This is a genomic window from Chryseobacterium aquifrigidense (genome assembly GCF_006716485.1).
Lineage (GTDB): Bacteria > Bacteroidota > Bacteroidia > Flavobacteriales > Weeksellaceae > Chryseobacterium > Chryseobacterium vietnamense.
The window spans coordinates 929,504-1,044,846 of sequence record NZ_VFPD01000001.1; the positions used below are offsets into that span (position 1 = coordinate 929,504).

The window sequence follows — 115,343 nt, forward strand, 5'->3', positions numbered from 1 at the left end:
CCGCCAATGGAAGGATTTTGTTATTCCATTTTCCTGAATCAAAGTGATAATACATTCTGAACAAAGCGTTGTCTGTATTTTTTACAGAAAGTACATCTACAGCAGCCAATTTGTTTTTAGCAATATCTTTGTCATAATTCAACCATACCGGAGCGATAGGGTTTTCTGGCATTTCATCAATCTTTTTAAGGAAAGGAGACTGGTCTTCTCTGTTAACGGAAACCGGAGTAATGGTTGGCTTATCAACTTTTACAATGCTCTTATCTTCACCTTTTCTTTTGTAAACTGCAACGTAATTATTATTCTGAAGGTATTTGGATACGAAATCCATGATATCTTTTTTCGTCAGTTTTGAAATCTCATCAACATACTCAAGCGATGCTTTGTGGTCAACCTCCGAAGTGAATTCGTCCATCAGGATGCTTGCTCTTGAAGAATATTTTTCATCTTTCTGAATAATACCTTTCTTCTCATTGTTAACGATAGACTGAATAAGATCATCAGAGAAGTCTCCTTTTCTTAATTTATCAATTTCCTGAAGAAGAAGATTTTTCACTTCATCCAGAGACTGTCCTTCAGTGGGTTTACCCTGTAAAAGCAGAACGGAATAATCCTTCAAGGCATATGCTCCGGCAGTAGCACCCAGCAGCTTCTGTTTTTTTACCAGATCAAGATCAATCAATCCTGCCTGTCCGTTGGTAAGCATATTTCCAACAAGATTCAGCATTCTGGCATCTTTGGTGGAAGCTCCCGGAAATCTGAAACCAAGCATTACGTTTTCAGGATTCGGTCCTACTACTTCTTTTACAACTGGAGCGGTGATAGGTTTTTCCTGCCCGACTTTATATTCGGGAATGGCTTTAGGCTTCATATAAGAGAAAGCCTTATCAATTTTTGCAATCACTTCATCCGGATTAAAATCTCCGGACATGATGATTCCCATGTTATTCGGAACGTAATAATTGTTATAATATTCTCTGATAGCGTGTAGAGAAGGGTTTTTCAGGTGTTCAATGGTTCCGATGGTGGTTTGCTTTCCGTAATTGTTATTAGGGAAAAGATTGGCAAACATGGTGTCGAAAACTTTATCTCCGTCATCATCAAGAGATCTGTTTTTTTCTTCATATACCGCTTCAAGCTCTGTGTGGAAAAGTCTCAGAACCGGTTCTCTGAATCTTTCAGCCTGTACAGCAAGGAATTTGTCAAGAACATTCGCAGGCACATCTTCTGTATATACGGTCTGTTCAAAAGAAGTGAAGGCGTTAGTTCCATCAGCTCCCATACCCGCCATCATTTTATCGTATTCATTTGCGATTGCAAATTTTGCTGCCTCTCCGGAAACCCTGTCGATTTCTTTATAGATTTCTTTTCTTTTGGCCTCATCCTTGGTCTGATTGTACTTTTCGTACAGAGCATCAATCTGATCTAACATAGGTTTTTCTTTTGCCCAGTCTTTAGAACCAAACTGATTCGTCCCTTTGAAAAGCATGTGTTCCAGATAATGAGCAAGACCCGTGTGATCTGCAGGGTCGGTTTTACTTCCTGCTTTTGTTGCGATATACGTTTGTATTCTTGGATCCTTATTCGTAGGACTTAAAATAACCGTTAGTCCGTTTTTTAAAGTGTAATACCTTGCAGAAGTAGGGTCATTGGTTACGTATTTGTACTTGTAGCCATTGGAAGTAGCCTCTTTCCATTGGAAATCCTGGCCAAAAGCATATCCTGCGAAACTTGCAGCAGCAATACTTGTAGCGATGGTTAGTTTTTTTAACAGATTCATTGCTGTTATGTTTTATTTTGGGTTATTAATTTATTAATTGAATTTCTCCAATAAGTCTTTAATTCGTTTCATCGCTTCTCTTAAATCATCCTCAGAAGCAGCATAGGAGAACCTGATGCATTCCGGACTTCCAAAAGAGAATCCACCTACACATCCAACATGAGCATTTTCCAGAAGGAACATGGCAAAGTCGTCAGAGTTTTTAATTTCTGTTCCATCAAGAGTTTTTCCAATGTAGTACGAAATATCCGGGAAGAAATAGAAGGCAGCCTTTGGAAGGACCACTTTGAATCCTGGAATTTCTTTGATCAGTTCATAGACAAGATCTCTTCTTTTTTTGAAAGCATCAATCATGTATCTGTATTCAGAAGGATCTGTTTTCAGGGCAACAATAGAAGCTCTTTGTGCTACCGTATTAGCCCCGCTGGTCATCTGTCCCTGTACTTTTTCACATGCTTTTGCCAGCCAGTCCGGACATGCAGAATACCCGATTCTCCATCCGGTCATAGCAAATGCTTTTGACATTCCGTTGATTACAGCTGTCTGTTCATAAACTTCCGGAAACTGAGCAATCGAAGTGGTATTAGTTTCATAATTGATATACTCATAAATCTCATCAGAAATTATTGTTATCTGTGGATATTTGGCAATTACTCTGGCAATAGATTTTAATTCGTCATAAGTATAATATCCTCCTGACGGATTACACGGTGAGCTGAAAAGGACTGCTTTGGTTTTCTCTGTAATAGCTTCTTCAAGCTGTTCTGCAGTCACTTTGAAATCAGTAACATAAGAGGTAGGAAGCATTACAGATGTTCCGCCCATCATTTTTACCATTTCATCATAGCTTACCCAGTAAGGTGCAGGAAGAAGAACTTCATCACCATCATTGATAATAGCTGCCAAAACATTGATAATAGCCTGCTTAGCTCCATTGGAAACACAGATCTGAGTAGGTTTGTATTCCAGATTATTATCTCTTTTTAATTTATATGCAATAGCCTCACGCAGTTCCAGAAATCCGGGAACAGGAGAGTAGTGGCTGTAGTTTTGATTAATGGCATCGAATGCTGCCTGTTTGATGTTTTCCGGAACATCGAAATCCGGTTCGCCAAGAGTTAAGCTGATCACATCTATTCCGCTGGCTTTCATTTCTCTGGCTTTGTTAGACATTACAAATGTCTGGGAGTATCCTAATCTTTTTACTCTATCTGAAAGTTTATCCATTGTATTTTTTTGAATTTTAACAAATATATAATAAAAACGTCTTTTGGAGGTAATAAAAGTAAGGGTACTTTAAAGATTTTTGTCAGGTTTTGACAAAATTCCGATGTTGGAAACTTATTCAATTTCTTAGTAAATAGGTGTAGTTAAATAAAAGTAATCTGAACAGGAGGTCATAAATAATAAAAAAAGTCCTTCTGAAGCTTAGTGTTTTGTATCTTTAACCATCTAAGATCTGTCCTATGAAATATTCTGTTTTCTTATTGCTGATTTCGTGTTCTCTGTTCTCCCAAAGGCATTCAAAAGATGATGAAGTGAAAAGATATGTCTCACAGGTGAATGAGGATTCATTGAAATCATACATCGGAAAGTTGGTAAGCTTTGAAACCAGACATACCTTAAGTTCGATAGATGATCCAAAGAACGGAATAGGTGCAGCAAGGAACTGGGTGATCAGAAAATTCAGTGATTATGCTAAAAATTCCGGCGGCAGAATGGATGTGTATCTTCAGCAGGAAGATCTTCAGCCGGATGGAAAACGAATTGATAAAGCGGTAAATCTTGGCAATGCTGTTGCTTTTCTGAAAGGAACAGATCCAAACGACAAGAGAGTTTTCCTGATCGGAGGACATCTCGATTCAAGAGTTACTGATGTAATGAACAGAACTTCCAAAGCGCCTGGTGCTAATGATGATGGCAGTGGTGTAAGTGCTGTGATAGAATCGGCCAGAATATTGAGCAAATCTTCATTTTCGGCCTCTGTTATTTTTGTGGCCTTTTCCGGAGAAGAACAATCATTGCTGGGTTCTAAACAATTGGCTGAAAAAGTCAAAAAAGAAAACTGGCAATTGGAAGCGGTTCTGAATAATGACATGATCGGCAATCCCAAGGCAGGAGAAACGGGGGAGGTCAACAACCGTGTACTTCGTGTATTCAGCGAAGGTCTGCCTTACAAAGATCTGGATAAAAAAGCGATGACAATCAGAAATCTTGGTTTTGAAAACGATAGTGAGTCCAGACAGCTGGCCCGTTATATCAAAGAAATTACAGAGCAATATGTAAAAGGATTGGAAATCAAACTGATTTACAGAAATGACAGGTTCTTGCGGGGAGGAGATCATACCAGCTTTGTGAATAACGGATTTCCTTCTGTAAGACTGACTGAATATTATGAAAATTATGATCATCAGCATCAGGACATAAGAATTGAAAACGGTAAGCAGTACGGTGATCTTCCCGAGTTTATCGATTTTAAATATCTGAAAAAAAATGTTGCAGCCAATATTGCCGTATTGGCAAGTCTTGCAAAATCTACTTCAAAACCGGAGAAAGTTGAAATGGATGTGAAAGAGCTGACAAATTCAACAACTTTACATTGGGAAAAACCAAAATCCGGAATACCGGCAGGTTATTATGTGCTGGCAAGGGAAACGGACAGTCCGGTGTGGCAGAAAAAAATGTTTACAACGGAGCTTTCTATGAAGGTTCCGCTTTCGAAAGACAATTATATTTTTGCTGTACAGAGCGTGAATTCATCAGGAAATCTGAGTGTACCTGTTATACCGGGAATTGCAAAATGATGGATTTTGCTGAAAACCAGAACTTACAGCCTGATCAGAAAAAGTAGATTTGAATACAAGAGAAATAAAACTTATTTTTGCGCTTTATAATAATTCACATGTCTGCATCGTTACTATTAAAATATTTCCCGGATCTTACTGAAAAACAGAAAGAACAGTTTTCAAAACTGGAAAATCTGTACAATGAATGGAATGAAAAGATCAATGTAATTTCCAGAAAAGATATGGAATCCCTGTATGAAAAGCACATTCTGCATTCTTTGGGAATTGCAAAAGTGATGGAATTTGCACCGGGAACCAAGGTTTTGGATATCGGAACCGGCGGTGGTTTTCCGGGAATTCCTTTGGCGATCCTGTTTCCTGAAACAGAATTTACCCTGATTGATTCCATCGGTAAGAAAATCAGTGTGGTACAGGCTGTATCAGAAGGAGTAGGATTAACCAATGTGACGGCTATCCATGGAAGAGCAGAAAAGCTGAAAGAAAAATTCCATTTTGTGGTCAGCAGAGCGGTAACCCAAATGCCTGAATTTTTAAGATGGCTGAAAGGGAAGTTTGAAAAAGAACAGTTTAATCCAAAACATAACGGAATTTTATATTTGAAAGGCGGTGATCTTGCTGAAGAGCTTGCCGGACTTAAATGTGAAATTTTTAATCTCAAACACTATTTTGATGAAGAATTTTTTGATACTAAGAAAGTAGTTTATGTATCAAAAGGTAATTTTAATTCCTGATTTTTATGTAAATAAGGAATAATTTTTGCTAATGTTTGTTAATAATCAGAAAAGTAAAGGTTATGAAAAAACTTTTAAATATTGGACTTTCAGTATTCGTATTGGGCGTGCTTCTGGTTTCGTGTAATGATGATGATTATCACACCATTGAATCTATCGGTAAAATCAAAATAGACAGCGTAAAAATTGTCAATGATACCATGGATGTTTTTGCCATGCAGAGCATCAAAACTTATTCCACGTATCCGTCTCATTGTGAGGGTTTTTACGGATATGATTATGTTTATAATACCAATCTCGAAAGAACGGTTACTTCTTATAAATACATCACCAACGGCCCTTGTACACAAGGAAATTACGTAGGAGCCAATCAAATCAACTTCAGTCCTCAAAGAAAAGGTACTTATACTTTTAAATTCTGGAATGGAGGAAATAACTGGATTACCAAAACAATTGTAGTGGAATAATGAGATTGACTTTTGTAGTATGTTTATTGGCAGCACATGCTGTATCCGGACAGAAAATTATCTGGGAAGAAGGCAGAAAATTGACGTGGGAGAACTTTAGAAGCCCGGTTAACAGGAAAAAGAATCCTGACGTGGCAGCATACACCCATTGTGGCTGGGAATTTTATTCTGAAAAATCTTCTGATCCGAAGGCTCCGGTCAAGATTACCATTAAGACTCTGTTTCATGAGGATAAATCGTGGAAAGATGTCAAAAAAATGGATGATTATATTCTCCTTCATGAGCAAAAACATTTCTATATTGCAGAATTATTTGTGAGAAAATTCAGAAAAGCAGTCGCTGAAAAAATCAAAAATTCAGGAGACTACAACAGATATTTCAAAGCAATTTATGATGGGATATCCGCTGATTATAAAAACTTTCAGATGGCCTATGACAGAGAAACCCGTCATGGAATAGATAAAGAAAAGCAAACCGAATATAATCAGTCGATTTCTGAACAACTAGATAACTTAAAAAGCTACCAAACCCTTTGAAATTCCTCAATAAAATCATCCACGAACTGCTGGCACAAAACACTGACCTTTCTGCGTTTAATATTATTCTGCCCGGAAAACGTCCCATTGTTTTTATCAGACAGATCCTGGAAGAAAATAATTATTCAGGGTTTCTTCCCAACTTTTTTACGATAGAGGAACTCATCAATAAAATTGCTGATCAACAGACTATTCAGGGGATTCCGTTGTGGCTTTTCTCTTTTGATGTGTACCGGAGCCTGAACCTTATTCCAAGAGATGATTTTTCAGATTTTCTGAAATGGTTTCCCACCTTACAGAAAGACTGGGATGATATTCTCAAATTCTCAGATAGCGATCAGGCGGTTCTGCAGTATATGTTTGACGAGGAAAGGATCAAAGAATGGGCTCAGGACCTTGGAGAGGACGATGATGTCCCAAGAAAAAAGTTTCTTAATTTCTGGCAGAATATGAACGTTTTTCTCCCTGTACTCAAGGAGAGACTGCAGGAAAGAAACTGGGCAACTTCCGGAATGATTCACGAGGCGGCTAAAGCCAGGATTGCAGACTTCGCTAAAAATACCAGGGAAGAATTTGTTTTTTGTGGTTTCAATGCCTTTACTCCGGTAGAGGAAAAGCTTGTAAGAAGCCTTTTGCAGTGGAATAAAGCGCAGTGCTTCTTTCAGGCAGACCGTTATTATTTTAATGATGAAAGACAGGAAGCCGGAAAGTTTCTCAGAAATCATAAAACCTGGAAAGAATTTGATGATGACAGAGCTTTTCAGTGGATAGAAGACGATTTTAATCAACCTAAAAAAATTAAGGTGTACGAAGTGTCCGGGAATGTAACCCAGACCAAAGTATTACCTGAGATCTTTAAAGAGATCAATAATAAAACCTATTCCAATACAGCAGTGGTACTGCTGGATGAAAATCTTCTTCCTGCCAGTCTTGATGTAATGCATGGGGTTGATAATTTGAATATTACAATGGGATTTCCATTGAAAAATTTATCTTTCTCCAATGCCGTGAAACGTCTTTTCTACCTGCAGAAGCAATTGGAAAAAAATAAAATGTCTTATTATTACAGAGATGTTTTTCCTATTTTGGAAGAACTGCCGAAATCTGTAGAAGACGAACAGATTATTAATGATTTTAAAGCCAAAGTAGAAGAGAGGAATATTGTGTATATTTCCAGGAAACTTTTACATGAACTCCTGAGCGGGCTGTCTTATTATGGTCTTCTTCAAAAAGCAACTGGAACCAACGGTTATCTGGATATGCTTATTGAGTTCTGCCAGCAGGTAAAATGGCTCGAAATAGATGATATTCAGTATGAGAATGTCTCTCACTTTGAAAATGCTTTCAGAATCATTAAAAACCAGCTGACTCCTTACAATATTGAGATCAAAATGGAAACGCTGGAAATCCTAATCAACCAGCATATCAATTCTGAAAGTATCGACTTTCAGGGAGAACCTCTGAGAGGGCTTCAGATTATGGGATTGCTGGAGACGCGTCTCCTGAACTTTGAAAATGTGATTCTGCTTTCTGTGAACGAAGGAAAACTTCCGCTGGGAAACTCACAGAATACCTATATTCCTTTTGATATCCGAAGATTCTTTGATCTCCATACTTTTCTTGAAAATGACAGCATTTATGCCTATCACTTTTACAGGCTGATTCAGGATGCGAAGAACGTACATTTGCTGTACAATGCTTTAAGTTCCGGAGTCAATACCGGAGAAAAGAGCCGTTTCATTACACAGATCGAAATGGAGAGTTCTCATGATATCGAACATCTCATTATTGAAAATTCTTCAGAGCCTATTACCACCAAACCCATAGAAATTGCGAAGACGCAGATCGTACAGGAGCGCCTGCGAAAATGGAAGGAAAAAGTATCCGCTTCCCACCTGACGAGTTACCTTTATAATCCTATTGATTTCTACCTTTCCAAGATTTTAAACACTTCGGAAACAGATGAGATTGAAGAAGAATTATCGATAAAGAATTACGGGAATCTGGTGCATTATTCGCTTCAAGAAGTGTATGAGGTGTTAAAAGGTAAGGTTTTAAAAGAAAGCGATTTAAAGAATTCAGTTGAAGCGATAGATCAATACATAAATATTGCTATTGAGAAGTTGAAACACCAGCCGGAATTCTACGAAAAAGGAATGAATTTTATCCATAAGGCCATTGCTAAAAAGGTCATTGAGAATGTATTGAATCATGATCTTGAACTTATCAGGCAGGGCAATAAACTGGAGATCATTGATATTGAAAGAAGGTTCGAAAATATAGATTTTCCTCTTGAGGGGAATGATAAAATTTCTTTCTTCGGGTTTATTGACCGGATTGATAAACTGAACGGTACTCTAAGGATTATCGATTATAAAACAGCCAAAATTAAAAATCTTACTGTCAAGATTGATCAGGATAATGTAGATGCATATTTTCATAACAGCGACAGAAAGCAGGCCCTTCAGCTTTGTATTTACCATTACGTTGTTCAGCACCTTCCTGAGTTTTGGGGATTCCCCATTGAGACAGGAATATGGAGTTTTGCAGATGCTAAAAAGGGAATGGTTTCATTACAGTTTGATAAAGGAAATATTGATGATGCCATGAAATCTGTAAAAAGCCTTATCCTTGAAATCCTAAATCCGGATATTAATTTCGTGGAAACGATAAAAACGTATTAAAATTTTTTAGGATTACTATGTTTTTTTTCTTTTTTATTCTTAATAAATAAGCTGGATTAGAATTGTTTACTTCACGAAATGCAGTGATAAAGCAGGTAACTTTTTGTGTATCTTTACTACTTATTAAAAACTTATAAAGTTTAAATCAGATACATTAAGCAGCTCCAATGAAAAAGATCCTGATATTTTTAGCTATTGCTTTCTCTCTTATTATCAAATCTCAGCAAAAGAACGATTCCCTGAATATTGCCCTTCAGAATGTGACCAAAGACACAAAGTTTGGTCTTGCTCTCAGTGGTGGTGGTGCAAAAGGGTTCGCACATATCGGGATTTTGAAAATGATTGACTCATTGGGAATCAAAGTTGATTATATTACAGGAACCAGTATGGGAGGAATTCTGGGTGGATTATATGCAATGGGATATAATGCTGACCAGCTGAAGCATACGATCTATAAAATGGACTGGAACAGGATTTTAAGCAATAAAATTCCCTATAATAAAGTCAATATCAGTGAGAAAGACGAATATGATAAATATATCCTCGAATTTCCTGTAGTCAAAGGCTTTCCGACTCTCCCAAGCTCGTATATTGAAGGGCAGTACATGGGAGAAGTGCTTAATACGTTAACGTTCAACGCAAAACACATCAATGATTTCAGTAAACTAAGGATCCCTGTGCAGCTTACTTCTTCCGATATTGAAAACGGAGGGCTTGTGATGCAGAAAGAAGGATCATTACCGTTGGCTATTCGTTCTACATTGGCAATTCCTGCCGCTTTTGCTCCTGTTTATATTGATGGGAAGCTTCTGGTGGATGGAGGTCTGGATCGTAATTATCCCGCTAATGAAGTTCGTGAGATGGGTGCTGATTTTGTGATAGGAGGCTACACTGGTTTCAGGCTTTTTACAAAAAAGGAGATTGAAAATCCGATGAAGATGATTTATCAGACTCATGCCATCCGCTCCGTGGAAGACTTTAAACATCAAAAAGCACTCTCTGATATTCTCGTAGACTTTGTAGATCCATTGGGAGAAATTACCACGAAGGATTTTGCCAGATTCAGAAAGATTATCAAAATAGGAGAGGCTGAAGCGAGAAAACATCTTCCTGAGTTTGTTGCTCTGGCAGAAGCTCAGCGAAAAGCCGGAATCCAATATGAGCATACGATGATTGAAGAGGTGAAGCTGCCTACCACAAAATTTACTTTTAACGAAGAAGACGGAACGCCTATTACTGATGCGGCAGAAATTGAAGTACTGAAAAAGCAAATGGGGCTTACAGAAGGGAAGTATTATGATGCAAAAGCTGTGAATGAAGCCATAGACCGTGTATTTGGAATGCGCCAGTATGTAAAGGTGTATTATACCTACACCAATGTAGATGATGGGCTTGTGATGAATGTATTTGTGAAAAGAGCGAAAAAAGGAGCATTTAAACTGGCACTGCACTATGATACGGAACAGTCTGTGGGGATTATTGTCAATTATACATATAGAAACATTCTCCTGAACAGATCAAGATTCCTTGCTACGGTGGATATTTCCGAACGTTTCAAAGCTAAACTTGCTTATCAGCAGTTTCTGGATAGTGGAGAGCGTCTATGGCTGGATCTGGAAGCTAAGATGATTCATCTTAAAAGTAACGACCTTAATTTCAGGTTGTATGATATAAATGAAGATGGGGGTGACCGTTTTCCTAACCATATGTATCGTAACATAACCGGAAAGATTGCATTGAATTATAATATCAATCCTAATTCTTATCTATCTCTGGGAACAGAATTCAGTACGGAAAGAATGTACAGCTTACTGGATAAGGTAGATCAATCGAAAGTAGATAATTACAGCAAGAAGCTGTATAACCACAGTAATTTCAATACTTTCCTGAAATTTGAACAGAATAATCTTAATAAAAGATATTTTACAACAAAAGGGAATCATCTTCAGGTGAGTACAAGATTTTACTACGGAGATCAGTATGAACTTTATGATCTGAACACCGTGCAGCCTCTCCTGTATCTGATCCTTAATCCGAAAGAATCTTATTATTCCGAACCTAAAAACCTTGTTTCATTTACATTAAATGAGAATTTTTTCTATCCGATCACCAGAAGGCTTACAGTAAAGGCTAATGTATTTCTGGGAGCAAGTTTCGGATCAAAGAAAGATGATCGCGTTCCGTATCTGTTTTTGAATCAAAAGTATAACCTGGGAGGCAGCGAATACAATTATGATCTGTTAAGCCCTGAATTTAATGGTCTTCGTCAGAAAGAGCTTCCGATGACTTCGGTGGCCAAGGCGGCCATTTCATTTCAGTACAGAATTATGAAAAAACTCTATCTTACCCCTTCGTTCAGCTATGGAAAGGTAAGCGAAGAACTTTCTCCTTTTAACGATAGTTTTGATATGTTTGGGTACGGATTGAACCTTGGTTACGAATCTCTTATCGGTCCTATTGGTTTGAATATTTCCAGAAACAGTCAGCTAGATTTTTCAAGGATTTATTTCAGTATAGGATTCAAGTTTTAAAGATCAGTTAAAAAGATAAAAAAATCCTTTTATCTAAATAGGTACTTTAGGTAAAAGGATTTACTGTTTTTAGGATCAGTTATTTATTCTGTTTTAAATCTATTTTCTTGGGATTTCCGGTCTCGGCATTTTATAATAGCTTCCGGACATACTTTTTAAAAATGCAACAATGGCATCCATTTCCTGTTCATTCAGATGTAAAGGCTTTATCAGATGATCAGTGACCGGAAAATTAGGGTCAACTTTCTTTTCTTCCGGAGTGGGATTAATCATCTGCATACCGCTGTTGTATAAACTGACAATGCCATGCATATCATCCATCAATCCGTTATGCATCCATGGAGCAGTATAATCAAGATCTCTCAGCGAGGGAGTTTTAAATTTACCTGTGTCATCTGAGTTTTTGGTGATATGATAAAGTCCCAGATCTTCATACTCCCGTTTGTAATAGGTGAGTCCTATGTTGTGGAAAGATTCATCGGTAAGATTTTTTCCATAGTGGCAGTTCATGCATCTTGCTTTGGTACGGAAGAGATGCATCCCGTAGATTTCCTTATCACTCATGGCTTTATAATCGCCTTTAATGAACTTATCCAGTTTGCTGGGCTGACTTCTGATTGTTCTTTGAAAAGTAGCCAGCGCCTTAGCTATTTTATCAAATGTTATTTTATCAGTGTGATAGACTTCTTTAAAAATCTGTCTGTATTCTTTCACTTTTGATAGTTTTCCGGCCAGTTTTTCAGGTTTCATGTTCATTTCGTTATGAGCGGAAATAGGTCCTACAAGTTGTTCTTCCAATGTTTTGGCTCTTCCGTCCCAGAAATAGGAATGGCGGTCTGCAATATTGAAAAGCGACTGTGTATTCCTTTTTCCCTGCAAATGATCAGTTCCCAGTGCCACTTCCTGGCCGTCTCCCCAGCCCAGTTCAGGGTTGTGACAGCTGCTGCAGGACACCTGGCTGGATGATGATAATTTGGGATCAAAAAAAAGTTTTTTTCCAAGCATAACTTCGGGTAACTCCTGCGTGTCATAATAATTGGAATCCCATTCTATGGCTTCAAATTCTTTCCAGTTGACCCCAGTATCCACTGTAGGTTTTGGCCAGTATTTTACAGGTTTTTTATATTGTTCCACAGCCTCTCCATAATCTACCTGGTACTTTTGCAGGGTGTGCTGCATAAAAAACAGGGAAATTCCTGCCAGAACAACGACTAATTTAATATCTGAAAATTTTATCATCATGTGTTAAAATATACTTCCTATACTCATGGCAAACAAAGTATTGCTGCCATTGTTAAAATTACTATAAATCATCTTACCTCCCACGAAAGCATTTTTCACTACAGGAAAGCTAAAATGAAAATGAATATCAAGTTTTGCCTGCCAGAAATCCGAAGACTGGAAGGCATAATTTTCCTGAAGCATAGCATTGATAGATGGCTTTCCGGAATTGTTGAAAAGAGCATCTTTCTGATAGACATTGGCAGCTGAAAGTCCTGCTGTAACAGATAATGTCTGTAGATTTTCGAAAGTTTTCAGCCACTGATAATCCGCGCCATACGTCAGTTTACTTAATTCTATTCTTGATAATGGACTGCTGTATTTTTCTTTTTCCTGGACCCATCCAAAGAAGGGGAGCAGAGACGATTTTGCCTTTTCATTTCCCACCTGTATAAGCCCTTTGAAAATAATAGTATTGATCTTATGGTTATATTTTTCCACACTTCCGATCTGTATATAATTTCTTGAGTTTTCATTCAGGAAGAGGTTTTCTGTTCCTTTTCTCTCTGTGCTGTTTCCTTCGGCAGAAATTCCCCAGACTGTTTTTCCTGAATCAAAGAATTTTCCGGCTGAAAAGGTAAACTGCTGTTCATTAATTTTTGAGGCATTGAGATCTGTATATTCTGTCAATAGCTTATCAAGATTAAACTTTTTAAGACCTATATTCAGATACCAGTTTCTGTTGTCTGCTTCAAAGATCTGTAAACCTCCGCCGTAAGACCAGCCTTCATAATAGGCCTGACGAAGTTTTCCGGAAAGCAGCTCATTGTAATTTCCCAGTCCGCTCATGTTATAAATCATCGGATATCCTTGATTACTGACGAAGCTCAAATAATGTTTCTGAGTATATTTTTCAGCATTTGCATACACTCCGATTCTGAACTTCTCCAGGATCAGTTTATCGGCTCCCATTGCCAAAGAAAAGTAAGCGGCTGTATTCTTGGGTCGGGGATCTATATCTCTGTAACTCAATGTTGCCTGATAACTTCCTGCTATTCCTAAAGTGTAAGTATTTACCTTCCTGGAATAGCCTCCTGAAAAGCTATAGTTTTCAAACTTCATATCACCACCCACACTGTCGGCGGCCACATAAGGGTAAATGAGGTCATAATCTGAATTTTCGTTCCATACCACCTGCTTATTTTTTCCTTGTGTGTAAGAAGCATTACCCCAGACGGATGTTTTATCATTGAGTTTCTGTAAGCTGTAGACCTCCGCACCCCATAGGTTTTTTCCCCTTCCTTTTTGCTGCAGCTGGTTGGGAGTGTTACTTTTTTCTGTCAATATAGTAAACCTATTAATGCTGTATTTCCTTGCCCCTGAATAGCTGGCCGGGTTAACGGTAATGCTGTTTTTAATAAGTCTTTCAAAGCTGTATTCCTCACGTAATTTTTCTATGATAGTGTCATTAATCTGAGCATGCATTCTTATTCCCGAAAAGGAAGTGAGCAGAATAGATATGGAAAGAAAATACTTCATTTTAATTGAATAAAGATGGCTTTACACCATGTTCAAAGTCTGTTGTGGAGTTATTGGTGTCTTTAAGGATATTTTTACCCTCCATTGTTTTTCCTGTTACTTTTCTGCGGACAGCTTTTCCGAAACGGTTTTTATCTCCGTCAAAAGTAGTTACGGAAGTCCATCCCGTATCCAAAGAAGGTGAGGTTACCAGCCATTGGAATGAATCCTGTACACTTAAATTGACTGCATCTGTGATCCATTCATTCGGAATTTTAACAGCAGTTCCGTCCATTGGATATACATCACCGTTAATGGTAAGGTTATAAGTGTAAGTATAGGAGTTTTGGGCAATCAATGCTTCGGTAGTCATCCCCTGTGGCATCCGTGCCAGGGCATAAGCATAATATCCTTGTGTATGGATCACCATTTTTTCAAAGACATTCACCATTTTCGGAACGGCTGGGTTATCAATATCATCTGAGTCTTCTGTGAAAATCTGGAAGCTGGCGTTAGATAGATTAATGGATGAAGGGTTAAAATCTTTATGATTAATAGCATCTTCGGCAATAATAATAGATTCTCCGGCTTTTACGGGATACATCGTTCCGTTTCCGGGAATTCTGATGATAGCACCTGCAGATAGAACAGTTCCCATGATATTGGGGCTGTAATCCTGTTTTTCATTCGTCATGAAGCTGGATTGTATTAATAGCATACCATCTGCATACAAGGTCTTGTCCGTATTATTGGTAATTTTAAAATACTGATCACCGAAATACATGGCTCCCTCTGGTGTTTTGGTTCCGGTAAAGAAGACTTCTTCTAAGATCAGATCACTACTGTTACCTGATTTCAAAGAGAGATCCAGCGTTTTGCTGGTTTCATTGCCATTGATAACGATTCCGTTTTGTACACCGGCAACTTTAGCTTCTACCGATCCGGAGTTGTCACCGTACATAATGCTTCCTTCTGCAGTGATATTATATGTTCCTGAAGGAAGAACAACCTGCAGAACATTGGTGTTTTTTAGCTCTTGGGTAATGGTAAATCCTGAATTTAACTCTTTGAAAATGATAGAAATATTTTTATATTCTTTAACCTGAATAGGGTCAGAAACTACTTTAAGCTCCAGTTTTAATGAGGTTTTTGCTTCAGGAGCTTCATTGGAATCTGAAGAACAGGCTGTAATGGCAAAAGCTGCCCACAATACGAACAGTGTTCTTAATACATGTTTTAACATAATTTATTGAATTGAAATTGTTTATAAATTGAAATTGATTTCCATTCCGAAGTAAGGATCATAAGCTCCTTTTCTGTTGATGGTAAATCCGTTGATAGTGTAAGGAGTATAATAGCTGAATAGTCTGTTTGCGAACATGGAGACTACAATCGCTTTATTTCTGAAACTTTTGGTTACTTTCAGGTTGAGATTCATTTCCATAGGTCTTCTTGTGGTATTGTATACATCCTCATTCTGAGCGATGATCAGACTTTCCAGAATAGTTCCCTTTACGGAATCCGGATGATAGGGAAATATAGTACCGTTCTGATCCACATAATGGCTTGGAATTCCGCTCATAGGAAGAATTTGCCTCGTAGAATACCAGGAAAACTGAAATGATGAAGAAAAAACAAGATCCAGACGGGGAATATAAGTGTCCAGCATCAGATTGGTATTCAAAACCTCATTCACGGAATTGGGCTCCATTCCTTCATATAATCCAAGATAAGGATAAGGTCTTCCGTTGATCAGTAAATCTCTTCCTCTGTATACGGGCAGACTGTTTCCGTATTTTGTCCGGAACCAGGCTCCGTTTAAGGTAAACCTTGTGTTGATCACCGGGATTCTATTGGAAGAATATTGAAATTCAATCCCTTCTTTGTCTACTTTGCTGCCATTTCGCTGTGTGGTATAGAGAAAGTTTTCATTCACTGTCTGGTAGGGAAGTGTGTTCACATCCGGCGGGGAAGTGATGGCATTAGGATTCAGTCCCGAAGTATCGTATTTTTTGTACTGATACAAGGCGTATTCATTCATAGATCGAAAAGCATTGCGCATATTTTCCTTAAATACAGTGACTGAAAGCTGATGTGCTCCCAGACTGAAATCTATCCTTGCTTCAAATTTCTCATTCACGGCAGGTTCTATATCCGGGTTCTGTGGATTGTAAATCAGTGTTTTATAATTGATTCTTCTGTAGTTTGGATTATTATGAAAGTAATTCAGTTGCTGGATGTCCTTATAAATAAGTTCAGGATACAGAATATTGAGATCGGGGAACAGACTCTGTTTACCATATCCTAAAGTTAAAGCTATCGTTGTTTTTTTATGCATCCAATCAAATGAAGGAAGTTCCCATTGAAAACTGGCTCTTGGATCTGCATACCATTTTCCATTCATTTTGAAAGAAGAAGGTAAATTCATCATGGTGTTTCCTCTCAGTCCTAATGCCAGTGTAAGTTTATGCTTACCTGCATGTAAAGAGTTGATAGACTCCATAAACAACGCAGAAGTCATATAAGAAGGAATATCCCGATAGGCACGAGGTCTGAATGTGGCTTTGGGATCAATAGGTCTGTAAATGTCAAATAATTGTCCTTTCCCCCAGTTTTTACTCATCTGCCAGTCGAATCCGGCATTGAATTCATGCGTTATAGATTGATAGTTAAGCTGGAAATTATTAATCATTTTGACAAATACATCAAGTGGTTTTCCGTCTACCGTATAATTTGAAATGTAGCGTGGTTCAGGGTAGTAGCCATCATATTCACCTTCGGTTCTGGATAGAGGAAAGGCCGTTGCATTCTCAAGCTGGATAAACTTGGTTTGTTTTATTTTGTCAAATCTCTGGTTAACCGTTGCCTGAATTTCAGTGGAGCGGTAGAATGACGGTTTGTTTTTAGTATAATTGAATACATTGGAGAGACTCAGGAAATGAGTATTCACTTCATAAGAATTCAGTTCGGACAAATCGATGTCAGGATCAGATTTTGAACCGTCCAGAGAACCTGTGTAACTAAGATTGCTTTGCCATTTTGCCGTTCCATGATCATATTTTTTTTCTTTCATGATACCAAGGTGGGTGGTAATTCTTTTATAGCTTTCCAGGCGGTCTCTTGGGTCTGTTTTTGCGTTCAGATAATCCAGACCGGCATTGATTTTCAGATCTTTTTCTTTATTTTCAAAACCTTTGCTTACGGCAAAAAGCTTACTGTAACCATCTGCTTTGAATCTGGCTTTCCATTTTGTATATCCGGATTTATTGGTGATTTTTACAATTCCTGACGTAAGATTTCCATAGATTACAGAAGGAATTCCACGAATAACTTCCACGCTTTCAATCTGATCTGTAGAGATCGTTCGCATATCTACACCGCTGGTTATATTAAGCCTTCTTTTAAGTCCGTTATTCGTTTTGTCTAAAAAATCATAAGAATACTGAAGGTTGGCATTAGAGTTGAGCGTAGCACCATCCACCAAAAATGTAGTTCCCATCGAAGAAGTATCGTAATCAGTATTAGGCCTTCCGGTTTCACGGAGACTGATCTTGTTGGTCTGATTAAGAACCGGATCATTGGATCTTCCACCGGGAAGAAGTTCCAGAAGATCGGAAAAACTTGAAGGTTGCAAATGTTGCATAGCCCGCTGATTAATGATAGAGGAAGAGGTAAGCCCTTTTCCTTCTTTCGCCGTAATGACCACTTCTTCAATGGTGTTGAGTTTCTCCTGAAAGTGTAGCGTAAAAACTTCTGTCTTTGTGACAAATATCTTCCCGGTATATACTGAAATCCCGTTTTTCCAGGCTTCTATTTTATATTTTCCAGGCACAAGAGAGAGTTGTGCGGTTCCTTTATCATCGGTAAATACTGAATAGGAAGTTTCTTCACTGGAAATCTTAATTTCAGAACCTTTTACTAAGTCCGGATCTTTGCTTTTTATTTCAAAAGTGATGATGAATTCTAGGTTTTGTGCCTTGACGGCTGTCATCGTAATGATAAAAATAAGAAAACTGAAAAATCGAAGCCTCAAAGGAAAGCGGGAGTCATGATGTACCATCTGGCATTATTCTTTCGGCAAAAGTAGCATGCTCAGTAGAAGTTTACTAATTTTATTTAGAATAATTCAAAATAAATGACAAGAATCATTTTTGCTATTTTAATATAATTTTTGCTAAAAGTTGAAAATGGATATTGTAAAATGATAAATAATAATGGATTATGTAATTTTAAGGTTTTTAAAATAAAATTTATCTCCAATTATTTTTTGTGGAGTTATTCATCGATAAAAAAAGCACTTCATTGCTGAAGTGCCAAAAATTAACTTGAAATGAGATATGAAGAGTGATTGTTTACACTTTTATTTTTTTGCTGATGGTTTTTCCGTTAGAAAATGTGATTTGTATAAGATATACTCCCGCTTCTAAGCTTCTGGATTCAAACACTGGTTTATTAATTTCCTGCTGAATGATCAGAGCTCCGGAAATACTGTAAATGCTAACGTTTTTAATATCCGTGCCGGATTTAGCAATAATTTGTTGTTTTAGAGTATAAATATCAGTACTGTTTTCTGATGACACTGTTCCTCCAACGGCCTTGCGGAACTGAAGATTATAATAAGGCGTAACTACTTCAAATGTGTAGTCTTTATTTTCCAGATCCTGAATGTTGATTCCTCCGGCTTCACGATATTGTTTTTGGGAAATACTTTTGATCAGGGTTTTATTTTCATCAAAAATATGTACAGCAGTAAGTTCCTCCTGATCTACTTTTAATTGCAAAACTGATGAGCTTGCAGATTGTACAATTTCGTTTTCAGCAACTTCTTTTGGTGTGTTTTTGATGTATGGAATTATTTTATTTTCGTTGTTTTCCGATACTTTTAATAGATAGACTCCGTCTTTTAAAGCCGATAAATTTTGGGTGTTGGCTGTTCTGCTCTGTGTTTTTTCTTTATTGAAATCTGTAATTTCAACCAGCTGCATATTGCCCAGATCAGGCTTGATCTGTGAAGACAGAAGGGAAGGCCTTTCAGATGCTTTCTCTGCTGACTGCTTACCGAAAATTGCCCCTGCAATAGCCCATTCATTAAGAAATCCGCCGCTTCTCAGCGTATTGAATTTAGCATTGGAAGCTAATGTAAAAGGAAGAATTCCTCCCACATGTCCTAATGGTCCCCAGTAAAAAGAATCCAGTTTATATTTATTCAGATCCCACCATGGATAGTAGCCACGCTGAACATCAATAGTTTTGGACGTATTTTCTGGCGGGATAGCTAAATCTATGGTAGAATGTCCCAGTGTCATTGGTGTTTTATTATACCAGTCGTAGACATCCTTAGGTTTCATGCATAGCCTGAGCTTATTATTGGGATTATTAGTAACATCATTAACGAAGCTGGTTGTAAAGAGCTTTCTCCATATAACAGGACCCCACAGAAGTCCGCCGTTATCCTGAACAACATGATAATTGTATTTGTCCAGATATTCGGCAGATATAACTTCTGAAATATCATTATTATACGTTTTATATCCTGTATTGTTGCAGGTATGAAGGACATTTGCCAGGAATGAGGTGAAAGGATAAAAATCTTTTTCAAGGACTCCTTTATTTAACGTTACTCCGGAGAAATCGTAAGGTCCGTCTCCCATGTAAGCATACTTAAATTTTATCTGAGTGGGGTTTGAAACGCTTAATCTTTTTAATGTAGACATAGCAGCGTGAGCGCCTTGTGAATAGCCGGCCAGGAAATATTCATCATAACGTTTAATGTTCAGTTGGGCCAATACTTTATTTGCGGCTGTTATAAAATCTATTGTAGCTCCGGCTTCTGTGGCATAATCTACATATGGGTGAGTTCCGTCCCCAGTTCCCATCCCTACGTAGTCGGGTGCCATCAAAATATAACCGTTGAGTACATAGGATAGTTCAACAACAAATCCAGCGGTTAAAGCTCCTTTAAAATTAGACGGAACATTGTGTCTGCTGTCTGTAGTTCCATGATCCGATACTACTGTTGAGAGTTTGAAGGGTACATTAGGATACATCAGTAATCCTGTTGCTTTTACAAGAACATTGTTCTCGTTTTTGGTGTAATAAGTGATTTTGTACCCTTTCAGCCCGAGATTGAAGCTGTTCAGGTAGTTTGCAAATTCCGGAGCATCCTGATCACCAAGATTATTGGCGATAAAATTGATGACTCCCTGAGGTGTTAAATCCAGTTTCTGTTCGGCACTTACAACATCACCAGCCTGCTGGGCAAAGTAAAATGGAGCTGTAAGACTTAGTAAAAAAGTTGTGATTTTTTTCATATTGTTTGTTTTTGTGTGGTATTAAAGTAATAAATTTAATAAAACAACAAAAAATTTAGAAGATCAATAATTATTCATTGAATATAAAATCTCTGCAAAGTGAGTAAAATAAAAGAGTCTGACCATTGGCCAGACTCTCTGCATTTATATTTTTATCTTTTTAGAAAGCGTTGATTCCTGTAATATCCAATCCGGTGATCAGCAAGTGAACATCATGTGTTCCTTCATAAGTAATTACAGATTCCAGGTTTGCGGCATGTCTCATCATAGGGAATTCACCCATGATTCCCATACCACCAAGGATCTGTCTGGATTCTCTGGCTATTTCAATAGCCATATGTACGTTATTACGTTTAGCCATAGAGATCTGAGCAGGCGTTGCTTTGTGTGCATTTTTAAGATTTCCCAGCTGAAGACAAAGTAACTGAGCTTTTGTAATCTCTGTTAAGAATTCAGCTAATTTTTTCTGCTGAAGCTGGTAAGAACCGATTGGCTTTCCAAACTGTTTTCTTTCTTTAGAATATTGAACAGCAGTACAGTGGCAGTCAATAGCAGCACCGATTACTCCCCATGAAATTCCATATCTTGCAGAGTTCAGACAAGATAAAGGTCCTTTTAATCCTGTTACTCCAGGAAGAAGATTCTCTTTCGGAACTTTTACATCATTAAAAACAAGCTCTCCTGTTTTGGAAGCTCTTAAGCTCCATTTATTGTGCGTTTCAGGAGTAGTGAAACCTTCCATTCCTCTTTCAACGATTAATCCCTGTACTTTTCCTTCCTCATTTTTTGCCCATACCACAGCGATATCGCATAAAGGAGAATTGGTGATCCACATTTTCGCTCCATTCAAAAGATAGTGATCTCCCATGTCTTTAAAATAAGTCTCCATAGAACCTGGATCAGAACCATGGTTAGGTTCAGTTAATCCAAAAGACCCGATCATTTCTCCGGCAGCAAGTTTTGGAAGATATTTCTTTTTCTGTTCTTCAGAACCGAATTCGTTGATAGGAAACATCACCAATGAACTTTGTACCGAAGCAGCAGAACGTACTGCAGAATCTCCTCTTTCCAGCTCCTGCATAATCAGACCATAAGAAATCTGGTCTAATCCTAAACCGCCATACTCAACCGGAATATACGGTCCCAGTGCTCCGATTTTCCCCAATTCTCTCATAAGATTAGGAATATCTGTATGATTTTGAGCGGCCTGATCTATCTGCGGCATTACAAAACTTTCAACCCAGTCTCTTACAGATTGGCGGATGAGTTTGTGTTCTTCAGTAAGTAAAGCATCAATTCCATAATAATCAGGGATGCTTGTAAGAGGATAATATGACATGATTTTTTGATTTTGTTAAAAATAGCATTTTTCGTGGTGTCTGAGAAATTTTTTTAAAAACTTGTTTTACTATTGATTTTCAGGGGTGTACTGCTATTTTATTTATGATTTTGGTTAAATTTATATTTTTATGACTCCTCATCATTAGAGATGGGATACTGATTGGTAGAATTATGAACTTCAGTTTTAAATTTATACAGATAGGGTGCTTTATTGGCTGAGCCATCATAGAGTTTTTCCATTCTGTCCAGAATATTTAGGCTTAAAATTTTTCGCTGAAAATTATTTCTTCTGAATTTCTGTCCTAAAATAGTTTCATAAAGGGCCTGAAGATCCTTCATGGTAAACTTTTCAGGAAGCAGGTTACTTGCTGCAACCTCTGTATTGATATTCATTCTCAGATATTCAAGACCTGTCTCTATAATTCTGTCGTGATCGAATGCCATTTTAGGCAGGTTGTTGACTTCAAACCATTCACAGCTTTCATTGAAAGCATCAGGGAAGGTATCAGCCAGCGAAAAATCAATAAGGCTGCAGTATCCTACTGTAACGAACCGCTGGAAAATCCAGTGATCTTCAGGAACGGTTATTCCTTTATTTTTAAGGAGAATCTGATGTACATTATTCTCTGTACGGTCTATTCTTCCAAAGGTGTGAAACTGTTTCAAAAATAACCCTTTAAGATGTGTTCTTTCAAACAAAACCCTTTCAGCAGCTTCTCTCAGGTCTTCATCATTGAAAACAAAACCACCCGGAAGTGACCATAGATCCAGATCATGATATTTTAAAAGCAAAACTTTCAGAATGTTATTATGAAAGCCGAATATGGTGCAGTCAACGGAAATATGCGCTACGAAATCTTTCGTGTCAATGAGTTCCTGTAGCGTTTCTTTACTTTTTGTGTCTTTGATTTTCATGGCAGTAAAAATAAAACTATTTTCTATTTGTGACAGTAAAATATATAAAACTAATCACAAAAAGCAGAATTACAGAAGATAAGATGTATAACGGATAATAATTCAACAGCTGCTTTTCAAACAAAACGGCCATAATAATAGAACTGACAGAGCTGCCCAGGGAGGAAAAAATAACAATAAGCGAGGTGAAAAGATTAATCTTATCTTTATCCACCTGCGCAATCATCCTTGAGTTGATCACGGGGTAGAGGGGTGAAAGAAACAATCCAATAACCGGAAATAAAAAAAGCAAGAATCTGGAATCTTCAGAGTCAAAATACTGTATCCCCAGTATCATGAACAGTAAGGTGATAATAAGTACCATACATGTAATATAATATCTGGGTAATGAAAATTTTTTGATAATATTGGCAGTAACTGTTCGGCCTGCATAAGAAAAAATAGACAAAAAAGAAGTGGCCTGAAGTGCAAAAAAAGAATTGACTTTCAGATGGTTTTTATAAAAAGAAGGAAGCCATGAATTGAATCCCTGTTCCACAAAGACGATAAAAAAGACCACTCCTAAAAACAAAGCAACTGCAGGGGTGGTAAACCCGGATAATTCTGAGAGAATACTTTTACTTTCCATAGGTTTTGACTCTACTATTTCTATTTTCGAAAGCAGAAAAATAGTCAGTACAGATAATAAAGCAATCAACAGGAAACCAGACTTCCAAAATTCCGAGTACTGGCTGGAAATCACCCATCCAAAACCAGTATTCACAACGAAAATCCCGATCATAAAAGAAGCTTCAACATTATTCATGGTCTTTGCCAGGGATTTTTCATCCGAAATATTATTCCTGATAATTCCAAAAACACAGATTTTACCGATAGCAAAACAGGCTCCTATAATTGCAAACCACAATTTATAAAACCAGAAAACTTTTACAAAAGGAAGAAGACAGCAACAGAATCCAACAATAGCCAGGGCCAGAATCAATGCTTTTTTAGGTCCGGTCTTGTTGATAAAGCTCACTGCAAAAAGCGAAATAAAAGCAATAGGTAAATCTTTGAAAGATTCTAAAAGCCCCAGTTCTCCATAGGTGATTTTCTCTTCTGACAACTGCAGAATCACCAGTCCCATACAGTTTAGAACCATTGAAAAAATGAGAAAGGTAAGTTTTAACGGAAGAGAAATTTTTGAAGGCTTGACGATCATTTTGGGAGATAACTTTATTAATTTTTTATGAAATTTTATGAAATATTGATGCTAAGATAGGGCTTCTAACCCTGAAAAATAAAAGAAAAATTAAAATATTTATGAATAGAATGTTAATTAATTAAAAAAAAATATATTTTTATTGTCTCAATTTGAGAATTAAACAATAACTGTATATGAATGTAAGAATATCAAGAAGCGTAGGAGTGGTTGCCGTCCTCTATTTTACGGCCAACTTCAGTGCCCAGACCACCAAGGTGAAGGACACACTTGCGAAAGAAAACAAAATAGACGAAGTGGTAGTCATCGGTTACGGTACTCAGAAAAAGAGTAATGTGACAGGAGCTATTTCCAGTGTAAGGGCGAAGGATATTGAGGATATTCCTTCAGGAAAGCCTGAACAGGTCCTTCAGGGAAGGGCGGCAGGTGTTTCTGTGGTGACCAATTCCGGACAGCCTGGGTCTGCAGCTACAGTAAGGGTTCGTGGTGTAACAAGTTTTGGTGCAGGAAGTAATGATCCTTTGTGGGTTGTAGATGGAATTGTTGTGGATAATATTGCATGGCTCAACCAGTCTGATATAGAAAATATGGAAATTCTGAAAGATGGTGCCTCTGCAGCGATCTATGGGGTTTCTGCAGCCAAAGGTGTTATTCTTGTAACAACCAAGAAAGGGAGAAAGGGAAAGATGAACTTAACCTATAATGGTTTTTACGGGGTGGGATCGGCATCAAAAAAATTGGATCTTTTGAATGCCAGCCAATACGGAACTATTATTAATGAAGCTCTGACTAATGCCGGAAAGGCCCCGCGTTTTACTAATCCTCAATCTTTTGGAGCCGGTACAGACTGGCAGGATGTAGTGTTCAACACTGCTGAAAGAAAGTCTCATGAATTCAGTCTGAGTGGAGGAAATGACAGATCTACTTTTTATTCTTCTTTCGGGTATTATGAACAGGACGGAATTGTCCTGAAAGATATTTCAAATTACAAAAGAATGAATGTAAGGTTGAATTCTACCCATAAAGTTTTTGATTTCCTTACCATTGGACAAACATTCTCCTATACTCACCAAAAGACGAAAGGAGTTAATGCGAATGACGAATTCGGAGGTCCTTTAAGTTCAGCGATCAATTTAGACCCTATAACACAGGTAGTGGTTACAGATCCTGCCTTATTGAATACAAGCCCGTACAATAATGCAGGTATTTCTCCTTATCTGATTAGAGATGCTTTCGGAAATCCGTATGGTGTATCAACTATTGTAGAGAATGAGATGACAAACCCACTGGCATTCAGACAAACTCAGCTTGGAAGATACAACTGGTCGGATGATTTTGTGGCGAATATATTTGCAGAGTTAAAGTTTTTACAACATTTTACTTTCAAAACTACCCTTAACGGAAAACTATCTTATTGGGGAAAAGAACAGTTTACCCCTAAATTTTATCTTAATACCAATTCAAGAAATACAGTATTTAATAGCTTCTTAAGAGAAAGCAACAGAAAGCTGGAATGGAATACGGAAAATACATTGACGTATCAGAATAAATGGGGAAATCATAATTTGAGTGTATTAATCGGACAGGGAGCTTACTTTTATAATATAGGTTCCGGAAATAATACCACCTATATCAACCTGCCGGTTAATAACTGGGAGGACGCGTCCTTTAATTTTGATGTTCCTCAGGAAAACCGTTCAACATCAGCTTATGACGGGGTTGAAACCCACAAGGCCTCTTATTTTGCCAGAGTGATTTACGATTATGAAGATAAATACCTGTTTACCGGTACAATCCGTAGAGATGGTTCTTCTAAATTTGCAAAAAACAGACATTGGGGGAACTTTCCTGCCTTCTCTTTGGGATGGAATGTCTCCAACGAAAATTTCTGGCCGGAGAATAAGATCGTTAACACTTTGAAGTTCAGGGGAGGATATGGTGTTTTAGGTAATGATGCTATTGAAAACTTCAGGTTTGCCAACTTCCTTAAATCAGGAAGCAATTATACTTATGGTGATAATAATATCATTATCGGATATGCTCCAACTACTCTTGAAAACCCGGATCTTCGCTGGGAAGAGACTTCTCAGTTGAATATTGCTGCCGATTTGAAATTCTTAAATGATTTTACTTTGACAGTGGATTGGTTTAAGAAGAAAACAACGGATATTCTTCGCCAGGTAGATATTCCAGGATATGTAGGTGCCCCGGACAGACCTTGGAGGAATGTGGGGGATATGAACAATACTGGTGTTGAAGTTAATCTGGGATATAAAAAGACCTGGTCTGATTTCGGAATTTCAGTAAATGGTAACTTCTCTTATTTAAAGAATGAAGTAACAAGACTTGAAGATGATAAAATCTACGAAAACTTTGCATCTTTCCAGTCTATGGGACCGGTAACAAGATTCCAGGTGGGTTCACCTTACGGAGCTTTTTATGGATATCAGAATCTGGGTATCTTCCAGACACAGGCAGAAATTGATGCCTATAGAAATGCCAGTGGTGGCCTGATACAGCCTAATGCCAAGCCTGGTGATTTCAAAAGACTTGATGTAAATGGCGATGGCAGAATCAATCAGGATGATTATGAATATCTGGGAAGTTCTGTCCCTAAGTTTACCTATGGTTTAACATTAAATCTTAATTATAAGAACATAGATCTGATGGTGTTTTTACAAGGTCAGGGAGGAAATAAGATTTTCCAGGGTCTCAGAAGACTTGATCTGTTCTACAGTAATTACCAAACTACAATTCTTGATCGATGGACAGGACCAGGTACTTCAAATACAGTGGCAAGATTGGATGCCGATGATAAAAATGAAAATTACACCAAAATGTCCGACTATTATCTTCAGAAAGGAGATTTTATGAGAATTAAACTGGTTCAGCTGGGATATACGCTGCCGGTAGAAATTTCCAAACGCTTTGGTGCCAGTAAGGTAAGGTTTTATGTAACAGGAGAAAATCTTTTCACTTTTACAAAATATACAGGATATGATCCTGAAATTGCAGTTAATGATTCCTATGGTATAGATAGGGCATATTATCCACAGGCCAGAACATTCATATTTGGTGCTAACATTCAATTTTAAAAAACAAACATGAAAAATAGATTCTATAAAGCAATAGTACTGATCGCACTTACATCAGGTATTGGATTCAGTTCCGTATCCTGTGGTGATGAGTTCATTGAAGATGTACAGAATAAAGGAGCTTTTGACTCCAATAACTACTTCCAGAATGAAGAGCAGTCTTTTAGTGCGCTGGTATCAGTGTATGACCTGCTAAGAAAATATTCTGGCGGGTTTGAAAATACGGTCACTTTCTTTAACGCAGCTTCCGATGATTTCTATTCCGGCGGCGGAAGTCCTACAGACGGTACCGGAATACAAAGTTTCTCTAACTATTCCATTGATCAGATCACTGTTCCCAAAACCTACTGGAATGATTTCTACCAGGGAATTGCAAGAGCAAATCTCCTTATTCAGAGAATTCCGGGTGCTAAAATGAATGATCAGGTACGCAAGAGATTTATTGCTGAAGCTAAAACGCTGAGAGCACTTTACTATTTTGAGCTGCTGAAAATGTTTGGAAATATTCCTCTCATCTTACAGCCTATTACAGCAACCGATGATTATTATAATATCCCTCAGGCAGAGACTCAGAAAGTGTATGAGCAGATTGAATCAGATATTGTAGCATCCATTAATGATCTTCCGCTATCTATTGCACCTACTAACAAAGCTGAGGTAGGAAGGATAAGCCAGGGGACAGCCAGAGCTATCCTGGGAAAAATTTATCTGTATAACAATAAGAAAGATCTTGCTGCAGCCCAATTTGCAGAAGTGAACGGAACGCCGGGACAAGCCAGTCAGTACGGATATAAATTAATTGCCAATTATAATGACCTGTGGAGACAGGACAACAAGTTCACCACAGAATCTATTCTGGAAGTGATGCATACCAATAAAGGAAATTCAGACTGGGGCTTCTGGGGGCAAGGAAAGGATGAAGGAAACTCTATCTGTATAATGATAGGACCGAGAGGATATGATAGATTAAAGACTACAGCACCTGATATTGTTTCAGGATGGGCATTTAATACTGCAACAGAAGATCTTTATAATTTCCTGAAGGACGATCCGAGAGTGAATGCCACGATCCTGAACGCAAAACAACTGACTGCAAGCGGAGAGATCAAATATTCACCCGCTCATAATGATACCGGTTATTTTTTGAATAAATATCTTCCCAGAAGAGATGAGGTATCCAATCTTCCCGGAGCTCCGGAGCTTAACTACAGCAGGAATTATATCGTAATCAGGCTGGCAGATACTTACTTAATGGAAGCCGAAGCATTAAACGGCTCTGGTGCAAGAGCCCAGGCTCTATTGGATGCAGTAAGAGCCAGAGTTGGGCTGCCTTCAGTACCAGTAACACTGCAAGCTGTTAAAGATGAACGCAGACGTGAACTGGCTGGTGAGGGGCATCGATGGTTTGATCTCGTAAGATGGGAAGAAGCACCTTCCAAATTAGCATCTAGAGGATTTAAACCCAATAAGAATGAGCTTTTACCGATTCCTTATAATGAACTTCTTAATACGAAGATCAAACAAAATCCTGGTTACTAAAATATGAAGTTTCACAACTTATATAGTTTCTTTAGAGGTGCCGCACTACTTAGTGGTGTGGCCCTTTTTCCTTTATCATGTACATCAATGGCTTCCCATAAAGGAAATGAAGTACAGTACTGGCTTACAAAAGGAGATGAAAGTGTAAAATTACAGCAGCAGACCTCTGTTAAATTTTTAAATAACACCAACAGCTTTCAGAATATTGAAATTGATGATGCTCAAAAGTTTCAATATGTTGATGGCTTTGGATATACATTAACAGGAGGAAGTGTTGAGGTAATCAACCGTTTGTCGCCTTCCAAAAGAAAAGCACTGCTTAACGAACTTTTTGGAAATGGTAGAAATTCAATTTCTATCAGCTATTTAAGATTAAGTATTGGTGCTTCCGATCTTGATGGCGAAGTATTTTCATACGATGACCTGCCGGAAGGACAAACAGATATTGCTCTTTCAAAATTCAGCCTTGCAAAGGACAAAAACCTGATTGCAATGCTGAAAGAAATTCTAACGATTAATCCTTCCATTAAAATCATTGCAGCACCTTGGTCTCCTCCTGTTTGGATGAAAGACAACGGAAAATCAAAAGGAGGAAGTCTGAAACCGGAATTTTATAAAACATATGCTGAGTATTTTGTAAAATACATTCAGGGAATGAAAAAAGAAGGGATCACCATTGATGCTATAACTCCTCAGAATGAGCCTTTACATCCTGGTAATAACCCGAGTTTATACATGCCTTCTGAGCAACAGGGAGATTTTATCAAAAATCATTTGGGTCCGGTTTTTAAATCCAATGAAATTACCACCAAAATTGTTGTGTATGATCACAATTGCAACAAACCTGAATATGCTATTGATATTTTAAAGGATTCCGAAGCAAACAAATATATAGACGGATCTGCTTTTCATTTGTACGAAGGAGATATCTCTGCTTTAAGTACGGTACATGATGCTTTCCCGGATAAGAATTTATACTTTACTGAACAATGGACAGGTTCCAAAGGAACTTTTGCCGAAGATCTGAACTGGCATACAAAAAACGTGATCATCGGATCTATGAGAAACTGGAGTAAAATTGCGCTGGAATGGAATCTAGCCAACGATCCGAAGTTTGCCCCTCATACAGATGGCGGATGTACGGAATGTAAAGGAGCAATAACCGTTTCCGATAGCGGGAATTTCACCAGAAACGTTTCCTATTATATTATTGCACATGCTTCAAAATTTATTCCTGCAGGTTCTCAACGTATCGCTTCCACACAGACGGATAAACTTTCCACAGCGGCTTTTAAGACTCAATTTGGGAAAATAGTTTTAATTGTACAGAACGATAATCAGGCAGATGAGAATTTTAATATTAAATTTGCTGGCAAAACCGCTGCAGTAACAATTTCAGGACGTTCTACAGCAACCTATATTTTTTAATTTGATACTATGAAAAGAGTTTATTTCTTACTGGCATTTTCCGCATTTGGACTGAATGCTTACGGACAAAAAACAATTGATCAGAAAGTAACAGAGTTGCTGTCTAAAATGACCCTTGAAGAAAAAGTTGGACAAATGGTACAATATAGTGGTTTTGAATATGCTACAGGACCACAGCAATCCAACTCTGCTGCTGTTTTAGAAGAAATTAAAAAAGGGAAAGTAGGTTCTATGCTGAATGTTGCCGGATCGGAAGAAACAAGAGCCTTTCAGAAACTGGCGATGCAGTCAAGGCTGAAAATTCCTTTGCTGTTCGGGCAGGACGTTATCCATGGATACCGTACCACATTTCCTGTGAATATAGGACAGGCAGCAAGCTGGGATCTTGGAATGATAGAAAAATCAGAGAGAATTGCTGCAACAGAAGCCGCCGCTTATGGTATTCACTGGACATTTGCTCCAATGGTGGATATTGCCAGAGATCCGAGATGGGGAAGAGTGATGGAAGGTTCCGGGGAAGATACTTACCTGGGAACAAAAATAGGGTTGGCAAGGATAAAAGGGTTTCAGGGCAGAGGTTTGGGAAGTCTGGATGCTGTAATGGCCTGTGCAAAACATTTTGCAGCATATGGAGCTGCCGTAGGTGGAAGAGATTATAATTCTGTAGATATGAGTCTCAGACAGCTTAACGAAACATACCTTCCGCCATTCAAAGCTGCGGCAGAAGCAGGAGTAGCTACTTTTATGAACTCTTTCAACGATATTAACGGAATTCCCGCAACAGCCAACCAATATATTCAGAGAAATCTTTTAAAAGGAAAATGGAATTATAAAGGTTTTGTAGTTTCAGACTGGGGAAGCATCGGAGAAATGGTTCCTCACGGTTACGCAAAAAATGGTGCTGAAGCTGCTGAAAAAGCAATACAGGGGGGAAGCGATATGGATATGGAAAGCCGTGTCTATATGGCAGAACTTCCAAAACTGGTTAAAGAAGGGAAAGTAGATCCTAAACTGGTAGATGATGCAGCGGGAAGAATTTTAACCAAGAAATTTGAAATGGGACTTTTCGATGATCCTTACAGGTTCAGTAATGAAAAAAGACAGAAAGAACAGACCGATAATCAGGAAAACAGAAAATTTGGAAGAGAATTCGGATCAAAAAGTATTGTTCTTCTTAAAAATCAGGGAAATATTCTTCCGCTTTCAAAAACTACAAAAACAGTAGCTCTGATTGGTCCTTTCGGTAAAGAAACAGTAGCCAACCATGGTTTCTGGTCTGTTGCATTCAAAGATGACAACCAGAGAATCATTTCACAATTTGACGGAATTAAAAATCAATTGGATAAAAACTCCACTTTACTGTATGCAAAAGGCTGCAATGTGGATGATCAGGATAAAAGCCAGTTTGCAGAAGCTATAGAAACGGCGAAAAAAGCTGATGTTGTCATTATGACACTGGGAGAAGGCCATGCGATGAGTGGAGAAGCAAAAAGCAGAAGTACTATTGGTTTTACTGGCGTTCAGGAAGATTTATTAAAAGAAATTGCCAAAACAGGGAAGCCCATCATTCTGATGATCAATGCAGGACGACCTCTGATTTTCAACTGGGCGGCAGATAATATTCCAACAATTGTTTACACATGGTGGTTGGGAACCGAAGCAGGAAACTCTATTGCAGATGTTCTGTTCGGGACCGTAAACCCCGGAGGGAAACTTCCAATGAGCTTTCCGAGAACAGAAGGTCAGATTCCTGTATACTACAATCATTATAATACAGGAAGACCGGCAAAAAATAATACAGACAGAAACTATGTTTCAGCGTATATAGATCTTGATAATGATCCGAAATATCCGTTTGGATATGGTTTAAGTTATACAGATTTCAAATATTCCGATATGGTATTAAGTTCAACAAGCCTTGCAGGAAATCAGACTCTGAATATCAGTGTTACCATTTCCAATACAGGAAAATATGATGGCGAGGAGGTCGTTCAGCTTTATATCAGGGATCTTTACGGCAAAGTAGTAAGACCTGTTAAAGAGTTGAAAGGTTTCCAGAAAGTATTCATCAAAAAAGGAGAAAGTAAAAAAGTAGATTTTAAACTTACTCCTGAAGACTTGAAATTCTTTGATGATGAGCTGAATTTTGACTGGGAAGGTGGAGAGTTTGATATTATGATCGGAACTGATTCTCAACATGTACAGACCAAAAGAATCAACTGGACAAAATAAATTCAATAGGAGCGGGTTAAACCCGCTCATTAAAAACATCAGAAAAGTTGGCTTTAGCCAAAACTTAAAACTCTAATATATATGAATCTCAAAGCTAAAAATATCATCAAAATATGCGCAGCAGGAACTTTTTTCCTTACTGTTTTGAACTGTGCCTCGCACAAACCTGATGCTCACAGAACACTTGTTTGGAGCGATGAATTTAATGGTAAAGGCCTTCCGGATTCATTAAAATGGAATTATGATGTAGGAGGTGGAGGTTTTGGAAATGAGGAAGCTCAGTTTTATACCAAAAACAGGCTTGAGAATGCCAGAATGGAAAAAGGAAATCTGATTATTGAGGCCAGAAAAGAAAACTGGGAAAACAATAAATATACTTCGGCCAGACTTTTAACCAAAGGAAAATTTGCTTTTCAGTATGGAACTGTAGAAGTAAGAGCAAAACTTCCCAAAGGCCGCGGAACATGGCCTGCTATCTGGATGATGAGTGAAAATATGAAGAAATGGCCGGATGATGGTGAACTGGATATCATGGAGCATGTGGGTTATAATCAGGGATATATTCATGCTTCGGTTCATACTAAAAAGTACAACCATATTCAGGGAACCCAGAAAACCGATACGCTGTTTGTAAAAGATGCAAGCGAAAAGTTTCATGTCTATAAAGCAGACTGGACACCGGAGAAGATAGATGTGTATATCGATGATCAAAAATTTTTCACCTACGAGAATAAAGAGAAAAATAATGAAGCTTGGCCTTTTGACAGACCTTACTTTATTATTTTAAATCTTGCAGTAGGAGGGTTTTGGGGAGGAAAAGAAGGTATTGATGATACGGTTTTTCCACAGAAGTATTATATAGATTACGTAAGAGTCTATCAAAATAAATAATGAAAATGAGGACCACTGGGTCCGGAAACAGAAAAAAATCATGAGAAAACTAATTGTAAGTTGTTTTGTAGTAGTTGTTGCTGTTAATGTCAATGCTCAGAATTATTGGAAAAAAAATGCAGGAAAAACAGCTAAAGTAATTCTTACCAATTCGAAAGTGAATGAGAAGATGGTGGATAAAGGAGCCGTTAAATTTGAACAATTTGGTCAGCCCAAGGAAACGGAAGCCTGTATTTTTGTAGCTCCCAACTTTAAATATCAGAAACTGATAGGAATTGGCGGTGCCATCACAGATGCATCAGCAGAAACTTTTTATAAAATGCCAAAGAACAAGCAGAAGGAAATTCTGGATGCTTATTTTGGAAAAAACGGATTGGGTTACACTGTTGTTCGTACCAATATGAATTCCTGTGACTTTTCCAGTGATTCTTATACCTATGTAGAGGATAACGATACTTCTCTAAAGACGTTTAACGTTGCTCACGATGAGAAGTATAAAATTCCGATGATCAAAGAAGCTCAGAAAGCGATAGGAAATAATTTCACATTTTATTTCTCTCCATGGAGCCCGCCGGCATGGATGAAATCAAACCAAAGCTTATATAAAGGCGGAAGACTGGAAAATCAGTATTACCAGACGTGGGCAGATTATTATATCAAATTCATCAAAGAATACGAAAAAAGAGGTATCAATATCTGGGGATTAACAGTTCAGAATGAGCCAATGGCTACCCAAAGCTGGGAATCATGCATCTACACCGCTGAAGAAGAAGGAGAGTTCCTGAAAAAAAATCTTGGGCCAACGCTTTGGAAAAACGGATATAAAGACAAAAAAGTAATGATCTGGGACCACAACAGAGACCTTATCTATCAAAGAGCCACTACTACATTAAGCGATCCTGAAACTTCAAAATATGCCAGCGGTATCGGATATCACTGGTATGAAACATGGAACAATAAAACCCAGCTTTTTGATAATTTAGCAGAAACGCACAGAGCCTTTCCAGATAAATTTCTTGCCTTTACCGAAGGATGTAAGGAACAGTTCAATATGGATAAAATTTATGATGTAAGTTTGGGAGAGCTGTATAGCAAAAACATGTTGAACGACTTCAATAAAGGAAATGCTTTATGGACGGACTGGAATATTCTACTGGATGAAACCGGAGGACCTAACCACAAAGGAAACTTCTGCTTTGCCCCAATTATTGCTGACACCAAAACAGGAGAGGTATTCTATACTTATGAATACTATTATATAGGCCACGTTTCAAAATATATCAAACCGAATGCTCAAAGAATCGGAAGTTCTTCCAACAGAGCAGCACTGACATCTTCTGCTTTTATGAATGAAAACGGACAGTTGGTAACCGTTATTATGAACGATTCCGATAATGATATTGAAACCAATCTATGGATAGAAGGAAAGGCTGCCAAACTGAATGCTCCTGCACACTCTATACAGACCATAATTATATAGTTTCATATTACATATTAATATTATTTTTGACGGAACCGGCGGCCTCGAAGAGGCCGCCGGTTTTATTGTGAATCATGAAGATCAGAATGATAAAAACAAAAACCCCATGAAATTTTCATGGGGTTTATTTATTCTGAACGAAACTGTGTCAGTTCGTTATTATTCAGCATCGTATTTACTGATTACTTTCTGAGTTACTCCTGAACTGCTGAAACCTCCATCATGGAATAAGTTCTGCATCGTTACTTTTTTAGTAAGATCAGAGAACAAAGTTACACAGTAGTCTGCACATTCAAGAGCGGTAGCATTTCCTAGTGGAGACATATCTTCTGCATATCCAAGGAATCCTCCGAAACCTTTCACACCGCTACCTGCAGTAGTCATTGTTGGAGACTGAGAAACGGTATTTACACGTACTTTTCTTTCTCCCCAGTAGTTTCCAAAAGTTCTTGCAATGCTTTCAAGATAAGCTTTGTTATCAGACATATCATTATAATCCGGGAATGTTCTTTGAGCTGCAATATACGTAAGCGCCAAAATGCTTCCCCATTCGTTCATACAGTCTTTTTCCCAAGCTACACGCATTACTTTATGGAAAGAAACAGCGGAAATATCCCAGCCTTTTTCCAACCAGTCGTAATTCATTTCTGTATAATGTTTTCCTTTTCTTACGTTGATAGACATTCCGATAGAGTGAAGGATAAAGTCGATTTTTCCAAATTTTGCAACAGCGGCATCAAAAAGTTTTTCAAGATCTTCTATAGAAGTAGCATCAGCACCTATTACTTCAGAACCTGTTTTTTCTGCTAAACCATTAAGTTCTCCCATTCTCAAAGCAATAGGAGCATTAGATAAAATGAATTCAGCACCCTCCTCATGGCATCTTTCAGCAACTTTCCATGCGATAGATTGTTCATTAAGGGCTCCAAAAATAATTCCCTTTTTGCCTTTAAGTAAACCGTATGACATAATTTTTTAATGTTTATTATAATACAAATGTAACAATAATTGTGCTTATGGCATAATAAAAAATGGAGCCTTATCAATTTAAGACTCCATTTTATTGAAAATATTTATATGACTGAAATACTAATTGGTTTTCTTATTCCATTCTGCCTTTACATCCTCTGCTGCATCTTTGGTTTTTTCCCATGCTTCATCTGCTTTATCCTTGATATCTTCCCATGCATCGGATACATTAGCTTTTACCCTGTCGAGCCAGTCTTCCTGGCTGGCTTCCTGATCATTATCCCTCTTCTCATTGATATAATCTTTAGCCTTGTCTGCCAATTCATCGATTTTCCATTTGGCTTTGTCCGTTGCATTCTGTAAAGAATTTTCTACATTATTGACTGCATTTTCCGCTTTGTTGTACTCTGAATTGTTCATAATAGTATAAATTTTAATTTGGTAATGGTAATTAAACAATAACCATTCCTAAAACAGGAAGTCTCTGTTAAACTTTTCATAATATTTTGTTATATCTTTCAAAATCAGTAGTAACTTTAACCTGTAAAATATGATAATTATGGAAAAAATTCGCTGTGGCTGGTGTGAAAAAGACGATCTCTACAGGAAGTACCATGATGAAGAGTGGGGAAGACCTGTTTACGATGATGAAACAATATTTGATTTCCTGATTCTGGAAAGCTTTCAGGCCGGCCTGAGCTGGTATACGATTTTGTCTAAAAGAGAAAATTTCAGAAAGGCTTTTGATCATTTTGACTATAAAAAAGTGGCTGCCTATTCTGATAAAAAGATTGAGGAATTAATGAATAATCCTGGTATTATAAGGAACAGGCTCAAAATTCTGTCAGCGGTAACCAATGCACAAAAATTTATAGAAGTTCAAAAGGAGTTTGGAAGCTTTTCCAACTATATCTGGGGTTTTATTGGTGGAAAACCAATGGATAACAATCCTGAAAAACTATCAGATGTCCCTACCACAACAGAGATTTCTGATCTTATTTCCAAAGAACTTAAAAAAAGAGGGTTCAAATTCGTTGGATCTACAGTCATTTATGCCCATATGCAGGCTACAGGAATGGTCAATGACCATATAAAAGAATGCTTTACCAGGAAAAAGTAATTTGTTTTTATTCAAAATTTAGTGAAGTTTATTGTCAATTATATAATTAAAAGATTTAAACGCAAGATAAGCGATACCTGAAAAAGCTTAATGAATGCTTGTTTGGTAAGTATTTGATATTAAACGTTTTTCATTGTTTTGTGATTAAATTTTATTTTAATCACTATATTGTGTTTTTAATTATGATTTTTTTAATAAAACCAGTAATTTGTTAAAAATTCGTATATTTGCACCTCCTAAAAATAGAGGAATGTCAAAAGACTATAAACTACAATACACTTTACTTTTTCTGCTATTTACTTGTTGTATGTATGCTCAGGTTGGGATAGGAATATCCAATCCTGCACCTTCAGCAATGCTTCATGTAAATGCAAATAATAAAGGAGTGCTTCTCCCAAGTGTTGCTTTGACTGCGACAACGGATAATATTACGGTACCTTCACCGGCAGACGGACTAATTGTATGGAATAATGGAAGTTCCACCCTTACAGATATTGGATTTTATTACTGGTTTGAATCTAAATGGAACAAAATTTCAGCAAACGGCGGAAATACCACTAAAACAGAAGATGGAGCCAACTGGAATCTTACAGGAACGAATGTAGGGAATTATGGAGCCGCCAATACAACTCTGGCTTTAGGAACAAAAACATATGATGATCTGATCTTTAAAGTAAACGCTTTAACAGCCGGGAGACTGGGGGTTGATAATTCAGTAAGCCTTGGAATAGGATCGGCCGCCGGGCAGAATAGTATTGCTTTGGGAAGTGCAAGCTCAGCATTTATGGGAATTTCTATTGGAAGTGCAGCAGTAGTTTCCGGAAATGAAGCTTTAGCAGTAGGAAATAAAACTACAGCAGCAGGATTCAGATCTACAGCAATAGGATTTCATGCACAGACCGGCAGTAATGAATCTGTAGCTGTAGGAAATAACTCTTCCGCAGATGGATTTCAGTCTATTGCGTTAGGATATAATGCAAAAACGAATACAAATAGTGAAACGGCTTTGGGATATAATGCTGTAACCAATAGTCAGAACTCAACTGCTTTAGGCTCAGAAGCTAATGCATTGGGACAATACTCAACAGCAGTGGGATACGGAGCTTCTACTTCACAAGCCAATGCGATCATTCTGGGAAACAGCAATGCTAATGTAGGCATTGGAACAAGTGCTCCAAATGTCTCCGCGAAACTGGATGTAAGTGGACAATTTAAATTGGGAGAAAAGGGCAGTGTACAGAAAAATCAGATGAGTTTTGAAGCTTGGCCTGGAATATCTATCAACAATATACAACCAGGAAAATCTACAACCATTGATATTCCGGTTCCGGCAGAATACCAGCCTGGCTCTACAAGAGCTGTAGTTGTGGTTTCTCCGGCGGGTGACTTTCAGGGGAATGCCTCTTTTTCCATCTCAAATCCAAGGTTGACTTCCACTTCCAGTATTACAATTAATCTCACTAATATTTCAGGAAGTGCCAACAGCTTGTATTCCGGACATTTTTATGTGATGATCAATGAATTTTAAATAATATTTTTTATTATAGTTGATATGGTGTGAAGGACTTCCGGATTGGGAGTCCTTTTTTATTATTATGCATATATACAGGCTTAAATTGAAATTTCTTTTCATATTAAAATATCATACATCTGCAAATAAGTTACTTTTGTATCATTAAAAAATGAAAATTTCTATCGAGATATGAAAAATATAGGAATCATAGGCTATGGCTGGCTGGGAGAAAGAATAGCGTCCTCCTTGTCCGGAAAGTATAGTATATCCGCAACCACGACAACAGATAAGAAAATAGATGATATTAACAGCAAAGGAATTCATGCAGTACTAGCTTCTTTTCCGGATTATCAGCTTACAGAACCTTATTCCCGATGGTCTGAGATTAAAGATATGGATGTTTTGATTATTACCATTCCCGTTTCTGAAAAAAGCTGCTGTGTGAGTTCATTGTATAACAGGATTCAGAATTTGTCAGCCTTTATCGGGGATTTTAAAGGGCAAATGTTTCTGATGAGTTCAACAGGGGTTTATCCTGATCTACCCAAAGAATTTACAGAAGAAGATATGCCTTTGGAAAAAGTATCTGGTGAAAGAATGCTTAGAAATAAATATCCCCAACTTAATATTCTAAGGCTTGGTGGCCTCATGGGAGACAACAGGCTTCTGAAAAATTACAATGTGAGTAATCCGGATCACGCGGTAAATCACATTCATTATATTGATATCAGCGGGATTATCTCCGAAATGATTGAACAGAATACTGAGTCAAAACTATACAATGTAACGGCACCCATTCATCCGCCAAAAAGCCAGGTAATCAATGCTCAGAAAAATATTCCTGATGATGAAGAATTTGAGGTGAAAGGAAAGAAGGTTATGTCTTCAAAGTTGGTTTCAGAACTGGATTATACATTTCAATATCCGGATCCTAGAACTTTTCATTTGTAATCATGGCATTTGTATCATTGATTATTGGCCTTTAAAAACTCAACAATAAAAATTCAATTAGGAACGGGCTTTAGCCCGTTTTCAAAATAGATCAGTTTCATTGGCTTTAGCCAAAACCTATAAAAAAACCTCTGGAAGTTGTTTCCGGAGGTTTTTTATTATATCAATAAATAATTATTTAATAATTCTTTCCAATACCCATTCAATAAGGTTTTTCTCAGAAGCATGGTGATCTGCAGAGAATTCTCCACGTCTTCTGTTGGCAATAACGTTATTTACAGTAATAGCTTTGTGTCCTAATAATTTTGAAAGGGCATAGATTGCAGAAGTTTCCATCTCGAAATTGGTGATTCCAAGGTCGTTCAATGTTTCTAAGAACTGATCATCTACGGCCTTTAAACGAAGCTGTCTTCCTTGCGGAGCATAGAATCCCGGGAATGTTGCTGTGTTTCCATGGTATTTGGCATCTTTGTAATATTCTCCCATTTCTTCCGCCCAGTCTGAGAAATAAAGCATCGGCTTAATTTTTTCGTATGGGAATTTTTCTAAGAAACTTTTCGAAAACTCATTTTCGAAGTTGTAATCCTGATAAAAGTGCATTAATCCGTCCAAACCAACAACATTCTGAGTAACCAGCATATTGTCTACCTGTACATCAGGGTTTACACTTCCGCAGGTTCCCATACGGAAAAGTTCAAGAGCTTTGTGCTCGGTTTTAAATTCTTTATTCTGAAGATCGATATTCACCAAAGCATCCAGCTCGTTCATCACGATATCAATGTTTTCGGTACCAATACCTGTCGACATTACGGTAATTTTTTCCCCGCGAAGCGTTCCTGTATGGGTATAGAATTCTCTTTTATTTTTTTTGATTTCTACGGTATCAAAGTATTTTGAAACTTTTGCCACTCTGTCCGGATCGCCCACAAGGATAATTTTGTCAGCAATATCTTCAGGTAAAAGATTCAGGTGGTATACACTTCCGTCTTCATTCAGAACAAGTTCTGAGGCAGCGAGTTTGTTTAGCATAATATGTATATTTTTTTGATTTTTTTTTAGTTAATCATAATGGCTTCTTTATAAGGAGAGGCCATTACCTCGTAGATGTCATTGTATTCTTCTACAATCCTTTTCTGACCATTCATTACCTCATATACAGTAATGACGGTCTTTTCTATGTTTTTAGGATCTTTCCTCTGTGAAGTGATTTCGTAGAAGTGATCATCTTTTTTAAGAATAGAAATCAGTTCTTCCTTTGTTGAATTGTTGGAAGTCATCATTCCGGGGAATTCTGTAACAATATCTTTCAGGTCAGAATAGTTTTTATAAGGTTTGGTTACCCCATTGGAATGTACATAGACATTGGGAATGTTTTTATCTTTTTCCAGGCGGACCAAATAATAATCAGATCCTCTTTTCTCGGCATATACAGCCATTTCCTGTGGCTTTGTTTCCTGTTTTTCCGGTTGCTTCTTCTTTTGGGAAAATGCAGTCACAGAAAGGAAACTTGCCGCAACAGCAAACCATAGTTTTGTTTTCATACTCCTATTTAGTTTTTTTGATGTGTTGAATTTAATTTAAAAAAATCCTCTCCCAATAATCTCCCGCCATTATTTTACCGGTATTTCGAAAAACCGTTTCTTTAGAATAATGAATTTGATTTCGGGGTTTAAAATTAGTGAAAAATATTGTATCAGAAATATAAACATTATTTAATCTGTTATTAAAACTGAGATAACATCAGATCGATACTTTTGCCACTAAAAATTCATGAGATCTTATCCACTGCTTGTAATTGTCCTTCTGATAGGATTTGCAGTAATGTCTTTTAATCCTGTTTATAAAGGAAGAGAAAGCGAAAATACATTTGTCAATAAAGGGTTGTCCGACTTTAAAACCAAGCTTGAGCAGCTGAAATCAGATGTTGAAAAGTTCTCAGAAGATCGTATCTCACTCCAGGAATTACAGAAATCACTCAGCAGCACAAGAAATTCATTCAAAGAAATTGAATTCTACATTGCTTACCATTATCCGGAATTTACCAAAACACACCTTAACGCAGCGCCTTTGTTTCACATTGAAGCTGCGGGAACATCAGCCTATACACTTCCTCCTGAAGGATTGCAGGTGCTGGATGAACTGATATTTTCAGATGAAGCAGGAAATGAAAAAGAAAAGATCAAAACCATTACTACCTTTTTATACAACAGCTATTCCGGATTTTATCTGAGTGCTTTAAAAAATGGATTGAGCAAAGGAAACAACAAAACATTGCCTTTACGCATAGAGCTGATCAGGATTTATTCCCTTGGCGTTTCTGGCTTTGATACCCCAGGTTCTCTTAATATTTCTGAGGAGACACGCCATGCTCTTTCCGGAATGCAGAAGTATATTAATGATGATCCTTATTTTAAAAATTATAACAGTCAGAAAGCCAATCAAATTTTAACCGAAGCAATTAATTATCTTTCAAAAAACACCGATTTCGAAACCTTTGACAGGATTGAGTTTTATAAAAAATACGTGCAGCCTTTGTATGAAGAATTGGGAAAATGGGACGGAAGACCTGATGATCTTAAAGAATTTTCCGGCTGGAATGTTGGAAATAAGAATTTTTTCAGCAGTGATTTTTTAGATCCGTATTTTTATACCTTATTGAAGTCCTCGGAAGATAATCCGGAACTTCGCAGCCTTGGAAAATCCATTTTCTATGACCAAAACTTAAGTGGCAATGGTAAAATGAGCTGTGCAACCTGCCACCTTCAGGAAAATGCTTTTACAGACCTTAAAACAAAATCGCAAAGCAATGTAGAAGGGAAAACTGTATTGAGAAACTCTCCATCTTTATATAATGCGGTTTTTGCCAAGAGGTTTTTCTATGATCTTCGGGCTTTTTATCTGGAACAGCAGGCAGAGCACGTTATTTATAATGAACAGGAATTCAATACAAGCTATGAAAGTATTATTCAGAAACTAAAAACAAAACCAGAATATAAGAAAGCGTTCCGAAATGCATTTAAAGATGGGAAGATCAGCAAAGAAAATTTTTCAAAAGCACTAAGCTCTTATGTTGCTTCATTGTATTCATTTGACAGCGATTTTGATCGTTTTATGAGGAACGAAAAGAACATTTCTGATGATGTGAAAAAAGGATTCAACCTGTTTATGGGGAAAGCCAATTGTGCAACCTGTCATTTTGCGCCCACCTTTTCTGGATTAGTCCCACCATTTTTTAATGAAAATGAATCTGAAGTGCTGGGAATACCCACCAGACCGATCAAACAGCTTCCTGTAGAGCTTGATCAGGATCTGGGAAGAGGAAACAGCCCGGTGAAAAAGGAAAAATCATGGATTTATGATTATTCATTCAAAACGGTAACGGTAAGAAATAGTGCACTTACCAAGCCATACTTCCATAACGGAGCTTTCAATACCTTGGAAGAAGTACTGGATTTTTATAATGAAGGCGGAGGAGAAGGATTAGGATTGAAAATGAAAAACCAAACCCTCGCCCCAGATAAATTAAACCTCACCGAAACAGAAATAAAACAGATCATTGCCTTTCTGAATGCTCTTACGGATGTGAGTAAAGCGAAATAGGCGGGTTACGGGGTTCGGGATTACGGGTTTGTGAGGACCGAGATTCGGCAGGAATGATATGGTTTTAATAAAAATAGGCTAAATTTTGAAACTTGTGTAATGTGACCTACGCTTGTTTTAGAATTTAGCCTAAAGTTTTACAGATCGGATCAACCTGTCTGTTTATTTATTTTGGATCAGCTTTTCCAGCTTATCAATCATTTCCTGCTGTTGTTTTAGCATACGTTCATAAAGTTCAATCATCTTGTCAAGGGGATTGAAAGTGGGTTGGTTATTAAAAAAGGCTGGTTGTTGACAATTATCAAAAGTGGCTGTATTAGAAATAATGTTTATCGCTTGTTCTTCATCAAAATTCTCAATTGCTTCTGCCGGAACCTTCAGAATCTGAGCTACCCGTGCCAAAACATCAGACTCTACAATTTCTTTTTGTTCCAAAAGAGAGACTTTCTTCTGATTCCAGTCGTCACCTAATTCAAAAGCTAAAGCTTCCTGCTTGATACCCAGTATTTCACGGAAACGTTTGATATTTCTGCCCTGATGTATTTTTTTATTTTGCATAGCTGTGTCAATCATAATAACAAATATAAAGTTTTAAGAGATAAGAATAAAGCTCGTTTTGAAAATAAATTATCTTCTAAAATACTCAGGTTTTCGAATAAAAATTTCTCTTTTATCTTATTGATCAAAGTATTTTTAGAATTAATCAACCAATACGATAAACATCAATACATCAAAAAACAAATCCCACAACTATCAATTATCGACTTGAACCCCACACCCCACACCCCGAAATCCCGAAATCCCGAAATCCCGAGTCTCGCCCCTCGCCACTTGTACCCCGAAACTTCAACCCTAAAACTCTCCCATACTCAAACCCTACATTCCCTGCGTCATTTAACACAAAATTAATCCCCTTAACATTAGGTTTTTGATAAGTTAATATTCAGTGATTTAGATTTAAAATCCTATTAACAGAGAGAAAGCGCTAAAAAAATAATTTTGCAAGGTCTAATAAATCAAATATAAAATGAAGAAAAAACTACTTACAGTGGGAGCCTTGGCTATACTGGCCAGTTCTGGTCTTCAGGCGCAGACCTTGATATTCAATAAGAACGCGTCGTGGAGCTACAAAGATAACAACCAGGCACAACCGGCCGGTTGGAATACCCAAACCTATGATATTTCAACATGGGCGGTAGGAAACGGTCCTTTAGGATACGGAGATCCGGTAACGACTACCATCAACTCAGGGCTTACTACAGCTTATTTTGCTAAAGATTTTACAGTAGATCTTTCTACGCTTTCCGATACTATGGAGCTGGGAATAATGAGAGATGACGGTATTATCGTATACCTAAACGGAGAGGAAGTCGTAAGAGACAATATGCCTGCAGGTGCTGTTACATTCAATACCTTTTCATCTACAACTATTGATGGAGCGGCAGAAAGTGTTTACAACCTGTTCACTATTCCGAAATCAAAATTTGTAAACGGTGTTAACAGACTTTCAATAGAATTGCACAACAGAAGCGCAACCAGTTCAGATTTAAGAATTGATGCTTACCTGAAAACTACATCTAATACAACCATTCCTGTTGCTTGTAACGGGACGCATATCAGCTGCTTCACTTCAATTGTTCCTACAGCACAGACTGATAAGTTAATTATTCCCGCAGAACACAAATACCAGCTTATTTTAAAAGAAGGAGACAGCTATACTGAAGGCGGAGGATTAGTGGGAGGTCAGAATGACTTTACCGCTTATGTTCCAAAAACAGGAAGCAGTACCAACGGATATCTTTCTGTAAACCATGAAACGAATCCCGGAGGAGTTACCATGGCAGAAATCAATTATAACGCGACTTCCAAGCTTTGGCAGCTGACAAAATCAAGAGCGGTAAGTTTCTCAGATCCAAGTTTGGTACAAACCATCAGAAACTGTTCCGGAGGAATTACACCATGGGGAACCGTGGTAACAGCAGAAGAGTCTGTGACTTCCAATGACGTTAACAATGATGGATACAAAGATTACGGTTGGTTAGTAGAAATTGATCCTGCAACAGCACAGGTTATTTCTAAAAATACTGACGGTTCCAAAGGAAAACTTTGGCAGATGGGAATCATGAACCATGAAAACGTAGTGATCAATAATGCAGGAACTATAGCGTATTATGGAGAAGATGGTGGAACTCACATGGTATACAAATACGTAATGGATACTCCAAATGATCTTTCGTCAGGAAATCTTTATGTGTTGAAACTCGATCAGGGACTAACGGCAGCAGGAGATCCGGCAGGAACTACAGGAACATGGATTCAGGTTCCTAACAAAACTAAAGTTGACCAGAATAATACCAACACCAACGCCCTGTCATTAGGCGGAACAAAATTCAATGGAGTAGAAGATGTTGATATCAGTCCGCTGGATGGAAAAATCTATTTTACAGCAAAAGGATTAGATAGAGTATACCGTTTACAGGATAACGGAACTACAACTTCTCAGGTAGAAACATTTGTAGGTGGAGGTTCTTCTGTATATTCTTTCAATACGGCTCAGGGAATGAAGTCTGAAGCCTGGGGAGATGGAAACGACAACCTTACTTTCGATGAACTTGGAAACCTTTGGGTACTTCAGGATGGAGGTAAAAACTATATCTGGGTCATTGCTCCGGATCACACACAGGCCAACCCGAAAGTAAGATTATTTGCTTCTATGCCGGCTGGTTCAGAGCCTACAGGTCTTACGTTCACGCCAGATCATAAATTCGGTTTCTTCTCTATTCAGCACCCGGATTCAACAATCTCTACAGACGTAGATGCAACAGGAAATACGATTGATTATAAAGGAAAATCAGCAACGATCGTTATTGCCCTTAAAAATAACCTTGGAACTGAAGGAACTTTAGGAACTATTGATACCAAAACTGCAGAAAATACAATAACGGTAGCACCAAATCCAACTTCAGGAATCGTTAAAATCAATTCTGCAAAAGGATTGAAAGATATTTCTGTAACAGCTTACAGCATGGACGGGAAAATCGTTTACACGAAGAAGTTCAATGGAACCAATAAAGTATTGGATCTTGATTTCACACAACAGTTGGAAGGATCACGGGTTTTAGTTTTAAATATTGAAGCTGAAGGAGGATTCCAGAAAACAGTTAAACTTATAAAGAAATAAATTATTTATAATTCTTGTCTGTCAGTGACTTCTGTTGCTGGCAGACCTTTTTATGTATATGAAAAAGCTTTTCTTACTTATTTCCATACTATCGCTTTCACAAATCAAAGCACAGATTGATCCGGTGAAGTATCCGACGTTTACCAATATTGAAGAGGCACTAAGCAGTAAAAAAGCAGTGTACAGTATGAGCTTCAGGCAAAAGGGACTGTTTAATCTTCCTCCTCAGATCGTGAAACTGGATTCATTATTCTTTCTGAATATCATGGCGAATAAGCTTGAGAAAATGGATCATGAACTCTTTGTCTTAAAAGAACTGGAAATATTAAATGTGAATGAAAATAGTATTAAATATATTCCCGATGAAGTAAGCAATCTGAAGAAACTGACCACTTTTTCAATGAATCTGAATAGCCTGACAAGCATTAATCCTAATCTTGCAAAGCTTCAGAACCTCAAAGTTGTCCATTTTGATGCCAACAATCTGAATACTTTTCCCGAGGCCCTTATGGAAATTCCGGCTCTGGAAGAAATAAATCTTCAGGGAAACCAGATCAGCTTTATAGCAGACAGGTTGCACCGCATCAAAAACCTCAAATTTCTCAATCTTTCAGACAACCAGATCAATGACCTTGGAAATTTGTCTTTTCCAGAAAATTTAAAATACCTTGAACTGCAGCAGAATGCCATCATCAGGCTTCCTGAAAATCTTTTTAAAGCAAGAAATCTTGAATTTCTGAATGTAAGCGGAAATAATATTACAGAACTGTCACCCAAAGTAAAAGGGCTGAAAAATATCGTCAGCATGAATCTGGCCAATAATAATCTGAAAGATATCCCTGTAGAAATCAAGCAGCTTAAAAATCTGAAAACATTGATTCTTACAGGAAATCCTATAGAAAAATCTACCATTGAAAACTTAAAAACCTTACTGCCGGAAACTCAGATCTATTTCTAGAACTATCCGCCTACACGTTTGGTTTTATATCCCATTTCTTTAAGGATATTCATTATTTTATCACGGTTGTCCCCCTGGATGATAATTGTTCCATCCTTCTCAGAGCCGCCTATACCTAAGGTGGTTTTTATTTTCTTTGAGATTTTTTTCAGGTCTTCCTCACTGCCTTCCCAGCCTTCAACAATCGTTACAGGCTTGCCGTTTCTTCCTTTTTTCTCAAATTTGCACACCAAAGGCTCTTTCTGCTTGAATTGTTCTTCAGGCATCTCGAAATCCTGCTCTTCATGATCAGGAAAAAGATTCTTCAATTGATCTCGTAAATCCATAACGCAAAATTAAAAAGATTTACGGATTAATGAACGGAAATAATCAACGAAATTTCAATTTTTCTAACCTTGTCAAGGTTTAAAACTTTAACAGTGTTTATTTCGATTCTGTATAAGTTTTTATATTTTTAACCGTTTGATAAGATATCTTAAAAAACTAATATGAAAACCAGATACATTTTTACATGTCTTCTTTTAGCTTCCGGAATTGCAAAAGCACAGACAAATTTCTCCACCGATCCACTGAGTGCAGTTTTTGAAACTAAAGATACAGACCGGTTCTGGAAAGCATTTGATAAAATGGGTGCCTCAAAAGAAAACCCTTTTACAGATTATATCAACAACGGATCTCAAGGCGTAAAAGGTTTTATGGAATACAGGATCATTAATGCTGATTCATTGTATACCATGGTCAAAAAGAGAAAAGAGGACTATCTGAAAAGCCGTCATGTTCTGGCAGGGATCAATCAAAAAGGAAGAAGGATCAGAGCTGTTTACAGTGCATTAAAATACTGGTATCCGCAAGCAAAATTTCCACCTATATATTTTGTATATGGAAGATTTAATACTGGAGGAACATTTTCTAAAGACGGAATTATGATCGGCACTGAAACTCTTCAGAATCTGGATGGCATTGCAGGACTTGTTTCACATGAGACGATTCACTTTCAACAGGATATCAAAGGAACTGATAACCTTTTAAAATACACATTAAGTGAAGGGAGTGCTGATTTTCTCAGTGAGCTGGTATCAGGAGAAACCAATAACAGTCCGTTTTATAAATATGGAGAAGCCAATGCTGATAAATTGTACAAAGAATTTGTAACTGTCCTTAAGAAGAATGATCCTACAGATTGGCTTTATGGAACCAGTAAAAAAGATGATCGTCCTAATGATCTTGGGTATTGGATGGGATATAAAATTTCTGAGGCTTATTTCTTGAAACAATCAGACAAGCATAAGGCTATCCATAATATTTTAAATATCCAGAATCCTCTTCTGTTTCTGAAAGACAGTGGTTTTCTGGATCGGTATATCAGAGAATATGTGAAGCAAAATAATAGCAGTTTTGAAGATTTTTTTAAAGAATAATACTGGCAATTTAATAGATCATCATTACCCGAACCGTGTCAAGGTTTTAAACCTTGACACGGTTAAAATTTCAAAAGTAATTGACTAATCATCAGCAGTTCATAAAATTCAAGACCTCAAATTCTTCTATTCATAGGAAATTAGGTAAATTTGTCTAACAAAAGTTTTACAAAATGTCGAAAAAAGCAATACTGGCCATTCTTGACGGATGGGGATTGGGAACAAACCCTAACGTTTCTGCTATAGATAAAGCAAATACACCATTCATAGACAGCTGTTACCAAAAATTTCCCCATACTACGCTTGAAGCAAGTGGGTTGGCTGTAGGTTTACCAGCAGGCCAGATGGGAAATTCTGAAGTAGGACACATGAACCTGGGAGCCGGGAGAGTAGTATACCAAAACCTGGTAAAGCTGAACATGGCTGTTGAAAATGGAACATTGGGTCAGGAGAAAGTGATTCAGGATGCCTTTGAATACGCAAAAAAAGAAAATAAAAAAGTACACTTTATCGGACTGGTTTCCAATGGAGGGGTGCATTCACATATCAATCACCTGAAAGGATTATTAACTGCCGCAAAACAATTCGGATTGAATGAGAATGTATTTGTGCACGCATTTACTGATGGTAGAGATTGTGATCCGCACTCAGGATTAGGCTTTATCGATGAACTTCAGAAGCATATGGAAGCAACTACCGGAAAGCTGGCAACAGTGGTAGGAAGATATTATGCCATGGACAGAGATAAAAGATGGGAACGTGTAAAATTAGCGTACGGTGCCCTTGTAGAAGGAATAGGAGAACAGACAACGGATGCTCTGGCAACCATTAAGATGTATTATGATAATAATGTTACCGATGAATTCCTGAAACCAATCATTTTGATGAATACAACCGCTACAGGAAATGTAGTGCCGGTAGCAAGAATCATTGAAGATGATGTGGTAATCTGTTTTAATTTCCGTACAGACAGAGGAAGAGAAATCACCGAAGTTCTTTCCCAAAAGGATTTCCCGGAATTTGGAATGAAAAAACTGAACCTGTATTATATTACATTAACGAATTATGATAAAACATTCCAGAATGTACAGGTAGTTTTTGATGAAAATGTTCTGACAGAAACTATGGGTGAAATTCTTGAAAAAAACGGAAAATCCCAGATAAGAATTGCAGAAACAGAGAAATATCCACACGTTACTTTCTTCTTTTCAGGAGGAAGAGAAGAAGAGTTTAAAGGAGAAAGAAGACTGCTTTGTCCAAGCCCGAAAGATGTTCCTACTTACGATCTGAAGCCGGAAATGTCAGCATATGATATCACCAATGCAATCGTACCGGAGCTGGAGCAGGGAACGGCTGACTTTGTTTGTCTGAATTTCGCCAATACAGATATGGTGGGCCACACAGGCGTTTTTGAAGCTGCTGTAAAAGCCGCTGAGGTTGTGGACCATTGTATTGAAAAAGTAGCAACAGCTGCTTATGAAAACGGATATGCTGTTTTCATCCTTGCCGATCACGGAAACTCAGATGTAATGATCAATCCGGACGGAACTCCCAATACTCAGCACTCTACAAACCTGGTTCCTTTTATCGTAATGGATAAAGACCGTATATGGAATCTGAAGCCAGGAAAACTGGGTGATGTAGCGCCTACTATCCTTGATGTAATGGGCGTTGAAATACCAGAAGCAATGACCGGAGAAGTTTTAGTTAGTTAAAATTCAACAATATTGTTAAAAAAATGCCGTTATGCTTTAGCAGCGGCATTTTTTTTATGATTTATGTCAGATAAAGTATGACTTGCATACTTTATTATGCGCTAAATAATAAATAAATTATATCTTTGTAAATTAAAACTGAATAGTAAAATGTATCAAAAGCTTGTTAGGAAAGAAGTAATGGGATTATTGGAAAAGGAAGTAGGTTCTTTTCTTGATAAATTTTTAACGCCAATTGAAAAAATATGGCAGCCTTCCGATTATTTACCAGATCCTTCAAGCGAAGAATTTAAACACGACCTGGAAGAAATCCAAACTTTTGCCCGTGAAATGCCTTACGATCTTTTTGTAACATTGATTGGGGACTGTATTACAGAAGAAGCTCTTCCTTCCTATGAGTCTTGGTTAATGGGAGTTGATGGCATCAATCAGGAAGAAAAATTAGGCTGGGCCAATTGGGTAAGAGCTTGGACTGCTGAAGAAAACAGACACGGAGATTTGTTAAACAAATATCTTTATCTGTGCGGAAGAGTAAACATGAGAGAAGTGGAAATTACCACTCAATACCTGATTAATGATGGCTTCGATTTAGGAACCAGCATGGATCCATACAGAAACTTTATTTACACAAGCTTCCAGGAAACCGCTACCAATATCTCTCACAGAAGAGTTGGTACATTGGCTAAACAATCAGGAAACGGAAAACTGGCAAAAATGTGTGGTGTAATTGCTGCAGATGAAGCAAGACACGCTAAAGCATACAAACATTTCGTAGCAAAAATCCTTGAGGTAGATCCTTCAGAAATGATTCTTGCATTCGAAGATATGATGCGTAAGAAAATTGTAATGCCTGCTCACTTAATGAGACAGTCCGGACAGAAAGCCGGTGAACTTTGGGGACATTTCTCAGATGCTGCGCAAAGATGTATGGTCTACACAGGTCAGGATTATATCAATATCATGAAAGACCTTTTAGATGAATGGAAAATTGAGCACGTAAAAGGACTTACAGAGAAAGCAGAAAAAGCTCAGGAATACCTGATGAAGCTTCCTGCAAGACTACAGAAGATTACAGACAGAGTGTCTACTCCTGATCTTCAGTTCCAGTTTAGCTGGGTAAAAAGCTAATAAGATCTTAAAATATAAAAGTATTGAGTGCCTTTCTTTTGGGCACTCTTTTTATTTCTTATCTTTGCAAAGCTAAAAAAAAACAAAATGTTAAATAATAAAAAGATTGCTGTTGACTTTGACGGGACTATTGTTGATGATGCTTACCCGGCCATTGGAAAACCGAAAACTTTTGCATTCGAAACTTTAAAAAGACTTCAATCTGAAGGTTTCAGATTGATACTTTGGACGTACAGACACGGAAAAACATTAGATGAAGCTGTAGAATTCTGTAAAAAAAACGGAATAGAATTTTATTCCGTGAACTCAAGCTTTGAAGGAGAAGTTTTTGACCCCGAAAATCAGTCCAGAAAATTAGATGCAGACTGGTTTATTGACGACAGGAATTTAGGAGGATTTCCAGGATGGGGTGAGATCTACAATATTATTCAGGAAAGAATAGAATTCCGTGTAGAAGGAAAAGAAGTTCTTGCCTATTCAAAACTTAAAAAAGAAAAGAAAAAAGGACTTTTCTGGTAGGATAGAACGGGAAGCCGGATATTAGAAATTAGTTTTTAATGTCAAATCAAAGCTTCTGTTTTTTGATCAGAGAAAGTTTATAGATTGTTATAATATAGAAATACACATCACGCTGTAATCTAGCTTCTAACATCTGATATCTAATATCTATACAACAATGATTCAATTAAAAACGATAGACGAATTACGTCTGATGAAGGAGAGCGCCCGACTGGTTTCTAAAACATTGGGAATGTTGGCAAAAGAAATTAAACCGGGAATTACTACCTTATATTTAGATAAACTGGCTCATGATTTTATTAAAGATCATGGTGCCGAACCCGCATTCTTAGGATACGGAGGATTTCCAAATTCCCTTTGTATCTCTCCGAATGAGCAGGTAGTTCATGGTTTCCCAAACAATGATATAGTGAAAGAAGGAGATGTTCTTTCTGTAGACTGTGGAGTTATTCTGAACGGTTTTGTAGGAGATCATGCCTATACTTTTGAAATCGGGGAAGTGAAGCCTGAGGTTAAAAAATTATTGCAGGTTACCAAAGAATCTTTATACAAAGGAATTGAGCAGGTTGTCAGAGGAAAAAGGATAGGAGATATCTCCCATGCTATCCAGGCACATTGTGAAAAAGAAGGGTATGGAGTGGTAAGAGAACTTGTAGGCCATGGATTAGGTAGAAAAATGCACGAAGATCCACAGGTTCCGAACTATGGAAGACAGGGGAGCGGAAAAGTTATTAAAGACGGTTTGGCAATTGCTATCGAGCCGATGGTTAATATGGGAACTGAAAAAGTGAAGTTTCATAACGATGGCTGGACAGTAACTACTTTAGACAATATGCCTTCTGCTCACTTCGAACATGACGTAGCAGTAATCAATGGTAAGCCGGTATTGCTTTCAACATTTGATTATGTATACGAAGCTTTAGGGATTGTAAGTGATGAAGAAAAGCAGTTCCAACTGGATTTTTAATGAAAAAGGTAACCAAGCTTTTACTGAATAAAATTCCACGCCCTATGCTTATTAAAATGAGCATCTGGGCAAGACCGCTTATTTATCAGTTTTTCAAAGGAGATCAGTTCTTTGACCCTATTGATGGAAGATCTTACAGAAAATTTCTTCCGTACGGATACGGAAAACAAAGGGAAAATGCACTTTCTCCGGGAACGTTAAGTTTGGAAAGACACCGTCAGATGTGGCTGTATCTTCAGAACGAAACTGATTTTTTCATTAAGAATTATAAAGTTCTGCATATTGCTCCCGAACAGGAATTTTTAAGGAAATTCAAGAGAATGAGCAACCTGAACTATATCTCGGCAGACCTGTATTCTCCTATTGTAGACGTAAAGGCTGATATTCTGGATTTACCGTTCGAAAATGACAGTTTTGATATCATTTTCTGTAACCACGTTCTGGAACATATTGAAGATGATGCAAAAGCTATGAGCGAGCTGTACAGAGTAATGAAGCCCGGCGGATGGGGAATTCTTCAGGTTCCGATGAAAAATTCATTGGAGAAAACCTACGAAGATTTCACGATTAAAGATCCCAAAGAACGTCAGAAACATTTCGGACAATATGATCACGTTCGTTGGTATGGAATGGATTATTTCGACCGTCTAAAAAAAGCAGGTTTCGAAGTAGAGTCCAATTTCTATTCACAGACATTCTCTGAAGAAGAAATAAAAAAATTCGGGTTAAGACACAATGAAATCTTGCCTGTAGTTTATAAAAAATAAAATAAAAAACCGTTTTCAGTTATTGAAGACGGTTTTTTTATTTCTCTATTACTCTTTTGTAAAAGGATATGCTTTATAATTTTCCAAAACTAAAATATATTGCCCTTTTTGCAAACGACTTGTATCAATTGATATTTTAGTGTCATTTGTTGTGGTTTCAAATACCAGTTTCCCTGATAGATCATAGATCTTAAGCGGAAGTTTTCTCTCAATATTTTCAAGATGCAAAACCTCTTTTACAGGATTTGGATACGCTTTAAAAGTTTTTGTCGCTGTTTCAGTTTCTTTAGTACTTAGCTGTGCACTGTTGTTATAATATATCTTATTTCCTGAAGGATCAGTGATCATAAGCGTTTTAACATTACCGTTGGTTGTGATCTGATAACTGTATATAGATCCGTAAGCACCTAAAACATACGCATCACAGTTTTTCTGATCGTAGGCACGAACAGGTCCTGCATTTCCTCCATTATAAAATAAAAGAGTACAAGAGCTTGCTGTTTTGATGAGATTATTACCTCCCGATACAACCCCGAAACTCATCATAGAGGTGTTATAATATCTGGAGTTAATGACATAGCTTGTTCCTCCCGCAGAATTAAAGGTCGTAGCAGGAACTCCATTATCTATTAAAGGCGTGTTGGTTGTCTGGCCGCTGTTGGTCACCATCTTGGAAATATACCAATTATTGGAAAGCAGTTCAGAAGTTTGCTGGGCAGTCAGTAAACTACCTGCTAAAAGGAATAGTAATTTCTTCATAAGTTAAAAGTTTCCGGTAAAGATATAAAAAGAATTCATTCCTACCGGTCAGTTGATCAGGATAATAAAGATCAAAATTCAGAACAAAAAACCGCCTTCATTACGAAGACGGTTTCATTTTTAAATATAGATAGAAGTTTATGTCTCTTAGTGTGATGAAGACACGGCTTTCAGGCCTACTACAGAACCAATAAGTGTTACAATAAAGAAAACTCTCCAAAAGCTTACAGGATCTTTAAAGAAGATAATTCCCATTAAAGCAGTTCCTACCGCTCCAATTCCTGTCCATACGGCATAAGCAGTACCAATAGGTAAGGTTTGGGTCGCTTTAATTAATAAAACCATACTGATGGTCATGGTTATCAGGAAACCGGCATACCACAGGTACATCTCAGTCCCTGACGTTTCTTTTGCCTTTCCCAGACATGATGCGAAGGCAACTTCAAATAATCCCGCAATAACTAATAGTAACCAATTCATTTTTTTAAATTTTTCTACTGCAAAGTTCAGAATTTGACAGGAGAAAAAATTTTACAATTGTTAAAAAATGAAATTGAGAATAGTTTTAAAGGAAGGAAGCTGGGAGCTGGAAGATGGAGGATTTGAATAGAAGGCTGCCTTCATATCAATAGGAGTGGACTTTAGTCCGCTTTCAATATAAACAATCATTCCTTTGGCTTTAGCCAAAACATAAGATTTTTTAATCTTTCAATTCCTCAATTTTTAAACTGAAAATTTACTTTATCTCAGCTCTTATTCTACTTAAACTTACCTGCGTAATCCCAAGATACGACGCAATATACCCCAGCTGAACCCTTTTTAGCAGCTCAGGTTGATAAGCCATAATATCTTTATAACGTTCAAGAGAAGTTTTGAACTGTCTGGAAATAATCAGTTCTTCAGATTTTATCATTTCTGCTTCTGCCAGCTTTCGTCCCCAGTTGGCAATATGGATATCTTCATTAAACAGTTTTCTTAGATTTTCTGTTTCCATTCTGTACAGATCACAGTCTTCCAGTAATTCAATGCTTTCATAGCCGGGTTTGTCTTCCACATAACTTTTCATCGAGAGAATACATTGTCCCTCACTTCCGAACCAGAAAGTAATATCATTATCAGCCGTTGAAGAATAGGCTCTTGCAATTCCTTTACGGATAAAATACAGATAAGGAATCACTTTGTCGGCTTCCATCAGACAGAAGCCTTTAGGATAGGAAATCTCCGTAATATGTTCTTTTAAACTGTTTTTTGATGCCTCAGGAAGAAGGTAAACCTTATCAAGAATCTGGTCTATATTCATAAAGATGAATTCTAATATTCAAAAATATTAGTTTTAAGTAATGCAATACAAAATTATCCTGTAATTTTTATCAGAAATCTTGGGATAAATCGGATCAAATTATTCCGAATCCAATTTTTTTAGTATCAATATTACAAAGGAAAGATTAAAATTCCCCTTCACAGGAGGGTAGCGAAAATTCAAAGAATTTTTGATGGAGGTAGTTTAGCTTTTACAATCCTATATTTCACAATATAACTCTCTTTTTTCTTTAAAAATTAAGATTAACTGTAAAGACCAGTTTTGTTTTACTAACTTTGCAGTTCGTAATATTATTTTTATGCACAAAGCTGGATTTGTAAATATAGTTGGAAAGCCCAATGCGGGAAAATCGACCTTACTCAACCGATTGATGGGAGAGAAGTTGGCGATTGTAACGCAGAAAGCTCAGACAACCCGCCACAGAATTTTTGGTATTTATAATGAAGATGATCTTCAGATTGTATTTTCTGATACTCCGGGAGTATTGGATCCAAAATACGGACTACAGGAAAAAATGATGGATTTTGTAAAGGATTCTTTACAGGATGCTGACGTCTTCCTGTTTATTGTAGATGTTACCGATAAAGCAGAACCATCAGAATTTTTAATAGATAAACTGAATAAAATCCCTGTACCCGTACTTCTTCTTCTCAATAAAGTAGATCAGACGGATCAGGCAGGCCTTGAAAAATTGGTGGAAGATTGGCACAACAGAATTCCAAAGGCGGAAATTTTGCCTATTTCTGCATTGAACGCCTTTAATACAGAGGTTATTTTACCTAAAATAAAATCTTTACTGCCTGAGAATCCGCCGTACTATGATAAAGACCAGTACACGGATAAACCTGAAAGATTCTTTGTTAATGAGGCAATTCGTGAGAAAATTCTTTTGAACTATGATAAAGAAATTCCATATTCTGTAGAAGTTGTGACAGAACAGTTCAAAGAGAAAGAAGGAATTATCTTTATAGACTCTATTATTTATGTAGAAAGAGATACTCAGAAAGGAATTATTATCGGGCATAAAGGAGAAGCGATTAAAAAAGTTGGAACTGAAGCCAGATTAGACCTTGAGAAGTTCTTCACCAAAAAAATTCACTTAAACCTTTTTGTAAAAGTGAAAAAAGACTGGAGAAAGAACGACAGAGATCTTAAGAATTTCGGTTACAGATAGACTAAAATAGCCTGTAATCCCGTTGTATTAACAGATTTTTTATTACCTTAGTATAAATTTATTAGTACATGAACTATAATAATTCAAATTTCGGCTCCATACTTAAAGATATTATTTTACTGGCCGTAAGAGTGTTTGTTGGTTTTGCTATGCTTTCTCATGGTTTTCCAAAGCTTCAGATGCTATTGGCAGGTGGTAAAATCGAGTTTTTTGATTTTATGGGATTGGGTCCGCAAGTATCATTGATTCTTACGGTTTTTGCTGAATTTGTATGTTCAATACTTCTTATATTAGGGCTTTTTACAAGAGTTGCTCTTGGATTTTTAATCTTTACCATGATTATTGCAGGTTTTGTAGTGCATGGAGCAGATCCGTTCGAAAAAAGAGAAATGGCACTTGTCTATCTTTCCGTTTATCTTTTACTTATGGTGATAGGCGCAGGAAAAGTGTCAGTAGATCATATGATTGAAAGAAGAAAAAGAGCTTCAGACTGGTAATCTTATAAGAATATAAAATAGAAAAGGCACTTCAGGAAATGAAGTGCCTTTTTCGTTGTTAATAATTGCAGTTAGGCAAGCATTCCCAGATCAGGGCTCCGTTTTCGTCCCTTACTCTGCAAGCCATAAAGCCTGAATCACATAATGGAGCGCTTCCTCCGTTAATCATTTTTAAATGTCCTTTTGATAATTTTTTTAAATTTTTCATATTATTTTAATTTGTAAGACTAATGTAATAAAAAAACAAATATGACACTAAAAGGAGTCTTATTTTAAGTGTTAAAATTCTTTTAAAATTCACTACATTCGTAGAAAATGAATTTATAATGAAGATAAAACTGACTATTTGCCTATTGGCATTTCTCAATTTTTATGATGCACAGGAAAATATTAACTATCAGAAACCTTCTGCGGAGATTTTAAAACTTGCAGATTATGAAAGACCTCCAAGTGTTCTGATGAACAGCAAAAAAGACTGGGTAGTGTTTACGTATCGGCCTACATATAAAACATTGGAAGACCTCAGTCAGAATGAAATGAAGCTTGGTGGACTTAGAATCAATCCGGTTACTAATATTTCAAGCAGCATGATCTACTCCAACAATCTGAAGATCAGAAAGCTCCATGATAAAAATGAGATTCAGGTAAAAAATTTACCTTCCCATTCAAAAATTGCCTACATTTCGTTTTCACCGGATGAAAAGAAACTGGCCTTTACCAATACAACCGCTAAAGGGGTAGAACTCTGGGTAGTGGATATGGAAACAGCTTCAGCCCAAAAAATTACAGCTGATAATCTCAATGCCAATTTAGGAATGCCGTATCTATGGAATAACGATTCTCAAAGCTTCCTGATCAGAACTCTTCCACAAAACAGAGCAGCTCTTATAAATGCAGACGAAGACCTTCCGACAGGCCCGATTGTTTCAACAGCAGATGGTAAGGTTTCCCAGAACAGAACTTATCAGGACCTTTTGAAGAATCCTCAGGATGAAAAAAACTTTGAGACCCTTACTGCTTCTGAAATTTATAATGTAAATCTTACAGGAAATCTTAAGAAACTGAAAGACCAGGATATGTATGCCGGCTTAAGTTTATCTCCGGACGGAAAGTACCTGTTGGCCACAATTATTAAAAAGCCATTCTCCTATATTGTACCACTCAGCAGATTTCCATCTACAACGATGGTGTATGATATGAATGGAAATACTGTGAAAACGGTAAATGATGTTCCTTTGAATGAAATCATGCCAAAAGGTTTCTCCTCTGTAAGAACCGGAAAAAGAGAAATGACATGGAGAAGCGATGCTCCGGCTACCCTTACTTATGCGGAAGCTTTGGATGGAGGAGATCAGTCTAAAACAGCAGAGTACAGAGACGAGGTATTTACCTGGGAAGCTCCGTTTACAGCGGCTCCGAAATCTTTCTTCAAAACAAAGCAGAGATATAAGGACGTGGTGTGGACTAATGATCACTATGCTATTGTTTCTGAAGGCTGGTATGATACAAGAAATACAAAATCTTACCTGTTGGATCTTAACAACGGAGAATCTAAAGTTTTCGATGACAGAAATTACCAGGATGTTTACAGTGATCCCGGACATTTTAATACAACGAAAAACCAATACGGAAAATCTGTAGTCGATATGAAGGGTGGAAAAGCCTACCTTATTGGTGATGGATTTACCAAAGATGGACAGCATCCATTTATCGACGAAATGGATATTAAATCTTTGAAAAAGAAAAGACTTTATACCTCTGATCTGAAAAATGCTAAAGAAGGGATTGTAGATATTTTAAACCCTTCAAGAGGAGAAATCCTGACAACGCAGCAGTCGCCAAGCCAGTATCCGAATTATTTTAAAAAGAATATTAAATCCAATAAAGCAGAAGCAGTAACCAACTTTGCAAACCCTTTTGAAAGTATCAAAGACGTTTATAAAGAAGTGATTACTTATAAGAGAAATGATGGTGTTACCCTAACGGGAACCCTTTATTTACCTGCAAATTATGATAGAAAGGCAAAGAAAGAAAAATTACCTTTATTAATCTGGGCTTATCCAAGAGAGTATAAAGATAAGGATACTGCAGGACAGAGTACTCAAAATGATAATGATTTTACGTTCCCTACGTATGGATCTTTTGTGTACTGGACGGCAAAAGGATATGCTGTTTTAGATAATGCAGCTTTCCCAATTGTCGGGGAAGGAAAAACAGAACCTAATGATACCTTTATCCCTCAGTTGGTAGCCAATGCAGCTGCTGCCATTGATGCGGTAGATCATTTAGGATATATTGACAGGAAGAAAGTGGCTGTAGGAGGGCATTCTTACGGTGCATTTATGACGGCAAACCTTCTGACGCATTCTAACCTTTTTGCCTGTGGAATTGCAAGAAGTGGAGCTTATAACAGAACATTGACACCATTCGGATTCCAGAGTGAGCAGAGAAACTATTGGGATGTTCCGGAAATCTACAATACAATGTCTCCGTTCATGCATGCAGACAAAATGAAAACACCACTTCTTCTGATTCATGGGGATGCAGATAACAACCCGGGAACATTTACATTGCAGACTGAAAGATACTTCCAGGCACTGAAAAACCTGGGTGCTCCGGTGAAGATGGTTCTTCTTCCAAAAGAAGCCCACAGTTACCAGGCCAAAGAAAATATCTTACACGTTTTATGGGAACAGGATCAGTTCCTTGAAAAGTGCCTGAAGAAATAAATAAAGAAAGAGACTGTTTATAGGAAACAGTCTCTTTTTTTGATTTAAAAATATAATAAGGAAGTAAAGATGTTTATTAAAAGCTTTAAGATACAAATACTTAAAGCGAAGCTCTTCTTCATAATCTTATCAGCTTAATAAACCTTTGGTTTACATTATTAAAGATGTTTTAAGATTTCATCAACACTTTTAAGTTCCATAAAATTCGGATGCTCCAGGTTTACATCATGCTGCTCATGACTCCAGGTTACGTGATAAGGAATATGAGCTGCAAATCCCCCAATTTCTAATACAGGTAATACATCAGATTTGATAGAATTTCCAAGCATCAGAAAATTTTCAGGTTGGCAGTCCAGATGTTTTAAAAGCTTTTTGTAATCATGTTCTTTTTTATCACTCATAATCTCAATGTGATGAAAATAATCCTGTAATCCCGAATTTTTCAGTTTACGTTCCTGATCGAGAAGATCCCCTTTTGTTGCAACAACCAGCCTGTATTTTCCCTTTAAACTCTCAAGAGTTTCCATGACTCCAGCCAGCAGTTCAATAGGTTTCTGAAGAAGCTCCTGACCCAGTTGAATGGTTTTGTTTACTAATTCCAATGAAGCGGTATTATTAGATACTCTACTGATGGTCTCAATCATACACAGCATAAATCCTTTTACTCCATAGCCGTACAGATGGAGATTCTGCATTTCTGTTGTAAACAATTCCTGTGACACCGAATGCTGGGGAAGATAATCTTCAAGAAGCATACAGAATTCTTTCTCTGCCTCTTGGAAATAGGGTTCATTGATCCAAAGTGTGTCATCTGCATCAAAAGCAATGGTAGTAATATGATTATTCATTTTTGTTTTGTAATTTTCTTTCCGCAAAATTCAATATAAAAACTCAATAACAAAAGGACATTTGTCCCGGGTGAAATATGTTAAGAACAAATCATACATTTTTAAACTATCTCGATGAGCTGTATGAAAAGCAGAATGATAGTGATGATATCACACTAAAAGCTTTTTCTGCAGGAGATAAAGTATTAATACAGGATCATCAGCTTTCTCATGTTATGCTGATTAAAGAAGGTATTGTCAAATGTTATTTTGTTGAAGAGAACGGAAAAGAATACATTGTAGAATTTCTTGGAAGTGGTGAAGTAATAGGAGAGGTAGAACTTATTAAGAATATAAATTGTTTATGCAGTATTGAAGCGCTCACGGAAGTTATAGTATACGCCGTAAAGATTTCTTCTTTTAAATCTTTGATTAAAAATGATCTTGTACTGAACAATCTTCTTTTAGAATCTTTTGCAGAACGGATTATTAATACATCCAGCAGGGCATCCTATCAACAACTCTATACAGTAGAACATACTTTAAAACAATTGCTGCAAATGCAGTCTAAACAGAATATTCAGATTTCCAAAGATGATATGGCAGCGTATCTAGGAATTGCGGTGAGAAGTCTAAATAGAATTTTAAAAGATTTGAAATAATTTTGTTAAATATGCCAATGAAATCACGGGTAGTTTTCTCGCAGATTGAGGAGATTGCGCAGATTTTTCCATAACAATCTGTAAAGTTTGTATAATCTGCGAGCAAGAAAATCATTAGAATTCAATTTTATCGGAGATAAAATCCTTGCGTCTTAAAAATATTCCAGATTTCAATTTTATTCCGTCTTTGCGTGTTGTAAAAAAAATAATAGTGTTTTTAGGGGTGTGTTGCTTTAAATATAAAAATATAATAAATTATACATGTTTTTACGGGGGTATTTTTTAAAATTTAGTATTTTTGCGTGAGAATAAGTTGAATCCAATATTCATGGAAAAATTAAAGTTCAGAAATGCTGAGTTGGCTGATTTAAATAAAATCGTAGCCATATATAACTCAACCATTGCTTCAAGAATGGTCACTGCAGATATGGAAGAAGTTTCTGTAGAAAGCAAACTGACGTGGTTTGAAGAACACAATCCTCAGACAAGACCTCTTTGGATAGTTGAAGATGACAAGGAGCAAACCGTTGGCTGGGTAAGTTTCAGTTCATTCCATGAAAGAGCAGCCTATAATGGTACGGTAGAAGTGAGCATTTATCTGGACGAAACCTCCAGAGGAAAAGGGTATGGAAAAACTATTCTTCAGTATTGCATTGATAACGCTGGAAAGTTTGGAGTAAAAAACCTTGTAGCACTTATTTTCCTTCATAATGAACCAAGTTTAAAACTGTTCAGACACTTTGGATTTGAAGATTGGGGAAGTCTTCCTAATGTAGCGATTCTGGATGGTGTTGAAAGAAGTTTGAAGATCTTAGGGAAGAGGATAGATTAAATTGAACAGAAATCATCTTGTGTCTTTTTGTGAATTTAATTTGTGTTTAGAAAATATGAATAGTTCTGTTGTAAATTAATGAATATAAAAAAGGCTGTCTCAAATATTGAAACAGCTTTTTTTATTCCTCATAATACATAGTAATAATTTTATTTCTCCATTTTTTTATTTGATTTAAAATTTCATCTAAGTCTTTTTTAGGGTCTAGGGCAATAATACCATTGTACACGGGGTAATCATGAATATTTAAATTATAATAACTTAAAGCTTTTTGGGGTGATTCCAGATCATTTTTTATGTATTTTGCCAGAACAAAAATTAAGGAAATATCTGGATCGGAATAGTAAAGTTGTGTGCTATCTTCTTCATTAACTAGTTTATAGTCTGTTATTACTGCTTTTAAATAATGTTCAAAAGAAAGAATTGCAAGATTATATATGGATTCATGTTCATATTTTTCATCCATAGTTCCCCACCAGTCGATACTAAGTTCACTACCCCTTAAATAGTGTATAGCTTCCTTGAGCCCCTTAATAATAGTTTCTAATCTTCCGAAGCTAAAATCATAATTCAGAGCATCGTTTCGAAGGTATTCTTTAGTTAAATCCATAGTTGACTTATATTTTCATAATTACTAAACTAGAATAATAAAGTTAAATAAAAAACGCAGAGTTGTTGAGCTCTGCGTTAATATTTTTGATTTTTATTTTTTATGAATTCTGCTTAATTCTTTTCGCAGACATATTCAGGAATCGTTTCACCAGGAAAACAGCGGAGACCGTTAATCCCAGTCCAAGTGCGATCCACATTCCGAATGCACCCATCTCCAAAGTAACACAGAAGAAATATCCTAAAGGAATCGTAATGACCCAATAGGCAATGAAGGTGTAAATAGATGGAATTTTCACATCCTGTAATCCTCTAAGCATTCCTAATGCGGTTACTTGAATTCCGTCAGAAAGCTGGAAGAGTGCTGCAATAATCATGAGTTTTGAAGCCAGCATAATCACTTCCACTTCTTCTTTTTTCGTGAAGAAAGTAGGGAGTATATTTCTTCCTAAAATAAATACCAATCCACAGATGCACATGAAAATAAAGGCTATCTTCAGATTGTTGATTCCTACCTTTCTAAGTTCCACAAAATTCTGTTCACCCACTTTTCTACCGATCATTACCGTAGAAGCAACACTAAACCCAACACATAAGTTAAAGGTGAAAGAAGCCATACTTAAGGCGATCTGGTGGGATGCAATATCATGTGCAGAAATCAATCCGCAGATAAATGCAGCTCCTGCAAAAGCGGTTACTTCAAAGAACATCTGTAAAGCTGTAGGCAATCCCAGTTTCACCATTTTATCAAACATTTGTTTGGAGAAATCCTTGATTTTTAAAGAGAAATCTTTGATATAACGTCTTGTTTTTTCTTCTTTCACCAAGACAAAATAAAGGAAAACCACCATGAAAATTCTGGAAATCAACGTTGCCAAAGCAGAGCCCTGTACTCCCATCGCGGGAATTCCCCAAAGTCCTTTGATAAAGACATAGTTTAAGGCAATATTGATGATATTGGCAATAATAGTTGCTTTGGTAACTCCAATGGTATAGGACAAACCTTCAGAAACTTCACGAAGGGTCTGAAATGCCATAAATGGGATCATGCTGACTACCATGATACTTAAGAAACCTACCGTATCAGGAATAATCTTGGCCGGCTGCCCGGAGTGATAGAGTAGCGGCATCCCCAAAAGGAGAATGACCATCAGAATTACCCCAACAGACATGTTGATGATAAACCCATGGCTGAAAACAGAGTTAATTGTCGCATGATCCTCTCTTGAATGTGCTTCCGAAACCAATGGCGGGATGGCAAATGAAAAGCCCAGTGCTAATACAAATATGGAGAAAAACACCGCATTCCCTAATGAAACGGATGCCAACGCATCAGCACCCAATAGTTTTCCGACAATAATATTATCGAATAAGTTTACCGAAACCTGCCCCACCTGGGTAAGCATCACAGGCAGAGCCAAAGTCAGGCATTCTTTTGTATAGTTTTTGTTTAAAAAGTTCATAATATTTTAAGATTCATATAGTTTATAATTCAAATTGGGTCAAAAAAAAATTTGCAGTGGTAACACTGCAAATTTTTATAATATAGTAAATAATAGGCTATTATTTCCTTACAAAACTTGCAACGTCACCTTCAGAAACTGTGTTTCCACCAAGAATAATCAACCTCTCGACAACATTCCTTAATTCTCTGATATTTCCAGTCCATGAAAGTGCTTTTAAAGCATCAATAGCTTTATCATCAAACTTTTTCGTAGAAGTACCATGCTCATCAGCAATCATTCCTGAAAAGTGCTCAACCAATAATTTGATATCTTCTTTTCTTTCATCCAACGGCGGAACATAGATTTCAATAACAGAAAGTCTGTGATAAAGGTCTTCTCTGAATTTTCCTTCCTCAATTTCTTTCTGCATGTTTTTATTGGTTGCTGCAATTACTCTCACATCAACTTTAATTTCTTTATCACTTCCCACAGGAGAAACCTTACTTTCCTGTAGTGCCCTCAATACTTTAGCCTGAGCAATAAGGCTCATATCTCCAATCTCATCAAGGAAGATAGTACCACCATTGGCCTGCTCAAATTTTCCCTGCTTATCTTTAATAGCACCTGTAAAAGATCCTTTTACGTGTCCGAAAAGTTCAGACTCAATAAGTTCAGACGGAATAGCAGCACAGTTTACCTCTATCATAGGACCTCTTGCACGGTCACTCTGATTATGGATAGCATGAGCTACCAGCTCTTTTCCTGCACCGTTCGGCCCTGTAATCAGAACTCTGGCGTCGGAAGCAGCTACCTTTTCAATCATATCCTGAATCTTTTGAAGAGCAGGAGAGGTACCAATCATCTGGTATTTTTTACTTACTTTTCTCTTTAAGGTTTTATTTTCAGTCTGGAGATTTTTGTTTTCTTTCTTCAGGGTCTCTTTCACCAATGCATTTTTCACACTTGTAATCAATCTGTTGATATCAATTGGCTTGGAGATAAAATCATATGCGCCCTCTTTCAAACAGGAAACAGCGGAATCAATATCTGCGTGTCCTGAGATCATGATAAAAGTAGTTTCTGGTTTTAATGCAAGACTTTGTTTCAAAAGCTCTGTTCCTGAAAGCTTAGGCATTTTGATATCAGAAATCACCAATGCGAAATCTTCTTTTTCTACCTGTTTGTAACCTTCAAGGCCGTCTTCGGCAATAACAAATTCATAATCGGTTAGTTCATCCGAAAGAATACTGTGAAGTACCCCCGAGATTGCTTTTTCGTCTTCTACTATAAGGATTTTTTGCATAGTTGCAAATTTAAATTTTTTGTTTCAATTATTAGCAAAAACTGTACCTAAATATTCTATTTTGAGTAGTCTCTTCTTCCAAAAATGGCAGATCCAACCCTCACAGAGTTAGCCCCACACTCGATTGCTATCGGGAAATCATCACTCATTCCCATTGATAAAGTATTTAATGTTTTTGATTGATTTAATTCATCAAAAAGCTTCTTCAGTGTTAAAAATTCATTTCTAACCTGCTGCTCATCATCGGTGAATGTTGCCATTCCCATCAGGCCGGTAATTTCAACATGCGGAAACTTACCTTCAATAGATTGTTGGAAAAGATCTTTTGCTTCGGAAATTTCAAGCCCGAACTTGCTTTCTTCAGCTGCAATTTTTACCTGCAGAAGAACTTTAATGATTCTGTTATTCTTTCCTGCTTCTTTATTGATCTCTGTTAATAATTTTTCTGAATCCACACTTTGTATGGTATCTATAAAAGAAGCAATGTACTTCACTTTGTTGGTCTGTAAGTGACCAATCAGATGCCATTGGATATCCTGAGGAAGAAGAGGGGCTTTTTCCATCAGTTCCTGTACTTTATTTTCTCCAAAAACCTTTTGCCCGAGATCATATACTTCCTCTATTGCAGAAGCCGGATGTGTTTTTGAAACAGCAACCAGCTGAACATTGGATGGCAGCTGGTCTTTTATAGTTTTATAATTTTCTTTAATACTCATAGATGCAAATTTCCGAAAATTCCCCGACAGTTGCCAGTTATGAATACATTTTACATGACACTTTTATGGTAAAATTAATTCAGAACCTCATTGATCTTTGGATACTGAGAGATTTTTCTGAACACAAATTTGTTGCTCTTCTGCAGTTTTTCAATAAACATATCCAGTTCATTGATAGAGTCTGCATCTCTCAGATACTGGTCGTGGGTAAGGAATACCAGGTGTCTCGAAGTTTTTTCAAGATCGTTTAAGAAAATACTGTCTACTTTCTTGATCATGGCTTCATGACTTCCTTTTAGAGTCATTTTCTGAGAAGGTCTCCATTCAAGATCCCAGCCAATTACTTTGTAGCCGGCTTTTTTAAGGCCATCTGCTGCTACAGTGGAACTTTTGATATCTGTTACATTAATATTGTTGAGTCTCCAGATATTTCTTCCGGGAGTTCTTGCTATTTTATCGGTAAGCTTCAGGCTGTCTTTGGCGATATCAAAATCATGAACTACAGCTTGTGCATTCTTATAAAAATCTGTGTATTTATTGTGAGCATGAGAAAAACTGTGATTGGCCAGTTCTACAAGAGGATTTTGCTTAAGCAGGAGCAGGTCATCTTTTTGTTTTTTACTTCCATAAGCATGTTTACCCACCAGAAAGGCAGTTGCACAAACATTTCTTTTGTCCAGGATTTTTAAAAGGTTTTCTGTTCCCTGATTAGGGCCGTCATCAAAAGTAAGGTAGATCACTCTTTTATCCGGGTCTACGTTTTCATCATCCATATGATTGGGGATTATTTCTGCGGAAGGATGTTCCTGTGAACTGACGACGGGGTCATTATTCACTTCATTTTTGAAATTGCAGCTGTTCAATAAAGCCGAAGTTGCACTCATCAATGCAACCATCCCAAGAAAAGTCATATTTTTTGACTTTCCCGCAAAAATTTTTTTCATAAAGATAATGGAATTTAAATTGTTAAAAATCGTTAAAAATAACAAGTGAAAATTAACAAATTATATGCCAAGCTGTGCAGTGTTTTTTCTTTTTAAGTTTATTTTAAGAACTTTATTATAAGACAGATTTTCATTGATTGATGGATAGTAAATTTATGATTTGTTTTTCTTTATTATTTAACATTTATAAATGCGAAACTAATAGTTTTCTTCTATATATATTGGTGTTTTGATATTCCTCATGGAATGGGGAATTATTTTATTTTAACAAAAAGTATGAAACTTTTATAAAATCGTTATTTTAAAATGCTTTTTAAATACAGAGAATTTTTAATAGCTGCAGTTCCCCAGGTATTATTGAAGAAGATAAATGAGGTTTGCTTACTATCTTTAATCTTTTCAGCCAGTGACTCCATAAAATCTTTGCTATACTCTGATTTATAAAGAACGGGCTTCCCATGAAGTCTGTAATAGAGTATTTCCGCATGGTTAATAATAAGGTCTTCGGGAAGATTGCCGGGAAAACTTACACCTGAGAAAACAATATTGTGCTTTTTTAAAAACTCAAATATTTCTTTTTGCCACCATGAACTGTGACGGAATTCAATGACGTTCAGAAATCCATGATCAATATTGTTGATGATCCGTTCTATATTCTCTGTTGTATTGGTAAAGGAAGGAGGAAGCTGATATAGAAATCCGGAAAGTTTATCCTTCAGGCCGTTTTGAATATGATTGCAGAATAGAGCAATCTCGTCTCTGGAATTTTCAAGCCTGTTTTGATGCGTGATGGATTTTGGAATTTTAATGAAGAATCTGAAATCATCAGGTGTTTCATCATGCCACTTCAATAATGTTTTTGAGGTCGGTTTTCTATAAAAAGTAGAATTGATTTCTACCGCATTGAATGTTTTTGAGTATAAAGAAAGAAAATCTTTACTTTGGGCATTTTCAGGATATAAAGACCCTTTCCAGTCGTTATTGTAAAATCCCGAGCACCCTATGTAAAGATTTTCTTTTGTCATGTTGTTATTTTATATCCAGATCTACAGAGTTTAATCTTAGTGAATTCAGTATCACAGACAGGGAACTGAAGCTCATTGCTGCAGCCGCAATCATTGGTGATAACAGAACTCCGAAAAATGGATACAATAATCCTGCCGCAACCGGAACTCCCAGAACATTATAGATGAATGCGAAGAACAAATTCTCTTTAATGTTTTTGAGAAGCTTTTCACTAAGTAATTTAGCTTTGGCTACCCCTAAGATATCTCCTTTTAATAAGGTGATCTCAGCACTTTCAATGGCAACATCCGTTCCTGTTCCCATGGCAATTCCAACATCAGATTGTGCAAGGGCAGGAGAGTCATTGATTCCGTCTCCAGTCATAGCAACGATCTTGCCTTGCTGCTGTAGTTTTTTTACTTCGTTCAGTTTATCTTCAGGAAGACAATTGGCTTTGAAATGTTTGATTCCTAACTCATCAGCTACGGCTTTGGCTGTATGCTCGTTATCCCCGGTCATCATGATGACATCTATCCCTTCGCTCATCAGTTGTTTTACCGCTTTTTTAGAGCTTTCTTTGATTTTATCTGTAAAGCTTACGAATCCCAGCACCTGCTGATCCTGTGCGATATACGAAATCGTATGGGCTTTCGACTGAACTTCTACTGCTTTCTGTTTTAAGTTCTCAGGAATCACAATCTGATGTGAGGTCAATAGACTTTCATTTCCCAGATAAGCTGTCTTGCCATTGATATTTCCTTTCACTCCTTTTCCGGATATATTTTCAAACTGATCTACTTTTTCCGCCGTCAGATTTTCTTCTTTTGCTCTTTTTATGACAGCATTGGAAAGCGGATGTTCAGAATTTTGATTCAGAGAAAAAGCCAGTTTTAAAATCTGATGCTGATCTCCGTTTATTGTTTCAATATGCTCTACTGAAGGTTTCCCTTCTGTTAAAGTTCCTGTTTTATCTGTAATCAGAACATTTACTTTATTCATCTGTTCAAGAGCTTCGGCATTTTTGATAAGGATTCCGTTTTTGGCACCTTTCCCTATTCCTACCATTAAAGACATTGGAGTTGCCAGCCCAAGAGCACAAGGACAAGCTACAATTAAAACTGCTACAGCATTTACAAATGCAAATAAGGTTCTTTTTCCTTCCGGACCGAAAAACTGCCACAGGATGAAAGTAAGGACTGCAATAAGAATGACTACAGGAACAAATACTTTTGAAACCTTATCTGTAAGTTTCTGGATGGGAGCTTTGCTTCGGCTGGCTTCATTAACCATTTTAATGATTTGGGAAAGAAGGGTTTCGTCACCTACTTTTTCCGCTTTCATAATGAATACCTGATTACCGTTGATGGTTCCGGAAGATACTTTATCATCTACATTTTTTTCAACAGGAACAGGTTCTCCGGTAATCATACTTTCATCTACGATAGAATTTCCCTCGGTAATTTTTCCGTCCACAGGAATTTTTTCGCCTGGTTTTACTTTTAATAAGTCGCCTATTTTCACCTGAGAAAGCAGGACTTTCTTTTCTTCGCCATTTATCATAAGATTGGCTTCATCCGGTGAAAGGTTCATTAATTCTTTAATGGCATTTCCTGTTTTTTTATGAGCCGCAGCTTCCATCAGCTGACCTAAAATGACAAGAGTTAAAATCACACAGACCGCCTCAAAATACAATGGGATTTCATGGTTGTGACCACGAATTTCATGCGGAATAATGTCCGGGAAAATTAATGCTACAATACTGAAAATAAAGGCCGCAGCCACTCCCAGTGCAATAAGGCTGAACATATTGAGATTCCATGTTTTGAAGGAAACCCATCCTCTTTTCAACAGAAACCAGCCTGAATAAAACATCACCGGAAGTGTTAAAGCAAGTTCAATAAATCCCTGAATCTGATGAGAGAAAGGGAAGTTGATCAACATTCCTCCCATTGAAAGGATGAAAACCGGAATAGTAAACACCAGTGAAGTAATGAATTTTCTTTTTAATATAGTATAGGTTTCATCTTCATCATCATCAGCGCTGTCGGGCATTCTTACGAGATCCATTCCGCAGATCGGACAGTCTCCCGGTTCATCACGAATGATTTCCGGGTGCATAGGGCAGGTATATTTTGCGGTTTTCTTTTCAGGGTATTTTACAAGATCCATTCCGCAAACCGGACATCCCACATTGGAATCGTAGGTTTTATCGCCTTCACAATACATCGGGCAATAATATCTGCCTGCCATTTCATCAGTTACTTTAGGCGTTTCATGACTATGGCTGTGATGGTGATCATGATGGCTGTGAGAATGAGAGTGATGCTGGTGTAAATTTGCTTTTTGGGCAAGTTCTTCCGTGATTGGTTCTAAATCCATATGACAGACAGGGCAACTGCCTTTCTCATCATATACTTTGTCGCCTTCACAAAACATCGGACAATAATGCTTCCCGATACTATTTTTAAAGCTTTCAGGAAGGTTGGATGATGAGTAGGTTGGTTTGTGATTAGGATCTTTAGCCAGCTTTTCTTCAATAGGAACCAGATACATTTTGCAGACAGGACATCTTTCACCTTGTTTGAAATATACTTTATCTCCTTCACATTCCATTGGACAATAGTATACTGAAGACGGAGATACGCGGTCCTGAGGTTTTACAAAGGCTGTTTCAGGATGATTTGGATCTTCAAGTCTGTATTTTCCTATTTCTGCCAGTGCGTCATTTAATATTGAAAGTTTCACTTCATGATCCGAAGTGATGGTTGCGGTATGGGTTTCCAGATTGACATCGGCTTTAACACCGTCAACACTGTTCAGTTGATTTGAAATTTTTTTCTGGCAGCCGGAACAGGTCATTCCGAGTATTTTATACTGTTGTTCCATGATTCTTAAATTTATAGTACAAATTTCCAAAATGGAAAACTAAGGTTGTTATAAATTTAAGGATAATAGTTATAAAATTAAGTTGGAGGGTGAAGGTGTTAGTGAGTGGGAGAGTATAAGAGTAAGAGGGTTTGAGAGTTGTAGGGTGTGAGCGTTTGAGAGTTTGTAATTGAAATAGGAATATTTAACTCCTTTACCTCTAAACGCTCAAATACTCAAATTTATAGATTGTCAAGCGCTTTGCGATGGTGTTCTTTGAGTTTTTTGAATTCAGTAGGCGTGAATCCTGTTATATTCCGGAACTGGGAAGAAAGGTGTTGTACACTTTTATAACCTAGTTTTCCTGCAATTTCAGTAAGATTGAATTCATTATATAAAAGGAGCTCTTTGACTTTTTCAATTTTCTGAAGAATGAAGAATTGCTCCAATGTAATATTTTCGTTTTGAGAAAATGTCTTGGAAAGAGCGCTGTAATCTTTGTGAAGTTTCGAACTTAAAAATTCGGAAAGCAGGAAGTCTTCCGGGATATCAAGATCGCTTATTTTGATAATGATCAGGTTTTTAATTTTTTCTACTGTCTGATGAGCTGAATCCATAATCCTTTCAAAGCCTGTATCAAGCAGCTCTTTTTCTATAATCTGCATTTTTTCAGAAGATACTTCAGCTTCTGTTTCCACTTCCCCCAATAAGACATTCGTTGTCTCTACCTCTGCATTGCGGAAAATATTTTCTACTGCCGCAATACATCTGTTGCAGACCATATTTTTTATAAAGATCTTCATAGGCTGTTATTTAACCTGTCTTTTACGAATTCTATCTGGGTTTTGCCGTGAGGAGCAGGATTGCCTTCTTCGTTAAGATTTACCATTACAATTCTTTCTACCGTAATAATGGTTTGATGGGTCATTTTGTTTCTTACATCACATCTTAAAGTAATAGAAGAAGATCCGAAATGAGTAGCTTCAATTCCTATTTCTATAATATCTCCTTGCTTGGCTGAGCTGACAAAGTTGATTTCAGAAATAAATTTTGTTACTACTTTGGTATTTTCCAACTGAATGATAGCATAAAGAGCCGCTTCTTCATCTATCCATTGAAGGAGTCTTCCTCCGAAAAGTGAATGATTGGGGTTTAAGTCTTCGGGTTTTACCCATTTTCTGGTATGGTAGTTCATCTTTTAATAATTTGCAGTACAAATTTAGTGTTAAAAGCTGATCTTTTCAAAAGAATAGTATTTATTGATCTGAAAAGAATCATTCATTTTCTCAATCATTTTCTTTTGGAACGCATGGCTTTGGTTTTTGCGATTGAAGAATCATTCAGCAATGTCTGATATTGTTCACTTTCTATGGCAACCAGAGCAACTTTTCCTTCCTTGTTATGATGGAATCCAAATCCATATTTCTTTGCTAGAGGAGAACATCGGAGGCAGGGTTGACCCTTCGAAAAGAATTTTTGCCTTTCATTCTCTTTTTCGTTTTCTGAAATATCATTTTTAATAGCATAGCATTCAAAAATAATGTCATCGGATGAATATTGATAAGGACTTTTTATAAGTTTCTCATATTGGAGATTGGCAAGTGTTTTTTCTTTCTTTTCAGGAGGAATCTGTGCCTGGAAAGCCGGACAGTCTTCAGCAATTTCAATGAATGTATTGGTATAATTTGTGGTGTATGTTTTCATATTTTGTTTCAGGATTTAAAATTTTATGAAAAATAAGTTGGTAATGAAGTTGATAAACAGAATGTCGTGTGCCATATTAACTTGATTTTGAGGAATAAGCGTTGGCATTTGTTTTCAATCTTTAACTAATTTTATAATAAAATATGATTTTGTTTAATTGATTGGTATTCATTCTGTTACAGTTGTTTTGCGTGCTTTTTTTATATTGAGATTCAACATAATGTGAGAAATATTTAAAAAAAGCTTTGATTTGAAATTTTTAATTGTATCTTGCATACGTTTATATTTGGAATCAATATTTGTTCATTAATTTATGTTGTTTTTCTTTTATATACCAAATTTTTATTAATTTTTTAATTTATTTAAAATGAACATTTTTGTTTCAAACATCAATTACGCAACTAAAGAGTATGAGTTGCACGATCTATTCGCAGAATTTGGGGATGTATCATCAGCTAAAATCGTTACAGACAGAGAAACTGGTCGTTCCAGAGGTTTCGGTTTTGTAGAAATGGGTGATGAAGAAGGAAAGCAAGCTATTGAAGCTCTTAACCAAAAAGAATTCAACGGAAAAACTCTAAACGTATCTGAAGCTAAGCCAAGAGAAGAGAAGCCAAGAAGAAGCTTCGATAACAACAGAGGTGGAGGTTATGGTAACAACAACAATAGAGGCGGAGGCTATGGTAACAACCGTGGCGGAGGCGGAAATCGTTGGTAAAAAATATGAAGCGGCTTTTAAGCCGCTTTTTTTATGGAATTTAATTTCCAGTAAATCATTTAATTATAAACTGGGTTGGAATAGGATGATGTTTTGGCATAATTTTAGAAATTATCAATCAATCAAAAATAATTATAATGAAAAAACATTTATTAGCACTAATGATGGTGTTTGGTGGATTATTAATCAATGCACAAAACATTTATACCGGTCAGAACATTGAGCAAAACAGAAAATACTGGGCAAGTAACAACCGATACTATTTAACTTTTCAAAATGATGGTAATCTGGTTTTATATAACAGAGCCGGAGTTGCCATGTGGGATACAGGAACAAATAACAAAGGAGTAAGAGCTGTTTTTCAGGATGACGGGAACTTAGTAGTGTATACTCCCGGAAATGGAGTAGCTTTTAGTTCTAACACTAATGGTAGAAGAGCTGAAAGATTAACCATTCAGGATGATGGGAATCTTGTTATTTATAACGGTAACAATCCGCTATGGGCTTCAAAAAGCGATTTGAAAAATAGTGGAAGAGACAATGGTTTTGGCCGTGGGAATGGAAATATAAGTACAGGGTACAAATTCCGTAAAGGAACAAAAGTGTTCTCTCCTAATGGCAGCTATTATCTGACATTCCAAAATGACGGAAATCTTGTTTTATCCTACGATAACGGAGATTCTATCTGGGCATCCGGAACAGATAATAAAGGAAGCAGAGCTGAATTCCAGTCAGATGGAAATCTGGTTGTTTATGATTCTTATAATAAAGCAGTTTGGAGCTCAAATACTTCCCGCAGAGGAGCCAACAAACTTTCTGTACAAAATGACGGAAACTTAGTTGTCTATAGCGATTATACTCCATTATGGAGTTCAGGAACTAATAGATAACAACCTATTTAGATAAAACTAAAAGAGACTATCCACAAGGTAGTCTCTTTTTATTTAAATGCTTATTTTAATCTGATAAGGATGTAAACATTTTCGTAATAAATACTCGGCGTGTCATTTTCTGAGTATTTCTCCCTTGTGATTTCACTGAAAATAAGCTTAACATGGTATTTGCCCAAATCTGATTCCATAGCAATTTCAGGAACTTTTACGTTTCCGGTTTTGTTTTTATTTTCCTCAAATAATTTAATAATCTGTGGCCCGAAATCTATTTTTTCCTGAGAATTTAAACTTAGTTTTAATGAGGATTTTTCTGTCAGATCGTCTGTCAGTTCAAACTGGTCATTATTCACTTTTTGAGACTCTCTGCTATACCGATGGAAAGAAATTAAATACTGATAATTCCCCAGTTCTACCGCCTGTTCTTCACGAACAAGAGCGAGTCTGTTCATTTCATATGCTCTGTTTTTTACCGTCACATCCACGTTTGCAAACTTATTCTGAATGCTATAATTGATACTGTAAAAGGTGCCTTTTTCAATATTATCAGCTAATTCAGTCTGATCTTTTTCGTTCAGCAGAGCTGATAGAAATTCACCTTGCTTTCTTTCAGCCAGAAATTCAAATTTATCAGCAATTTCATTACGGACAGTATCAGTAACTTTTTTCTGAAAATTAATCTTGCCTGCACTCATTAGCTGATGCTGGTTTAAAATATTCATCAATTCTGTTTTCTGACTTCTCTTAGCCACACTGAATGCATTAAGGTAAGGGAAAATTAAGGCAAAAGCTCCAAATAAAAATAAGCTGACCGGAATGAACTTTATCGTAGCTTTTTTGCTGAAAATAAAATATACAACAATGCTTAACAGCCATAGAGCGAGCAGGAGAACGAAATACCTTGGTTCTGTATAGCCATACGCTAAAATTCTGGTAAAAATAGCGGTGAAAAGCAAAATAATCAAAGGAGCAATTGTATAATAGAATGCTTTTGAAAATATCCTGACCCAGGATTTTGCGTTTTCTTCTTTCAGCGGATGAACCAGAAGCAGTGCAAGAATACCCACAATGCTATAAGCTAAAACAAGGTAAGAGACCCAGCCTCTTGGAAGCTGCCAATTGATTAATATTTTAACAGAATAGAAATAAAGAATCGTTACATAGATAAGGAGTAACGGAATTAATATAAACTGAGTAAAAAACTTCAGAACAACGGGATAAGTTCCATCTTTTTCAAGGTTATTTAAGCCTTTATCATTAAATAAAAGGAAAATAAAACTGCTCCCCAAAATAGCAAGGACAAAGAATGTATCTCTGTAAATCCTGTCATGGAAGTTAAAGTCAAAAAGTTTATCAACCGCTAAGATGGCTAATTCCACACCACCTGTCAAAACTCCTGTAAATACGGCAGTGAGAAAAATATTGATAAAAAGATTTTTGTTGTACTGCCAGAATCTGAGCTCCCTGTCTTTCTCCAGGAAAGGAACAAATGATACCAGTAAGTGAGAGAGTAGAGCAGTAACAGCAATGATATAAGCATACACTTCCGTAAAGCTGTTTTTTTTATCAGGCAGGACACAATAAAAACCTATAAGGAAAATTATACCGGATACGTGTAGGAGTAATTCTTTCCCGATTCTCTGTGACAGCATTTTTAATGCAAACATCAGAGAAATTCCGAGACATGAACAAATAGTGAATTTAATATAAGAAGTAATTTCACTGCGCTCTGTTTCCACAATACATATGGCACCAATAGCAGCTAATAAAGCCATTGCCAAAACCATAGGATATCGGAAAATGACTTCATTGGCCCGGCTTAGAGTTTCCTGGAATTTTGTTTTCATGATTTGGTGTTTTTGGGATTTAGATTAATCTTTTTTCTTTTTTTTCTTTTTGTCCTTGTCTTTTTCTTTCTCCTTATCCTTTCCCTTTGTTTTTTTCTCTTTTTTCGGACTTAAAATTTCTTCAGCAAATTCAAACTTAGGTTCTTCGATTTTGGCTGGCTTTATTTCGATTTTAAGATCAAAATAACCTTTCATATCTTCCTGGGAGATTAATTTTTCACTTAACAGGAGCTCCAGGATTTCCTTCCCTGAATTATTAAAAAAGTTGTGCGAAAGCTCTTTTAACAGGAATTTTTTATACCCATCTAAAGGAACAAGCACGCTGTATTTGAAGATTCTTCCTTCTTTTACAGTAGATAGATAGCCCTTTTCAACTAATATTTTCAAATAAGTAGAAACCGTGTTCTGGTGTGGTTTCGGTTCCGGATGCTGCTCCATAACGTCCTTCAGATAGAAAGATTCCATTTTCCAAAACAGCTTCATAAAGTTTTCTTCTGCGGCAGTAAGATGATTTATTTTCATAGAGTATTCTAATGTTGAAATTGAATATTGCAATAAAGATAGATAAAAGATACCAGAAATGCTATTCCAGCCCCCATAAATACTTCTTTTATGGTGTGCCTTTTTAAAATAATACGGGTGATTCCAACCAAAATAGCGATGCCCAGCCACCCAAGACCCATTTTCCAGTCAAACGAGAAAAAAAGTGCTGCCACAAATACATTGAACGCCGTATGCATCGAGCTTTTGATAAAAAGATTGCTGATCTGAAGAGCGAAAAGAAGTACCAGAATAAACAGCATGACAAGATCAATATATCCGTTTCTGATGTAATTAAAAAGAAGATACGCGATCACACAGACTGCAATAAATATGTATAAGGTTTTCCTTTGAACACGGTTGGAAACATCCATATTGGTATATCTTCCCGTCTTTACATTCCATACCAGCCATATCACAACCGGAATGATGATCATTAATAATACAGGAAGAAAATATAAGATAGAATCTTTAAGAGAATATTCCCTGATACTCATATAGACAAAAAATAGGATCAGAGAGACCAATGGATTAAAAAAATCAGAAATGACTTTTGAAATTTTGTGCAGTAATGAAGATTGTTTTTCTTCCATAATCAAATTTAAAAATCAAATATACTATTATAACCTCAAACATCAAATGAAAACCACGAGAAGGAATCGTTGATTCAATGGGTAAGCGGGTGGGTTGTCAGGTGTTTTTTTGAGGGGATTAAATATTTTTTCTTATACACATGCATATTAAATTTTGCGGGAAATGCTTAGTTTTAATTGATCAGTTTTAATCATCATTATAATGAAGCATCTATTCACATTCTTATTGATATTATCAGGCTCTTTGGCTTTTGGTCAAAAGGTTTCCACTGAAAATATTTCTATGCTACCACCTATCCATCAATTAAGAATCTATGAAATTCCCAAAGAGAATAAGCTGGTTTTTCTGGATCGTTTCCGGGATCATGCGCTCAGAATAATGAAGAAATATGGATTTACCATTGTGGCGATCTGGGAATCGGAATCTAAAGATAAAACAGAATTTGTTTATCTGCTTGAGTGGAAAGATGAAGCTACTATGAAAAAATCCTGGGAAAGATTTATGGCCGATAAGGAATGGAAGGAAATTAAAGCCAAAACCGCAAAGCAATATGGGAATTTCGTTAATGAAATTGAAGACAGAACCCTCAAACTTACAGATTTTTCCCCGGAAAAGAAGCTGTTGAAATAACCAAAAGGTATATTAACAATAATTAAAGAGGAATGAAATAGAAGAACAAAATGTAATGAATTTCAATATCTCAGAATCATATATTTTTTCAGAAAAGCATTATGGGTAGGGTGATTTCATGGATTTGACAGGAAGAATATAAAGGATAAAACGCAGCTTTGTCATTCTTCCAAGGGGTCGGAAATTAAGAATAATCCATACAGCCCGCAAATAGATTTTGCAGAAAAATCGAAAAGTTATGTATGTATAGAATAAAAACAAAGTTTTTTTCATAATTTTGCTCAACTATTTCATCATAAAAAAGCAAGAGCTAACACATGAAAGAATTTTCTAAAGAGGTATACCTGAAGTGGTATGAAGATATGACAATGTGGAGAAGGTTTGAAGACAAATGCCGTTCTCTTTACCTAAAACAAAAGATCAGAGGATTTTTACATTTGTATAACGGTCAGGAAGCTATCCCTGCCGGTTTTACACATGCAATGGATCTTACAAAGGATAGTATGATTACTGCTTACAGATGTCACATCCATCCAATGGCGATGGGAGTAGATCCTAAAAGAATCATGGCAGAACTTTGTGGTAAAGCTACAGGAACATCCGGAGGTATGGGTGGATCTATGCACATTTTCAGTAAAGAACACCGTTTTTACGGAGGACATGGTATCGTTGGAGGACAAATTCCATTAGGTGCAGGTATTGCTTTTGCAGATAAATATTTCGACAGAAAAGCAGTAAACATCTGTTTCTTTGGTGATGGTGCTGCAAGACAAGGTTCTTTACATGAAACCTTCAACATGGCAATGAACTGGAAACTTCCTGTAGTATTTGTTGTAGAAAACAACCAATATGCAATGGGAACTTCTGTAAAAAGAACGGCCAACCACGAAGATATCTATAAATTAGGATTAGGATACGAAATGCCTTGCCTTGCTGTTGATGCAATGGATCCTGAAAAAGTGGCAGAAGCTGCTTACGAAGCTATTGAAAGAGCAAGAAGAGGAGACGGACCTACTTTCATTGAAGCAAGAACTTACCGTTACAGAGGACACTCTATGTCTGATGCTGAGCCATACAGATCTAAAGAAGAAGTTGCTCTTCATAAAAATGACGACCCAATCGAATTGATAAAACATAGAATTTTAGAAAACGGATGGGCTACAGAAGCAGAATTGGAAGTGATGGATAACAAGTCCAGAGACTTTGTTGAAGAGTGTATCGAATTTATGGAAAACTCTCCGTACCCGGATACAGAAAAAATCTATGAGTATGTATATGCTCAGGAAGATTATCCATTCCTAGACAAATTAGAAAACTAAAAGATAATGAGTTAATTTGACAATTTGAGAATTTGAAAATGTGATAGATGATGTCCTTTTTTAATTTTCAAATTTTCAGATTGCTAAATTTTCAAATTAAAATAAATTATGGCAGAAGTAATTACGATGCCCCGCCTGTCCGACACGATGACGGAAGGTAAGGTGGCAAAATGGCATAAAAAAGTAGGAGATAAAGTAAAAGAAGGAGATATTTTAGCTGAAATTGAAACTGATAAAGCAGTTCAGGATTTCGAATCTGAAATAGAAGGGACCCTTTTATACGTAGGTGTAGAAGAAGGTGCTGCTGCTGCTGTAGACTCTGTTTTAGCTATCATCGGGAATGAAGGAGAAGATATTTCAGGATTGACAGGCGGAGCTGCCGCTCCCAATGCAGGTTCTGAAGAGAAAAAGTCAGAAGAACAGCCTAAAGCAGAAACTGCTGAACCTGCTGCTGCAGAAGTTCCCGCAGGAGTAGAAATTATTACAATGCCAAGACTTTCTGATACAATGACAGAAGGTAAGGTCGCTAAATGGCACAAAAATGTAGGTGATACAGTAAAAGAAGGAGATCTTCTTGCTGAGATCGAAACAGATAAAGCAGTACAGGATTTCGAATCTGAATTCAATGGAGTATTATTGAAGCAGGGTGTAGAAGAAGGAGGTGCTGCTCCGGTTGATTCCGTATTGGCAATCATTGGCCCTGCAGGAACAGATGTTTCTGCTGTAGGTGCTCCAAAAGCAGCGGGTCAGTCCACTGAAAAACCAGCTGAACCAAAAGCAGAGGCCAAAACAGAAGAAAAAGCTGCTCCGGCTGCTCAGACTTCATCTTCTGACAGAGTTGCAATCTCTCCACTGGCTAAGAAAATGGCTCAGGATAAAGGAGTTGATATCAACAGTGTTCAGGGATCTGGTGAAAACGGAAGAATCGTTAAAAAAGATATTGAAAATTATCAGCCAGCTGCAAAACCGGCTGCTTCAGCTCCTGCGGCAAGTGCTGCTCCTGTTGCAGTAAGCTTTGTACAAGGTGAAGATACAGAAACTCCAAATTCACAGGTAAGAAATATCATTGCAAAACGTCTTTCTGAAAGTAAATTCTCCGCACCTCATTACTATCTGATGGTTGAGATTAATATGGATAAGGCAATTGAAGCAAGAAAAGAAATCAATTCTTTACCTGATACTAAAATCTCTTTCAATGATATGATTATTAAGGCGACTGCAATTGCTTTAAGAAAACACCCTCAGGTAAATTCGAGCTGGGCAGGGGATAAGATCATTCACAGAGGAAATATCAACATTGGTGTAGCAGTAGCTATCCCAGACGGATTGGTAGTTCCTGTATTGAAAAATACAGATCAGATGACGTATACTCAGATTTCTGCATCCGTAAAAGATATGGCTTCAAGAGCTAAGAGCAAAGGTCTTAAGGCTAACGAAATGGAAGGATCTACATTCTCTATTTCAAACTTAGGAATGTTCGGAATCGAAACGTTTACAAGTATCATTAATCAACCAAACTCTGCTATCCTTTCAGTAGGAGCAATTATCGAGAAACCAATCGTTAAAGATGGTCAGATTGTAGTTGGAAACACCATGAAGCTTTCATTGGCATGTGACCACAGAGTAGTAGACGGTGCTACTGGTGCTCAGTTCCTGCAGACATTAAGAACATATTTAGAAAGTCCATTAACATTGTTACTGTAATTTTCTGAATTGAAAATAGTGAAACCTCCCAAATTGGGAGGTTTTTTGTTTTTAATATTTGAAAAATTACTTTTTCAGGATCTTTATTTCTCCATTAAGTTCCTTTACTTGTGATTTTAATTCCGCTATTCTTTCTTCATACTGGGGTAGAATTATGCAAAAGAAGATTTTGAATAATAATTTATTTCTCTCATGTTTGAAAAATAATTATATTTAACACAATAAAAACCAAATGTCTATGAAAAAAACTATTTTTCGATTATTCTTTCTATTTACTATTCTGTCCACCTTATGGTGTTGCCGGAACGAAGAATTCTCAGCAGGAGACCCTGCTCAAGAAAGCTTTTATCGTTCTTCTACCAGATTTGCTTCAAAAAGCTTCTGGAAGGAAGACGAAGTATACATCCATAAAGTACAGCAGGTATTTATGAAAGTAGCCAATGCTGAACATGTAAAAAGCAGATATGGTGAACTGTACTGGGATTATGCTATGACCTTCGGCCAGTTCGGAGAAAAATATCTGCTTGTTCCTGTAGTAAAAAATAACAGAGTAGTTCTCCTTATGGAAGCCGTAAGGGAAGGAAATAAAGTCTATTTCTTTGAAAAAGATGACAAAAGAATGGCCGATTTTTTCCATGCTGTCATCTTTTCCAATATCACCGATTCTGGAGAGAAAACAGAACCTCAAACCGGAGTCTCATCAAGAAATACATCAACTTTTGTGTGTAGTACAAGATGGATTACCATTGGATGTACCAACAATGAACCTAATTGTACTCCATATACAACTTCAGAAACAGTTTGTAAATGGACTCCCGGCACAACCCCCAAGACATTTGATCCTATAGGAATGGATGACGGAGGTGGAGGTGTTGGCTATGAGTATCCGGATCCGCCGGAAACAGAAGATCCTTGTTCAAAATTGAAAACACAAACCTCTAATCTTATATTTAAAAATAACATAACTTCTCTGGAAGGAAAAACAAGTGATAACTATGAAAGTGGTTATAGAATAGGAACTAATTCTAATGGCACTTTACAAAACCAAATACTACAAAATAAACCTGGAACACAACAAGTGGATCTTAAGGCGTTTTCAAATACAATAACACTAATGCATTCACATTATGACGGATTGTATCCAATGTTTTCACCAGGTGATATCATCTTCTTTAACCAATGGATTGTTTGGGCACAGAACTGGAACGCAATACCTACGAATACACCTAAGATACCATTAAATAATCTTACATTTACTCTGGTAACAAGTAATGGAAATTATTCTTTTAATTTTGATGGAACATCTACAACCCCTTTACCTAATTATACAATTCAAGAATTAGATAAATTGAATAAGGATTACATAGAAAATCTAAATAAAGCAGTTACTATAGGAAATGTAAGTGGAGATGCAACTTATAATATGGAAAAGTTAGAAACAGAGTTCCTTAAATTTATGAGTGATAAAATGAATATGGATGGATTAAAACTTTATAAAACCACAACTAGTGGAAATTCATCATTAACTTTAGTAAATGGAACACGTCAGGAAGCTGATTGTCCGAATTAAAAAATTATAATTATGAAACAAGTATTATTAATATTACTGATATTTATTACAATCTCATGTAATGCACAAATTTATCCTTTAAACTATAAAGAAGATGTCCCAAATGGAGCTTACTACAAAGACTTAGATGGTGAACTTGATAAATATGTTGGTTTATGGAAAGGAACATGGAATGGAAAGACAGTGTACTTAGAGTTAAAAAAAATTAAGGATTACAGTGATGGAACTCATCCATATTACAAGGATAGGATATTGGGAGAACGAAAAATTATAGCTTCAAACGGAACTGTAGAAATTGATAGAATTTCTAATTTCGGAAGTGAGGGAACAGAGTTTTGGGGAATTGGGTTTAATTTAAAAAACGGAAATATAAAACGATTATATTTCTCTCCTAGAAACATGTGTAGAAAAACTGCAACTTTGGATATCACAAATTTTACAGGAAATCAAATGACATTACATTTCGAATATCTTCCAAGTATTATAGATCCTAACTGTCAGCATAACGCCTATGTAGATCAGTATGGAGATTTCCCTATTAATTTTCCGAAGGATATTGTATTAACAAAGCAATGATATAAAGCCTCCAATTCCAGAGGTTTTCTTTCCAAACACAGATTATGAAACACAGATTATCAATATTACTGGTATTTATTACAATCTCATGTAATGCACAAATTTATCCTTTAAACTATAAAGAAGATGTCCCAAATGGAGCTTACTACAAAGACCTAGATGGTGAACTGGATAAATATGTTGGTATGTGGAAAGGGATATGGAATGGGAAAACCTTGTATTTAGATTTAAGAAAAAATAAATATAAATTAGGAGATAATTCGAATTATATATAAAGATATGATTTTGGGAGAAAGAAAGGTAATTAATTCTAGTGGAAATATTGAAATAGATCGAATTTTGAACTTTGATTATGCACATCCTGAATTTGATGGAATTGGATTTAATTTAAAAAATGGAAATATAAAACGACTATATTTCTATCCTAAAAATATGTGTAGAAAAACTGCAACTTTGGATATTACAAATTTTACTGGAAATCAAATGACATTACATTTCGAATATCTTCCAAGTATAATAGATCCTAACTGTCAGCATAATGCTTATGTAGATCAGTATGGAGATTTCCCTATTAATTTTCCGAAGGATATTGTATTAACAAAGCAATAATATAAACCTCCCAAACCGGGAGACTTTTTTGTTTTTGTGGGTAAATGAAAATGATGATAAATGCCAAACCTATAAGGTTTCAAAAACCTTATAGGTTTAGAATGGTTTAGAAAAAAACTCTATTAAAAAATGTTTTTATAAAAAATAAGACTGTAGTAATTAAAAAAATAATAGAAAAGAACTGTATAAATGAATCAGAGAAATCTAATTCTAATAAATCTAAAATAAAATATAAACCGCTTCAAAAAGCGGTTTTTTATTTGCAGGCAATTCACTATTTTTGAATCATGATTAAAGCAAGAAATATCCATAAGTCTTATGGGAATTTAGAAGTACTGAAAGGAGTTGATATTCATATCAAAACAGGAGAGGTGGTTTCTATTGTGGGAGAATCAGGGGCAGGTAAATCTACACTGTTGCAGATTTTAGGAACACTGGATCATCCTACCCAATCCGGTAAGTATGATACGGAGATTGAAATAGCAGGAGAGTCATTTATTAATATGAATGATAAGCAGCTGTCGAAGTTCAGAAATCAGAATATCGGTTTCGTATTTCAGTTTCATCAGCTTCTTCCAGAGTTTACAGCGCTGGAAAATGTCTTGCTTCCTACAAAAATAGCAGGAGCCAACGAAAGAGAAGCTCTTGAAAAAGCTTATGCTTTATTTGAAGACCTGAAGATAGAACAGAGACTGAATCATAAACCCAACCAGCTTTCAGGTGGAGAGGCACAGAGGGTAGCGGTGGCAAGGGCTTTAATTAATTCTCCGAAAATCATTTTTGCGGATGAACCTACCGGTAACCTTGATTCCAAGAATGCGGATGATCTTCACCGACTGTTCTTTGATCTTAGAGATAAATACAATCAAACTTTTGTCATTGTAACCCATAACCCGAATCTTGCAGAAATTACAGACCGCAAGCTTGTTATGAAAGACGGAATGATCATAGAGTAGCACTATACAACGCCAGATGATGAAACACTTTATTTTTCTTTTTTTAATTTTAATTTCCTGTTCAAAAGCTGAATCCCAGCAGTTGAATCCGTTGGGTATTCCTCAGACAAGAATTTCGGAAATTAAAAATTTTATTAAAGGAAAAGAGTACAATCAGGAACTGGCTGTTTTTATCAACTTTAAAATCCCCTCGGGGAAGTATCGTTATTTTGTTTATAACCTGAAAAACAATACAATTCTGCAGCAGGCTGTAGTTTCTCATGGTTCAGGTTCTGTCATTCCAAAATCGGATGCTTTAAAATTCAGTAATGTTGAAGGCTCTTATCAGTCATCCCTTGGAAAATATGCTATCGGAGAAAGCTATGTGGGGAAATTTGGGAAAGCTTACCGCCTGGCAGGACTGGATGTTACCAACAGCAATGCCATGCAGAGAGCAATCGTTCTTCATTCTTACGGATGCATTCCTGACGCAGAATCGCAGGCTCCTGCATGTCTGAGTTTAGGATGCCCTATGCTTTCTGTAAATGCCCTCAAAGAAACGGCAAAATATATTGATAGTTCTACAAAACCTGTCATTTTATATGCTTTCTATTAATTGATAATATTCGTAATATTTTTCCATGGCCATAAAACTCCTAGCTGAAGATGACAGACCCAGAGAAAAGTTTTTGCAGAAAGGCAAAAGCTCACTTTCTGATTCTGAACTTCTGGCAATTATTATGGGAAGCGGAAATAGAGAGGAAGACGCTTTGGAATTAGCAAGGAAAATTTTAATTTCCGTCAATAATAGCTGGCATGAATTAAGCTTACTTTCTGCCAAGGATCTGATGAAATTCAAAGGTATTGGAGAATCAAAAGCCATCTCAATTATTTCAGCTTTAGAAATCGGAAGAAGAAGAGCTGTACAGGAAATTCCTGAAAAAACAATTATCGGAAACAGCCATGATGCTTATGCAATTCTGAGAAATCAGCTTTCCGATCTGAGAACAGAAGAGTTTTGGGCGATTTTCCTAAATAATAGTAATAAAGTAATTCATGTATCTCAACTCACGCAGGGAGGAATCAGCCAGTCTATTGTAGATGTAAGAACCCTTTACAAAGGCGCATTGGATCATTTTTCAACCGGTATTATCATTGCCCACAACCATCCTTCCGGAAGCTTAAAACCAAGCCGGGAAGATATCAATATCACACAGAAAATAAAAGAAGCGGGAAATACATTAAGTATTCAGCTTTTAGACCATATTATTGTCACGCAGGATTCTTATTTTAGTTTCTCAGACGCAGGATTATTATGATTAGAAGATTGAAATACCATGAAATTGATTTTGCAAAATATGCTCAATGTTTAGAAAATTCCGAACAAAGAAAATATTCTGCAGCAAAAGATTTTCTGGACACTACTTCTACAATGCCATGGGATATTCTGGTTTATAAAGATTATGAAGCGGTGATGCCCGTCCCTTTTGTGAGAAAATATGGGATGAAAATTGTCCATAACCCTAAACTTTGCCAGCAGCTTGGTGTTTTTTCTGAGAAAGACAACCTTGAACTTAATGAAGCTTTTTTAGAATATCTGGAAAAAAATTATATGATAAGGGCATATCCTTTCAATGATGTCAATCAGCTTCGTACAAAGATCAGAATCAAGAAAAACTTTTTACTATATCCTGACGCTTATGAGAAAGTATATTCGAGATATTCACCCAAAAGAAAAAGAAAACTTCGGTTAGATGAAGCTGTTTTAAAAGAATCAGAAATTAAAACAATCCCTTATGAGAAAGCAAAAGCTTTTATTGAATCCAATACGATAGGGCTGAACAAAGACCATGATCTTTCTGAATTCATGAGAATTTTCGAGAGCTTTTATAAGTCCGGATATCTGAAATTCACAGCTTTTTACTATCAGAAAAAGATTGCTAATGTGATTGCTACGTATTCGGATAGTAATATGGTAGCACTTTTAGGGAATTTTAATGATAAAGATTATGTCAGATTATCAGGAGCATCTGTATTGATTGATCATGTTATTAAAGAAAATATAGAAACTCATATCTTTGATTTCGAAGGAGGTGAGCTTCCCAATATTGAAGAGTTTTTCAGGGGATTTCGCCCCGAATTAAGACCTTACGGAATTATTGAAAATTCAAAAATGAACCTTTTCAAAAAGTTAGCATATCTTGTAGTAAGAGGAAGGTCTTTTTTATGATGAAAAGCATTGTTTAGATTGGTTCTAATTAAGTAATATTCCGTAACTTTATAAAATCCTTAGTAAAACAGTTATGTTACAACAGATTCGTCAGTACAAATTGTCATACATGCTTTATAACTTATTTAAAAAAAATAAATTAAAGCATAATATTCCCTTATATAAAAAATACGGAATCAATAAGAGCTATTTTTCAAGTATTTCAAGCAAAGATTTTGCCCACCTTCCCGCCAGCGAAAGAACTCTGGATGATACAAAACTGAAGGAAACTCCTTTTTTTAAGAAACTTTCTGAAGAAAATAAAGAAAGTGCTCTTCAGTATGATGAGAATGGCTATATGATTCTGAGGAATTACCTCACTCCGGAAACAGCAGATCAGATCAATACTGAAATTGATAAATTGATGGAGGATGGAACTTTGAAATTTATCTATGGAGGAAAACTGATGTTTGCAATCCATCATTCTGAAATCATTAAAAATATAGGAAGTGATAAAGAACTTTTAGACTTTTTATCTGTTTTGCTGGATGGAAAATCGAAGCTTTTCCAAAGTATCAACTTCATCAACGGAAGCCAGCAGAAAACCCATTCTGACAGTATTCACATGACCACATATCCATTGGGAGGATTACTTGGAGTATGGATTGCGCTGGAAGATGTAGATGAAAGTAACGGTGCTCTTCACTATATTCCTAAAAGCCATAAACTCCCTTATTTTTTGAATTCAGATTACGATAATGAAGGGACATCCCTGAAAATAGGAAAGAAAAGCTACAGAGCTTATGAAACTTTCCTTGAGGATAAAGTAAAAGAATTAGGTTTAAAAAAAGAAATTTTTAAAGCAAAAAAAGGGGATTTACTAATCTGGCATGCCAATATTCTTCACGGAGGAGAGCCTCACACAGATAAAAACAGAACGAGAAAAAGTCTTGTATATCATTTCTTTGACGAAAATAGTGTGTGCTATCACGAAGTAACTCAAAGGCCGGCGCTCTTTGAACTTTAACTAAGGCTTATCCTTTATTATAAAAGCTTTTATAAGAATATAAGTTTAAAAGATAGTTTTTTTACATTTGTATTCATAATATCAGTGTATGGAAAAAAAGAAGAATATTCTTGTTTTAATATTTTCAATGTATGTATGCTTTATGTCATACTACCTGTATAACAACCATTATTACAACACTGATATGGAAGCCTATATGGGGCTGATTTATAAAACGGAATATCCTGAAATGAAAATTGAAGAAATTCATCAGAAGGTATATGACGAGCTGAGGGAAAAGAATCCTGATTTTGCCGGACTTGGCCCTGTTGATCCAATGGTTGAAGAAATAGCAAAAGGGGAGAGCACATACTATAAAATCATTTCGCAAAATCCCAAAGCCTACGAAGAAGAGCTGCAGCTTTTTGTGGTAAAACCTTTTTATAATTTTATCGGCTGGTCATTATTTAAGCTTGGTTTCAGTGCTTCTGCCTCCATCTCTTTAATTTCAGTTATTTCGTATGCTTTGATACTTATTCTGATTTTTATCTTTTTGATAAAAATTCTGAAAAATTATCCTCTGGCCTTTATCCTTACTATTTTAATTTCACTATTCAAACCTTTGCCGGAGTCGGCCCGCCATGTTTCAGCAGATTCCTTATCATGTCTGTTGCTTCTTTTGAGCTTTTATGTGTTTTTAGTGAGGAAAAATTTCTTTTTTGCAGGCATATTAGCTATGCTGTGTGTCCTCACAAGACCGGAATATTTTATATTGTATTCATTCTTATATGCCTTTATTTATTTTTACAGGAATAATCTCTGGATTAAAACAGGTACCTTATTGATATCTTACGGATATGTATTTCTTTCCTTCTTTTTAATACAGGCTTTTAATCAGGTTTCGTGGTCTACACTTTTTATGAATCAGTTTACAAAAGTGCAGATTTATCCTCTGTCACAGCCCGATCCGTTTTCCTTTTCAGATTATATTCACTTTATTAAAAGGAATATAATGTTGGAATTCAACTCTTCCTATTTTCCAATCTTGTTGATTTTCATGGTAATCATTTTGGCGAATCGTTTTTCATTTTATAATAAAAAAAATCAGGCTCAGCTCTTGTTTTTTGCTATTATTTATGGAGCCGTTATGTTGAGATTTTTGGTTTTTCCGTCTCTGGTAAACAGGATGATGCTTGGCTTTTATCTTATAATTATGCTTGCATTAGTCTATATACAAATTTCTAAAGTGGATATCTTTAAAAACTCTTTAGAAGACGGAAAATAATTAGTAATTTTGCAGTCTAAAATTATGACGAGTCTCTCAGGATATCTACCCTATGCATTTGCATTGATTATTGCAATTCCTTTTCTGGTTTTGCTCAGACAATTTGTACACTCATACATTACGCTTAAAAACCAGGAAATCAAATTACTCACTGTGAAGTCAAATTCAGAGAACAAAGCACATTCCTATGAAAGAATGACCTTGTTTCTGGACAGAATGAAACCTTCAAACCTTATACAGAGGTTTGACAGGGGATTAGCTGTTCATGAGTTTATTTACCTGACTGAAAAGGCAATCAATGAAGAATTTGAGTATAACTCTTCACAGCAGTTATACATTACAAAAAATTCATGGAAGAATATCGTAGACTCAAAAAATGCGATTATAGAACTGCTTCACAAAACGTATGACGGGTTGAAAGGAGAAGTTCAGCTGGATGAATTCAAAACGATTTTCATCATGAACTATATGGAAAGCAATGATTATATTGCTGAAACCATAGAAGATTTAAGAAAAGAAATTTTAATAATAACTTAAAAAAATAACAGATAAATAATGATTCCAAATTTTAAAGCACATCCATGGCACGGAATTTCTGCAGGAGAAGATGCGCCAAATGTTGTAAATGTATTTGTGGAAATTGTTCCTTCAGATACTATTAAATATGAAGTAGATAAAGAAACAGGATACTTAAAGGTAGACAGACCGCAGAAATTTTCTAACATCATCCCTGCTTTATATGGTTTTGTTCCAAGAACATACTGTGATAAGGAAGTGATGAAACTTGCTGTAGAAGCAGGAGCTACGGATGTTACAATGGGAGATCATGACCCTCTTGATATTTGTGTTTTAAGTTCTCACAATATTCATGCTGGAGGTTTATTGATGGAAGCTATTCCAATCGGAGGTTTTAAAATGATCGATGGTGGAGAAGCTGATGATAAAATTGTAGCCGTAATGATCAACGACCATGCTTTCGGACATTTCAGAGATATCGCTGAATTACCTGAAGCAGAAGTTAGAAGATTAATGCACTACTTTCTAACGTACAAGAATTTACCAGATGAGCCTGCAAAATGCAGAATTCAGGAAGTTTACGGAGCTGAACATGCAAGAAAAGTGATTAAAGCTTCTCAGACAGACTACGCAGATAAATTCGGAGGATAATATTTCCTTTACAGACATACTAAAAAGGCAGATGAAAAATTCATCTGCCTTTTTGATTGATATCATTAAAATAATCTTCGATTTTTTTTGAAATACTAATGAGCGGTGCTTGGGAGTAAGAAATTAAGACCCACCTGAACAGCCGTTCCGCCAAACCTGTTTTCCACAGCGAAGTTTTGAGTGATTCTTCCCATCAATCCAATTTTCATAGGAACAATCCAGTAAGAAGCAAAGGCACCAATTCCAGCGATCTGATCAGAGACAAAGCCGCCATTCGTTCCTTTATCATTTCCAACCTGAGTTGTATAATGACCAAAAATACCCACTTCATCACCCCTTGAATCTAAAACAAATGACCCGCCGGCATCTACTGTAAAATGACTTCCTTCTTTAAAATCGGTATCTTTCTGCCACTGATTGACCTCCAGAGTCGTGGCAATACTGATATTGGTCTTAGAGGTCGGCTTCATTTTTCCGGCTACACGGATATTATGAGACCAATACCCATGCCCTCCATTATCCAGATCATGAGGTTTATATTTTCCTGTAGGAGCCCAAACTCCATAATTAAAAGCATAGCTAAACTTTCCTTTGGTCCAGGATAGCCATATCGGCTGAATATACATATCTCCAAACCCAATACTTTTATTGGTGAAAACATAATTCCCTGATCCGGTTTGGCTGGAGTAATAATCCAGTGCAATATTGGCGGTAGGACTATTCAGGGTAGGGATGATCATCATTCCCCAGTTGGCTCCTAGAATTTTTCCTTTTCCGCCATAAATGGCCATCAGAATAAAAGAATGAGTCTTTACATTCTGCTTGATATGCAATTCTGTAGGATTTCCCGGAGCAGGATTAATAAGCTGGTCAGACTTTTGGCCGGAAGCATTATGATAGTCCATGTTGGCATAGCCGTACCATACGGGAATAATCCATCCGGGATGTGGTGCAAAATAATCATTGGGGTTGAATGAAGAACCTGTGTAGTGACCTTGTCCAAAAGCGGATATTCCCCATAAAAGGCCCAAAATAAGTATAATAATTTTTTTCATAGTCAATGATCAGTTAGTCATCATCTTAATCTCTTTTATATAAAGTTTTACCTTCTTTGATGGTTTCTAAAACTTTGAGGTTTCTAAGATTTTCAGGACTTATCGTTAAAGGATTCTGATCCAGAATAACAAAGTCTGCCAGTTTACCCGCTTTAATAGACCCTTTTCTGTTTTCTTCCTGCAGTTGATAAGCTCCGTTGATGGTAATCGCTTTCAAGGCTTCAAGAGGAGTGATTCTTTCATTGGGTCCTAAAATCATCCCTGAACGTGTTTTTCTATTCACTGCGGCATATACTCCAGTGATCAGATCTGGTGGTGTAACCGGGGCGTCATGATGAATGGTAAACGTAATTCCTGCTTTTAATGCTGAGTGAGCAGGACTTATAAAAGCAGCTCTTTCAGGACCAAAAACACTTGAGTAATGCCAATCTCCCCATAAATAAGCATGAGTAGAAAAATAAGAAGGAATTACCCCTAATTCTTTTATCTTTTGAATATGATCAGGGCGGCTGTTTTGTACATGAATCAATGTGGCACGTAATTCCGGTTTGTATATATTTTCATCTTTTAACCTTTTAATAACACGTATAGCCTGATCTATTGCGGCATCTCCATTCACATGAAGCTGTGCGGTTATCTGATTTTGGAATAGTGTTTTCAGATCATTATACAATATTTCATCCGTAAATATGGGAAATCCTTTGTAGTCTTTAGACTGGCCTTCAGGTGGAACTAAATAAGGTTGAGTCAGCCAGGCTGTTTTTCCTTGTGGAGAACCATCATCAGAAAATTTGAACCCAGCCAGTTTCAGGCGGTTTTCATACTTCATATACTTTGGTTTGAAACGGCTGAAATCCTTTTTGAAATACTCATAATCAGGAAAGTAAACGATATCGGCTTTAAAAAGATTCTGGGACGCTGCTTTTTCTAACAGAGCAACACTTTCTCCCATAGTTCTTCCATCACAAATAGTAGTCTGTCCATAGCTGAGCCATTCATCCTGGGCTTTCATCAGATTTTTTATGGAGTGAGCCTGGGTATCTTTGCCCTTATTCATTTTTTCCGTTAAGGTCAATAAAGCAGTGAAACTTGCGTTCTCTTCTAATTTACCATTCAGTTTTCCTGTTTTTTTATCCCTGCCGATATGTCCTCCCTCAGGATCTTTTGAGGCTTCTGTGATTCCCAGAAGTTGCAGCATCGCACTGTTTGCTACGCTGGCATGACCAGAAGCATGAATAACAATAATAGGATTGGTTTTACTGATGACATCTAGCTCTGTTTTTGTAGGATGACGATGTTCTGTCATAATGGCATCATCATAACCATTTCCGATAATCGGCTGCTTACCTGTGATTTTATTGTCCTTGATGTAGTTCTTAACCGTAATCTGTAAATCTTTAATTGAATTCACCGTTCCATAAGGTTCAGGCGATAAGTCTACAGCGTCCATCATCCCGGCTCTTGAAGTAAGATGCCCATGGACATCTATAAAGCCGGGAAGAAGAGTTTTTCCATTGAGGTTAATCAATTTTGTGGCTGGCTCTGAAAAGCGCTCTGCATCCGATTTTGTTCCGGCAAAAAGTATTTTACCATCTTTTACTGCTACAGCTTCAACCTGGGGAGAAGAATCCTCCATTGTTATAACAGGACCTCCAAAATAGAGGATCTCAGCTTTTTCTTGTGGAATCTTATGGTGACAGCTGCTTATGCCTGCAGATAATAAAAGAGTATATAGTATCCTTTTCATAAATAATTAATTCAAATCATGGTGAGAAACAAATTTACAAAATAATAGATTATTATTAGTGAATTTTATTATGTGTTTATAATTTCATTATATTTATAAGACTAATCTCAATTTTTAATATAAAATAATAAACTATGGATCTATTTATGTTAGTGCCAATTTTTGGTGTCATAGCTTTGCTTTATACATTTCTTCAGAGCAACTGGGTCAACAAGCAGAATGCTGGAAATGAAAAAATGAAAACAATCAGCGGCCATATTGCAGATGGTGCAATGGCTTTTCTAAAGGCTGAATACAAAATCTTAACTTACTTTGTTGTAGTTGTCGCCATTCTGTTAGCAGTGATGGGATCAACGAATGCCAATTCCCACTGGAGTATCGGTATCGCCTTTGCAGTAGGTGCCATATTTTCAGCATGTGCTGGCTTTATCGGGATGAAAATAGCTACCAAAGCTAATGTCCGAACGGCAGAAGCAGCAAGAACTTCATTATCAAAGGCACTTAAAGTATCTTTTACAGGAGGTTCTGTAATGGGAATGGGCGTTGCCGGACTTGCTGTTTTAGGTTTGGGAGCGTTATTTCTGATTATTAAACAGATTTTTGCCCCTGAAGCCACAGTGGATTCCCATGAAATGGAAAGAACAATTGAAATTCTTACAGGATTTTCTCTGGGAGCTGAATCCATAGCGCTTTTTGCAAGAGTAGGAGGTGGTATTTATACAAAAGCGGCAGATGTAGGTGCTGACCTTGTAGGAAAAGTAGAAGCCGGAATTCCTGAAGATGACCCCCGAAATCCCGCTACCATTGCAGATAATGTAGGAGATAACGTAGGAGATGTTGCGGGAATGGGAGCCGACCTTTTTGGTTCTTATGTAGCGACAGTTCTGGCTACCATGGTATTAGGCAGGGAAACTGTTTCCGATGATGCTTTCGGAGGTTTTGCTCCAATCCTTTTACCCATGCTGATTGCAGGAACAGGAATTATATTTTCAATGATCGGAACTTTATTTGTGAAAATTAATGATAATGAAGGATCATCCACTTCCAGCGTACAAAACGCATTAAATCTTGGAAACTGGGGAAGTATTGTAATTACTGCCATTGCGTCCTATTTCCTGGTAACCTATATCCTTCCCGAAAAAATGGTTCTGAGAGGACATGAGTTTACGAAAATGGGAGTATTCGGAGCGATAATGGTTGGATTGGTTGTAGGAACCTTAATGAGTATTATTACAGAATATTACACTGCTATGGGGAAAAGACCGGTTTCCAGTATTGTGAGACAATCTTCTACAGGGCATGCAACCAATATTATCGGCGGACTTTCTGTGGGGATGGAATCTACTTTACTTCCTATTATTGTACTTGCAGGAGGAATCTATGGCTCTTATTTGTGTGCAGGACTTTACGGTGTAGCTATTGCAGCTGCCGGAATGATGGCGACTACAGCAATGCAGCTTGCTATCGATGCTTTCGGACCCATTGCAGATAATGCCGGAGGTATCGCTGAAATGAGTGAACTTCCCAAAGAAGTACGTGAAAAAACAGATATTCTGGATGCTGTAGGAAATACTACGGCAGCTACCGGAAAAGGATTTGCCATTGCTTCAGCTGCTTTAACAGCTTTGGCTTTATTTGCAGCTTTTGTAGGAATTGCAGGAATTGATGGTATTGATATTTACAGAGCAGATGTTCTTGCCGGACTTTTTGTCGGAGGAATGATTCCGTTTATCTTTTCATCACTTGCCATTACAGCGGTGGGACAGGCGGCCATGGCGATGGTAGAGGAAGTAAGAAGACAGTTCCGCGAAATTCCGGGAATTCTGGAAGGGAAAGCACAGCCTGAATATGAGAAATGTGTTGCCATTTCTACCGATGCATCCATCAGAAAAATGATGCTTCCTGGTGCTATTGCCATTGTTTCCCCTTTATTAATCGGATTTATTTTCGGTCCTGAAGTATTGGGAGGATTTCTTGCCGGTGCTACCGTATGTGGTGTTTTAATGGGAATGTTCCAGAACAACGCAGGAGGTGCCTGGGACAATGCTAAAAAATCCTTTGAAAAAGGAGTTGATATCAATGGACAGACGTATTACAAAGGTTCGGAACCTCATAAAGCATCCGTAACAGGAGATACCGTGGGAGATCCGTTTAAAGATACATCAGGGCCATCTATGAACATTCTGATCAAATTAATGTCAATTGTTTCTCTGGTGATTGCACCTACTTTGGCGGTTTTACATAAAGATAAAATTGAGGCCAACAGAAAAGCAAAAATTGAAAGTCTTACAGGAATTTCAAGCAGTGCACCCACTGTAAATGGAGATTCTAAAATAATTACGGTCATTCCGGGAGAAGTTAAAGGACATCTTAATGAAAACGGAGACTTTGTATATGAAACAGGAAATATTCAGAAAATAAAACTGGATGGAGGAAAAACAATTGCTATTGGTGATGGAAGCCAGCTTTACCAGCTTTATAATGTGGTGAAACAAAAAGATAAATCGGCTTTAGATCCTAATAAATGGTACACCATTGAAAACCTTTATTTTGAAACAGGTTCCAGTGATCTGAAAGCAGAATCCGCACTTCAGCTTAATACGTTGGCAGAAATTTTAAATGCTTATCCCGATCTGAAAATAAAATTGGGTGGATACACAGATAATAGCGGTAATGAGGATAGCAATATCAAATTATCTAATCTGAGAGCACAGACAGCAAAACTGAAACTTCTTGAGTTAGGTATTTCAGCAGATAGAATAGAAGCAGAAGGATATGGGTCACTACATCCTGTATGTGAAGCTAATGACACTGATGAATGTAAAGCAAAAAACAGAAGAATTGATGTAAGAGTACTCGCTCTTTAAAATCAAAAAAATATAATAAAAGCATCGCCCGGGCGGTGCTTTTTCGTATCTATTCAGGTCCTAAAAAATCAATGCAGCCAAAAATATCCATCACCATCTGTGAAATCCGTGCAATCTGCGGGAAAAAATATGTGACAAGATTAAAGATTCTTTCTCAAATGTTCCAAGGCCTGAATAATGAGCTCATCTTTTTTAGCAAAACTAAACCTGATATAATCTGAATTATCTCTGGAATTATAAAAAGCAGAAAGCGGGAGACAGGAAACTTTTTTCTCAATCGTCAGCCATTTTGAAAACTCTACATCCGTCATGCTTTTAGAAATAGTCCTGAAATTAACCACCTGAAAAACACTTCCTTCGGATTGCTGTTCGATCAGAAATGGTGTTTCTTTAATCATTTCACTAAAAGTATCTCTTTTCTTCTGCATGAATTTTTTATTGATATCCGGATCAAATACATCGAGATATTTTGCGATAGCATATTGTGCCGGAGCATTCGCGCTGTATGAAATATACTGCTGATGACATTGAAATCTTGAGGTTAAACATTCAGAAGCGAGCATATAACTCACTTTCCAGCCAGAAGTATGAAACATTTTACCAAAAGAAAAAATGCAGAAAGTCCTTTCCCTAAGTCCCGGATGAATAAAAGAACTGTAATGTTCTTCTTCTTCATAACAGTAAGTATCATATATTTCTTCAGAAATTAAATAAATATCGTGATCCTTAATCAGTTCATAAAGCTGGTTCCAGTCTTCTTTCTTCCATACTTTTCCGGTTGGATTCTGGGGAGAATTGACAATGACGGCTTTTGTTTTTTGAGTGATACATTTTTTGAAAAGATCGCATTGGATTGTAAAGTCGCCATCAAGATCATAGTAAACTGGAATACCTCCATTCATCACAACAGCCGGCCCATAAGTATAATAAGAAGGCTGAATAATGATGACTTCATCGCCTTGATTCAGAATTGATTTCAGGGAAGTATATAAAGCAAAGGTTGCACAGGGAACAATAGTAATTTCCCTATTGGTGACTGATATACTGTGAGCCCGTTTTGTGTTGAAACGAATGATACTTTCTATCAGCAGAGGGCTGCCGGCAAGAGGTTCATAATGGTAAGTGCTTTTTTCAGCAGCTTCTTTTAAAAATTCGGTGAGGCGTTCATCAATATCAAAATCCGGGAGTCCCAAAGAAAGATCAAAGCTTCCGTGCCTGGTTGCCAGTTCCGACATCTCCGTAAAAAAGGAGTAATGAGTAAATCCGTAAATTTTATCCACCTATTTTGTATTTTAATCAAATATAATAAAATTTTAATATCAAAATTATACTTAAAATCTATGTATTGTTAGAATTATAATGAAATGCACATTATTTTGTCCTCGTGATTATTGATGCGGGGATTCAATAAAAATTGTTATTTTTAAGAAATTTATTCTTTATGAAAAAAATACTTATTCCGTTATTCGCAATGGCTGTAGTGAACAGTTGTGGAACGGCAAAAATAGCTGACGGAAATGCTTCGCATCCTGTTTCAACAAAACATAATAAAGCATTTAATAATGCCTATAAAGAGATTAATGCAGAGGATTTAAAGAAAAACCTGTATGTCATTGCAGCAGACGATATGGAAGGTCGTGACACCGGAAGCAAAGGACAGAAAAAAGCAGGCGAATATATGATTAATTACTATAAAAATCTGGGTATTGCAGCCCCTAAAGCATTAGGCTCTTACTATCAGAAAGTACCGTCTGAATTCATGAAGAAAAGAGGAGGAGGGAACCTGCCGGATTCTGAAAATATTTTAGCTTTTATTGAAGGAAGTGAAAAACCGGACGAGATTGTAGTAGTTTCTGCACATTATGATCACGTAGGAACAAAAAATGGAGTAGTATACAACGGGGCAGACGATGACGGAAGCGGAACTGTAGCCGTAATGGAAATTGCTAAAGCATTTCAGCAGGCTAAAAAAGCAGGTAAGGGACCTAAAAGATCAATTCTGTTTCTGCATGTTACAGGGGAAGAGCACGGACTGTTTGGTTCGGAATATTATTCAGAGAACCCTGTTTTCCCATTAGCCAATACCGTTGTTGATCTTAATATTGATATGATCGGACGTGATGATCCTGCCAACAGAGGAAAGCAATATGTTTATGTAATTGGTTCTGAAATGTTAAGTTCTCAGCTTAAAGTAATCAATGAAGCAGCGAATAAGAGAACCAATAATCTTGAACTAAATTACAAATACGATGATTTAAATGATCCTGAACAATTATATTACCGTTCAGATCACTATAATTTTGCCAAACATAATATTCCTGTAGCATTTTTCTTTGACGGTATTCATGAAGATTACCACAAACCGGGAGATGATCCTGAAAAGATTGATTACCAGTTGTTGGAGAAAAGAACTCAGCTTATTTTTACAACGGCATGGGACATCGCCAACAGAGAAGAAAGAATTGTAGTGGATAGGAAATAAACAGATATCATCCTTGTCAAGGTTTTGAACCTTGACAAGGATTAAGAATTTAAAGACGCTTTCAACAGGATCAGATTTTATCGGAGATAAAATCCTTGCACAATAAAACCATTACCATGAAAATCATCATACGAGAAGCAAAACCGGAAGACATTCCACAAATACAGGTTGTAAGAAATTCGGTGAAAGAAAATACATTGTCAGATCCGGGATTGGTTACAGATAGAGACTGTGAGGAATTTCTTTTTCAAAGAGGAAAAGGATGGGTAGTTGAGGTTGAAGATCGGATTGTTGGTTTTTCCATTGCAGATCTGAAAGAAAATAATATCTGGGCACTCTTTGTACATCCAGAATTTGAAAATCACGGAATTGGCAGAAAACTCCATGATATTATGCTCGACTGGTATTTTGAACAAAATAAAGATTTCGTATGGCTGGGTACTTCACCTGAAACAAGGGCTGAAATCTTTTACAGAAAATCCGGCTGGAAAGAAACAGGAATCCATGGAAAAGGAGAAATCAAATTTGAAATGACCTTTGAAAACTGGAAAAGTAAAAAATTATGATACCGAAATTAAAATCTATCAGACCTTTTATTGGAGCACAGAATTTTGATGTCAGCAGAAATTTTTATAGAGATCTGGGATTTGAAGAAGTTGTTCTGGAAGCTAAATTATCATTGTTTATCCGTGAAGAAATTGGATTTTATCTTCAGGATTATTATACAAAAGACTGGATTGACAATACCATGATCTTTATGGAAGTGGACAATACCGATGAATTCTGGAAAGAGCTTCTGTCTCTGGGGCTTACGGATAAATATGAAAATGTAAAACTCACTCCTGTCAGAACGATGGACTGGGGAAAAGAGTGTTTTGTGCATGATCCTTCAGGGATTTTGTGGCATTTCGGTGAGTTTTTTTAAAAAAGAAATATGATTTACGCATTTGATACCTACTATTATGAGGATTATGCCAATACCGTGTGTATTGCATTTGAAGACTGGACCTCTGAAAAGGAAGTGGAAACTTTTATAGAACAGACTCCTGTGAGTTCAGAATATGAAAGCGGAGCCTTTTACAAAAGAGAATTGCCCTGCATTGTAAGCCTGTTGAAGAAAATAACATTAAAACCAGAAGATATCATCATTGTTGACGGATATGTTACCTTGGATAATGATGGGAAAATTGGACTGGGTGGACACCTTTATGAAGAATTGGAAGAAAAGTATCCTGTAGTGGGGATTGCAAAAAATGAATTTACAACACCGGATTCCCAGCGAAGAAGTGTCGTGCGTGGAGAAAGCAAAACGCCACTTTTTGTAACTGCCAGAGGAATGAATGTAGATGAAGTTCAATCGAAAGTAGAACAGATGCATGGTGCTTACAGAATTCCTGCATTATTAAAAAAACTTGATCAGCTAAGCAGAGCATAAATAATAAATTCTTACCAAAAAGTAAGATTTTTTCTTATCTATAAATATACCGATTGGTATATTTTAGTTATCTTTGTTGTAATTCCCTGATCAAATAAAAGGGATTTTTTTAAATCAAAAATGTACCGATCGGTATATTATAAAAATAAAATCTATGAAAGAAGTATTTATCGTAGCAGCAAAACGAACCCCGGTTGGTGGTTTTATGGGAAGCCTGTCCGGATTTACAGCGCCTCAGCTGGGAGCTTTGGCCATTCAGAATGCTTATGAAAGTATTGGACTTTCTCCTGAGCACATTGATAGTGTGTATATGGGAAATGTATTGAGTGCCGGACTTGGCCAGTCACCAGCCAGGCAGGCTGCTATTTTTGCTGAAATTCCTGTTGATAAAGATGCGACGACAATTAACAAAGTCTGTGCTTCCGGAATGAAATCAGCGATGATTGGAGCACAGCAGATCCAGCTTGGACTGGATCATATCGTTATGACTGGTGGCATGGAAAGTATGAGCAATGTTCCGCATTATGTCAAAATCCGCCAGGGAACAAAGCTGGGAGATACCAACCTTACTGACGGATTGATCAAAGATGGATTATGGGATGTCTACAATGATTTCCACATGGGAAGTGCAGCAGAATTAGGTGTAAAAAAATATGGACTTACCAGACAGGAACTTGATGAATATACCTTATTATCCTATCATAGAGCTCAGAAAGCAGCAAAAAACGGCAAGTTTGATAGCGAACTGATCCGGATATCGGTAGAAAATAAAAAAGGAACTACGATTGTTGGTAAGGACGAAGATATTGACAAGCTGATCCCAGAGAAAATCTCTCTGCTGAAACCTGCATTTGAGGCAGACGGAATGCTTACAGCTGCCAATTCAAGCAATCTCAATGATGGTGCAGCGGTTCTCTTATTAGCTTCATCTGAAGCTATAGAACAATATAATTTAAAACCACTGGCAAAAATAGTGGCCTATGCAGATGCGGCACAATCTCCGGAATGGTTTACCACTTCACCTTCCATAGCCATTGAAAAACTGTTGAAGCAAACTGGTCTTAGCCTTTCTGATATCGATTTTTTCGAAATTAATGAAGCCTATTCCTCAGTAATTCTATCCAATCAGCAAATTCTCGGCTATGATCTGAATAAGGTTAATGTGTATGGAGGCGCGGTTGCTCTGGGACATCCGATTGGCGCTTCAGGTGCCAGAATTATGACCACTTTGGTGAATGTTTTGCACCAGGAAAAAGGAAAGTATGGTATTGCTGCCATATGCAATGGAGGAGGAGGAGCATCCGCAGTTCTTATTGAAAACAGTATTTGAAAGGCATAAAATACCTTAGATTTTAATTATAATCAAAAAAAGCTCCTTCTTAAAGTCAAATCTGAGAAAGAGCTTTTTTTTGGTAATATATTGGTTATCTGATAATAAATAAAATTATTTAATATAGCTAAACACGCTTTAAATATTCTATTTTTATTAAACTGACAAATATCATTGCATTGTTATTTTTATTCATTCTAAATAAATATAAATTTGTCACAAGAAATTGAACAAAGAAAATGAAAAAAATAACTACTCTTTCTGGTATTGTACTTGCATCGGTAATGAATGCGCAGTTACAATACTGTATGCCCACCTTTCAGTATGGTGCTGACAGTAATATGATCAGTAATGTTACTTTCGGAACGATTAATAATTCATCACCTGTTCAGTCTTCGAATGTACAGATTTATGAGAACTTTACCGCAATATCCACAGATCTGCAGTCAGGAAGTTCCTATTCTATATCTGTGCAAGGCCCATCCAGTACCTTTCCAAGTGATGTAGTAGTTTTTATAGACTTTAATCAGAATGGTAATTTCGACGACGCAGGAGAAAGCTTTTATATTGGAAGACTTGAAGCGGCCAATCCGGCCAATGCTTTTACAATCAATAGTACGATAATAGTCCCTGCGAATGCTGCCAGTGGGAGTACCAGAATGAGAGTTCTTAAGAATACCAATGTTCAGGCTTATTCAAATCCGTCAGCTGCTAATTCTATCAGTTCAGCTTGTGATGCCAGCTTGAGAGCAGGACAGACAGAAGATTATACAGTCAATATCATAGGGAATACCCCAAATTTCCCGGCTCCTTACTGTGGTACAGAAAATATTACAAGTTTGACCGTGAGTGAGATCAGTACGGTAGAATTTGCTGGAGTTGTTAGAAACAGTGCGCTTGACGGGAATTCTGATGTACTTGAAAACTTCACAGCAACAGTTTTCAATGTTAACCGTGGAAATAGTTATCCGATAACCGTAACAGGAGGTACGCATGGTCAGAATACGGTATCAGCCTATGCTTATATTGATTTTAACCATAATAATCAGTTTGATGCTGATGAGCAATTTAATCTGGGCTATCTGGATAACTCCAATCCTGTTCCTAGCCAGCAGTCCGGGATTACAACAGGCAATATCACCATTCCGGCAGGAGCACAGTTGGGAGAAACCCGTTTCAGACTGGTAAAAGCCTATGAATCCAATTCATGGATGGGAGCTTTGAAGAATCTTCCGTGCCCTTCAGATTGGTTTATCGGTCAGGCAGAGGATTATACCTTAAATATTCAGCCTGAAAGTCTTTCAACCCTTGAAGTTTCTAAAGAGGCATCAAGCCTTGTTACCCTATATCCAAATCCTACAGCAAATTCTGTAACAATTAAGATGAAAGAAGGACTGGAGAAATATGAAATTTACAATATGTCCGGGCAAAAGATGCAGGAAGGAAACTCTAAGACGGTTTCTATGGACAGTTTTGTTCCGGGAACTTATCTGATTAAAATTCAGACGAAGAATCAAAAAACCGTTACAGAAAAGATTATTAAAAAATAGACACATCATATCTAAATCATATCCATATCAATTTTTGTTTTTTTATCGACAGGTTTTTTACCTGTCGGTTTTTTTATGATTTAATTGACTGATTGATAGTTTTATATATTGTGCTATGAGCCGGACTTCAGCAAATCCATAAGATCCTGTTTAGACAATCCCTGAAGTTTTTTTCCGTCAGCGGCAAGCAGATTCTGAGCCAGCTGTTTTTTCTTTTTCTGCAGCGTAAGAATTTTTTCCTCCACGGTATTGGAGCAGATCATCCTTACCGCAATTACATTTTTAGTCTGGCCTATACGGTAACTTCGGTCAATAGCCTGGTTTTCAGCTGCAGGATTCCACCATGGATCAACGAGATAAATATAATCTGCCTGAGTAAGATTGAGGCCGACACCTCCGGCCTTTAAGCTGATCAGAAATACCCGGATATCTTTATTTTTCTGGAAATTCGATACTTTATCCCCTCTGTCTTTCGTTTGGCCCGTTAAATATTCAAACCGGATGTTATGGCGCTCCAGTTCTGTCTTTATGAGATCCAGCATGCCCACAAACTGTGAGAAAACAAGAATTTTATGATCTTTGGACTTTCCAAGGATCTGTTCCATCAGAATTTCGATTTTAACGGCATTTTCACCGGAATATCCCTCTTTCATCAGAACAGGGGAATTACAGATCTGTCTGAGTCTTGTAAGCCCCGTAAGAACGTGCATACTGTTCTTGTTCAGATCATCGTCATCATTGGCGGCAATAAACTCGCGAAGCTCTTTTTCATAAGCAGCATAAATCTTGCGCTGTTCCGTATTCATTTCACAGTAGATGACCGTTTCTGTTTTTTCCGGGAGCTCTTTGGCAACCTGCTTTTTCGTTCTTCTGAGGATAAACGGCTTTATCTTTTGCTGAAGTTCCACAGCACGTTTGCTATATTCAAATTTATCAATGGGAATTGCATAGATATCTTTAAAATATTGTTTGCTTCCCAATAATCCCGGACAGGCAAATGAAAGCTGGCTGTAAAGGTCAAAAGTGCTGTTTTCGACAGGTGTTCCGGTCAGCACAATCCTGTTTCTCGATTGAAGAAGTCTTGCTGCTTTATATCTTTCAGAATTTGGATTTTTTATCACTTGTGATTCATCCAGAAACACATAATTAAAATTAAAATTTTTCAAAAACTGAATGTCCGAAAGAAGCATTCCGTAAGTGGTAAGGATTACTTCATAATCAGACATATGAGCCGTTGTTTTCGGCCGGTCTGAACCATAATGAAGCAATACTTTTATGGAAGGTGCAAACCTGCTGAGCTCTTCCTGCCAGTTGAAAAGCAGGGAAGTAGGAACTACAATCAGGTTGGTGGTATGACCCCGTTTTTCCCTTTGAGAAAGGATGAAAGCAATGATCTGAATGGTTTTTCCCAATCCCATATCATCTGCAAGGCAGCCTCCGAAGTTGAAATTGTCAAGAAAATTAAGCCAGTTCAGGCCGTCATGCTGATAATCCCTCAGTTCAGCATTCAGTTCAGCGGGAACAGCCGTTTCCGGAATGTTTTTTACTTTTGAAAACTTTGTGGAATAGGAGGCAAGTTCTTCCTGAATCTCCCGGCTCAGCACTTCTTTTTCAAACAGTGAGGTTACCTCCGAAAAGTTGATTTTCGGAATCTTTAAAAGCTCTTCATCAATTTCTCCTGCCTGGAAGTAAGCGGATATTTTTTCCATCCATTCCTCAGGGAGAATTCCCATGCTGCCATCGTCTAACTGGACGAATTTACTCTTGTTCCGGATCGCTCTATGAAGTTGCTTCAATGAAGCTTCTTTGGGGCCAAAACCCACTTTTAATTTAGCATTAAACCAATCCAGTCCGCTAGTGATCTGAATATTGATTTTTGCCTTGTGAGGATTTAATTTATTGTTTTTTAATTCATTAAAGCCAAGTATGATGATTCCCTCATTTCTCCAGGTTTCAAATGCATCAAGAAACCAGTTTTTATCAAGGAATTTATCCCTGTGGAGATAAAAATACTGATAGCCGTCCATCTGTTCCTCAAAATCAGGATGCTGCTGCATCACTAAAGAAGTAAAGCGGGCTTCTGCCGGTTCGTTTCTTTCTATTTTAAACGGATTTCCATTCTGATCTGTATCGAAGAGCTGCTTCCTGGAATAGACAGGAACTTCTACATCACCGTATTTCATGACGGGTGTAATTCCTATATAGTTTTTCTGCTGACGGAGATAAATGACTTTTTCAATCTGATAGTTTTTATCTTCAAGCTGTACTTTGGTTGCGGGTTGTATATAGCTGTAATTAATGTGAATACGTTCCTCTAAATTAGAGAGGATATCCTTCATAAAAGCATCATATTTTGAAGAATGAACCAGTAAAATTTCATTATTAGCCTTAAAGAACCGGATGATTCTGAGCATATCCGGATCGTCTACAAAGCTGAAAATGTTTCGGTTATAGACGAAATACTCATTTCTGAGAACAATATTTTTAAAAGGAATGGAAATGTCATTAAACAGTAATTCTCCGGTGATTTCAAAAAACGGATCTTTCTTAAATACAGATAATTGAACCTCTGCATCTAAAGTGTTTATTTCAACCTGGAAAAGTGATTTTGCTGACACCGTTTCTGCAATTTCCCGGTCATGATAGTAGACTTCCAGTTCCAGAGGATTCTGTACAATGAGCTTTAAAGCTTCCAGTTCCGACGGATTATAATCTTCATTGTAATTATTCTGGAAAGAGGTAATGGCAGTATAAAATTTAATGTCTGCAGGCTTTTCCGCTTTCCATATCAGCTGCATGGCATCTACAGGATGCACAGGGTTTTTTATTTTTCCTGATTGCGTTATTTCTGCCTCCATCAGCGAAAACGTCATATGGTTGTAATAACGGTGCTTCCCGATAACCAATATCTGTTTTTTGCCTGTTTCCAGTATGGCCAGTTCATCCAGTTTAGAAGGAAGTTGAGGAAGAAGATTGCTTGTCAGCATTATATTGTCTACAGGAAGCATTTCCTTGATTCTGGGATGGATTTCAATTTTACCATCATTGTATTCCAGTTCAAAATACTGATCCAGATCCGGCTCATTTTCCAGGCCATATCCTTTTGCTATAGGAAGAAAAGTTTTTTTGCGGAGTACTTCATCAAAAAACAGCCGATAATTTTTATTCTCAATAATGCAGTGGATTATTTCTGTCTGATGAGAACAAAGCATATTCTTTTCATTGCCGCAGGTGCAGGAACAGAGCAGCGAGCTGTTTATTTTACTGATGGTAACTACCGGGAAATCCTGTAATGAGGATTGCTTAGTAAATATTCCTGTATTGTTTTCAATAGCAACGGGATAGATTTCACGGAAATCCCTGATTCCGATAAATGCACTGTCTGAAGTATGTTTCAGCAGGTCATACACGGAAAGTGTACTGATATTGATGTTGTCAAGAATATATTCTGCCATAAAAATAGATGGGGACAAACTTACAAAAAACAAATCTATTGAAGAATCCGTTTTGGCTACAGCTTACCCCATTTTGGCAACTCTGCGGTTTGTTTTAATGCAGAACTTTGTCCTGTAATTTTAAACCAAGAAAAATGAAAACAATTTTTATAACAGGTGCTTCTACAGGATTAGGAAAAGCAACTGCCCAATTATTTCAAAACAAAGGATGGAAAGTAATCGCTACGATGAGAAATCCTGAAGCAGCAGCTGATCTTGCGGCTTTGGAGAATGTAACCGTCCTTCCGCTGGATGTTACCAACCCGGAACAGATTAAGTCTGCTGTAAAGAAGGCACTGGAACTTGGAGACGTTGATGTGGTGTACAATAATGCAGGATATGGCTTAATAGGACCTTTGGAAGCGCTTTCTGATGATCAGATCGTAAAACAGCTGAACACGAATTTATTAGGGGTTATACGCGTTACACAGGCATTTATTCCTTATTTCAGAGAACAGAAAAAAGGGATGTTCATTTCTACAACGTCTATAGGAGGACTGGTAGCATTTCCATTGAGTTCTACTTATCACGCAACGAAGTGGGCGCTTGAAGGATGGAGTGAAAGCTTAGCTTTTGAGCTTAATACGTTGGGAATTGAGATTAAAACTGTGTCTCCTGGAGGAATCAAAACGGATTTTGTAAGCCGTTCTCTGGACTCAGCATCCAGCCCGGCGTATGAAGATATGACGAATTCTCTGTTTTCTAAAATGGAAGGGATGATGGAAGCTGCTTCTGCACCGGAACAGATTGCGGAGGTAGTGTACGAGGCTGCTACAGACGGCAAAAAACAGCTGAGATATGTGGCAGGTGAGGATGCTAAAGCCATCTACGCACAGCGTCTTGAATTAGGCGATGAAGCATTCAGAGAGCAGTTTGGAAAACAGTTTATATAATCAGGCTTTGAAAGACAGTATAAAGTAAATCGCATTTGTACTGTCTTTTCCACCAAATAATTTATAATTTTATATCATGGAAAAGAAAGATAATATTCCTTTGAAAATTTCATCCATATCAGAACTGCACGACATGTTACAGCTGCCCAAGCCGCTTCATCCTCTGGTAAGTCTTGTGGATAATACGAAAATGAGCATCAAAAAAGATATGCTGAAGAGAAGCTTTATCCTGAATTTTTATAAGATCTCGTATAAATATTCCACGGTCGGGAAAATGGGCTATGGGCAGGGATATTATGATTTCAATGAAGGAGGAATGATGTTTACGGCACCCGGACAGGTTCTTTCCACCGATGAAAATGCAGAATACTGCGGGTATACTTTGCTGGTGCATCCGGATTTTATCAGAAGTTATCCTTTAGCCAGGAATATCAAAAACTTCGGCTTCTTTTCTTATGATACGAATGAAGCGCTGCACTTGTCTGATCAGGAAAAAACAACGATAACCGGACTGCTTGATAACATTGGAAATGAGCTGAATACAGCCATTGATGAAGTGAGCCAGGACGTTATTGTTTCTTATATTGATGTTCTTCTCAATTACAGCAACCGTTTTTATAAAAGACAGTTTATCACAAGAAAGGCGGTTAATAATGATGTACTGGCTAAAATGGAGGTGGTGCTGGAAAAGTATTTCAATGAGCAGGAAACACTGAATAAAGGACTTCCAACGGTAGAATTTCTGGCTTCCACACTCAATCTGTCTCCCCATTATCTTAGCGATATGCTTCGTAACCTTACGGGATTGAATGCTCAACAGCATATTCACGAAAAACTGATTGAAAAAGCAAAAGAATATCTTACTACCACAGGTTTTTCAGTATCAGAAGTAGCGTATGCCCTGGGATTTGAACATCCACAGTCTTTCAATAAACTTTTTAAAAAGAAAACAGATAAGACGCCGCTGAGCTACAGGCAGTCTTTCAATTAATACAAGCACCCGGCATTTTAAGCCGGGTATTTTTTTGCTATTGGTCAAAATGTAGCATAAAAATGACAAAAATGAACTACATTTTAATAGCACAGCGTGTCTAAATTTGCAAAAAGAATTTTTATTCCCCTTTAATGATGAACGAGACCCAATCTTTTAATGCAAAAATGCCGACCGCCTGTTTTTTACTTTTCTTTGCCCATGGGCTTGTTTTTTCCTCCTGGGCGAGCCGGATTCCCATCATTAAAACGGCTCTTTCCATTAATGAAGCACAATTAGGAACACTCTTGCTTTTGATGCCGATAGGGCAGCTTTCAACAATGGTTCTGGCTGGAAAACTGATCAGTATCTACGGAAGCAGCGGGATCATTAAAAGATGTTTTTTACTCTATCCTTTTTTTCTTCTCTTGATTGGTTTATCACCTTCTTACTGGACCTTAGGTGCTGTTCTGTTCTTTTTCGGCGTGTCCGGGAACCTGTGCAATATTGCCATTAATACGCAGGCGATAGAAATAGAATCTATAACGAAAAGAACGCTTTTGTCTTCCTATCACGGAGCGTGGTGTTTTGCAGGACTTACAGGAGCGGTAATCGGATTGCTGATGATTAATCTTCATGTAGGAACTTTTTATCATTTTGTTTTTATTTTCATTCTTGTAGGAATACTTTGGTTCTACAGTAAAAGAAATCTTACCAATATCATCCATAAAGCAGAGCCTCAGACCCGTTCCATATTCAAAGCGGTGAATCCTACTTTAATTGGATTGGGGATTATAGGCTTCCTGAGTATGGCCATTGAAGGAGCGATGTTCGACTGGAGCGGGGTTTATTTTCAAACTATAGTTAAAGCGCCTGAAAACCTTGTGATACTGGGATATACAAGTTTTATCTTAATGATGACTTTAGGTCGTTTTATCGGGAATAAAATCATTGAGAAATATGGGAAAAAGATTGTTTTGCAATGTTGTGGACTATTGATGAGCAGCGGACTTTTTCTAAGCGTTTTCTTCCCGGAACTGTGGATCTGCATTATTGCCTTTATGATTATCGGCCTTGGAAGTTCCCTGAGTGTTCCGTCCGTGTACAGTACGGTAGGAAAGGTGAGTACGGTAGCGCCGAGTATTGCTTTGTCATTTGTTTCCAGTATTTCATTTTTGGGATTTCTAATGGGACCGCCACTTATCGGATATATTGCAGAAAGCTTTGATCTCAGATATTCCTATGGTCTTTTTGCCTGTTTTGGAATTTTACTGGCGATTATGGCAGGTCAGATGAAGGTTTTCAGAAAATAATACTACACTTTTTCAGAATATTTTGACATGTGTCTGGCAAATTTTGACATTTTCCGGTTCATTATTCCTTGTTAATCTTGCATTTTAAAATCTTTCTATCTTTATTAAAAAATTTCCTTTATGAAGCCAGTCTCAGGAATTGTAACCGAAGATGCCATTCATCATTCTTTTTCCATAAAAAGGCTGGAGGATGATATTCCTTATTCAGGAGACTTTGTAAGGCTTAATTATCATCATATTATAGTTATTGAAAATGGTAAGGGAGTCCTGAAGATAGACGAATTTTCTTTTGATATAAAGGATCAGGAAATTTTCTTATTGGCTAAAGGTCAGATCTGCAGGTTTGAGAACGATGCTTCTGTCTGTGGCTATCATATCTCTTTCGGCGACTGTTTCTGGGAAAGAGTGCCTTCCAGCGCCAGCAATTGCAAGGCTGTTCTGTTTAATAACGCTGCTGCAAACCAAAAGTTATTACCAGATGGGGATGAAACAGAAGAATTTTTAAGGTTGTTTACAAACTTACTGACGGAATACAATGCCGATTCTTATACCAACCAGATGGACGTTCTGGCTGCCTATTTAAAAATCATAATGATCAAGCTGGCTAATATAAAAATGGTAAAAGAAGAAACCTTTGATACTCAGGATTATATTATTTACCGTAAATTTTTGGAGCTTTTGAGCAGTCAGTACCGCAGTCTTCATGCCGTGAATGACTATTCTGAGAGGTTGAATATAACACCCAGAAGGTTAAGTGAATTGTGTAAACGCTGTGCTGATAAAAGTGCCAAAGAAATCATCAACGGACAAATCATTGCAGAAGCCAAAAGACTTCTTCAGTTCAGTTCTTATTCTGTAAAAGACATTGCCTGTCAGCTTAATTTTGCTACATCGGAACAGTTCAGTCATTTCTTTAAAAAAAATACGGAAATATCTCCGGTACACTACCGCAGCAAATTCATTCATATCGGAATATAATCCTCTCTGAAATTTTGACATCTCATCGGTATTTATTGATATTCCGGGGCTTCAATAATCAGGATATCTTTGGATAAAATTATAAGATATGTCAGTAAAACGTATGAAAGAAGTGGCTGGAATCACCATTCCGGACAGTAAAATTGCAACTGAAGCCACAGAACTTCTGCTGGAACACGGAACAGAATTTATTTACAATCACTCCCTGCGTGTTTTCCTCTTTTCATCATTAAATGCCAAGCGCGGAAATAAAACTCATGATTCGGAATTATTGTATGTGGCATCTGTATTTCATGATCTGGGACTTGTCTCTCATTACAGCAGCCCTGATCTAAGGTTTGAGGTAGATGGAGCCAATGCAGCCAGAGACTTTCTGAAAGGTCATGGTATTGCTCAGGATAAACTTCAGCTCGTTTGGGATACTATTGCGCTTCACACCACTATTGGAATTGCAGAACACAAAGAAAATGAAGTCGCTTTAATGTATTCCGGTGTAGGATTGGACGTAATGGGAGAAGGATATGAAAACCTGAGTACGGAACATCGTGAAGAAATTATTAAAGCTTTCCCGAGAAATGACTTTAAAAAGAAGATTATTCCGGCTTTTTTCAGTGGTTTTGAACATAAAACAGAAACTACTTTTGGGAATATAAAAGCAGATGTCTGTGCCTTCATGATTCCTAATTTTAAAAGGAAAAATTTCTGCGACTGTATTTTACATTCTCCGTGGTCTGAATAGGAAAAAGAATGGTATTGTTAAAACAACAGCCCTGATCATCAGCAAAATGATCAGGGCTTTTACAGACTGTTTACATCCAGTTTTCAATAAGATGAAGCCACAGCGCTTTTTCTTCATTTAATAGAAAAACAGCTGAAGACTGTCTCTTATTTGCAGTTTCTCCGGTCACCTGAGTCTCAGTATAAGTGGCAAGACCATGATGATCAGAATACTGTACTTCTATATTTTCAACTTCAATATTGCGTTCCGGAAATTTTCCAAATACGGAAGGAAGCCAGTGTTCAAGCATAGATAATGTAACCGTATCTCCGTTTCCGTTAATCATCTTGAAATCCGTTGAAAATCCCGATAATAATTCTTTATAAAGACTTTCCTGATCTTCTGTTTTCCCCTGAAACCATTTTTCAATATTCCTGTGAAATCCTTCAATTTCACCAATGATCTTTTCTGTATTGTTCATATTTTAAATGTATATATTTTTAAAATTAAATTGATTTTTCATCAATACTCTTTCTTAATCTGCTTCCTGCCCATAATCCGGCCACCTGAAAAGCACCAATCATTCCAACAGCTGCGGCAAATGCCTCTGTGAATCCCAGAATGGATATCAGATTAAAAAATAACGTACCAATAATAGCGCCTCCGGTGACGCTTCCTATCTGAATTCCTATGCTTACCAGCCCTGAAGCCTGTCCTGCTTTGTCCTTGGAAACCAAAGAAATAGCGGTTCGCATCATAACCGGCATAATAGTACCATGCCCAAATCCGGCTATAAACAGGGTAACATGAGTGATAAAAGAAGGTTTTTGCTGAAAATAAAAAGTTACTGCACCCGTTAAAAAACCCGTTATCAATAACCCCAATCCGCCGTAGATTATTTTTGAAGATTTCAAACGGATCCGTGAGGTAATCAACGGTGCCATGAAGAAAGCCAGTCCGTAAGGAACAATAGCTAATCCTGTCTGCATAGAGTCTTGATGAAGAAACTGCTGAAGATAATAAGGATAGCAAATGAATAATCCTGCAGTGAAATTGTAGAAGAAGATAATCATAAGGCTTAATGCAAATGGTTTTTGCTTCAGCAATGCCGGATCTATAAGGATCGGACGATTATTTTGAAGTTGTTTCGTCTCATATTGTAAAAATGAAATTAATAATAAAATTCCGGCAAAAAGAATTCCGAAAATCCACCGCGCCCAGCGGAACTTCTGCCCGAAAATAAGTGGGCAGATGAGTAGGAGTAATGCCATGATTAATAACAATGCTCCTATAAAATCTATTGCTGTTTGCTCTTTCTTATTACTGTTATCCATCGTAAAATGAATCCCCAGAATGCAGATAATTGTAATCGGTACATTCACAAGAAATACCATTTCCCAGGAAAAACGCCCCCAATGCATGCTTAATAGAATTCCACCAAACAACTGCCCGATCACTGAAGCAAGACCAAATACTGAACTGAAAAGACTTACAGCTTTTGGCTGTTCCTGACTGCTGAAAAGATCTTTTATGGACGCTAATACCTGAGGAGAGAGCAATGAAGCACCAATCCCCTGAAACATTCTGAAAACAATCAGCCATGTAACATCAGGAGAAAAAGCACAGGCAAGTGATGAAAACAGGAACGTATATAACCCCGAAATAAAAACTTTTTTACGCCCATAAATATCTCCCAGACGTCCACCACAAACCACGAGCGCCGCATAAGTAAGTCCGTAGATGGCGATAACCATCTGAAGTTGATGATCACTGGCGCTGAATGCATTTTTAATTGATGGCAGCGCCATGTTGACAATAAAATAATCCAGGGGAGAAAGAAAAGCTCCGGCAATCAGAAAATTAAGTGCCTGCCAGCGTTTCGGATGTGCATTCATATTTTTTTATGCAAAATTACCCGCTTTGTGTTCTGTTAAAATTGTACTTTTGGAGGAAAATATGGTTTATTATGAAAGGATTGCCTCTTGAAGAGCTTGATGTAAGAGAATTGGACTTGAAAGGAGAGATTGTATTTAAAACAAAAAACTCCCTCTCATTCGTTTATATTGCTAAAGGGAATGGTACACTTGTGTATGATGGCCGCAGTATTAATTTTTCTGAGGGTAAGCTTTTCATTATTCCTCAACAGGAAGAGTACCGTTTTGAGAGTGAAACTGCTCAGCTTATCAGTATTCAGTGTCCGGTGGAGTTTATTGATAAAATCCGTTTGGAAGCAGACCGTATTGAGAGCTGTGAGAATTTATATAAGCTGCAATACATCAGCCATAATTATCATGCAAGGGCAGGCTGTGTCTTCAGAAATACAAATGATGAACAATTTGCCAAAACCCTGATTCAGCAGATAGCGAATGAGTTTAAAAATAAAGCGGAAGATTATCTTATTATCCGCAATTGTATGTCGATCCTTCTCAACCTGATTGCCAGAAATATCATTCAAAGTGAAACTTCAGACCTGCAGGAAAACCGAAAGGCTTTCTCCATCATGAAAATTATTGCTTATATCCAACAGCATATCAAAGATCGCGAGAAAACAGGAATTCAGGTTATTGCTGATCATTTTGGGATTTCCGGGAATTATTTCGGGGAATATTTTAAACAGCAGACGGGAATTTCCTATCAGGATTATCTGCTGGATTACAGACTGAAACTGGTTGAAACCTATTTGAAATACAGCAGTGTACGTTTAAGTGAAATTGCTTATGAACTTCAGTTCAGTGATGAAAGCCATCTTTCCAAACTTTTTAAGAAATATAGGGGAATAACACCTGGTGAATACAGAAAGAATTTCAAATAATTCTGGCATTCAGAAAACGAATTATAAAACCTGAAGCTCTTTAAATACCTCAATAATAGCTTCTATAAGCCCTTTATCTATATTTTTCTCCGAAGCAGCATCCGGCAGAAGAGCTCTTAAGTCTCCGTGATCATCACGCTCAATAACAACCTCAGTTCCATTTACATCCACGTACAGTTTATATCCATAAGAGAATGTGGCAAGCTTTCCGTTGAAAAGCAGTTCTTTACCCTTATAGGTTACCGGTACTTCAAATTCTTCCATGCTTTAAATTTCAATTATAACTCGGCAAATGTCGGAAAATTTTAATTGATATCATCATGGAAACTGTAATGATAACGCCGGATAATGCAAATTATTAAAAATATTTATGGGCTAAAATCTGTATATTTATCCTTAGTTATGAAGTCATTCCAAAGCAGGAATGATCAATGAATTTGAATTAAGCTACTATGAAAAATACAATCACCATTTTCTGGTTCAGACGTGACCTGAGATTGGAAGACAATATCGGGCTTTACCATGCTCTTCAGTCTGACGCTGCGGTAATGCCTATTTTTATATTTGATACCGATATTCTTGGAAAACTCGAGGATAAAGAGGACCGCAGGGTAGATTATATCCACCAGGCTTTGACGGATATTAATATTTCACTGAAGAAATACCATTCAAAACTTAATACCTATTTGGGTAAACCTATGGAAATATTCAGAAAATTGTCCGAAGAGTATACTATTAAAGGTGTTTTCTGCAACAGAGATTATGAACCACAGGCGATTGAGAGAGATAAGGAAATCTATTATTTTTTTAAAGAAAAGAATATCCCTTTTAAAGCCAGTAAAGATCAGGTGATTTTTGATAAAGATCAGATTGTTAAAAAGGACGGTTCGCCATATACGGTGTATACTCCATTTGCAAAGAAGTGGCGGGAAGCCTTAACTCCTGAACATTATAAAACCATTGAATCAGACTTTAAAAATCTCTTTCCTCAGGAATATTCTGAGATTGTGACTCTAAAGCAAATAGGTTTCAAAAAAACAGATTTTGATTTTAAAAAGCCGGTTTTGGTTGCTTCCATTATAGACGATTACGATAAATACCGTGATTTTCCTGCATTACAGCATACCACACAGCTCGGAATTGCGTTACGCTTTGGAACCATCAGCATCAGGAAATGTGTGGATTTTGCACTGA

Annotated in this window: 102 protein-coding genes (2 of these 102 running past the window's edge); 60 read left to right on the top strand and 42 right to left on the bottom strand. The window is 36.9% G+C overall.

The window, feature by feature from the left end:
• Together FB551_RS04135 and FB551_RS04140 are read right to left on the bottom strand one after the other, a co-directional pair.
• Nucleotides 1-1,780, bottom strand: partial view of a M16 family metallopeptidase gene (locus FB551_RS04135; protein ID WP_142015336.1) — the 5' portion only. Its footprint begins 1,160 nt before the window's first position; the window shows 1,780 of its 2,940 coding nt (coding positions 1-1,780); its start codon is at nt 1,778-1,780; the stop codon falls past the left edge of the window.
• Between the two features lie 33 nt (nt 1,781-1,813).
• Nucleotides 1,814-3,007, bottom strand: coding sequence for a pyridoxal phosphate-dependent aminotransferase (locus FB551_RS04140; protein ID WP_142015339.1), 1,194 nt, complete (start codon nt 3,005-3,007; stop codon nt 1,814-1,816).
• 239 nt (nt 3,008-3,246) lie between these two features.
• On the opposite strand from FB551_RS04140, the gene FB551_RS04145 reads away from it, so the two are divergent.
• The 6 genes from FB551_RS04145 (at nt 3,247) to FB551_RS04170 (ending at nt 11,536) form a co-directional block, all read left to right on the top strand.
• Nucleotides 3,247-4,584 (top strand): M20/M25/M40 family metallo-hydrolase, encoded by a 1,338-nt coding sequence (locus tag FB551_RS04145; protein WP_142015342.1) that lies wholly within the window; start codon nt 3,247-3,249, stop codon nt 4,582-4,584.
• 98 nt (nt 4,585-4,682) lie between these two features.
• Nucleotides 4,683-5,318, top strand: a complete 636-nt coding sequence (rsmG, locus tag FB551_RS04150; protein ID WP_047431370.1) for a 16S rRNA (guanine(527)-N(7))-methyltransferase RsmG — start codon at nt 4,683-4,685, stop codon at nt 5,316-5,318.
• A gap of 62 nt (nt 5,319-5,380) precedes the next feature.
• Complete coding sequence (locus tag FB551_RS04155) at nt 5,381-5,785, top strand: hypothetical protein (RefSeq protein ID WP_142015345.1); 405 nt, start codon at nt 5,381-5,383, stop codon at nt 5,783-5,785.
• Entirely contained in the window at nt 5,785-6,321 is a 537-nt protein-coding gene (locus FB551_RS04160) for a DUF922 domain-containing protein (RefSeq protein ID WP_142015348.1), read from the top strand. The genes FB551_RS04155 and FB551_RS04160 overlap by 1 nt, the downstream gene beginning before the upstream one ends.
• Nucleotides 6,318-9,005, top strand: a complete 2,688-nt coding sequence (locus FB551_RS04165; RefSeq protein ID WP_142015350.1) for a PD-(D/E)XK nuclease family protein — start codon at nt 6,318-6,320, stop codon at nt 9,003-9,005. Before FB551_RS04160 ends, FB551_RS04165 begins: the two co-directional genes overlap by 4 nt.
• A gap of 167 nt (nt 9,006-9,172) precedes the next feature.
• Nucleotides 9,173-11,536, top strand: a complete 2,364-nt coding sequence (locus FB551_RS04170) for a patatin-like phospholipase family protein (RefSeq protein WP_142015353.1) — start codon at nt 9,173-9,175, stop codon at nt 11,534-11,536.
• A gap of 99 nt (nt 11,537-11,635) precedes the next feature.
• On the opposite strand, the gene FB551_RS04175 is transcribed toward FB551_RS04170, so the two are convergent.
• The 8 genes from FB551_RS04175 to FB551_RS04210 form a co-directional block, all read right to left on the bottom strand.
• Nucleotides 11,636-12,775: a cytochrome-c peroxidase gene (locus FB551_RS04175; RefSeq protein ID WP_142018064.1), complete on the bottom strand. Its 1,140-nt coding sequence runs from the start codon at nt 12,773-12,775 to the stop codon at nt 11,636-11,638.
• 6 nt (nt 12,776-12,781) lie between these two features.
• Nucleotides 12,782-14,296 carry a DUF6850 family outer membrane beta-barrel protein gene (locus FB551_RS04180; RefSeq protein ID WP_142015356.1) on the bottom strand — a complete coding sequence of 505 codons (1,515 nt, stop codon included), beginning with the start codon at nt 14,294-14,296 and terminating at the stop codon, nt 12,782-12,784.
• Between the two features lies 1 nt (nt 14,297).
• A complete protein-coding gene (locus FB551_RS04185; protein WP_142015359.1) occupies nt 14,298-15,518 on the bottom strand; it encodes a DUF4876 domain-containing protein in 1,221 nt (406 codons plus the stop codon).
• A 21-nt stretch (nt 15,519-15,539) separates the two neighbouring features.
• A complete protein-coding gene (locus FB551_RS04190; RefSeq protein ID WP_142015362.1) occupies nt 15,540-18,335 on the bottom strand; it encodes a TonB-dependent receptor plug domain-containing protein in 2,796 nt (931 codons plus the stop codon).
• 292 nt (nt 18,336-18,627) lie between these two features.
• Complete coding sequence (locus FB551_RS04195) at nt 18,628-20,586, bottom strand: T9SS type A sorting domain-containing protein (protein WP_142015365.1); 1,959 nt, start codon at nt 20,584-20,586, stop codon at nt 18,628-18,630.
• A gap of 160 nt (nt 20,587-20,746) precedes the next feature.
• Nucleotides 20,747-21,925, bottom strand: coding sequence for an acyl-CoA dehydrogenase family protein (locus tag FB551_RS04200; protein WP_142015368.1), 1,179 nt, complete (start codon nt 21,923-21,925; stop codon nt 20,747-20,749).
• A gap of 128 nt (nt 21,926-22,053) precedes the next feature.
• The gene (locus FB551_RS04205; RefSeq protein ID WP_052186977.1) at nt 22,054-22,842 is read right to left on the bottom strand and encodes an NUDIX hydrolase; all 789 of its coding nucleotides are present in this window, start codon (nt 22,840-22,842) and stop codon (nt 22,054-22,056) included.
• A 16-nt stretch (nt 22,843-22,858) separates the two neighbouring features.
• On the bottom strand, nt 22,859-24,043 hold the full coding sequence (locus tag FB551_RS04210) for an MFS transporter (RefSeq protein ID WP_142015371.1): 1,185 nt from the start codon (nt 24,041-24,043) through the stop codon (nt 22,859-22,861).
• Between the two features lie 176 nt (nt 24,044-24,219).
• On the opposite strand from FB551_RS04210, the gene FB551_RS04215 reads away from it, so the two are divergent.
• The 6 genes from FB551_RS04215 to FB551_RS04240 all read left to right on the top strand — a co-directional run bounded on the left by FB551_RS04215 (nt 24,220) and on the right by FB551_RS04240 (nt 34,708).
• A complete protein-coding gene (locus FB551_RS04215) occupies nt 24,220-27,138 on the top strand; it encodes a SusC/RagA family TonB-linked outer membrane protein (protein WP_142015373.1) in 2,919 nt (972 codons plus the stop codon).
• Between the two features lie 9 nt (nt 27,139-27,147).
• Nucleotides 27,148-28,677 (top strand): RagB/SusD family nutrient uptake outer membrane protein, encoded by a 1,530-nt coding sequence (locus FB551_RS04220; protein WP_047431337.1) that lies wholly within the window; start codon nt 27,148-27,150, stop codon nt 28,675-28,677.
• Nucleotides 28,678-28,680: 3 nt separating this feature from the next.
• On the top strand, nt 28,681-30,105 hold the full coding sequence (locus FB551_RS04225; protein ID WP_142015376.1) for a glycoside hydrolase family 30 protein: 1,425 nt from the start codon (nt 28,681-28,683) through the stop codon (nt 30,103-30,105).
• Nucleotides 30,106-30,114: 9 nt separating this feature from the next.
• Nucleotides 30,115-32,337, top strand: a complete 2,223-nt coding sequence (gene bglX / locus FB551_RS04230; protein ID WP_142015379.1) for a beta-glucosidase BglX — start codon at nt 30,115-30,117, stop codon at nt 32,335-32,337.
• Between the two features lie 81 nt (nt 32,338-32,418).
• On the top strand, nt 32,419-33,228 hold the full coding sequence (locus FB551_RS04235; RefSeq protein ID WP_142015382.1) for a glycoside hydrolase family 16 protein: 810 nt from the start codon (nt 32,419-32,421) through the stop codon (nt 33,226-33,228).
• A 40-nt stretch (nt 33,229-33,268) separates the two neighbouring features.
• Nucleotides 33,269-34,708, top strand: coding sequence for a glycoside hydrolase family 30 protein (locus FB551_RS04240; RefSeq protein ID WP_142015384.1), 1,440 nt, complete (start codon nt 33,269-33,271; stop codon nt 34,706-34,708).
• A 159-nt stretch (nt 34,709-34,867) separates the two neighbouring features.
• On the opposite strand, the gene FB551_RS04245 is transcribed toward FB551_RS04240, so the two are convergent.
• Both FB551_RS04245 and FB551_RS04250 read right to left on the bottom strand, forming a co-directional pair.
• Nucleotides 34,868-35,677, bottom strand: a complete 810-nt coding sequence (locus tag FB551_RS04245) for an enoyl-ACP reductase FabI (RefSeq protein ID WP_034697597.1) — start codon at nt 35,675-35,677, stop codon at nt 34,868-34,870.
• A gap of 120 nt (nt 35,678-35,797) precedes the next feature.
• Nucleotides 35,798-36,097, bottom strand: coding sequence for a hypothetical protein (locus tag FB551_RS04250; RefSeq protein ID WP_047431323.1), 300 nt, complete (start codon nt 36,095-36,097; stop codon nt 35,798-35,800).
• Nucleotides 36,098-36,236: 139 nt separating this feature from the next.
• On the opposite strand from FB551_RS04250, the gene FB551_RS04255 reads away from it, so the two are divergent.
• From FB551_RS04255 to FB551_RS04265, 3 genes are all read left to right on the top strand, one after another.
• Entirely contained in the window at nt 36,237-36,797 is a 561-nt protein-coding gene (locus FB551_RS04255) for a DNA-3-methyladenine glycosylase I (protein ID WP_142015387.1), read from the top strand.
• Nucleotides 36,798-37,047: 250 nt separating this feature from the next.
• Nucleotides 37,048-38,325: a hypothetical protein gene (locus FB551_RS04260; RefSeq protein ID WP_142015391.1), complete on the top strand. Its 1,278-nt coding sequence runs from the start codon at nt 37,048-37,050 to the stop codon at nt 38,323-38,325.
• A 174-nt stretch (nt 38,326-38,499) separates the two neighbouring features.
• Nucleotides 38,500-39,261, top strand: a complete 762-nt coding sequence (locus FB551_RS04265; protein WP_142015393.1) for a Rossmann-fold NAD(P)-binding domain-containing protein — start codon at nt 38,500-38,502, stop codon at nt 39,259-39,261.
• Between the two features lie 174 nt (nt 39,262-39,435).
• Here the strand turns inward: FB551_RS04265 and FB551_RS04270 are convergent, their stop codons facing one another.
• Nucleotides 39,436-40,290, bottom strand: a complete 855-nt coding sequence (locus FB551_RS04270) for a nucleoside phosphorylase (RefSeq protein ID WP_142015395.1) — start codon at nt 40,288-40,290, stop codon at nt 39,436-39,438.
• Nucleotides 40,291-40,316: 26 nt separating this feature from the next.
• Nucleotides 40,317-40,802 carry a hypothetical protein gene (locus FB551_RS04275; RefSeq protein WP_047431309.1) on the bottom strand — a complete coding sequence of 162 codons (486 nt, stop codon included), beginning with the start codon at nt 40,800-40,802 and terminating at the stop codon, nt 40,317-40,319.
• A 229-nt stretch (nt 40,803-41,031) separates the two neighbouring features.
• Here FB551_RS04275 and FB551_RS04280 point away from each other — a divergent pair, with 229 nt between their 5' ends.
• The gene (locus FB551_RS04280; RefSeq protein WP_142015398.1) at nt 41,032-42,861 is read left to right on the top strand and encodes a cytochrome-c peroxidase; all 1,830 of its coding nucleotides are present in this window, start codon (nt 41,032-41,034) and stop codon (nt 42,859-42,861) included.
• Nucleotides 42,862-43,023: 162 nt separating this feature from the next.
• Here the strand turns inward: FB551_RS04280 and FB551_RS04285 are convergent, their stop codons facing one another.
• A complete protein-coding gene (locus FB551_RS04285) occupies nt 43,024-43,419 on the bottom strand; it encodes a helix-turn-helix domain-containing protein (protein ID WP_226798616.1) in 396 nt (131 codons plus the stop codon).
• 469 nt (nt 43,420-43,888) lie between these two features.
• On the opposite strand from FB551_RS04285, the gene FB551_RS04290 reads away from it, so the two are divergent.
• Nucleotides 43,889-46,042 carry an alkaline phosphatase PhoX gene (locus FB551_RS04290; RefSeq protein ID WP_142015400.1) on the top strand — a complete coding sequence of 718 codons (2,154 nt, stop codon included), beginning with the start codon at nt 43,889-43,891 and terminating at the stop codon, nt 46,040-46,042.
• 58 nt (nt 46,043-46,100) lie between these two features.
• Entirely contained in the window at nt 46,101-47,000 is a 900-nt protein-coding gene (locus FB551_RS04295) for a leucine-rich repeat domain-containing protein (RefSeq protein WP_142015403.1), read from the top strand.
• A gap of 2 nt (nt 47,001-47,002) precedes the next feature.
• Here the strand turns inward: FB551_RS04295 and FB551_RS04300 are convergent, their stop codons facing one another.
• On the bottom strand, nt 47,003-47,326 hold the full coding sequence (locus FB551_RS04300) for a translation initiation factor (protein ID WP_034696743.1): 324 nt from the start codon (nt 47,324-47,326) through the stop codon (nt 47,003-47,005).
• Nucleotides 47,327-47,488: 162 nt separating this feature from the next.
• Between FB551_RS04300 and FB551_RS04305 the strand changes: the two genes are divergently transcribed.
• The 6 genes from FB551_RS04305 (at nt 47,489) to FB551_RS04330 (ending at nt 53,514) form a co-directional block, all read left to right on the top strand.
• Complete coding sequence (locus FB551_RS04305) at nt 47,489-48,418, top strand: DUF2268 domain-containing putative Zn-dependent protease (RefSeq protein WP_142015405.1); 930 nt, start codon at nt 47,489-47,491, stop codon at nt 48,416-48,418.
• A gap of 173 nt (nt 48,419-48,591) precedes the next feature.
• Nucleotides 48,592-50,133: a 2,3-bisphosphoglycerate-independent phosphoglycerate mutase gene (gene gpmI / locus FB551_RS04310; RefSeq protein ID WP_142015408.1), complete on the top strand. Its 1,542-nt coding sequence runs from the start codon at nt 48,592-48,594 to the stop codon at nt 50,131-50,133.
• 150 nt (nt 50,134-50,283) lie between these two features.
• Nucleotides 50,284-51,261 carry an acyl-ACP desaturase gene (locus FB551_RS04315; RefSeq protein WP_047431293.1) on the top strand — a complete coding sequence of 326 codons (978 nt, stop codon included), beginning with the start codon at nt 50,284-50,286 and terminating at the stop codon, nt 51,259-51,261.
• Between the two features lie 87 nt (nt 51,262-51,348).
• Nucleotides 51,349-51,780, top strand: a complete 432-nt coding sequence (locus FB551_RS04320; protein WP_034696738.1) for a BT0820 family HAD-type phosphatase — start codon at nt 51,349-51,351, stop codon at nt 51,778-51,780.
• Nucleotides 51,781-51,937: 157 nt separating this feature from the next.
• Nucleotides 51,938-52,747 carry a type I methionyl aminopeptidase gene (gene map / locus FB551_RS04325; RefSeq protein WP_047431289.1) on the top strand — a complete coding sequence of 270 codons (810 nt, stop codon included), beginning with the start codon at nt 51,938-51,940 and terminating at the stop codon, nt 52,745-52,747.
• Nucleotides 52,747-53,514, top strand: a complete 768-nt coding sequence (locus FB551_RS04330; protein ID WP_047431287.1) for a class I SAM-dependent methyltransferase — start codon at nt 52,747-52,749, stop codon at nt 53,512-53,514. Before map ends, FB551_RS04330 begins: the two co-directional genes overlap by 1 nt.
• Before the next feature lie 48 nt (nt 53,515-53,562).
• Here the strand turns inward: FB551_RS04330 and FB551_RS04335 are convergent, their stop codons facing one another.
• From FB551_RS04335 to FB551_RS04345, 4 genes are all read right to left on the bottom strand, one after another.
• A complete protein-coding gene (locus FB551_RS04335; protein WP_142015411.1) occupies nt 53,563-54,273 on the bottom strand; it encodes a T9SS type A sorting domain-containing protein in 711 nt (236 codons plus the stop codon).
• A gap of 147 nt (nt 54,274-54,420) precedes the next feature.
• On the bottom strand, nt 54,421-54,753 hold the full coding sequence (locus tag FB551_RS04340; RefSeq protein WP_047431281.1) for a DMT family transporter: 333 nt from the start codon (nt 54,751-54,753) through the stop codon (nt 54,421-54,423).
• A gap of 60 nt (nt 54,754-54,813) precedes the next feature.
• Complete coding sequence (locus FB551_RS23185; protein ID WP_156121428.1) at nt 54,814-54,960, bottom strand: hypothetical protein; 147 nt, start codon at nt 54,958-54,960, stop codon at nt 54,814-54,816.
• A 49-nt stretch (nt 54,961-55,009) separates the two neighbouring features.
• Nucleotides 55,010-55,573 (bottom strand): Crp/Fnr family transcriptional regulator, encoded by a 564-nt coding sequence (locus tag FB551_RS04345; RefSeq protein WP_142015415.1) that lies wholly within the window; start codon nt 55,571-55,573, stop codon nt 55,010-55,012.
• Between the two features lie 319 nt (nt 55,574-55,892).
• Between FB551_RS04345 and era the strand changes: the two genes are divergently transcribed.
• The gene (gene era / locus FB551_RS04350; protein WP_142015417.1) at nt 55,893-56,768 is read left to right on the top strand and encodes a GTPase Era; all 876 of its coding nucleotides are present in this window, start codon (nt 55,893-55,895) and stop codon (nt 56,766-56,768) included.
• 68 nt (nt 56,769-56,836) lie between these two features.
• Nucleotides 56,837-57,265 (top strand): DoxX family protein, encoded by a 429-nt coding sequence (locus FB551_RS04355; RefSeq protein WP_047431274.1) that lies wholly within the window; start codon nt 56,837-56,839, stop codon nt 57,263-57,265.
• Between the two features lie 58 nt (nt 57,266-57,323).
• Here the strand turns inward: FB551_RS04355 and FB551_RS23690 are convergent, their stop codons facing one another.
• Nucleotides 57,324-57,473 (bottom strand): bacteriocin-like protein, encoded by a 150-nt coding sequence (locus FB551_RS23690; protein ID WP_310019254.1) that lies wholly within the window; start codon nt 57,471-57,473, stop codon nt 57,324-57,326.
• A 118-nt stretch (nt 57,474-57,591) separates the two neighbouring features.
• Here FB551_RS23690 and FB551_RS04360 point away from each other — a divergent pair, with 118 nt between their 5' ends.
• A complete protein-coding gene (locus tag FB551_RS04360; protein ID WP_142015420.1) occupies nt 57,592-59,994 on the top strand; it encodes an alpha/beta hydrolase family protein in 2,403 nt (800 codons plus the stop codon).
• Nucleotides 59,995-60,152: 158 nt separating this feature from the next.
• On the opposite strand, the gene FB551_RS04365 is transcribed toward FB551_RS04360, so the two are convergent.
• Complete coding sequence (locus tag FB551_RS04365) at nt 60,153-60,842, bottom strand: HAD family hydrolase (RefSeq protein WP_142015423.1); 690 nt, start codon at nt 60,840-60,842, stop codon at nt 60,153-60,155.
• 77 nt (nt 60,843-60,919) lie between these two features.
• Between FB551_RS04365 and FB551_RS04370 the strand changes: the two genes are divergently transcribed.
• A complete protein-coding gene (locus tag FB551_RS04370; protein ID WP_142015424.1) occupies nt 60,920-61,483 on the top strand; it encodes a Crp/Fnr family transcriptional regulator in 564 nt (187 codons plus the stop codon).
• A gap of 328 nt (nt 61,484-61,811) precedes the next feature.
• Entirely contained in the window at nt 61,812-62,315 is a 504-nt protein-coding gene (locus FB551_RS04375) for a GNAT family N-acetyltransferase (RefSeq protein WP_142015428.1), read from the top strand.
• Between the two features lie 121 nt (nt 62,316-62,436).
• Here FB551_RS04375 and FB551_RS04380 read toward each other — a convergent pair whose 3' ends face one another.
• From FB551_RS04380 to FB551_RS04425, 10 genes are all read right to left on the bottom strand, one after another.
• Nucleotides 62,437-62,925, bottom strand: coding sequence for a hypothetical protein (locus FB551_RS04380; RefSeq protein ID WP_142015431.1), 489 nt, complete (start codon nt 62,923-62,925; stop codon nt 62,437-62,439).
• Between the two features lie 100 nt (nt 62,926-63,025).
• On the bottom strand, nt 63,026-64,387 hold the full coding sequence (locus FB551_RS04385) for an MATE family efflux transporter (protein WP_047431260.1): 1,362 nt from the start codon (nt 64,385-64,387) through the stop codon (nt 63,026-63,028).
• A gap of 100 nt (nt 64,388-64,487) precedes the next feature.
• Nucleotides 64,488-65,672 (bottom strand): sigma-54-dependent transcriptional regulator, encoded by a 1,185-nt coding sequence (locus FB551_RS04390; RefSeq protein WP_047431258.1) that lies wholly within the window; start codon nt 65,670-65,672, stop codon nt 64,488-64,490.
• Between the two features lie 56 nt (nt 65,673-65,728).
• Entirely contained in the window at nt 65,729-66,388 is a 660-nt protein-coding gene (locus tag FB551_RS04395) for a YggS family pyridoxal phosphate-dependent enzyme (protein ID WP_142015433.1), read from the bottom strand.
• A gap of 74 nt (nt 66,389-66,462) precedes the next feature.
• Nucleotides 66,463-67,332: a polysaccharide deacetylase family protein gene (locus FB551_RS04400; RefSeq protein WP_047431256.1), complete on the bottom strand. Its 870-nt coding sequence runs from the start codon at nt 67,330-67,332 to the stop codon at nt 66,463-66,465.
• A gap of 296 nt (nt 67,333-67,628) precedes the next feature.
• A complete protein-coding gene (locus FB551_RS04405; RefSeq protein ID WP_142015436.1) occupies nt 67,629-68,357 on the bottom strand; it encodes a DUF72 domain-containing protein in 729 nt (242 codons plus the stop codon).
• A gap of 4 nt (nt 68,358-68,361) precedes the next feature.
• A complete protein-coding gene (locus FB551_RS04410) occupies nt 68,362-71,223 on the bottom strand; it encodes a heavy metal translocating P-type ATPase (RefSeq protein WP_142015438.1) in 2,862 nt (953 codons plus the stop codon).
• 221 nt (nt 71,224-71,444) lie between these two features.
• A complete protein-coding gene (locus FB551_RS04415; RefSeq protein ID WP_142015441.1) occupies nt 71,445-72,005 on the bottom strand; it encodes a helix-turn-helix domain-containing protein in 561 nt (186 codons plus the stop codon).
• Nucleotides 72,002-72,397 (bottom strand): acyl-CoA thioesterase, encoded by a 396-nt coding sequence (locus FB551_RS04420; protein WP_034696721.1) that lies wholly within the window; start codon nt 72,395-72,397, stop codon nt 72,002-72,004. Before FB551_RS04420 ends, FB551_RS04415 begins: the two co-directional genes overlap by 4 nt.
• A 95-nt stretch (nt 72,398-72,492) precedes the next feature.
• Nucleotides 72,493-72,906 carry a DUF6157 family protein gene (locus FB551_RS04425; RefSeq protein WP_142015444.1) on the bottom strand — a complete coding sequence of 138 codons (414 nt, stop codon included), beginning with the start codon at nt 72,904-72,906 and terminating at the stop codon, nt 72,493-72,495.
• 367 nt (nt 72,907-73,273) lie between these two features.
• Between FB551_RS04425 and FB551_RS04430 the strand changes: the two genes are divergently transcribed.
• Nucleotides 73,274-73,624 (top strand): RNA recognition motif domain-containing protein, encoded by a 351-nt coding sequence (locus FB551_RS04430; protein ID WP_034696719.1) that lies wholly within the window; start codon nt 73,274-73,276, stop codon nt 73,622-73,624.
• 137 nt (nt 73,625-73,761) lie between these two features.
• Nucleotides 73,762-74,514, top strand: coding sequence for a hypothetical protein (locus FB551_RS04435; RefSeq protein WP_052186976.1), 753 nt, complete (start codon nt 73,762-73,764; stop codon nt 74,512-74,514).
• 62 nt (nt 74,515-74,576) lie between these two features.
• Here the strand turns inward: FB551_RS04435 and FB551_RS04440 are convergent, their stop codons facing one another.
• The 3 genes from FB551_RS04440 to FB551_RS04450 are packed head-to-tail and all read right to left on the bottom strand — an operon-like array spanning nt 74,577 to nt 77,494.
• Nucleotides 74,577-76,361: a DUF4153 domain-containing protein gene (locus FB551_RS04440; protein WP_142015447.1), complete on the bottom strand. Its 1,785-nt coding sequence runs from the start codon at nt 76,359-76,361 to the stop codon at nt 74,577-74,579.
• 24 nt (nt 76,362-76,385) lie between these two features.
• Nucleotides 76,386-76,883 (bottom strand): BlaI/MecI/CopY family transcriptional regulator, encoded by a 498-nt coding sequence (locus tag FB551_RS04445; protein ID WP_047431243.1) that lies wholly within the window; start codon nt 76,881-76,883, stop codon nt 76,386-76,388.
• Between the two features lie 8 nt (nt 76,884-76,891).
• Nucleotides 76,892-77,494, bottom strand: a complete 603-nt coding sequence (locus FB551_RS04450; protein ID WP_142015449.1) for a phosphatase PAP2 family protein — start codon at nt 77,492-77,494, stop codon at nt 76,892-76,894.
• Between the two features lie 202 nt (nt 77,495-77,696).
• On the opposite strand from FB551_RS04450, the gene FB551_RS04455 reads away from it, so the two are divergent.
• The 15 genes from FB551_RS04455 (at nt 77,697) to FB551_RS04525 (ending at nt 90,505) form a co-directional block, all read left to right on the top strand.
• The gene (locus FB551_RS04455; protein ID WP_047431236.1) at nt 77,697-78,125 is read left to right on the top strand and encodes an NIPSNAP family protein; all 429 of its coding nucleotides are present in this window, start codon (nt 77,697-77,699) and stop codon (nt 78,123-78,125) included.
• A gap of 317 nt (nt 78,126-78,442) precedes the next feature.
• Nucleotides 78,443-79,444 (top strand): pyruvate dehydrogenase (acetyl-transferring) E1 component subunit alpha, encoded by a 1,002-nt coding sequence (gene pdhA / locus FB551_RS04460; protein ID WP_047431233.1) that lies wholly within the window; start codon nt 78,443-78,445, stop codon nt 79,442-79,444.
• 108 nt (nt 79,445-79,552) lie between these two features.
• Nucleotides 79,553-81,148, top strand: a complete 1,596-nt coding sequence (locus FB551_RS04465; RefSeq protein ID WP_047431231.1) for a dihydrolipoamide acetyltransferase family protein — start codon at nt 79,553-79,555, stop codon at nt 81,146-81,148.
• 238 nt (nt 81,149-81,386) lie between these two features.
• A complete protein-coding gene (locus FB551_RS04470) occupies nt 81,387-82,718 on the top strand; it encodes a hypothetical protein (protein WP_142015452.1) in 1,332 nt (443 codons plus the stop codon).
• Between the two features lie 12 nt (nt 82,719-82,730).
• Nucleotides 82,731-83,294: a DUF6705 family protein gene (locus FB551_RS04475; RefSeq protein WP_142015455.1), complete on the top strand. Its 564-nt coding sequence runs from the start codon at nt 82,731-82,733 to the stop codon at nt 83,292-83,294.
• A 44-nt stretch (nt 83,295-83,338) separates the two neighbouring features.
• Entirely contained in the window at nt 83,339-83,569 is a 231-nt protein-coding gene (locus FB551_RS04480; RefSeq protein ID WP_142015457.1) for a DUF6705 family protein, read from the top strand.
• Nucleotides 83,570-83,579: 10 nt separating this feature from the next.
• Nucleotides 83,580-83,903, top strand: a complete 324-nt coding sequence (locus tag FB551_RS04485) for a hypothetical protein (protein ID WP_142015459.1) — start codon at nt 83,580-83,582, stop codon at nt 83,901-83,903.
• A gap of 287 nt (nt 83,904-84,190) precedes the next feature.
• Entirely contained in the window at nt 84,191-84,859 is a 669-nt protein-coding gene (locus FB551_RS04490; RefSeq protein WP_047431228.1) for an ABC transporter ATP-binding protein, read from the top strand.
• A gap of 16 nt (nt 84,860-84,875) precedes the next feature.
• The gene (locus FB551_RS04495) at nt 84,876-85,454 is read left to right on the top strand and encodes a murein L,D-transpeptidase catalytic domain-containing protein (RefSeq protein ID WP_142015461.1); all 579 of its coding nucleotides are present in this window, start codon (nt 84,876-84,878) and stop codon (nt 85,452-85,454) included.
• Nucleotides 85,455-85,479: 25 nt separating this feature from the next.
• Nucleotides 85,480-86,157 (top strand): RadC family protein, encoded by a 678-nt coding sequence (gene radC, locus FB551_RS04500; protein WP_142015462.1) that lies wholly within the window; start codon nt 85,480-85,482, stop codon nt 86,155-86,157.
• Nucleotides 86,154-87,068, top strand: coding sequence for a hypothetical protein (locus tag FB551_RS04505; RefSeq protein ID WP_142015464.1), 915 nt, complete (start codon nt 86,154-86,156; stop codon nt 87,066-87,068). The genes radC and FB551_RS04505 overlap by 4 nt, the downstream gene beginning before the upstream one ends.
• A gap of 109 nt (nt 87,069-87,177) precedes the next feature.
• Nucleotides 87,178-88,074, top strand: coding sequence for a phytanoyl-CoA dioxygenase family protein (locus FB551_RS04510; protein WP_226798617.1), 897 nt, complete (start codon nt 87,178-87,180; stop codon nt 88,072-88,074).
• An 88-nt stretch (nt 88,075-88,162) separates the two neighbouring features.
• Complete coding sequence (locus tag FB551_RS04515) at nt 88,163-89,338, top strand: hypothetical protein (protein WP_142015467.1); 1,176 nt, start codon at nt 88,163-88,165, stop codon at nt 89,336-89,338.
• 24 nt (nt 89,339-89,362) lie between these two features.
• Nucleotides 89,363-89,875 (top strand): DUF7935 family protein, encoded by a 513-nt coding sequence (locus FB551_RS04520; RefSeq protein ID WP_047431217.1) that lies wholly within the window; start codon nt 89,363-89,365, stop codon nt 89,873-89,875.
• A gap of 18 nt (nt 89,876-89,893) precedes the next feature.
• Entirely contained in the window at nt 89,894-90,505 is a 612-nt protein-coding gene (locus tag FB551_RS04525) for an inorganic pyrophosphatase (RefSeq protein WP_047431214.1), read from the top strand.
• A 95-nt stretch (nt 90,506-90,600) separates the two neighbouring features.
• Here the strand turns inward: FB551_RS04525 and FB551_RS04530 are convergent, their stop codons facing one another.
• Together FB551_RS04530 and FB551_RS04535 are read right to left on the bottom strand one after the other, a co-directional pair.
• A complete protein-coding gene (locus tag FB551_RS04530) occupies nt 90,601-91,560 on the bottom strand; it encodes a SphA family protein (protein ID WP_047431213.1) in 960 nt (319 codons plus the stop codon).
• A gap of 25 nt (nt 91,561-91,585) precedes the next feature.
• Nucleotides 91,586-93,307, bottom strand: a complete 1,722-nt coding sequence (locus tag FB551_RS04535) for an amidohydrolase (RefSeq protein ID WP_142015469.1) — start codon at nt 93,305-93,307, stop codon at nt 91,586-91,588.
• 134 nt (nt 93,308-93,441) lie between these two features.
• Here FB551_RS04535 and FB551_RS04540 point away from each other — a divergent pair, with 134 nt between their 5' ends.
• The gene (locus tag FB551_RS04540) at nt 93,442-96,174 is read left to right on the top strand and encodes a sodium-translocating pyrophosphatase (RefSeq protein ID WP_142015471.1); all 2,733 of its coding nucleotides are present in this window, start codon (nt 93,442-93,444) and stop codon (nt 96,172-96,174) included.
• A 140-nt stretch (nt 96,175-96,314) separates the two neighbouring features.
• Here the strand turns inward: FB551_RS04540 and FB551_RS04545 are convergent, their stop codons facing one another.
• Nucleotides 96,315-97,454 carry an aminotransferase class I/II-fold pyridoxal phosphate-dependent enzyme gene (locus tag FB551_RS04545; protein WP_142015473.1) on the bottom strand — a complete coding sequence of 380 codons (1,140 nt, stop codon included), beginning with the start codon at nt 97,452-97,454 and terminating at the stop codon, nt 96,315-96,317.
• A 161-nt stretch (nt 97,455-97,615) separates the two neighbouring features.
• On the opposite strand from FB551_RS04545, the gene FB551_RS04550 reads away from it, so the two are divergent.
• The 6 genes from FB551_RS04550 to FB551_RS04575 all read left to right on the top strand — a co-directional run bounded on the left by FB551_RS04550 (nt 97,616) and on the right by FB551_RS04575 (nt 102,971).
• On the top strand, nt 97,616-98,656 hold the full coding sequence (locus tag FB551_RS04550; RefSeq protein ID WP_142015475.1) for a M28 family metallopeptidase: 1,041 nt from the start codon (nt 97,616-97,618) through the stop codon (nt 98,654-98,656).
• Between the two features lie 116 nt (nt 98,657-98,772).
• Nucleotides 98,773-99,222, top strand: a complete 450-nt coding sequence (locus tag FB551_RS04555; RefSeq protein WP_226798618.1) for a GNAT family N-acetyltransferase — start codon at nt 98,773-98,775, stop codon at nt 99,220-99,222.
• Entirely contained in the window at nt 99,219-99,581 is a 363-nt protein-coding gene (locus FB551_RS04560; protein WP_142015477.1) for a VOC family protein, read from the top strand. Before FB551_RS04555 ends, FB551_RS04560 begins: the two co-directional genes overlap by 4 nt.
• Nucleotides 99,582-99,590: 9 nt before the next feature.
• The gene (locus FB551_RS04565) at nt 99,591-100,091 is read left to right on the top strand and encodes an endonuclease V (RefSeq protein WP_142015478.1); all 501 of its coding nucleotides are present in this window, start codon (nt 99,591-99,593) and stop codon (nt 100,089-100,091) included.
• Nucleotides 100,092-100,245: 154 nt separating this feature from the next.
• A complete protein-coding gene (locus FB551_RS04570) occupies nt 100,246-101,421 on the top strand; it encodes an acetyl-CoA C-acyltransferase (RefSeq protein WP_142015480.1) in 1,176 nt (391 codons plus the stop codon).
• 239 nt (nt 101,422-101,660) lie between these two features.
• Nucleotides 101,661-102,971: a T9SS type A sorting domain-containing protein gene (locus FB551_RS04575; RefSeq protein ID WP_142015482.1), complete on the top strand. Its 1,311-nt coding sequence runs from the start codon at nt 101,661-101,663 to the stop codon at nt 102,969-102,971.
• 113 nt (nt 102,972-103,084) lie between these two features.
• Here the strand turns inward: FB551_RS04575 and FB551_RS04580 are convergent, their stop codons facing one another.
• Complete coding sequence (locus tag FB551_RS04580; protein ID WP_142015483.1) at nt 103,085-106,426, bottom strand: DEAD/DEAH box helicase; 3,342 nt, start codon at nt 106,424-106,426, stop codon at nt 103,085-103,087.
• A gap of 134 nt (nt 106,427-106,560) precedes the next feature.
• Here FB551_RS04580 and FB551_RS04585 point away from each other — a divergent pair, with 134 nt between their 5' ends.
• From FB551_RS04585 to FB551_RS04605, 5 genes are all read left to right on the top strand, one after another.
• Entirely contained in the window at nt 106,561-107,358 is a 798-nt protein-coding gene (locus FB551_RS04585; protein WP_142015485.1) for an SDR family oxidoreductase, read from the top strand.
• A 76-nt stretch (nt 107,359-107,434) separates the two neighbouring features.
• The gene (locus FB551_RS04590; RefSeq protein WP_142015487.1) at nt 107,435-108,349 is read left to right on the top strand and encodes a helix-turn-helix domain-containing protein; all 915 of its coding nucleotides are present in this window, start codon (nt 107,435-107,437) and stop codon (nt 108,347-108,349) included.
• Nucleotides 108,350-108,486: 137 nt separating this feature from the next.
• Nucleotides 108,487-109,641 (top strand): MFS transporter, encoded by a 1,155-nt coding sequence (locus tag FB551_RS04595; RefSeq protein WP_142018066.1) that lies wholly within the window; start codon nt 108,487-108,489, stop codon nt 109,639-109,641.
• Nucleotides 109,642-109,761: 120 nt separating this feature from the next.
• Nucleotides 109,762-110,619 (top strand): helix-turn-helix domain-containing protein, encoded by an 858-nt coding sequence (locus FB551_RS04600; RefSeq protein WP_142015489.1) that lies wholly within the window; start codon nt 109,762-109,764, stop codon nt 110,617-110,619.
• A gap of 88 nt (nt 110,620-110,707) precedes the next feature.
• Nucleotides 110,708-111,358 carry an HD domain-containing protein gene (locus FB551_RS04605; RefSeq protein ID WP_142015491.1) on the top strand — a complete coding sequence of 217 codons (651 nt, stop codon included), beginning with the start codon at nt 110,708-110,710 and terminating at the stop codon, nt 111,356-111,358.
• A gap of 70 nt (nt 111,359-111,428) precedes the next feature.
• Here FB551_RS04605 and FB551_RS04610 read toward each other — a convergent pair whose 3' ends face one another.
• Nucleotides 111,429-111,818 (bottom strand): hypothetical protein, encoded by a 390-nt coding sequence (locus FB551_RS04610; protein ID WP_142015493.1) that lies wholly within the window; start codon nt 111,816-111,818, stop codon nt 111,429-111,431.
• 25 nt (nt 111,819-111,843) lie between these two features.
• Nucleotides 111,844-113,232, bottom strand: coding sequence for an MFS transporter (locus tag FB551_RS04615; protein WP_142015495.1), 1,389 nt, complete (start codon nt 113,230-113,232; stop codon nt 111,844-111,846).
• A gap of 71 nt (nt 113,233-113,303) precedes the next feature.
• Between FB551_RS04615 and FB551_RS04620 the strand changes: the two genes are divergently transcribed.
• The gene (locus tag FB551_RS04620; protein WP_142015497.1) at nt 113,304-114,149 is read left to right on the top strand and encodes an AraC family transcriptional regulator; all 846 of its coding nucleotides are present in this window, start codon (nt 113,304-113,306) and stop codon (nt 114,147-114,149) included.
• A 21-nt stretch (nt 114,150-114,170) separates the two neighbouring features.
• Here the strand turns inward: FB551_RS04620 and FB551_RS04625 are convergent, their stop codons facing one another.
• Nucleotides 114,171-114,413 (bottom strand): hypothetical protein, encoded by a 243-nt coding sequence (locus FB551_RS04625; RefSeq protein WP_142015499.1) that lies wholly within the window; start codon nt 114,411-114,413, stop codon nt 114,171-114,173.
• Between the two features lie 188 nt (nt 114,414-114,601).
• On the opposite strand from FB551_RS04625, the gene FB551_RS04630 reads away from it, so the two are divergent.
• On the top strand, nt 114,602-115,343 hold the 5' portion of the coding sequence (locus tag FB551_RS04630) for a cryptochrome/photolyase family protein (RefSeq protein ID WP_142015501.1). The gene runs 554 nt beyond the window's last position; only the first 742 of its 1,296 coding nucleotides appear in the window; its start codon is at nt 114,602-114,604; the stop codon falls past the right edge of the window.

What these genes read in the sequence shown, in the direction of transcription:
- FB551_RS04140 (WP_142015339.1), bottom strand. Translation starts at nt 3,007, where the DNA reads ATGGATAAACTTTCAGATAGAGTAAAAAGATTAGGATACTCCCAGACA.
- FB551_RS04145 (WP_142015342.1), top strand. Translation starts at nt 3,247, where the DNA reads ATGAAATATTCTGTTTTCTTATTGCTGATTTCGTGTTCTCTGTTCTCC.
- rsmG (WP_047431370.1), top strand. Translation starts at nt 4,683, where the DNA reads ATGTCTGCATCGTTACTATTAAAATATTTCCCGGATCTTACTGAAAAA.
- FB551_RS04155 (WP_142015345.1), top strand. Translation starts at nt 5,381, where the DNA reads ATGAAAAAACTTTTAAATATTGGACTTTCAGTATTCGTATTGGGCGTG.
- FB551_RS04160 (WP_142015348.1), top strand. Translation starts at nt 5,785, where the DNA reads ATGAGATTGACTTTTGTAGTATGTTTATTGGCAGCACATGCTGTATCC.
- FB551_RS04170 (WP_142015353.1), top strand. Translation starts at nt 9,173, where the DNA reads ATGAAAAAGATCCTGATATTTTTAGCTATTGCTTTCTCTCTTATTATC.
- FB551_RS04175 (WP_142018064.1), bottom strand. Translation starts at nt 12,775, where the DNA reads ATGATAAAATTTTCAGATATTAAATTAGTCGTTGTTCTGGCAGGAATT.
- FB551_RS04180 (WP_142015356.1), bottom strand. Translation starts at nt 14,296, where the DNA reads ATGAAGTATTTTCTTTCCATATCTATTCTGCTCACTTCCTTTTCGGGA.
- FB551_RS04185 (WP_142015359.1), bottom strand. Translation starts at nt 15,518, where the DNA reads ATGTTAAAACATGTATTAAGAACACTGTTCGTATTGTGGGCAGCTTTT.
- FB551_RS04190 (WP_142015362.1), bottom strand. Translation starts at nt 18,335, where the DNA reads ATGGTACATCATGACTCCCGCTTTCCTTTGAGGCTTCGATTTTTCAGT.
- FB551_RS04195 (WP_142015365.1), bottom strand. Translation starts at nt 20,586, where the DNA reads ATGAAAAAAATCACAACTTTTTTACTAAGTCTTACAGCTCCATTTTAC.
- FB551_RS04200 (WP_142015368.1), bottom strand. Translation starts at nt 21,925, where the DNA reads ATGTCATATTATCCTCTTACAAGCATCCCTGATTATTATGGAATTGAT.
- FB551_RS04205 (WP_052186977.1), bottom strand. Translation starts at nt 22,842, where the DNA reads ATGAAAATCAAAGACACAAAAAGTAAAGAAACGCTACAGGAACTCATT.
- FB551_RS04210 (WP_142015371.1), bottom strand. Translation starts at nt 24,043, where the DNA reads ATGATCGTCAAGCCTTCAAAAATTTCTCTTCCGTTAAAACTTACCTTT.
- FB551_RS04215 (WP_142015373.1), top strand. Translation starts at nt 24,220, where the DNA reads ATGAATGTAAGAATATCAAGAAGCGTAGGAGTGGTTGCCGTCCTCTAT.
- FB551_RS04220 (WP_047431337.1), top strand. Translation starts at nt 27,148, where the DNA reads ATGAAAAATAGATTCTATAAAGCAATAGTACTGATCGCACTTACATCA.
- FB551_RS04225 (WP_142015376.1), top strand. Translation starts at nt 28,681, where the DNA reads ATGAAGTTTCACAACTTATATAGTTTCTTTAGAGGTGCCGCACTACTT.
- bglX (WP_142015379.1), top strand. Translation starts at nt 30,115, where the DNA reads ATGAAAAGAGTTTATTTCTTACTGGCATTTTCCGCATTTGGACTGAAT.
- FB551_RS04235 (WP_142015382.1), top strand. Translation starts at nt 32,419, where the DNA reads ATGAATCTCAAAGCTAAAAATATCATCAAAATATGCGCAGCAGGAACT.
- FB551_RS04240 (WP_142015384.1), top strand. Translation starts at nt 33,269, where the DNA reads ATGAGAAAACTAATTGTAAGTTGTTTTGTAGTAGTTGTTGCTGTTAAT.
- FB551_RS04245 (WP_034697597.1), bottom strand. Translation starts at nt 35,677, where the DNA reads ATGTCATACGGTTTACTTAAAGGCAAAAAGGGAATTATTTTTGGAGCC.
- FB551_RS04250 (WP_047431323.1), bottom strand. Translation starts at nt 36,097, where the DNA reads ATGAACAATTCAGAGTACAACAAAGCGGAAAATGCAGTCAATAATGTA.
- FB551_RS04255 (WP_142015387.1), top strand. Translation starts at nt 36,237, where the DNA reads ATGGAAAAAATTCGCTGTGGCTGGTGTGAAAAAGACGATCTCTACAGG.
- FB551_RS04260 (WP_142015391.1), top strand. Translation starts at nt 37,048, where the DNA reads ATGTCAAAAGACTATAAACTACAATACACTTTACTTTTTCTGCTATTT.
- FB551_RS04265 (WP_142015393.1), top strand. Translation starts at nt 38,500, where the DNA reads ATGAAAAATATAGGAATCATAGGCTATGGCTGGCTGGGAGAAAGAATA.
- FB551_RS04270 (WP_142015395.1), bottom strand. Translation starts at nt 40,290, where the DNA reads ATGCTAAACAAACTCGCTGCCTCAGAACTTGTTCTGAATGAAGACGGA.
- FB551_RS04275 (WP_047431309.1), bottom strand. Translation starts at nt 40,802, where the DNA reads ATGAAAACAAAACTATGGTTTGCTGTTGCGGCAAGTTTCCTTTCTGTG.
- FB551_RS04280 (WP_142015398.1), top strand. Translation starts at nt 41,032, where the DNA reads ATGAGATCTTATCCACTGCTTGTAATTGTCCTTCTGATAGGATTTGCA.
- FB551_RS04285 (WP_226798616.1), bottom strand. Translation starts at nt 43,419, where the DNA reads ATGCAAAATAAAAAAATACATCAGGGCAGAAATATCAAACGTTTCCGT.
- FB551_RS04290 (WP_142015400.1), top strand. Translation starts at nt 43,889, where the DNA reads ATGAAGAAAAAACTACTTACAGTGGGAGCCTTGGCTATACTGGCCAGT.
- FB551_RS04295 (WP_142015403.1), top strand. Translation starts at nt 46,101, where the DNA reads ATGAAAAAGCTTTTCTTACTTATTTCCATACTATCGCTTTCACAAATC.
- FB551_RS04300 (WP_034696743.1), bottom strand. Translation starts at nt 47,326, where the DNA reads ATGGATTTACGAGATCAATTGAAGAATCTTTTTCCTGATCATGAAGAG.
- FB551_RS04305 (WP_142015405.1), top strand. Translation starts at nt 47,489, where the DNA reads ATGAAAACCAGATACATTTTTACATGTCTTCTTTTAGCTTCCGGAATT.
- gpmI (WP_142015408.1), top strand. Translation starts at nt 48,592, where the DNA reads ATGTCGAAAAAAGCAATACTGGCCATTCTTGACGGATGGGGATTGGGA.
- FB551_RS04315 (WP_047431293.1), top strand. Translation starts at nt 50,284, where the DNA reads ATGTATCAAAAGCTTGTTAGGAAAGAAGTAATGGGATTATTGGAAAAG.
- FB551_RS04320 (WP_034696738.1), top strand. Translation starts at nt 51,349, where the DNA reads ATGTTAAATAATAAAAAGATTGCTGTTGACTTTGACGGGACTATTGTT.
- map (WP_047431289.1), top strand. Translation starts at nt 51,938, where the DNA reads ATGATTCAATTAAAAACGATAGACGAATTACGTCTGATGAAGGAGAGC.
- FB551_RS04330 (WP_047431287.1), top strand. Translation starts at nt 52,747, where the DNA reads ATGAAAAAGGTAACCAAGCTTTTACTGAATAAAATTCCACGCCCTATG.
- FB551_RS04335 (WP_142015411.1), bottom strand. Translation starts at nt 54,273, where the DNA reads ATGAAGAAATTACTATTCCTTTTAGCAGGTAGTTTACTGACTGCCCAG.
- FB551_RS04340 (WP_047431281.1), bottom strand. Translation starts at nt 54,753, where the DNA reads ATGAATTGGTTACTATTAGTTATTGCGGGATTATTTGAAGTTGCCTTC.
- FB551_RS04345 (WP_142015415.1), bottom strand. Translation starts at nt 55,573, where the DNA reads ATGAATATAGACCAGATTCTTGATAAGGTTTACCTTCTTCCTGAGGCA.
- era (WP_142015417.1), top strand. Translation starts at nt 55,893, where the DNA reads ATGCACAAAGCTGGATTTGTAAATATAGTTGGAAAGCCCAATGCGGGA.
- FB551_RS04355 (WP_047431274.1), top strand. Translation starts at nt 56,837, where the DNA reads ATGAACTATAATAATTCAAATTTCGGCTCCATACTTAAAGATATTATT.
- FB551_RS23690 (WP_310019254.1), bottom strand. Translation starts at nt 57,473, where the DNA reads ATGAAAAATTTAAAAAAATTATCAAAAGGACATTTAAAAATGATTAAC.
- FB551_RS04360 (WP_142015420.1), top strand. Translation starts at nt 57,592, where the DNA reads ATGAAGATAAAACTGACTATTTGCCTATTGGCATTTCTCAATTTTTAT.
- FB551_RS04365 (WP_142015423.1), bottom strand. Translation starts at nt 60,842, where the DNA reads ATGAATAATCATATTACTACCATTGCTTTTGATGCAGATGACACACTT.
- FB551_RS04370 (WP_142015424.1), top strand. Translation starts at nt 60,920, where the DNA reads ATGTTAAGAACAAATCATACATTTTTAAACTATCTCGATGAGCTGTAT.
- FB551_RS04375 (WP_142015428.1), top strand. Translation starts at nt 61,812, where the DNA reads ATGGAAAAATTAAAGTTCAGAAATGCTGAGTTGGCTGATTTAAATAAA.
- FB551_RS04380 (WP_142015431.1), bottom strand. Translation starts at nt 62,925, where the DNA reads ATGGATTTAACTAAAGAATACCTTCGAAACGATGCTCTGAATTATGAT.
- FB551_RS04385 (WP_047431260.1), bottom strand. Translation starts at nt 64,387, where the DNA reads ATGAACTTTTTAAACAAAAACTATACAAAAGAATGCCTGACTTTGGCT.
- FB551_RS04390 (WP_047431258.1), bottom strand. Translation starts at nt 65,672, where the DNA reads ATGCAAAAAATCCTTATAGTAGAAGACGAAAAAGCAATCTCGGGGGTA.
- FB551_RS04395 (WP_142015433.1), bottom strand. Translation starts at nt 66,388, where the DNA reads ATGAGTATTAAAGAAAATTATAAAACTATAAAAGACCAGCTGCCATCC.
- FB551_RS04400 (WP_047431256.1), bottom strand. Translation starts at nt 67,332, where the DNA reads ATGAAAAAAATTTTTGCGGGAAAGTCAAAAAATATGACTTTTCTTGGG.
- FB551_RS04405 (WP_142015436.1), bottom strand. Translation starts at nt 68,357, where the DNA reads ATGACAAAAGAAAATCTTTACATAGGGTGCTCGGGATTTTACAATAAC.
- FB551_RS04410 (WP_142015438.1), bottom strand. Translation starts at nt 71,223, where the DNA reads ATGGAACAACAGTATAAAATACTCGGAATGACCTGTTCCGGCTGCCAG.
- FB551_RS04415 (WP_142015441.1), bottom strand. Translation starts at nt 72,005, where the DNA reads ATGAAGATCTTTATAAAAAATATGGTCTGCAACAGATGTATTGCGGCA.
- FB551_RS04420 (WP_034696721.1), bottom strand. Translation starts at nt 72,397, where the DNA reads ATGAACTACCATACCAGAAAATGGGTAAAACCCGAAGACTTAAACCCC.
- FB551_RS04425 (WP_142015444.1), bottom strand. Translation starts at nt 72,906, where the DNA reads ATGAAAACATACACCACAAATTATACCAATACATTCATTGAAATTGCT.
- FB551_RS04430 (WP_034696719.1), top strand. Translation starts at nt 73,274, where the DNA reads ATGAACATTTTTGTTTCAAACATCAATTACGCAACTAAAGAGTATGAG.
- FB551_RS04435 (WP_052186976.1), top strand. Translation starts at nt 73,762, where the DNA reads ATGAAAAAACATTTATTAGCACTAATGATGGTGTTTGGTGGATTATTA.
- FB551_RS04440 (WP_142015447.1), bottom strand. Translation starts at nt 76,361, where the DNA reads ATGAAAACAAAATTCCAGGAAACTCTAAGCCGGGCCAATGAAGTCATT.
- FB551_RS04445 (WP_047431243.1), bottom strand. Translation starts at nt 76,883, where the DNA reads ATGAAAATAAATCATCTTACTGCCGCAGAAGAAAACTTTATGAAGCTG.
- FB551_RS04450 (WP_142015449.1), bottom strand. Translation starts at nt 77,494, where the DNA reads ATGGAAGAAAAACAATCTTCATTACTGCACAAAATTTCAAAAGTCATT.
- FB551_RS04455 (WP_047431236.1), top strand. Translation starts at nt 77,697, where the DNA reads ATGAAGCATCTATTCACATTCTTATTGATATTATCAGGCTCTTTGGCT.
- pdhA (WP_047431233.1), top strand. Translation starts at nt 78,443, where the DNA reads ATGAAAGAATTTTCTAAAGAGGTATACCTGAAGTGGTATGAAGATATG.
- FB551_RS04465 (WP_047431231.1), top strand. Translation starts at nt 79,553, where the DNA reads ATGGCAGAAGTAATTACGATGCCCCGCCTGTCCGACACGATGACGGAA.
- FB551_RS04470 (WP_142015452.1), top strand. Translation starts at nt 81,387, where the DNA reads ATGAAAAAAACTATTTTTCGATTATTCTTTCTATTTACTATTCTGTCC.
- FB551_RS04475 (WP_142015455.1), top strand. Translation starts at nt 82,731, where the DNA reads ATGAAACAAGTATTATTAATATTACTGATATTTATTACAATCTCATGT.
- FB551_RS04480 (WP_142015457.1), top strand. Translation starts at nt 83,339, where the DNA reads ATGAAACACAGATTATCAATATTACTGGTATTTATTACAATCTCATGT.
- FB551_RS04490 (WP_047431228.1), top strand. Translation starts at nt 84,191, where the DNA reads ATGATTAAAGCAAGAAATATCCATAAGTCTTATGGGAATTTAGAAGTA.
- FB551_RS04495 (WP_142015461.1), top strand. Translation starts at nt 84,876, where the DNA reads ATGATGAAACACTTTATTTTTCTTTTTTTAATTTTAATTTCCTGTTCA.
- radC (WP_142015462.1), top strand. Translation starts at nt 85,480, where the DNA reads ATGGCCATAAAACTCCTAGCTGAAGATGACAGACCCAGAGAAAAGTTT.
- FB551_RS04505 (WP_142015464.1), top strand. Translation starts at nt 86,154, where the DNA reads ATGATTAGAAGATTGAAATACCATGAAATTGATTTTGCAAAATATGCT.
- FB551_RS04510 (WP_226798617.1), top strand. Translation starts at nt 87,178, where the DNA reads ATGCTTTATAACTTATTTAAAAAAAATAAATTAAAGCATAATATTCCC.
- FB551_RS04515 (WP_142015467.1), top strand. Translation starts at nt 88,163, where the DNA reads ATGGAAAAAAAGAAGAATATTCTTGTTTTAATATTTTCAATGTATGTA.
- FB551_RS04520 (WP_047431217.1), top strand. Translation starts at nt 89,363, where the DNA reads ATGACGAGTCTCTCAGGATATCTACCCTATGCATTTGCATTGATTATT.
- FB551_RS04525 (WP_047431214.1), top strand. Translation starts at nt 89,894, where the DNA reads ATGATTCCAAATTTTAAAGCACATCCATGGCACGGAATTTCTGCAGGA.
- FB551_RS04530 (WP_047431213.1), bottom strand. Translation starts at nt 91,560, where the DNA reads ATGAAAAAAATTATTATACTTATTTTGGGCCTTTTATGGGGAATATCC.
- FB551_RS04535 (WP_142015469.1), bottom strand. Translation starts at nt 93,307, where the DNA reads ATGAAAAGGATACTATATACTCTTTTATTATCTGCAGGCATAAGCAGC.
- FB551_RS04540 (WP_142015471.1), top strand. Translation starts at nt 93,442, where the DNA reads ATGGATCTATTTATGTTAGTGCCAATTTTTGGTGTCATAGCTTTGCTT.
- FB551_RS04550 (WP_142015475.1), top strand. Translation starts at nt 97,616, where the DNA reads ATGAAAAAAATACTTATTCCGTTATTCGCAATGGCTGTAGTGAACAGT.
- FB551_RS04555 (WP_226798618.1), top strand. Translation starts at nt 98,773, where the DNA reads ATGAAAATCATCATACGAGAAGCAAAACCGGAAGACATTCCACAAATA.
- FB551_RS04560 (WP_142015477.1), top strand. Translation starts at nt 99,219, where the DNA reads ATGATACCGAAATTAAAATCTATCAGACCTTTTATTGGAGCACAGAAT.
- FB551_RS04565 (WP_142015478.1), top strand. Translation starts at nt 99,591, where the DNA reads ATGATTTACGCATTTGATACCTACTATTATGAGGATTATGCCAATACC.
- FB551_RS04570 (WP_142015480.1), top strand. Translation starts at nt 100,246, where the DNA reads ATGAAAGAAGTATTTATCGTAGCAGCAAAACGAACCCCGGTTGGTGGT.
- FB551_RS04575 (WP_142015482.1), top strand. Translation starts at nt 101,661, where the DNA reads ATGAAAAAAATAACTACTCTTTCTGGTATTGTACTTGCATCGGTAATG.
- FB551_RS04580 (WP_142015483.1), bottom strand. Translation starts at nt 106,426, where the DNA reads ATGGCAGAATATATTCTTGACAACATCAATATCAGTACACTTTCCGTG.
- FB551_RS04585 (WP_142015485.1), top strand. Translation starts at nt 106,561, where the DNA reads ATGAAAACAATTTTTATAACAGGTGCTTCTACAGGATTAGGAAAAGCA.
- FB551_RS04590 (WP_142015487.1), top strand. Translation starts at nt 107,435, where the DNA reads ATGGAAAAGAAAGATAATATTCCTTTGAAAATTTCATCCATATCAGAA.
- FB551_RS04595 (WP_142018066.1), top strand. Translation starts at nt 108,487, where the DNA reads ATGAACGAGACCCAATCTTTTAATGCAAAAATGCCGACCGCCTGTTTT.
- FB551_RS04600 (WP_142015489.1), top strand. Translation starts at nt 109,762, where the DNA reads ATGAAGCCAGTCTCAGGAATTGTAACCGAAGATGCCATTCATCATTCT.
- FB551_RS04605 (WP_142015491.1), top strand. Translation starts at nt 110,708, where the DNA reads ATGTCAGTAAAACGTATGAAAGAAGTGGCTGGAATCACCATTCCGGAC.
- FB551_RS04610 (WP_142015493.1), bottom strand. Translation starts at nt 111,818, where the DNA reads ATGAACAATACAGAAAAGATCATTGGTGAAATTGAAGGATTTCACAGG.
- FB551_RS04615 (WP_142015495.1), bottom strand. Translation starts at nt 113,232, where the DNA reads ATGAATGCACATCCGAAACGCTGGCAGGCACTTAATTTTCTGATTGCC.
- FB551_RS04620 (WP_142015497.1), top strand. Translation starts at nt 113,304, where the DNA reads ATGAAAGGATTGCCTCTTGAAGAGCTTGATGTAAGAGAATTGGACTTG.
- FB551_RS04625 (WP_142015499.1), bottom strand. Translation starts at nt 114,413, where the DNA reads ATGGAAGAATTTGAAGTACCGGTAACCTATAAGGGTAAAGAACTGCTT.